Source organism: Pseudomonas sp. ICMP 561 (assembly GCF_002699985.1).
In the GTDB taxonomy this organism is placed as follows: domain Bacteria; phylum Pseudomonadota; class Gammaproteobacteria; order Pseudomonadales; family Pseudomonadaceae; genus Aquipseudomonas; species Aquipseudomonas quasicaspiana.
This window is the reverse complement of record NZ_LKBT01000017.1, coordinates 1-91,263: the sequence shown is the minus strand read 5'-3', so window position 1 is coordinate 91,263 and position 91,263 is coordinate 1. Positions and strand designations below refer to the sequence as shown.

Sequence of the window (91,263 nt, the reverse complement as noted above, 5' to 3'; positions counted from 1 at the left end):
TATGCTTTTTCATGGACTCGCCCTCGCTGTCGTTGGCTTCTTAAGAATGCCACCGTGGCGCTACTGACGCCTCGGCTTGGGCGAGTCCATCCAATTACGATGAATTCGGTGAAATTTTCGCCGGGTGCAATCGCCGAAGCATTCAGCCTGTGCCAACCATCAAATAGTATTACGATTAAATTTTCAAGTGGCGTTTTATCGGCTATAAATCCTTTTATCACTATTTTAGAGGATGAATAGTCAGACCAATAAACCAAGCTTAGTGAGAACCCGGCCCGCATCGAAGGTTCGGTGCAGCCCTACCACAACAACAAAAAAGGTACATTCAATGAAACCCTCTTCACTGCTCAGCAGCTTCGGACTGTCCTTGATGATCGCCACCCTCACGGCCAACGCGGCCAGCCTTACCAATGAACACAGCGCTTTTGGAAAGACAGCCGATGGCACTGCCGTCGAGAAATACACCCTGCGCAACAGCCATGGCGTAGAAGCCAACATCATTACCTACGGCGCGACCCTGCAATCGCTGCTCCTGCCGGACAAGAACGGCAAGGTGGAGGATGTGGTGCTTGGTTTCGATGATGTGAAAGGCTATCAGGACAACGGAACCGTCTATTTCGGGGCGACCATTGGCCGCTTCGGCAACCGCCTGGCGGATGGCAAGTTCAGCCTTGATGGCAAGACCTATCAGGTGCCACAGAACGACAAGACCAACGCCTTGCACGGCGGCACTCAGGGTTTTGACAAGCGGGTATGGAAAGCCGAACCCAGTAATGAGAATGGCTGGGTGGGCGTAAAACTGACCTATGTGTCACCGGATGGCGAAATGGGCTTCCCCGGCGAGCTGAAGACCGAGGTGACCTATAGCCTCAATGAGAAGAACGAGCTGCGCATCCACTACAACGCCACCACCAACAAGCCCACGGTGCTGAACCTGACCAATCACAGCTACTTCAACCTCGCGGGCGCGGGTAACGGTGATGTACTGAAGCAGGTCGCCACACTGCACGCCTCGCATTACACGCCGGTCAACGAGAAGCTAATTCCCACCGGCGAACTGCCTGCGGTCAAAGGCACGCCTATGGACTTCCTGACGCCTACGGCCATCGGCAAGAACATCAAGGCGGACCATCAGCAATTGAAATATGCCGAGCCGAAACAAGGCGGCTTTGATTTCAACTGGGTACTGGACACCAAAGGCGACGTCAGCAAACTGGCTGCCGAAGTCAGCGACCCGCAATCCGGGCGTCGCCTGCAGTTGTTCACCAGCGAGCCTGGCGTGCAGCTGTATACCGGCAACTTCCTGGACGGCAGCATCCACGGCAAAGGTAGCAAGGTCTACCCGCACTGGGGCGCCTTCACCCTGGAAACCCAGCACTATCCGGACGCGCCGAACCAGCCGAAATTCCAGAGCACACGACTGGATCCGGGCAAGGCGTATACCCAGACGACCGTGTTTAAATTCTTGTAGGCCTACGCAAGTCAAAATGTGAGAGCAGTGCTCTGAATGCAGCCCAAACCAGGCACAGCTCCCACAGGTTATGCGCAATTCCGTAGGACCGGCTTTAGCCGGGAGGGCGTCGGGACAATCACCCAACCTTCTTCGCCGGAAATACTGCTCTCCCGGCTAAAACCAGTCCTACGGAATGAAGGGACACCATAGAATCTCTCAAATGAACCTCGCATTACCCTGACAATCACTTACCCCGCATCGCCGCGACCAACTGGTCAACGTTGTACTTGAACATCTGCACATAGCTGGCCGCTGGCCCATTGGCTGGCGACAGCGCTTCCACATATAACTCGCCACCGGGCTTGGCACCGCTGGCATCGGCGATCTGTTTCACCAGGCGCGGATCACCGGAGTTCTCGAAGAAGTACGCACTGACGTGCTCGGCCTTGATCTGCCGGATCAATTTGCCCACATCTGCCGCCGACGCTTCAGATTCGGTCGAGAATCCCAGAGGCGACAGGAACGTCACACCATACGCATCGCCAAAGTAGCCAAACGCATCATGGGAAGTCAGCACTTTGCGTTGCGCCACCGGGATCGACTGGATTTGTGTCCTCGCATAGCTGTCCAGCGCTTGAAGCTGCTGGGTGTAGCGCTCGCCATTGGCCTTATAAAGACTCGCGCCCGCCGGATCGGCTTTTTCCAGCGCGGCAACGATATTGCGCACGTAGATCACCGCATTGGCAGCGCTGTTCCAGGCGTGGGGATCGGTGATGCGTTCGCCGTCCTCTTCCATACTGCGGGTCTTGATCCCGTTGGACAGCACCACAGGCTCGCCTTTGTAGCCTGATGCCTTGATCAACCGATCCATCCAGCCTTCCAGATGCAATCCGCTGACAAAGGCCAGATCGGCCTTCTTCAACGCTTGGGCGTCAGCCGGGCTGGGCTCGTAGACATGCGGATCGCCGTTGGGGCCGATCAGCGACGTGACATGTACCCGCTCGCCGCCAACGTTCTGCACCATGTCGGCAATGACAGTGAATGAAGCGACGGCTTCCAGCGGTTTGGCCTGGGCCAGAAAGCTAAACGCGGACAGCACAAGGGCTGCCATCGAACTCAACAGCATTGATCGTTTCATGACGTTCCTCTTGAAATCAGTGGGTCAGATGGGATTGGGGAAACAGGCCGCGCAGGATGCCCGTGCGGCCGAACAACAGAGAAAAGCCATAGAAAGCGCTGGCGGTCAGGACGATGGCAGGCCCTGAGGCAACACCCATGTGGTAGGAAATGATCAATCCGATCAGCCCTGACAAGGTGGCAACCAGCGTCGAGATCGCCACCAGCGCGCTCAATGAAGTGGCCCAGAAACGCGCCGCCGTAGCCGGTAGCATCATCATGCCGACCGCCATCAAGGTGCCCAGCGCCTGAAAGCCCGCCACCAGATTGAGCACCACTAACAGCAGAAAAAGTACGTGATACAGGGAGCCACGCCCGCCGACGGCCCGCAGGAATCCGGGGTCAAAACATTCCAGAACCAGTGGCCGATAAATCAGTGCGAGCAGAATCACCGTGAACGAAGCGATGCCGCCGACCATGTAGATCGCGTCGGCATCGATAGCCAGAATGGTGCCGAACAGCACATGCAACAGATCGACGTTGGAGCCGTGCAGGGAAACGATCATCACCCCGGCTGCCAGAGAGGTCAGGTAGAAGCTGGCAAAACTGGCGTCCTCACGCAGCGTCGTCAAACGGCTGACCAGTCCCGACAACAGCGCGACCGCCAGACCTGCGATCAAGCCGCCGATGCCCATGGCAGGCAGCGACAAACCAAAAAACAGAAAGCCCAGTGCGGCGCCTGGCAACACCGCATGACTCATGGCATCGCCCACCAGACTCATGCGCCGCAGCATCAACAAAACGCCCACCGGTCCCGAACCAATGCCCAGCGCCAGACAAGCCACCAGGGCACGGCGCATGAAACCGAACTCGATGAAAGGTTCGATTAATAAGGTGTAGAGGGTCATGATGGCACCCTCAGAGTCCGGACGCGGGACCTGACTCGAATCCGGCTTTCTGTAGGAGTGAGCTTGCTCGCGATGCGGTATACCAGCAAAAAAGTAATCGTCTGACCTGACGCCATCGCGAGCAAGCTCACTCCTACAGGACATCGCACCCCGGGAGAAATCACAGAGCCTTCTCCCCACACAACTCCGCATCTGCACTCCAGAACTCGGCCATGTTTCGCGCCTTGCGCAGGTTTTCGACGTTCAGCACGTCGGCAGTCGCACCCCAGGCAATGGCTTCCCGGGCCATTAACAGGGTTTGCGGAAAGTGCTGCCGGACCTGATCGATGTCATGCAGCACCGCGATGACGGTTCTGCCCTGCCCGTGCCAGACCCGGACGAGCTCCAGCAGGTCACGGGTGGTGCGTGCATCGATCGCGGTGAAGGGTTCGTCGAGCAGAATTACCGCAGCGTCCTGCAGTAACAGCCGGGCGAACAGCACTCGCTGAAACTGCCCGGACGACAGTGAGCCAATGCTACGTGACTCAAAACCTTCCAGCCCGACGGCTTGCAGTGATTCCTGGGTGCGTTTCGCCAGGTCGCGAGTCAGACCACGGAATGCGCCGATACTGCGCCAGGCGCCCATGGCCACGGTGTCCGCCACGCTCAGTGGAAAGCTGCGGTCGATCTCTGCCGCCTGGGGCAGATAACCGAGGGTTTTGGTCACAAGATTGCCGCGGTCGACCCGTCCTGCCGCCGGTTTCAGGGTGCCCGCGATAGCTTTGATCAAGGTCGATTTGCCCGCGCCGTTAGGCCCGACAATCGCCGTCAGGCTACCGGCCTCGAAGCACCCATTAAGGTGATGCACCGCAGCCCGCCGTTCGTAGGCAACGGTGAGATTTTTGAGGGAAATAGCGGCGCTCATGGAATGGCCACCGCCCAGACGATGGCTAGCCACAGAAATATCAGCATGCTCAGGGCGAGCACGACTCGCTTCCATGCCGACTGGGCGAGGACCGAACCGGCGATGGACGGAACACGTGGAGCTTTCATGAATCAGTAACCTGCAACGATTCGTTACAGTATTACATAGCGATCAATCTGAATGTTATGAAATAACATTTATGTTCACTGCCCTCTAATAGCAACAAAGCCCTTTTGCAGATCCTCGATCAGCGCTGCCACATCCTCCAGACCAATGTGCAGGCGCAGCACCGGGTTCAGCGCTTTGTCTGCCAGATTCTTCCGATCACTCAGATCAGCGACGGTAATCAAGCTCTCGTAACCGCCCCACGAGGCGCCCAGTCCGAACAGACTCAAGGCGCCGATGAAAAGGTCCAGTTGAGCAGGATCGGCATTCAGCAGTTCGAACGACAACAAGCCATTGCTGCCACTGAAGTCGCGCTTGAACAACGCGTGATGCGGATGCCCAACCAGCGCCGGATGGAAGACCTTCTTGACCAGAGGTTGCGCCTGTAGCCACTGGGCAATTTCCAGCGCCTGACGCTCATGCACATCCAGCCGCGAGGCCAGTGTCCGGGCGCCGCGCAATACCAGATAAGCATCGTCCGGGCTGACGGTGTTGCCGAAGGTTTCGCTCATCCGTCCCAAAGCGGGCCACACCTCTTTGCGCGTGCAAACGCTGCCCATCACCACATCGCTGTGGCCACAAATGTACTTGGTCAAGGCCATGATCGAGATATCGGCACCCAGCGTCAGTGGCCGATACAGGTAGCCCGAACCCCAGGTGTTGTCCACCGCCAACAGAATGCTCCGGGGTTTGCACAGCGCCGCAATGGCTGGCAGATCGCACAGTTCGTAGAGCAACGAACCCGGCACTTCGGCGTAGACCATTCTGGTGTTGGCTTGCAGCAGACCCTCCAGCCCGCGCCCATCGGCCGGGAAGTAACCGACCTCGATACCGAAAGGGGTGAGAAACTCCGCGGCCAGCCTGCGTACCGGGCCATAGACCGCGTCAGTGAGCAGTACATGATCGCCGGGACGCAGATAGGCCAGAAAGGTTTGCGCCGCAGCCGCCAGACCTGTCGAGAACAGCTTGGTGCGATATCCACCCTCCAGCTCGGTGACCAGGTCTTCCAGCGCGAAACCGGTAGGGTTGCCCCGCGCGCCGTAGCTGAGAACGCGCTCCGTGTCGCGACGCTTACGGATGTCGCGCATCTGACTGAGGCTGTCGAACAGCACGGTGCTCATTCGTGTGACCGGAACATTGACGGCGCGCCCGCCGCTGCCCTTTTCAGTACGCGCGGCGTGAATCAGCCGCGTACGCACATAAGGGTCAGCCAGCGGACGCTCAGGCTTTTTTGCGTGCAAAGGCTTCAGGCTGTTGATTTCCTGTTCCGTCATCTGCGCCAGCAAGCCGATTTCCCAGGCCAGATACTGACGTGCGGCGTCCTTGTTGCCGGAGTGCCGATCGTGGGTAAAAAACAGGAAGTCGATGCACTGCGCGTCGGCCAGCGCTGCGGCGTTCTCTACCAGCGGCAAGCCCGCTGCTTGCCAGGCCGCCAAACCACCCTCCAGTAACCGAACGTTTGCGCGTTGCGCCTCAGGCAATTCCAGCACAGCCAGCTGTGCGACTTCCGGGCTGTCGGCCACTAACACCAGTGGTCGCGCTTCATCAGCCACCGCGTTCGCCAGCAGCGGACGAATCGACCAGCGCGAGCCTTGGACGTGCGCCTTGCGGAAGCCGGTGCTTGGGCGCAAATCAACGAGGGCAATGGCGTCATCCTTCAAGGCATCGGATGCAGCCGTCGCCTTGATGGTCGGTAACGGCGAAGCGTTCAAGCCCGGCGAGACGGGCAACGCCAGACCACTGCTGATGCCGTCCGCCAGCACATAAGCCTGATGCCCCAACTGGCGCAGCCAGCCGGCAACGATTGGCGCACGGATGCCGTCGGAATCGATCAGCACGATGCGCGCATGGCGCACGCCGATGTACAAGTCAGTTGACTGAATCAACTGACCGCCCGGCGTATGTTGCGCACCCGGCAACGTCGCCGCAGCAAACTCTTCAGCAGTGCGCACGTCACACAGGAACAGACTGCGGCTTTGATCTTCCGCCCATCTGACAACCTGATCGGCGCTGACCGTTTCTACACCGGCTTTTTGCGCCAGTGCCTGAGCGGCTTCGCGCTGTTTGCCGAGGGATTCCACCGCAACCTGATCGGGATACCGCCGAGCGCTGCCATGTTCCAGTTGCAGGTCAGCGAGGTACCAGCCTTGAGTGCCATTTTCCAAGGCGTAGACCGGGTTTTTCACGCCCAGATCGATCAGCGTCTGTGCACCGATGATGCTACGGGTGCGACCCGCGCAGTTCACGACAATCGGTGTGGTTTCGTCGTTAATCAGCGCAGGCAGCCGATAGCCCAGTTCGCCATTAGGGCAGCAGATGGAGCCGGGAATGGTCATCTTGCGGTATTCGTCGAATGGCCGACCGTCGAGCACCAGCAACGGCTCGCCACGAGCCTGCCATTGGGCCAGTTCGTTGGCGCTTATGTGCGGCGTATGACTGGCCTCTTCCACCAGTTCGCCAAATGCCTTGGACGGCACGTGCACACCGGCAAACAGCTGCAAACCCGCCGCCTGCCAGCCATCGGCGCCGCCTTGCAGGATAGATACCTGCTGATAACCCAGCGCGGCAAGACGAGCGGCAGCGCGTGGAGCGACGTCACTGCCGGTCTGGTCATAAATCACCAGACGCACAGCTGGATTGGGAGCCAGACGCGGCGCTTCGATTTCCAGACGGCTGTAGGGCAGATTCTGCCCATGGAACAAATGCGCCTCGCCGTACTGACCGTGCTCGCGCACATCAAACAGGGCAATTTCCTGCCCGTCGAAAAGCCACTGTTGAAGTTGCGCTAGTGTGATGGTTTGGCTCATGGAATCTCACAAATTGTTGTATTGATGCAGGACCTGTTGGAGCGGTGCTGCTCTCGAGTGAGCAGAGGACCTGAGCAGACTGTGTGGGAGCGGTGCTTGCCCGCGATACATGAGACGTGGATATAAGTCACACCGCGCCATTATTTATCGCACACACCAACTGCCGGTTAACCGATTACCCAGCCCTGCCACAGGCACGCAGACGGAGCACATCAATCACGCGTAAGCCTTGATCGAAGGTTCCATCTGCGAGGCGTTGTAATTCAGCACGCGGCCCTCTTCGTTCACACCAAACCGGCCGTTCAACGACTCCAGCGGGCGGCCATATAAATGGAAATGCAGGGTCGGCGTTTCACCGTCGACGCGAATGCCGTGCAGGTCTTCGCCGAGAAAACCTATCGGTGTACCTGGCTGCACCACGACTTCTTTTTCCAGCTCAAGTCTGGCGTATTCCGGGTTGCTGCCGTCGTCGGTGCGTCCCCAGACGTAGTTGATTTCCTGACCTTGCACAGCAACGATCACTGCCCACGTCTCATGGTTGTGAGGCAAGGTTTTTTTACCGGGCAGCAGCGAGTTCATGTACAGCGTTGGCGTCTCGCCGTCGTCGTTCAGGCGATAGCGAAAAGCCGTCGAACCCGCGCCAGGCACCGGCGAGGGAAACGTGTCGAAGTTGAACAGGTCATGGCGAGTGGCAAGGCCTTCCAGCAATGCGATGATTTCCTGCAACGCCGCCCGGTCTACGCCGCGGTCGTTGATCACACGCACTTGCTGCAAAAGGGTTTCGATGGCTTCGGCACGGTTTTCAATGGTCATAAATACTCCTGGGTTAACTCTTGAACTGAAATGTTTCCCCTGTGGGAGCTGGGCTTGCCCGCGATATGCGTTGCCTGTATCGCGGGCAAGCCTAGCTCCTATCAAACAAGAAATAACTACCTGATCTGGAATGCATTTTCTGTAGGAGTGAGCTTGCTCGCGATAGCTTCAGCACAGGCAATATATACATCGACCAACAGATCGAATCGCGAGCAAGCTCACTCCTACAGGTCCCGTGTTTGCTGCGCGACAGCGTGGTGTCAGCGACACCGGGGCAGCTCCCACATGGAAAAGAATTTCAAATCAAAACAGTTTGGGGTTCCTCTTACAGCCTCAAACAGAAATGCTGTACCGGCTCAGATTGCTCAACACATACGGGTCATTCTGTGCCGCCGGACGTCGACCGGAATCACCCAGTGCATGACGCAGAAACTCCTGGGTACGCTCGCTCACCGGCCGCTGGAAAATCTGCTCGGCGCTGCCGTGCTCAACGATCAGGCCGTTCTCGGTGAAATACACCACGTCGCTGATTTCTTCCGCGAAGCGCATTTCGTGGGTGACCAGCACGCAGGTCATGCCCTCCTCCGTCAGCTCACGGATCACGGTCAGCACTTCGCCGACCGTTTCCGGGTCCAGGGCCGAGGTCACTTCATCAAACAGGATCAGTTCAGGCCGCATGGCCAACGCCCGGGCAATCGCCACACGCTGCTGCTGACCGCCGGACAATTGACCGGGATAAGCATCCGCCTTGTGTTCCATGCGAACCTTGGCCAGCAGCGCGCGAGCCTGTTGCTCGGCCTCGGCACGGCTGACACCCAGCACTTTGCGCGGGGCAATGACCAGGTTCTCCAGTACCGACAAATGCGGGAACAGGTTGTATTGCTGAAACACAAAGCCAACCCGTTTGCGCAGCTCGATGCGGTCGGCCTCGGTGGCCAGCTTGTTGACCTCAGTCGCACCAACCTGGATGGTGCCGCGCTGGGTCTGTAGCAAACCGGTAATGCAACGCAGGATGGTCGATTTGCCCGAGCCTGAAGGGCCGATGATCGACACTGCCTGACCTCGTTGCACTTCCAGGTCGATACCTTTGAGCACGTGATTGGTACCGAACGACAAATGCAGATCGCGCAGGCTGACCAGAGGGCTGGACGCTGTATCAGTAGAAGGCATAACGGCGCTCCAGACGTTGAGTCAAACGGGAAATCGGATAGCAGTAGGCGAAAAACAACGCCAACAGGCTCAGGTAAATCAGCACCGTGAACCCGGTCTGATTAACGGTATTACTGGCGATCTGCGCCGTATCTATTACGTCATGCACACCCACCAGCGATGCCAGTGCAGTGCCCATAGTGATGACCGCATAGAGGTTCATCCACGGCGGCAACATGCGCTTGAAACACTGCGGCAAAATGATTGAAGTGAAAATCTGCCAGCGGGTGAACGCCAGTGAACGCGCGGCCTCCCACTGGGTGCTGGGGATCGAACCAATCGCACCGCGGAAGATTTCCGCGACGTTGGCGCTGGCAGGCAAAGCCAGGCCGATAGTGACCTTGACCCAGTCGGGAAACGAAATGTACGAGCTGCCGATATGAATCTCGAACGGGAATACGTACGTGGTGAAATAGATCAATACCAGCCAGGGCGCATTGCGGAAAATCTGCACCCAGATCCGCGCGGGCAGACGCAATATCCAGCTGGGCGACAAGGCCAGCGCACCGATCAACAGCCCGGCGACGGTGCCCAGGCCAATCGCGACAAGGCTGATCAGAATGTTCTGTCCAAAGCCCTTGGCCAACGCGGGCGACCATTGCATCAACGCCATGAACACCGGGCTTTGCGGCGCAGCGAGGATCAGCCAGGCAACTGCAGCGACGAGCAGCGCAAGCTTGCCCATATGGCGGCGCGGCCAGGCCAGCGGCACCGCCACAGTGGAAGAATCAGTGGCCATAACCGGGCATCCTCAGGCGCGCTTCAAGGGCGCGGCCTACACAATTGACGACGAAACTCAGCAAGCCGAAAAACGACAGAATCAGAATCATCAACTCCAGCACGTTGTCGCTCTGGGTCCAGATCATGATTGCCGCGTAGGTGATATCGCCGACGGCAATGGCCGACGCCACTGCGGTCATCTTCACCAGATCAATCAGGTTGTTGATCAGTGATGGCAAGGCAAACCGCAACGCCAATGGCAGTTGCACATTCCACAGCAACTGACGACTGCTGAATGCCAGCGAGCTGGCGGCTTCCATGGTCACCGACGGCACCGCTTCAATACCGGCGCGCAATGCTTCGGCATGGAACGCGCCCTTGTGCAGGGAAATCACGATCACCACCCAGGCAAACGGCGTCAGCGGGTTCGCCGCACCGACCGCTTGAGTGAGCAACATGTTCAGCACCAGGAACGCGCAATACAGTTGCACCAGCGTCGGCGTGTTGCGGGTCACTTCAATGAAAACCCGTGCGGGTGTAGCCAGATACGCTTTGCCCGACGTCAGCATCGCCGCCAACACCACCCCGACCAGCAAACTGCCAACGATGGTGAATGCGCACAGCAACAGCGTGGTCAGCGCTCCGTCCACCATGGATCCGCGCTGATAGGCGTCGAGCAAAAAGTTGTAGTTGAGCCCGAACCCGGCGGCCCAGTGAACGAACAGTTCCAGCCAATGACTCATGCGGGGACCTCGCTGTGCAGACGGGCGCAGGCCGCTGCGATGCGACGTCCGGCCTCGGCAACACTGGCCGTTGCAGTCGCAATCGACAGCCGAAACCAGGGCGACAGCCCATAGGCGCTTCCGGCCACGCCTGCAACGCCGGACTCAAGCAACCAGTCGACCACATCGGCATCGCTATCAATGCGCTGGCCGTCCGGACGATAACGACCGAGCAAACCGGCACAGCGGACAAACACAAAGAACCCACCTTGCGGCTCCAGCACCTGTAAGCCATCCACATCGCGCAACGCAGCAACCAGCAGATCACGACGCTGGTGATAGGCGGCGACCTGTTCCGGCAGGAAACCCAAGCCGCCTTCAAATGCCGCCAGTGCCGCGGCCTGGCCGACCGACGATGCGCCGGAGGTGGACTGGGACTGGACGACAGTCATCGCGGTCGTCAGTGTTTGCGGACCCGCGCCAAAGCCGATGCGCCAACCAGTCATGGCATAAGTCTTGGAAACCCCACCCACCAGCAAGCAGCGCGATTGCAGGTCAGGCGCGACGTTAAGCAGGTTCAACGCCTGGCGGTCATCAAAACGAATGTGTTCATACAGCTCGTCGAGCAGCACAAGGACCTGAGGATGGCGGCGCAACACCTCGGCCAGCGCCAGCAACTCGGCTTCGCTGTAGACCGCGCCGCTTGGGTTGCCAGGACCATTGAGGATCAGCCAGCGGGTGCGCTCGGTGATGTGGTTTTCCAGCTGGGCCGGCGTCAGTTTGCAGCCCTGTTCCAGCGGGCATTCGATGAACACCGGTTCGCCACCGCTGAAACGCACGCTATCCGGAAACGACGGCCAGTACGGCACAGGGACCAGCACTTCATCACCGTCATCCAGGGTCGCAGCGAAGGCGTTATAGATAATCTGCTTGGCGCCATTGGCGATCACGATGGAAGGTAGCGCGTAGTCCAGGCGATTTTCCCGCTGCAGTTTGCGTTGCACAGCATCGCGCAAGGCTTTTACGCCGGGGGTCGCCGTGTATTTGGTGTCGCCCGCCGCAATCGCCGCACAGGCGGCCTGTTTGATGTGTTCCGGGGTATCGAAATCTGGCTCGCCCGTTGTCAGATCGAGAATATCGACTCCGGCCTCGCGCAAAGCGGTGACACGGGATTTGGCGGCGGCATTGGCCGACAGCGTGACGCGTTGCACGCGTTTTGACAGACGCACGCTCATGGCGCTTCTCCCTGTTCGCCAACCACCAGAACTTTGCCGGGGTTAAGCAGGTTTTTCGGGTCCAGCGCCTGCTTGATGCGACGCATCAGGTCCAGTTCCACCGGGCTTTTGTAGTGAGTGAGCATCTGCAACTTGCGCTGACCAATGCCATGTTCGGCACTGATCGAGCCGCCGAAGGCATGAGCACTGTCATGCACCAGCGCACTCAGGGCGGCGTAATTAGCCATATGCGCCTCAACCGTCGAACCCAGCGGATGGGCCACGTTGTAATGCAGGTTGCCGTCGCCCAGATGGCCGAAGGTGAAGTTGCGCACGCCGGGAAAGTGTTCCTGCAGCAAAGCATCGGTGTGAGCAACGAACTCCACCACACGTGAGATCGGCACAGAGATATCATGCTTCATGTTGCGACCGGCGCGTTTCTGCGCGTCACTCATGTTCTCGCGCAGCAACCACAGGGCTTCGCTCTGGGCGAGGCTTTCGGCGATCAGGGCATCGGCCAGCAAATCGCTTTCGAATGCAGCACCCAACACCCCTTCAAACGATTGTCGGGCATGGCTTTCGCTGTGGTTATCAGACAGTTCAAGCAGTGCAAACCAGGGTTGCGCGGCGTTGGAAAACGGCTTTGGACCGTCCGGAAACTGCTCGCGCAACAACGCCAGGCAATCAGCCGTCAGCAACTCGAAAGCCGTCAGGCTTGCGCCAAATCCGGCGCGGGCACGGGACAGGAAGCTGACGGCCTGCGCCAGCGACTCAAAGGCCAGGAAAGCTGTCGCCTGAGCCTTGGGCAGAGGAAACAGTTTCAAGGTCGCGGCCGTGATAATGCCCAGGGTGCCTTCGCTGCCAATGTACAGATCGCGCAGGTCGTAGCCGGTGTTGTCCTTACGCAAACCGCGCAGGCCATGCCAGATTTCGCCTTCGGCAGTCACCACTTCCAGACCCAGGGTCAACTCGCGGGTATTGCCATAACGCAGCACCGCGGTGCCACCTGCGTTGGTGCCCAGATTGCCGCCGATGGTGCAACTGCCCTCTGCGCCCAGACTGAGCGGAAACAGACGGTCCACATTGCGCGCCACGTGCTGCAGGTTTTGCAGGATGCAACCGGCTTCAACCGTGAAGGTGTCGTTATCGGTGTCCACCTCACGCACCCGATTCAGGCGATCGAGCAACACCAGCACTGCCCTGCCACTGGCATCGGGTGTCGCCGCGCCCATCAACCCGGTGTTGCCGCCTTGCACCACAATCGGCGCTTGATGCGCAACACACAAACGCACAACCGCTGCGACTTGTTCGGTATCGGCGGGATGCACGATAGCCACGGCCCGCCCGACATAACTGCCCTGCTTGTCGGTCAGTTGCGGCACGGCGTCTTCACCGCTCTGCACATGGCTGGCGCCCAGCAGTTGCTGCAACGCCTCGAACAGGGCTGCACTCATTGCTTGACGGCCAACGGTGCGGCGTTACGGAATTTCTCGTGCAGGTCGCGCAAGGCCTGGGAAGGTGCCATCCCGGTGCGTTCGCCGACTTCGATCAACCAGCCGCTGCGGTGCCAGTCACGCACAATGGCGTCGAGTCTGGCTTGCACGTCATGTTCGCCCTTGCGGATCCAGATCACCGAGTTGGACGGGATCAGGTCGGTAGGCAAAGGGGTTGAGTAATCGGCCCACTCCTCTTCGCCGAGCAGTGCATGCATGGTGGGGCTGACATGGACTGCCGCAACACAACCGTTGCCGCGCAACGACAACAGCGATTCGGACTGGCTGCGGAACGCCTTGATTTGCGCGCCGTAGGTTTCCTGCAATGGTTTGATAAAGTTGCTGCCCTGGGACACGCACACCGGCTTGCCCTTGAGGTCCTCCCACTTGCTGATTCCCGCGTCTTTGCGAATCAGTGCTGCACCGCCGACTTCTTCATAAGGGGTCGGCACATAATCGAGAATCCCGGCACGCTCATCGGTGTACTGCATGTTGGCGATCAGCAGATCAACCTTGCCCTGCTGCAGGAATTGCACACGATTGGGGGCCAGCACGGAGACGGTTTCCAGCTCGACGCCCAACTGTTTGGCAATGCCTTTGGCCAGTTCGACGTTGTAGCCCTGATGCGCGCCGGTGGCTGGGTCAATAGTGCCGAATGGCGGGCCGCTGAGAATCACACCGATGCTGATCTTGTGACGATGCTGAATCTTGTCCAGTGTCGCGTCGGCATGGGCAAGCCCGGCGCAGAGCACCAGCCCGAGGGCTGTGAGGGTTTTGCGGGTGAAGAAGGTGTTCATGGGAAGTCCTTACGAAACACTGGACCTGTACAGACTGTGTGAAAACGTAGCGAGCGACGGCAAGACAAGGCAAAAACAGGCGAAAAAGCGGAGTCTAGGTGTTCTAAATGAGCATTTTTCGCCTGTTTTTAACGCAGTATTGCCGAGCGCAGTAGTTTTCACACAGTCTGCATAGGAGCGCGCTTGCCCGCGATTGGGTTATCAAGTCAAAGCTGCTTCGCGCTGCCCCGGCACTATCGCGGGCAAGCGCGCTCCTACAGGATGGTAGCGAGATCAGATACCGTCAGCCCTTGAACTGCGCATGCAGCTCAACCAGCGCAGGCGATGCCGGGGTGATGTTGTGGCGCTTCTCGGCCTCGATCAGAAAGCCGGTGCGGTGCCAGTCCTTGACGATGGCATCCAGCCTGGCTTGGGTGTCGGTTTCGCCCTGACGGGTCCAGATCACGGACGGTGCGGGATTGAGTTCTGGCGCGATGGCGCGGTAGTCCTTCCACTCAGGATTGCTGGTCAACAACGGATTGATCAGGGTGGAGTCATGAACCGCGGCTACGCAGTTGTTGCCACGCAGCGCCAGTAGCGATTCCGAAGAGCTTTTGAACGCCTTGAGCTCGGCACCGAACTCGGTTAGCGGCTTGACGTAGCTGCTGCCCTGAGAGGTGCACACCGGCTGACCTTTGAGGTCTTGCCAGGTATTGATCTTGCTGTCTTTCAGCACCGCTGCCGTACCGCCAACCCGATAGAAAGGCGTCGGCACCGACCCCAGGATCTGGCCACGCTCAGCGGTCCATTCCATGTTGGCGATCAACAGATCCACCTTGCCCTGCTGCAGGAACTGCACGCGGTTGGCGGGCAGGACCGACACCAGTTCGACTTCTGCGCCAAGACGACGGCCGATGTCTTCGGCCAGATCGACGTTCAGCCCTTTTGGCTTCTGGCTGGACGGATCGATAGAACCGAACGGCCCACCGGAAAGCAGAACCCCCACCACGACCTTGTGCCGGGCTTCAATTTTGTCCAGCGTTGCATCGGCCTGGGCCAGGCCGCTGACCGCGAACGAAACCAGAGCGCTCAGCATGATGGGCATAAAACGAGAAACTGGCGTGCGAGTGGTCGGCATAATCATTCCCTGTTAATGGTCGGCGTACCCCGACACTGATGTGTGGGCATCCTAGGTAGCGGCAACAATTAACGGAAATTCAAATATCAAATATGGTTATAACTTTCTGTATTCCAGCTTTAAGCAAAAACGCTATAAGCTCGTAAAACGGGCCTCTTATGGAGTTTCTGAAAAATAACGACCGACATTACATAAAAATACGTAATGTATTGAGCTGTCTGATTGATATGAATCGAGCCATATCCCCATGCTGAACAATCCGCCCAACACGACACTTGATCTGGAATTGCTGCGCACCTTCATTGCCGTGGCTGACCACAACAGCTTTGCTGAAGCCGGAGCCCGACTGGCACGTACACAATCATCCGTGACCCAGCACATGCAGCGTCTGGAGCAGCAAGTGGGAGTCAGTCTGTTCCAGAAACAGGGCCGTCAGAAACAGCTCACCGAGCCAGGTCGCCAGTTGTTGCGTCATGCCCGGCAAATGTTGTCGCTCAATGACGAAGCGCTCAATTCCCTGCGCGAAGACAGCCTGAGTGGCGTGCTGCGCATAGGCTCACCTCACGATATCGCCGATACGATTTTGCCGCCGATTCTCAGCCACATCGCACGCTCGGCACCGCGTCTTCGGGCTGGAAATCGACGTCGGCCGCAGCCCGTTTCTGATGGATGATCTACATCGCGGCAAGGTGGACCTGGTCATTTCCACTCGCGAAGATCCGGACCTTGAAGGCTTTGCCTTGCGCACGTCGCCGGTCTGGTGGATCTGTTCTGCGGGGTACATTCACGAGCCGGGCGAGCCGCTGCCGCTGATCCTGATAGATGAGCCGAGCATTTACCGACGTTATGCGCTGGAAGCCCTTGAGCGCGCCAATATCCCCTGGCGTCAGGCGTATCTGGCATCCAACCTGATCGGCGTCAAGGCCGCCACTCGCGCGGGACTGGGTGTGACGGCACGAAGCATGGAAATGCTCGGCCCGGACATGCGCGTCCTGGGTGAGAACGACGGTCTGCCGCGCCTGCCGGACGTGACCTACCACCTGTGGATCAGGCCAAACACAGTTAATCCGCTGGCACGCCGGGCTTATGAACTGATTCGGGGGAGTCAGGGGTTGTAATGCGCTTCCGAGAGGAATTTTTACTCATCTGAATTGAAATGCAATCCCACTCGCTCCCACAGAACCTACGCAGTCTCGTAGGACCGGCTTTAGCCGGGAGGAAGTCGGGAAGTTCGCTAAATTTTCTTTGGCGACATACCGCTCTCCCGGCTAAAGCCGGTCCTACAAGATCAAGAGCACGCTTGCAGGCAAACATAGAATCTCCCACATACGATCCTGCGCCAATTCAAATAATGTAATGGCCTCAAGCCAACCATCTATTCACCCGACCGCAGGACATTGCGTCCCACGCCTGAACCCTATACTGTACATACAAACAGTATCGGAGTTTCCCATGCAGCTGATCGACAAGCTCAGCATCCTTGCTGACGCCGCCAAGTATGACGCGTCATGCGCCAGCAGCGGTGCACCCAAGCGCAGTTCGGAGGGTAAGACCGGGCTGGGTTCGAGCAACGGCATGGGTATCTGCCACAGCTATACGCCTGATGGACGCTGTGTTTCACTACTGAAAATCCTGCTGACCAACTTCTGTCTTTACGACTGCCAATACTGCGTCAATCGCCGCTCCAGCGACGTACCCCGTGCCCGCTTCAGCCCCGAAGAAGTGGTCACCCTGACACTGGATTTTTATCGACGTAATTGTGTCAGCGGACTGTTCCTCAGTTCCGGAATCATTCGTTCGTCCGACTACACCATGGAACAGTTGATCGAAGTGGCGCGTCAACTGCGGGAGGTCCATGAGTTTCGTGGCTATATCCACCTCAAGACCATCCCGGACGCTGACCCGGCACTGATCGAAATGGCCGGCCGTTACGCGGATCGTCTTAGCGTCAACATCGAATTGCCCACCGATGACGGCTTGAAAACCCTGGCACCGGAAAAAAACGTCGTCACCATCAAACAGGCGATGAAGACCATCCACACCGGACAGCAAACCATCCTCAATGAGCCGCGTGCGCCGCGCTTCGTACCTGCCGGGCAAAGCACGCAAATGATCGTCGGCGCTGACGAGACCGACGACAGTACCATTCTCACCAGCGCCGAATCCCTGTACGGCAATTACGGCCTGCGCCGGGTCTACTACTCCGCGTTCAGCCCCATCCCCAACAGCCCGAAAAGTGTCCCGTTGGCCGCCCCGCCACTGATGCGCGAGCACCGTCTGTATCAGGCGGATTTCCTGCTGCGTGGCTATGGCTTCAAGGTCAAGGAGCTGTTTCAGGGCGCCGGTGATCTGGCACTGGACATCGACCCGAAACTGGCCTGGGCCCTGAACAACCGCAGCCTGTTCCCCATGGACCTCAACCGCGCCGACGCTTCACAGATTGCGCGAATCCCAGGCATCGGTATCCGCACCACCAACCGTTTGCTGGAGCTACGCCGTCAGCGTCGAATCCGCTACGAAGACCTGACACGCATGCGCTGTGTACTGGCCAAGGCCAAACCGTTCATCATTACCTGCGACTATCACCCGACTCAGGCAGAGAGCAGCAGCGAGTCATTGCACATGTTGTTGCGCGACCGCCCAGCTCCGCAGCAAATGGGGTTATGGGGATGATTTGCCTGGATTGCGACGACCTGTTCGACAACTGGCGACAGCAGGCACGCTGGCTGCTCAGCCATGAAGTCGATCCAAGTCAGGTGAGCTGGAAATCCAGCGACGGCAGCGACCTGTTTGGCTCTGATCACAGTTACCCGGAACAGCAAGGTCCGTTTCAGGCCCGGATCCCGCTGGCCCTTCTGCAGTTGCTGGAAAGCGCCTCACAATTTCGCGGCGATCAGCGCTGGAGCCTGTTGTATGAGGTGCTTTGGCGTGTCAGCCATGGGGATCGCACCGCGATGCTGGCAGGCGACAAACTGGGTAGCGAGCTGCATCGACGCATCAAGCAAGTCAGCCGGGAAGCCCATCATCTGCACGCATTTCTGCGTTTTGTTGCACTGCCCGAATCTGAGCTGCCAGCGCAATTTGCGCAGCCGCAATACGTCGCGTGGCACGAACCTGCTCACGACATCCTGCACAGCGCCAGTCAGCATTTTATCGGCCGTATGGGGCAGCATCGGTGGATGATTGCCACACCCAAAGACGGGGTCTACTACGACGGCCAGCAGTTGATCCATCAGCGTGTCTGCCCGCCTGCCTGGCAACAACTGGCGCGCAACGCCGAGGATCCGGGTGGGGAGCTGTGGCTGACCTATTACAGTCACATCTTCAACCCGGCACGCCTGAACCCCAAGGTCATGGAAGGCCACTTTCCAAGCCGCTTCTGGAAAAACCTGCCTGAAGGTCCTTTAATTCCTGCTTTAATCAGTGAGGCGAGAACCGGCAAACAGCGTGACGGTCAGGCCAGTCAAGTCGCCGCGAGACCCGGCAAGCGTATCGCACGCGGTCCGGGAGTCGCCCCGTCCTAGAGCGCTACACCGTTCATCAGTTGCTATCAAAGCCTTCAAACATCAAGACCTTCTTGGTAATCTGCGACACGCTTCAAACAACTACCTTCTCATCGAAGTGGATCAGCATCAGGAAATCACCAAATGGAAGGCATGGGCATAAGACTCAAGTTGGAAAGAAAGCGTCTCGATCTTTCTCAGCGAGACCTGGGTTTGGTTGGCGGAGTTGAAGCCAATGCTCAAGGGCTTTACGAACGAGGCAAGCGCTTTCCCAATGCCGAATACCTCAGAGCGGTTGCGAAGGCCGGGGTCGATGTTTTGTATGTCATTACCGGTTCCCGGGAGTTACTGGCCATCGACTCCATTTCCGCAGGCGAGTCGAAAGTGTTAACCGAGCTGGACGGTTTACCTCTGGATGTACAGGAAGACATCAAACGCTTGATCAGCACTCTTTCCGTGTCTGAAGAGCAAGCCGTTAAATCCTGATGGTTTTTTACTGCCGAGCACGGCGGCAATAACCTGCAAACTAACCCGCTGAATGGAACATAGTCAGTGGGAACGACTTTAACCGGTGCACCAAAGCCGGTCCCATCGGGTTGTTTCGCACATTAGTTGCGGGCCAACATGGCGGCCCGATAGTAAAGTCTCATTCCAGTTCTACCCCACCCTCAATACACGTCACCACCTCGCCGCCAATCCAGATGTCGTCACCAAGACGCTGCACGTAAACCCGACCTTGCCTGCCCAGCACCGTGCCCTGACTGACCACATAGCTGTCCTCTGCCAGCCCGGCACTCAACAACCATTGCGCGATACCGGCATTGAGGCTCCCGGTCACCGGATCTTCAGGCATGCCGTCACCCGGGATGAATGCTCGGACTTCAAATTGAGCTTCCTCCCCATCGAGTAGCGGATCCCAAGGCGCGAACACACCAATCGCCAGACCGCCCAACTGCGCATAATCCGGTTTCAGCGCCAGTACGCTGGCTCTGTCCGCGAGCCTGAGTGCTAACCATCCAGCACCGTTATCAACCCAGCGGGCGTCAAGAATCGCACCGTCAGCCAGCCCCATTCCGACGCGAATCCGCTCCAGCAACCCAGCCTCGACCGGCTCAGAACGCAACAACGCGGGTGCAGTAAACGCCAGTTGTTTGCCCTGGCGACGAATCCGCACCAAACCTATGCCGCATTCCTGAATGATTTCCTCCCCTTTAGGCTGCCCGCCACTCTCCAGCCAGGCATGGCAACTGCCCAGCGTCGGGTGCCCGGCGAACGGCAACTCATACTGCGTGGTGAAGATCCGCAGTCGATAATCCGCCTCGGGATGCTGGGGCTTAAGCACAAAAGTGGTTTCACTCAGGTTGGTCCAGTGGGCGAACGCGGCCATGGTTGATTCGCTGAGTGCGTCAGCCTCAAGCACCACGGCCAGCGGGTTGCCCTTGAGGGCATGCCGACTGAATACATCAACCTGTTTGAACGAATAACGACTCATCACTGCCCACTCTGAAAACGCCAAGGCGGCGAGACTCTCATTTCAAACCGGGCAAGGTAAAGCCCGGAAAAAACTGTTGCATAAAAATCGCGAGCAACTGTAGCGCAGCCTGTCCGGCGCGATCCGCTAACGTCAGCGAACGATATCAATGAAAGGAAGCAGCCCATGATCGACCTTCAGACACTGTCTTTATTCTGCGGCGCGGTGATGCTTCTGTTGATCACACCGGGGCCGAATATGGCGTTTGTCATGAGCCACGGTTTTACTTATGGGTGGCGCGGCGGTCTGGCCGTTTCGCTGGGGATCGGCGCCGCGGATATCGTGCTGACGATACTGACCGCAACCGGGGTGACCGGTCTCGTCGCGGCATGGCCGCCGTCTTTCGACATCATTCGTTATGTCGGCGCGGTCTACCTGTTGTGGATGGCCTGGAAAGCCCTGCAAGGCGGCAAGCCGGGCAAAAACGTCATCGATAACAAGGTTTCGCTGAGAACAGTGTTCGTCAGGTCGATGCTCAACAGCTTGCTCAATCCCAAGGGACTACTGTTTTTTATCGTTTTCCTGCCGCAATTCGTGACGCCTTCCAACGGCATGATCGCCCAACAACTGATCGTGCTCGGCCTGGTGCTGACGATAATTGCGTTTGTCTTCCATGCCGTACTGGGTGCCTTTGGCAGCACCATCAATCGTTGGTTTGCGGGCAAAGAACGGTTAGGAAAGCTACAACACAGAGTGCTTGCAGCGGTGCTGACCCTGATGGCCGTGCGCCTGATGGTCATGTCCAGACCGTGAATCTGTTGTAGAGGGCACCATTCAAGCATCCGCCGGGTCAGATACAACTCACGCCACGCGGAGAACCCATCATGCTGGACAGCCCATCCACCGCCCCGGTCGAAACGCTTTACACGCTCATGGCGCAAAAACGTTTTGTGGTCCTGACCGGGGCAGGCATCAGCACACCGTCGGGTATTCCTGATTACCGGGATACCGACGGTGTAAGGCGCGGCAAGGCACCGATGATGTTCCAGGAGTTTCTCGGCTCACCTGAAGCGCGGCGACGCTATTGGGCGCGGGCGATGCTGGGCTGGCCGCGGGTGCGGATTGCTCAACCCAATGCGGCGCATCGCGCTTTGGCGACGCTGCAATCTCATCGCTACATTAGCGGTTTGATCACGCAAAACGTCGATACGCTACATGATCAGGCTGGCAGCACTGACGTCGTCGAGCTACATGGCAGCCTGCACCGGGTGCTGTGCCTGGACTGCGGCGAGCGCTTTGATCGCGCCGCGATTCAGCAATTGATGGAAGCGCAGAATCCCTACCTGGCAGGCGTTGACGCGGTGCAGGCGCCAGATGGCGATACCTTGCTCGACCCCGCATTCGAGACGCGTTTTCAGGTACCACATTGCCCGCACTGCAATGGCCAGCGCCTCAAGCCCGATGTGGTGTTTTTCGGCGAAAACGTTGCGCCGCCTACCGCTGCACAAGCTTTGGCAAATGTGACCCATGCTGACGGCTTGCTGGTAGTGGGCTCGTCACTGATGGCTTACTCCGCATTCCGCCTGTGCAAGACCATAAGCGAGCAAGGCAAGCCACTGATTGCCATCAACATCGGCAAGACACGCGCCGATGAACTGCTGGATCTGAAGATTGAGATGTCGTGCGAGATATTGTTGCCGGAGTTGGTGGAGCGGTTGGTCGGGCACAGAGATACCTGATGCCTGCAATTACCTGTGGAAGATTCTATGTTGGCCTGCAGGCTTGATCTTGTAGGACCGACTTTAGTCGGGAGAGCGGTATTGCCGGCAAAAGACGTTTAGCGAATATTCCGAAGCCCTCCCGGCTAAAGCCGGTCCTACGGATTTATGCAGAACCTGTGGGAGGCTTGCCTGTGATATGCGTTGCCTGTATCGCGGGCAAGCCCTGCTCCCACAGAGGATCGCATTTCAGAATTAGATGGGGAATGATCTAAAACAACCCCAACTGCCCGCCAATCAGCGTGCTGAAATCATCATCCACGAATGGCAGGATGGCCTCGGCGATAGGTTGTAGCTGGCGGGTGACGTAATGGTCGTAGTCGATAGGTGCATGCCTGACTTCCAGAGGCTCAGGCCCGGCAACGCTGATGACATAGCTGATCCAGCCGCCATTCTGATACTGCTTGGGACGACCCAGGCTTGCGTTGTGTTCGTCCGCAAGACGCGCTGCCCGGACATGAGGTGGCACGTTACGCTCATAATCATCCAGTCGACGTCTTAGCCGTTTGCGATAGATCAGCAAGTCATCCAGCTCGCCCGCCACGGTACGGCGCACATAGTCGCGCACATAGTCCTGATACGGCCGCCGATGGAAAATCCGCGAATACAACTCCTGCTGGAATTCCCGGGCCAGTGGCGACCAATCGGTGCGGACCGTTTCCAGTCCTTTGTAAATCATTTCATCGGAGCCATCCGCGCGCCTGACCAGCCCGGCATAGCGCTTCTTGCTGCCCTCTTCCGCACCGCGAATAGTCGGCATCAGGAACCGGCGAAAGTGCGTCTCGAACTGCAGCTCCAGCGCACTGGCCAGGCCGTATTCCTGCTGTAAATGCTCGCGCCACCACTGGTTGACCTGCTGCACCAGCGTACGGCCGATCCGGGTCGCGTCTTCTTCGCCGTGCAGGCTTTTGAGCCAGACGAAGGTGGAGTCGGTATCGCCGTAAATCACCGTATAACCCTGGGCTTCAATCAACTGCCGGGTGCGGCGCATGATCTCGTGGCCGCGCAAGGTGATCGATGACGCGAGCCGCGTATCAAAAAAGCGGCAGCCACTGGAACCGAGCACGCCATAAAAGGCGTTCATGATGATCTTCAAGGCCTGAGACAGCGGCTGATTGTTCTCCCGCTTGGCCGTCTCGCGCCCCTGCCAGACCCGCTCGACAATCGCGGGCAAGCAATGCCGGGTGCGAGAGAAGCGCCCGCCGCGAAAACCCGGTACAGAGTCTTCGTCCGAAGGATTGCGCAAGCCTTCGACCAGCCCCACCGGATCAATCAGGAAGGTGCGGATAATCGACGGGTAAAGGCTCTTGTAGTCCAGCACCAACACTGACTCATACAACCCCGGCTGCGAGTCCATGACAAATCCACCGGGACTGGCCTCGGGCATGCGCTCGCCAAGGTTGGGCGCCACAAAGCCCTGGCGATGCATCAACGGAATGTACAGATGACAGAACGCAGCCACCGAGCCGCCGCTGCGGTCAGCAGGCAACCCCGTGACCGAAGCGCGCTCCAGCAGGAAGGTCAGCAACTCGGTTTTGGCAAAGATGCGCGTCACCAGTTCGCAGTCTTTCAGGTTGTAGCGCGCCAGCGCAGGCTTGTCCTCGGCGAACATGCGGTTGATTTCATCCATGCGCTGGTAAGGCGTATCGATCGCCTTGCCCTCTCCGAGCAAGGTCTGGGCGACATTTTCCAGGCTGAACGACGGGAAGCTCCAGGTCGCCGAGCGCAGCGCCTCGATGCCGTCGATGATCAGACGCCCGCTGGCGTCGGCGAAAAAGTGATTGTTGCGTGATCCATGCTCGCGCCAACCCATGGCTTCCCCGCCCCGCCCAAGGCGCAGTGGCACTTGCAGTCGCTGAGCATGCTCGTGCAGCACCCGCAGGTCGAACTGCACCACATTCCAGCCAATGATCGCGTCCGGATCGTGAAGCTCAAGCCACTGGTTGAGACGCTCCAGCAGCAGCTTGCGGGTGTCGCAGTATTCAAGCGCGAAGTCGACGTCGCGGTCATCGCCATTGGCGGGGCCCAGCATGTAAACCTGACGCTGGCCGCAACCTTCCAGCGCGATGGAGTACAACTCGCCTTTTTCCGTGGTTTCGATATCCAGCGACGCAAGACGCAACTGGGGCCGGTAGTGTTCTGCAGGCCGGATCTGCGCCTCGCACAGCGTGCCATTACTGTCCGCAACACCGCTGAATTGCACGGGGGCGGTGATGAAACGCTCCATCAGATAGCGTTCAGGCGGGCGGATATCGGCCTCGTAGACATCCACCCCGCCTTTGCGCAGGGATTTTTCCAGGTTCATCAGTTGCCGGTGCTGCTGACAATAAACCCCAAGGACCGGGCGATGGCGGAAATCACACAGACTCAGCTCACGAAGCTCGACCCCTGACTCGCTGCGCAATACGGCTTCGGCACGAGCACGCTGTTCAGCAGGAATGAACGCCACCGAGGGTTGCACAGGCAAGCGAATGTGCCGGGGACCGTTATCGGTCGCCAGCCAGAATTCCACCTGCGTGCCTTCCGGCGTATCCCGCCAGTGTCGGCTCAGGATAAAGCCCTGCTGTACATCCACCACCGCAAACCTCAAAAACCTTCAGGAGCGTGATTCTACTTGGCATTGCCCGCTAGAGGGCGACTCATCTTCGTGACGGCGGCTACGACCAAAGAATCCACGCCTGAACGCTTGCCAATGTCAGGAGCTTGAGGCGATAAAGGCACCCTCCGCAATGGATTCATCTTCGCCACGGGACGTGACATGTCAGCAGACCAGCGCTTCAACCTGATTGCCGAACAGCTTGGTTACAGCTTTGATGGCGAGATCAAAATCGGCGGCAATTATGTGCCGCCGATTCGGCACAACGACGAGATTTACATCAGCGGGCAAATCCCGCGAGTTGGCGACACGGTAGTCGTCACCGGACGCGCTGGGGGCGATACCACTCTGGCTCAGGCGCAGGTGGCGGCGAAAGTCTGCGCGATGCGCGCCCTGGCCCTGCTGCAGCGCAGCGCGAGGTCACTGGACGGGATCAAGCGGTTGCTGCGCATGAACCTGTACGTGCAATGCGCCCAGGATTTCACTCAGCAAAGCGAAGTGGCCGACGCGGCTTCTGAGGTGCTGTTCTTCGTGCTGGGCGACGTCGGTGCGCACACTCGCACGTCGGTCGGGGTCTATCAGTTGCCGAAGAACGCCACCGTTGAACTTGACCTGATCGCAGTGGTGTAAGCCATGTCCAGTGCATTCATGATTGAACGTTTGCAGGGCCGGCACGCAGCGGCTTATCGAGATTTGATGCTGGACGCCTACACACGGCATCCCGAGGCATTCACCTCCTCCACAGAAGAGCGCGCTGCCCTGCCCTTGTCGTGGTGGGAAAACCGGCTCAATGCGGCAGAAGATGCCGGGCAAGTGGTGTTCGGCATCACTGACGGTGACGCCGTCCTGGGTGCGGTAGGGCTGACCTTCAGCAACCGGCAACGGGCGCGACACAAGGTTTTACTGTTCGGCATGTATGTGGTGGCCGGGCAGCAAGGCAAAGGTCTGGGCCAGTCACTGATCGATGCGGCATTGAGCTATGCGCGTCAGCGGCCACACACGTTGCTGGTACAACTGACTGTCAGTGAAAACAATGCTTCAGCACGCAAGCTTTACGAGCACAACGGATTCGCATCCTTCGGCCTGGAGCCGTTGGCCGTAGCGACCGCAACCGGATTTATTTCCAAGGTCCATATGTGGCGCGAATTGCGCGAGTCCTGACGCAGGCTGGCCGCCTTCAACTTGCGTGCATGGCCCCGCCACCGCGCGGGATTGGTACCTTCGGTCTTGCTGAACATATGAGAGAAATGCGCCTGATCGCAAAACCCGCATTCGGCGCTGATTTGCGTGAGGGTCATTGCCGACTCTTTGATCAGCTCCTTGGCCTGCTCGATGCGCTGGTTGCGAATCCATTCCTGGGGGGACATACCTGTGCTGCGCTTGAATGAGCGCGAGAAATGACTGCGCGTCAACTCGCAGGACGCTGCCAGAAAAGGCACAGAGACTTTCTTGCTCAGGTCAGCAGTGATGAGTTGTTTAACCAGTGCCAACCGGTCGGGAGAAAGACCGCCGGTGACCGGCTCATAAAGCCCGTCGTTGACGTCGTGCAGTGGGTTGTCCATGACGATAAAACCTTGCGAAATATCCTGGAGTCATCTTCGCAGTCGTCAGTTTTCTAACAACCCTCACGGGGGGAGCACAACAGCCATCAAGGTGCCTGATCAGGACAAAGCAGGCTGATATAACGCTATTGAGCAGCGTACACAGAACCTGTGGGAGATTCTTTGTTTGCCTGCAAGCATGATCTTGATCTTGATCTTGATCTTGTAGGACCGGCTTTAGCCGGGAGAGCGGTATTTCTGGCGAAGGATATTTAGCGAATGTCCCGACGTCCTCCCGGCTAAAGCGGAACGCCGCCCGGCCGGTCCTACGGAATAGCGCGGTCTATGTGGGAGCGAGGCTTGCCCGCGATGAGGGCGCCGCAGATATCGGGTCTATAGCATCCAGCCTTATCGCGGGCAAGTCCCATTAACCAAACTGCTGTCGATACTGACTCGGTGTCAAACCCAGCCTGTCGCTGAACAGTGAGCGCATGTAACGCACGCTGCCAAAGCCACTGCGGTGGGCGATTGTCTTGAGCGGCAGTACGGTGGTTTCCAGCAGGTTACGCGCCCGGTCCAGTCGAGCATTCTGGATGAACTCCATCGGCGTCATGTTCACTTCTCGGCTGAATACCCGAGCGAAATGTCGCGGGCTCATGGCTGCCATCGAAGCCATTCGCTCGATGCTGAACTCTTCGTCAAGGTGCTCGATGAGGTAGTTCTGTATCCGGGTGATCGGCGTTTCCTGCGTTGCAACAGTCGCCACCAGCGGGCTGAACTGCGCCTGACCGCCCTGCCGCTTCATAACCACAAGTAAAACCTTGGCGACATCCAGCGCGACTTTTCTGCCGTGATCTTCCGCTACGAGTGCCAGTGCGAGATCGATCCCTGCAGTGACCCCGCCAGAAGTCACCAGGCGGCGATCCTTGATGTAGATCTGGTCGGTGGTGACCTGAGCCGCCGGGAAACCCTTGATCAAGCGTTCGGTGTAATGCCAGTGAGTGGTAACGGTGTGACCGTCGAGCAAACCGGCTCTGCCCAGCAAAAAAGCGCCGGTGCAAATCGAACCGTAGAGGGTCGATTCCTGCGCCGCTTGCTGCAGCCAGGCCACCAGCGGTGGATGACTGTCGTTATAAGACCCCGGACCACCCGGTACCAACAGCAGATCGAAGGCTGTCGGTGCAGTTTCAACGCAGACGTCAGGGTGAACCGTGACGCCATTTGACGCGCGAATGGCCAACGCCTGGGTGCCCACAGTGGTCAACTGATAGTGTCTGGAGGGCTCGAGATAGCGGTTTGCAATAGAGAACACCTCCATCGGCCCGGCCATGTCGAGCAAAAGGAAGTCAGGAAACAAAACGATTGCAACGGTCTTCATGCTCTTACATCGCCCAAATCGAGTTCAACACCCTAAAGCAAAGGCCCGGGACCGCGGCTGCGTCGGTCCCGGGCCTTGACCCGTGCACATACTAACGTTTTGAGTGGCGCTTCGCCGCTATCGGCTGGCTCGCCAGTTTCAGACCTTTACGGCTCAGTCATCGAGGGTTTTAGGCGCACCTTTCGCTGGCTTGCCAGCCTTTTCCGCGCCGGGCTTGGCCTCAGGCACCGGTGCAACCGCTGCCGGGGCTGTGGCAGCCTTTTCTTCGGTGGGTAATTGATCAACCGTGGTGAACAGGTCTTTCACGGAAACAGGGCCAAGCTGGTCGAGTTTTTTCTCACCGTCCTTGCCCACCAGAACGACCTTGGTTCCCCTGCTCGCCCCCAGTTTCAGCTCCCGAATCAGCGCCATGGTTGCCTGAGGATCAAGGTCTTTACCGTCACGTTTGCCTATCATGGCAACCACCGTATAAAGCACCATGCCACGCTCCGCGAAACCCTTCTGGTTTTCCGGTTCCTTGAGCTCTTTTTGCAGGTTGACCAGCGTCGGGTCCAGTGTGCTCGGCGCGATAACAATCAATGGGCGCGACTTGCCGCGGTCCTGGTTCAGAGGGCTGTCGCTGTCAGCCGCGAGCAGAGGGCCCGCAGAGATAAGCAACGTGGCGAGGGTCAACGACCGGATAAACATAAATGGCTCCTTCAAACCTAGACAGGACACTAGTCGGGCTTTCGACGCGGTTTTAGATGTTTTGTTCTCATTGGGTATAGCTCAACAGCCGTCGCAACCCTTTTATTTAACGGGTGCGGACACCAGCTTCAGTCCGACAATGCCAGCCAGAATCAGCAAAAAACACAAAATCCGCAACACACTGCGATCTTCGCCCAGTACCAGCATGCCGTAAACCGCAGTGCCCAACGCACCGATTCCGACCCATACAGCATAAGCCGTACCGACCGGAATGGTGCGGGTCGCCACAGACAGCAGGTACATGCTCAGACAGATGAAAAAACCGCAGAACAGACTGGGCAACAGCCGGGTAAAACCATCGGTACGGGGCATTACCGCGGCATAGATGATTTCGCAGGCACCTGCGAATAACAGAAACATCCAGCTCATCGAACTTCCTCGGAATGGTTTTCTTTAGTTGGCGTCGGGACAAAATAGCGGTGCCAGAGCGGTTGGTGCAAGGTTTGGCGGTGCCGCGACCGGATCCAGACTGGTAGGACCGGCTTTAGCCGGGAGGACATTTTATCTGGCGATGAATAGGCGGCGGATGTACCGACCTTCTCCCGGCTAAAGCCGGTCCTACGGAGTGAACCCCGATTAAAGCACCAACTTCCCACAAGGTTTATCTGTATATCCATACAGATAAACCTTGCCGAAAACGTCCTTACTGCTCATGCTGTGCCCCCATCAAAACCCGTAAAAAACGATGGTACTCATGCGGCTGTTTCTGTGCGAAAAACCCTCCCAGGCCAAAGATATCGCCGCTGTACTAGGCGCGAGTCGACGTGGTGATGGCTGCTGGGTGGGGCCCAACGCTACGGTGACGTGGTGCATCGGCCATCTGCTGGAAACCGCGCCACCTGACAGTTACGACGCTCGCTACAAACGCTGGGTGCTGGATGACCTGCCCATCGTTCCGGAAAAATGGAAGATGCTGGTCAAGCCACGCACGGCCAGTCAGTTCAAAGCGGTCAAACGTCTGTTGGGCGAAGCCTCCGAACTGGTCATCGCCACCGATGCCGACCGCGAAGGCGAGATGATCGCCCGGGAGCTGGTGGACCATTGTCGTTATCGCGGACCGATACAACGCCTATGGCTCTCGGCGCTCGACGATGCCTCAATCCGCAAGGCCTTGAACGCCCTCAGGCCCGGCGCCGAAACCTTCAGCCTTTACCACTCGGCGCTGGGCCGTTCACGGGCAGACTGGCTGATCGGCATGAACATGAGCCGCCTGTTCACCCTCCTCGGCCGCCAATCCGGCTATCAAGGCGTATTGCCGGTGGGACGCGTACAAACCCCGACGCTGCGGCTGGTAGTGGATCGGGATCGCAGCATCGCCGATTTCGTGCCCGTGCCCTTCTGGGCTATCGATGTGCAACTGCTCCACGCTGACCAGCCCTTCACTGCTCAATGGCGTGCCGCTGCAGATGTCTGTGACGACCAGGATCGATGCCTGAACCAGACGACTGCGCAGCAAGCCGCTGAAACCATGCGCAAAGCGGCGACTGCCAAGCTTCTGAAGCTGCGAACCGAACGGGTACGTGAAGCCGCGCCGCTGCCTTTCGACCTCGGTACGTTGCAGGAGGTATGTTCGAAAAAATTGGGGCTCGGCGCACAGGAAACACTGGACGTTGCTCAAGCGCTGTATGAAACCCACAAGGTCATCACCTATCCGCGCAGCGACTGCGGTTACCTGCCAGTCAGCCAGCACAGCGATGCATCGAAGATCATTGCCGCACTGGGTCGCGCAGACCCGGCGCTGAACGAGCTGCTCAAATACCTTGATCCAGGTCGCCGCTCTCGGGCCTGGAACGACGCAAAAGTCAGCGCTCACCACGGCATCATCCCCACCGGCGCGGGCAAATCCCTCGATCAACTGACCGGCAAATACCGCGCAGTGTTTACCTTGATTCGGGCCCGTTACCTTGCGCAGTTTCTGCCCAACCATGAATACGATCGCACGCAGGCCGACTTCGACTGTGGCGGTGAAAAGCTCCGGGCGACCGGCAAGGTGATCGTCGAACCAGGCTGGAAGCGCGCATTGCCGGAAGCTCTGACGCCCCCAAAAGGTCGGGAAGCGCCCGCACCGCAAGCCTTGCCAAGGCTGACCGAGGGCAGCGATTACGCGGTCGACAACGTCACCCTCAAGGATCTCTGGACCCAGCCACCCAAGCCGCTCACAGAAGGTGACCTGATCAAGGCGATGAAGAATGTCGCCCGTCTGGTGGAAGACCCGCGCCTCAAACAGAAACTCAAGGACACTACCGGGATTGGCACAGAAGCAACACGTGCCGGCATCATTCAGGGCTTGCTGGATCGAGGTTATCTGAGCAAGAACGGCAAAGCCCTGGCGGCGACACCGGCCGCGTTCAGCCTGATCGACGCGGTGCCCCGCGCAATCGCCGATCCGGGCACTACAGCCATCTGGGAACAGGCGCTGGACATGGTCCAGGCTGGCGAGATGAGTCTCGAAGAGTTTGTCGCCCGGCAGGCCACCTGGATGAGCAAGCACATCAGCCGCTGTATGGGCATGCGCATGGTCATTACCGCATCTGCAAGTCCTGCCGGAGGCAAGCCGCCATGGAAAGGCAAACGCAAGACCGGCAAGCGCAAACCTGCGGGCACCAGTACCGCCAAGCCACGACGTGCAGCCAAAACTGCCAGCAAACCGTGATCGGGTATAGGATGCCAGCTGTAACCCACTCACTTGCAAGGAGTTGACGCTTAATTGATTCACCGGTTGAATGGCGATGCCTGCTCAGGTGCGCACAATCAGCCGCACCTCAATAATCAAGAGCAGCAACTCAGACAAGGAGGATATTGAGTCAACCCGGTTTGTCGGCCCGCTTAAACCGTGGTGTTGGCTTTTGCCCCACGGTATTCAACAAGACACTTGCCCGCCCTGCCGCCTTTTCGTGCAGGGAAACGCAGGGTCTCACTATTCAGATGCGCGTGAGCCCGACTGGCTCACCGGCATTTCTTCAAGGGAATTCAGAATGCCCCCAAGACAAGTAATCAACGCCTCGGTCAGTCCCAAGGGCAGCCTCGAAACACTGTCCCAGCGCGAAGTACAGCAACTCAGCGCCGCCGGTTCAGGCAGCATTTACACCCTCTTCCGCCAGTGCGCCCTGGCTATTCTCAACACCGGCGCGCATGTCGATAACGCCAAGACCATTCTTGAGGCCTACGAGAGTTTCGAAGTCCGCATTCACCAGCAGGATCGTGGTGTACGCCTTGAGCTCCTCAATGCGCCCGCCGATGCATTCGTCGACGGCGAAATGATCGCCAGCACTCGTGAAATGCTGTTCAGCGCCTTGCGCGACATCGTTTACACAGAGAGCGAGCTGGACAGCCAGCGCATTGATCTCGAAAGCTCCCAAGGCATCACCGACTACGTGTTTCATCTGCTACGCAACGCTCGCACGCTGCGTCCGGGTCTTGAACCGAAGATGGTGGTTTGCTGGGGCGGTCACTCGATCAACACCGAAGAGTACAAATACACCAAGAAAGTGGGTCATGAACTGGGCCTGCGTAGCCTGGACATCTGCACGGGGTGCGGTCCCGGCGTGATGAAAGGCCCGATGAAGGGCGCGACCATTGCCCACGCCAAACAGCGGATCAACGGAGGTCGATATCTGGGCCTGACCGAACCCGGCATCATCGCGGCAGAAGCGCCTAACCCGATCGTCAACGAGTTGGTGATCCTGCCCGATATTGAAAAACGCCTTGAAGCCTTCGTGCGCGTTGGCCACGGCATCATTATCTTCCCGGGTGGTGCGGGCACCGCAGAAGAGTTCCTTTACCTGCTGGGCATCCTCATGCACCCGGACAACCACGACCTGCCTTTCCCGGTGGTGCTGACCGGTCCGAAAAGCGCTGCGCCGTATCTGGAACAACTGCACGCGTTTGTAGGCGCGACCCTGGGCGAATCGGCTTACAAGCACTACCAGATCATCATCGACGACCCGGCTGAAGTGGCCAGGGAAATGACTGCCGGGCTCAAGACCGTCAAACAGTTCCGCCGTGACCGCAATGACGCGTTCCACTTCAACTGGCTGCTGAAAATCGACGAAGGCTTCCAGCATCCGTTTGATCCGACCCATGAAAACATGGCAGCCCTGCAGTTGAGCCGATCATTACCGCCGCATCAACTGGCGGCCAATCTGCGTCGTGCGTTCTCGGGGATTGTCGCCGGTAACGTCAAAGACAAAGGTATTCGTCTGATCGAGCAACATGGGCCATACGAAATCCATGGCGACAACGAAATCATGGAGCCGCTGGATCGACTGCTGCACGCGTTCGTCGAACAGCACCGCATGAAGCTGCCAGGTGGCGCGGCGTATGAGCCCTGCTATCGGGTGGTGACTTGAGGGCTGTTGTGAGTTATTGATTGATCGTACTGCGGCTATTCGTTTAGCTGAAATACGACTCCAAAGTTAAACCTCAGCGCCTGCATCGTCGGAGTGCCGCCCAGACCAAGCCTCGCTCCCACAGGGATCATGCTCTCTGTAGGAGCCGAGCTTGCTCGCGAAGAACGATAACGCGGAGTGTCTGTTGGACCGAGGCGTCTGCATCGTCGGAGTGCCGCCCAGACCAAGCCTCCCACATGAGATTGCATACCCTGTGGGAGCGTGGCTTGGTCTGGGCGGCACTCCGACGATACATTCACCGCAAAATTAACCGGAATGCCAGATATAACCGCTCAGCTACATACCTCTTCAAGCGTCAACGTCATTGGCAACACCTCAGCCTTCAGGCCGCGTCCTCCCACCCCAGTACACGACGCCAGCGTCTTGCATACCCCCAACACAATCGCATCGATCTCCTGCTCATTGACGGTCAACGGCGGTAACAGACGAATCGTCTTGCCCCGCGTGACGTTAAGCAGCAGGCCATGCTCGTGTGCGGCAATCGCTGCCAGATTTGCCAATGGCCGGGTCAACTCGACGCCCACCATCAAGCCCCTGCCACGAATATCCAGAACATCCGGGTGTTCACTCAGGGCGGCGCGCAATCCGGCCAGCAACCGTTCGCCCTGCAACCGGGCGTTATCCAGCAGGCACTGATCCTTGAGAATATCCACAACTGTACAGCCAACCCGGCAGGCCAGCGGGTTGCCGCCGAACGTGCTGCCATGGCTGCCCGGCGTGAACAGCTCAGCCGCTTTGCCTCGCGCCAGGCAGGCACCGATGGGGATGCCATTGCCCAGGCCTTTGGCCAATGTCATCACGTCCGGGACAATGCCTTCATGCTGGAACGCGAACCACTGCCCGGTGCGGCCCATACCGGTTTGAATTTCATCCAGCATCAGCAACCACGCGCGCCGACTGCACAATTCACGCAAGGCCTTCAGATAACCCGGCGGAGCCAGTTGCACGCCACTTTCGCCCTGAATAGGCTCCAGCAAGATGGCCGTGATGCGATGGCCATAGGTCTTGCATATCTTGTCCAGTGCGGCGAGATCGCCAAATGGCACTTTGATGAAATCACCCGGTAACGAGTTGAAACCCAACCGCACGGCAGGACCGTCGCTGGCAGACAAGGTCCCCAGCGTCCGACCGTGGAATGCATTGTCCATCACGACCACCAGCGGCTTTTCAATGCCTTTGTGCCAGGCATACAGCCGAGCCAGCTTCAACGCCGTCTCGTTGGCTTCCGCGCCGGAATTATTGAAAAACGCCCGGTCCATGCCCGCCAGCCCGGTCAACTTCCGAGCGAGCTCCTGCTGCCACTGAATGCTGTACAGGTTAGAAGTGTGCATCAGCAAGCCTGCCTGCTCACTGATCGCCGCCACCAGCCGGGGGTGCGAATGACCGACGTTGGTAACAGCAACACCCGCCACCGCATCCAGATACTCGCGACCTGCCTCATCCCACAGGCGAGTGCCAAGGCCGCGAGTGAAACTTAGCGTCAACGGAAGGTAGGTGCTCATCAGGCAAGTGGCGGTCATGTTCGAAACTCCATCTCAGGCGTGTTTTTTTCCAGTATCGTTAGCAACCTGAGCTGGATAAACGGCGATTTCCTTCAATGATTTAAAAGTAAGGCTTGATAATGGACTTACTCCAGGCAATGTCGGTGTTTGTCAAAGTGGTGGAAACCGGCAGCATGACGGCTGCTGCACTTGAGTGCGGTATGTCGACCACCATGGTGGGCAACCATTTGCGCGGGCTCGAACAACGACTGGGGGTCAGCCTGCTCAAACGCACCACGCGTCGCCAGGGTCTGACCGAGTTTGGCGCTACGTACTACCAGCGTTGTGTGGATGTTCTGGCGCTGGTTGCCGATTCGGAGCAATTGGCAGCGCAATCCCAGGACATCCCTCAAGGGACGTTGCGGATTACTGCACCGTTTACATTTGGCTCGGAAAGCCTCGCCCCGGCGCTGAGCGAATTCATCCGCCGCTACCCGCAAATCAAGCTGGATATTGTGTGGAGCAACGAGCGCATGGATTTGATCGGTCAGGGGTTCGACGCGGCGATTCGTCTGGGCCAGATTCATAGCTCAAGCCTGATTGCCAGGCCCTTGCAGGATTACACCCTGACCCTGTGCGCAGCACCGTCGTATCTGCAACGTCGCGGCACACCCGTCGAGCCTATGGATTTGCAACAGCATGATTGTCTGGCGTTTGCCTACCCGGCCGGAGATGACTGGAGTTCAGTCGAAAAACACTGGCGGCTGACGGGGGCTGAAGGCGAAATATTAGTGCCGGTCAGCGGCCCGATCACCATGAACACCTCTGCAGGACTGCACAAAGCTGCACGCGCCGGAGCCGGGATCGTGATGATGCCTGACGCGCTGGTTCAGGAGGATCTGGAAAACGGCAAGCTGATCGCCCTGCTACCTGACTACCAACTTCCATGCCGCCCCATGCACCTGCTTTACGCCCAGGATCGCTACCGCTCGCCGAAGCTACGCAGTTTTGTCGACTATGTCGTGGAGTTGTGGGGTCGGCCTGTTTGACAGTTGTCGCCAAGTCGCCCGCGTCCATGGCACCGCGCTGTCTCGCGGCAACCAAGGACCCTGTAGGAGTGAGCTTGCTCGCGATAGCGTCGGTTCAGGCGATAAATTCGTCGACCAAAAAACCGAATCGCGAGCAAGCTCACTCCTACAGGTCCAGCATCTGCCTGAACATCGCTAGATCGCACAGCATATGAAAATCTGTAGGAGCGCACGAGCAAGGCGAGGCCGCGATGGCGGTGTGTCAGGCAGACCGTCATCGCGGGCCTCGTAACTTCTGTGAGCTGCAGGCCGACTATTTAATTAACCCCTACCGCGCCGCATCCCCCCATCGATACTCATGGGTAATCTCATCAAGCTGCGTCTTCAATGACTCATCCAGCACAAAGTCTGCCGCAGCCAGGGTGTCATCCAGTTGCTCCGGACGACTCGCACCGATGATTGCCGAGGTGATCACCGGATTGGCCAGCACCCATGCAACGGAGGTGGTAGTCATGGGCTTGCCCGCCTCATTGAGCAAAACCTTGAGCCGCTCGATACTCTGAAACTCACGCTCATGCCAGTAGCGCTGCTGATATATCTCCCCCGCCTCGCCCACACTCGCCGTAAAACGGCCATCGCTGGGCGTACTTTCCAGCGCATGCTTGCCGGTCAGCAAACCGCCGGCCAGCGGGTTGTAGGGAATGACCGCCAGCCCTTCTTCTTTGGCCAGAGGCAACAACTCGCGCTCGATCTGGCGGAACAACAGGTTGTAGCGCGGCTGAATGGAAACGAAGCGGGTCAGCCTAAGGTAGTCCGCCCTTCCCAGCATTCGCGCCATTCGATAAGCCAGGAAGTTCGACACCCCGATATAACGCGCCTTGCCATGCTTGACGATGATGTCCAGCGCCTCAAGGGTTTCATCCAGCGGGGTCAGCGGGTCATCCATGTGCAATTGATAAATATCGACGTAGTCGGTGTTCAATCGTTTGAGCGAAGCTTCAATGGCATCGAGCAGATGCTTGCGTGAATTACCCTGATTCCAGGCCGCGGGTCCCATGGGGCCACTGGCCTTGGTGGCGAGGATGAAGCGGTCACGTTTACCTTTGAGCCAGCTGCCAACCACTTCCTCCGTTCGCCCCACTGCATCGAATTTGGCACCGAGTGGGTAAACGTCCGCCGTGTCGATGAAGTTCACCCCGGCATCCGTGGCGTGATCAATGATCCGGTGTGAAACCTGAGCGTCAGTCTGCAAGCCAAAGGTCATGGTCCCCAGACACAGCCGGGAAACGCTGAGGCCTGTCCGGCCGAATTGACGATATTGCATGCTGCTTCTCCTTCGGGCTTCGAAAACTCAAGCCCCTGAGGATAGCCGTGCAATATGCTGCTGTGGGGACCGCTCATCAAGCTTGCCTGATCGATGCCTTTTCAGTGCCGAAAAGCCCCGTCAGCCCTGAGGATAAGAAAAGTTCCAAGTATTCAAGACAAATTATTTCCTGGTTTGAAATTGCACTGCTACGCTTTTTCCTGACCCTCAATCAGGGAAATCCCCAGTAAAGATGGGGAATGAACATCCCCTAACATCAGACAAGCACGCCGATACACCCTCCCACGAAGCTGGCTTTGTCAAATCGTCTGACGATTGACGCCATTAATGTGACTAAAGTCTCAGTCGTGTTTGCAGATAACACAGTATTCGCCATTCTCCTTACTGAGTCGTTCAAGGATCGAACCATGATGCAGAGCCAAACCGGTAGTTCTCCTGTTCAAGGCCGCCAAACGCTCTTCCTGTGGTTTCCACTGGTGCCTGCTGCTGCAGGATGTGCCGCGCTGTTGCTGTCGGCCTCTACCCAATTGAACATGGGTCTGAGTGCCGCCGTACTGGCTGTCGGTGTTGCCACGGGGTTGTTCGCGGCGGCCAGTCAAAACCGGAAACTGCAGGCCATTGCCATCGCTGCGGGCTTGCAACAACAGCAAACTGCCAATAGCGCATCGCTGAAATCCAGCGCGCAGATCAATGAAGTCCTGCTGGGCGCGATGCCCATCTGGGCCAAGCAAGTCGAAAGCTCACGGGAGCAGACCGAAACCGCCATCGTCACCCTGACCGGGCGCTTCACGGGCATCTCTTCGCGGCTGCAGGAAACGGTTCATGCGTCGCAACATGCGGCGGGTGATCTTGGCGGTCAAAGTGGCGATGGTGCGCTGCAAGTACTCGCGCAAAGCGACAGCGATCTGGTGCAGGTCATCGATTCTCTCAAGGCCACGCAGACCAGCCGTGACGAAACCCTGGCTCAGGTTCGCAACCTCACGGCTTACACCGGTGAATTGCGCACAATGGCCGCCGACGTCGCAGCCATCGCCGCACAAACCAACCTGCTGGCACTCAACGCAGCCATTGAAGCGGCCCGCGCGGGCGAAGCCGGGCGCGGTTTTGCGGTGGTCGCCGACGCCGTGCGCAGCCTATCGAGCAAGTCAAGTGAGACCGGTCAGCAGATGTCCGCCAAGGTCGACATCATCAACAGCGCCATCAACCAACTGGTGCAGGCCGCTTCCAGTGGCGCGGACCAGGACAGCAACTCGGTAGCGAACTCCGAGAACACTATTCAGCGAGTACTGGAGCGCTTCAAGAGCGTGACCGAGCGCCTCGCCGAGTCCGCCGAAATGCTTCAACAGGAAAGCTTCGGTATCCGTGACGAAATGACTGAAGTACTGGTCAGCCTGCAATTTCAGGATCGGGTCAGCCAGATACTGGTTCATGTGCGCGACAACATTGACGACCTGCACGCCCATCTGCAGCAGGCGACGCAGGCACCTGACCAGGCCGTGGCGATTGATGCACGCAGCTGGCTCGCGCGTATGGAAGCGACCTACGCCACCGACGAGCAGCGCAATACGCACCACGGCAGCAGCGCCGGACAACAGAATTCACAAGAAATAACCTTTTTTTAGGAGAGCCACATGGCTAAAAACATACTGGTCGTCGACGACTCCAGCAGCGTTCGACAAGTGGTCGGCATCGCCCTGAAAAGCGCAGGTTATGACGTTATCGAAGCAAGCGATGGCCGTGACGCCCTGAGCAAGCTCACCGGGCAGAAAGTGCACCTGATCATCAGCGACGTGAACATGCCGAACATGGATGGCATCACCTTCGTCAAAGAGGTCAAGAAGCTGCCGAACTACAAGTTCACCCCGATCATCATGCTGACCACCGAATCTCAGGAATCGAAAAAAATGGAAGGCCAGGCAGCAGGCGCAAAAGCCTGGGTGGTCAAGCCGTTCCAGCCAGCGCAAATGCTCGCAGCTGTTTCGAAACTGATTCTGCCCTGATTGCCTGCTACTTGATGCCTGATACCAGGAGGTTGTGATGCCGCTTGCATGTGAAATTCTCAATGACACGGCACACGTGAACATCGACGGTGAGCTGACGATTTACACCGCCTCGGATTTGTCCGCTCAGTTGCTTCCGCGACTGGGCGCAACGCCGCAGATGCAGATCGATCTTTCGCAGATCACCGAAATGGACGGCGCAGGCTTGCAACTGCTGATCATGGTTACCCGCGAGGCCTCGAAGGCCGGGACGGCACTGACCCTGACCGGGCATAGCAATGCGGTACTGGAAACCCTGCAACTGAGTGGTCTGGGCCCGTCGGTTTGACTACCGACTCGCCCGGCTGCTGCAGCTGACATCACCAAAGGGAACTGAGCGTGAGCATTAATCTCGACCAGGCATTACAAACGTTCATCGTCGAGGCTCGCGAGCTGTTGGAGGCGATGGAAGAGTCATTGCTGCAACTGGAAAGCGAACCCGGCGATGCCGACGCGATTGGCGCCATCTTCCGGGCAGCGCACACCATCAAAGGCTCGGCGGGTCTGTTCGGGCTCGACCCGATTGTCAGCTTTACGCACATCGTCGAGGACGTGCTGGACCGACTGCGCGAAGGCAGTGTTTCAGCCGACGCAGGCCTGATTGCGGTGCTGCTGAAATCCGGCGATCACATGCTCGAACTGATTGATGTCGTCGCCAGTCAGGGCGGCCAGCTGCAAGCTCCGGCACTGGCTCGTGAAGCCGAACTGCGTAAAAGCCTGCAGGCTTATCAGGCCCCTGCGAATGTCAGCAACGATGAGTTGGAAGTCATCCCGGACGCAGAAGTCCAAGCCGAACAGACCAATGCCGTGCTTTGGCATATTTCCCTGCGCTTCGGTCAAGACGTGTTTCGCAATGGCATGGACCCTTTGTCGTTCCTGCGTTTTCTGAACACGCTGGGCGAGATCGTCACGGTACAGACACTGACCGACAATTTGCCAGCACTCGAAGCCTGGGATGCAGAGTCTTGCTATCTGGGCTTCGAAATCGACTTCTATTCCAGTGCGACCCACGCCGCCATTAACGAAGTTTTTGATTTCGTGCGCGAAGACTGTCTCGTTGAAATCACCAAAGCCGACACTGAGAGTCAGCAGGACTGCTCGGGCACTGAACTGATGTCTCAGGCATCAACCATCGCCGATCAAGGCACCGGCATGGTTGCCATGGGCGAGTTGCTGGAAGATCAGCGCTCGGTGCCACGCGTACCGGCCAACGTCTCCAGTGAAAAACAGCTTGCCAGCGACAAGCCCGCCGAGAGCAAAGGCAAAGATGGCCGCTACGTCCGGGTCAACGCCGACAAACTCGACGAACTGATCAATCTGGTCGGCGAACTGGTGATCGCCAGTGCGGGTGCCACCCTGATCGCCCGTACGTGCGACAACGACCCATTGCAAGAGTCCACCTCGACAGTTTCCGGGCTGGTAGAAGAAATTCTCGACGGAGCGTTGCGTCTACGGATGATCCCCATTGGCGACACATTCAACCGGTTCCGCCGTGTTGTGCGGGATGTCAGCCAGGAACTGGGCAAAGACATCGACCTGATCATCAGCGGTGCCGAAACTGAACTGGACAAAACCGTTGTCGAGAAAATCGGCGATCCGCTTATGCACCTGCTGCGAAACTCCATGGATCATGGCATTGAAAGTGCCGAGGCGCGTCTTGCCGCCGGTAAGCCTGCCAAGGGCCATCTGCACCTCAATGCCTACCATGACTCGGGCAGCATCGTCCTGGAAATCGCCGACGATGGCGCCGGACTGAATCGCGACCGGATTCTGGAAAAAGCCCAGGAACGCGGCCTGATAGCCCCCGGCGCGACGCTGACCGATCAGGAAATCTACAACCTGATTTTCGAACCGGGCTTCTCCACCGCCCAAGCGGTCACCAACCTTTCAGGGCGTGGCGTCGGCATGGACGTGGTCAAGCGCAACATTACCCTGCTGCGCGGCACGGTCGATCTGGACAGTAAACCGGGGCAAGGCACCGTCATACGCATTCGTTTGCCGCTGACGCTGGCCATTATCAACGGCTTCCTCGTCGGTATCGGTCAATCCACCTACGTGATCCCGCTGGACATGGTCCAGGAGTGCATCGAACTCAGCGAGGACGACCGTCAGATCAGCCGCGAACAGGGTTATCTGGACCTGCGCGGTGAAGTGCTGCCACTGGTGTATCTGCGTGACCACTTCCACCACGACGGCCCTGCCGCTCGCCGCCAGAATGTGGTGGTGGTGCGTTATGCCGATCACAAGGCCGGACTGGTCGTAGACGACCTGTTGGGTGAATTCCAGACCGTGATCAAACCGTTGGGCAAGCTGTTCGGCGCACTGCGCGGCATCAGCGGCTCAACCATTCTGGGCAGCGGCGCCGTCGCATTGATTCTCGATGTTCCTGCTTTGCTCAGCCAGATCGTACACCTCGAAACACGCCACACCGCTAATCCAGCCCAATCGCCAGCCACTGCCCGTTGATGCATCCGCATTTCCATGGAGGTAACACCCGATGAAATGGTTTTACGATCTGAAGATCGCCACGAAGTTGATCGCGTCATTTCTCACGGTGCTCGCCCTCACCGCAGTCATGGGCGTTTTTTCCATCATTCAGCTGGGTCAAGTGAATGACACCGCCAGCGACATTCGCGATAACTGGATGCCGTCCATGCGTGCGGCGTCCGCCATGCGCTTCCAGGCGGCCAATTACCGCCTCAAGGAAAACCGCCACATCACCACCGAATCCACTCAGGAAAAAGCAGCCATAGAGCAGGAAGCTGCGGAAGCGAAAAAGCAGTTTGAAATCAGGGTGGCGACCTATGAAAAACTCATCTCCGGACCGGATGAACGCCAGCTTTTCGACACGATGATGTCCGACTGGACCGCTTATCTGACCGTCAGCAAAAACGTGCTCGCCCTTTCCACACAAGGTGCGGAAGCCGATGCGCGTGCTCTGTTGCGGGGTGAGTCAAAACGCACCTTTGACCTGTTGACAACCGACCTGCAGAAGATGGTCGAATTTAACGACGCCGGTGCTGAAAAAGCCAATGTGCTGGGCAATGAACTGTACGCAACCGCGCGGATTTCGATCATTGCTGTTTTGATCTCGGCGCTGATTGTCGGCCTGGGTCTGGCGTTGTTCATCTCGCGCGTCATTTCCCGCCCCTTGAAAGAAGCTGCAATTGTTGCCGAACAACTGGCAGAAGGTAACCTCAACGTCCATATCGAACCCGGCTCGAAAGACGAAACCGGCATGGTGATCAACGCCATGCAAAACATGGTCGGCAAGCTCTCGCACATCATCGGTGAAGTGCGCAACGCAGCAGACAATCTGGCCAGCGCCTCCGAAGAAGTCAGCGCCACCGCTCAGTCCATGAGCCAGGCCACCAGCGAACAAGCGGCCAGTGTGGAAGAGACCAGCGCCTCCATCGAACAGATGAGCGCCAGCATCAACCAGAACACCGAAAACGCCAAAGTCACCGACGGCATGGCCAGCAAGGCTGCCAAGGAAGCCACCGATGGTGGTGAGTCCGTGCAGCAGACCGTTGTGGCCATGAAGAAAATCGCCCAGCGTATCAGCATCATTGACGACATTGCCTATCAAACCAACCTGCTGGCCCTCAACGCGGCCATCGAAGCAGCGCGTGCAGGTGAGCACGGCAAAGGCTTCGCCGTAGTTGCCGCTGAAGTGCGCAAACTCGCGGAACGCAGCCAGGTCGCAGCACAGGAAATTGGCGAGCTGTCGTCCAGCAGCGTCGACATGGCAGAGAAAGCCGGCAACCTGCTCAATGAGATGGTCCCGTCGATCAACAAAACCTCGGATCTGGTTCAGGAAATCAGCGCCGCCTCCGAAGAACAGGCAGCCGGTGTCGCGCAGATCAACACGGCAATGACCCAGCTCAACTCGGTTACTCAGCAAAACGCGTCGAGCAGCGAAGAACTGGCTGCCACTGCTGAAGAGATGAGCAGTCAGGCTGAGCAACTGCAACAGGCCATGAGCTTCTTCACCCTGGACGCCGCGCCAAAAGCCGCCAGCCAGCCAGCGAAGTTCGATAACTCTTCAGGCACTACAAGCCGCAAGCCCTCTCGCCCGGCTCCACAAGCGCCGCAGAAGTCGTTTGCGTACAACATGGCAAGCACTCCGGATGAATCCGAATTCACTCGATTCTGAGCGGATCCACCCACTCGCTTGTCATGAAGGAGACAGACATGGGCGCAATCGCTACGACACGACAAAACGTGACGGTCGTTGAGGAACAGGAGCAGTACCTGACGTTCATGCTCGGCACCGAGATGTTCGCCATCGGGATCCTTGGCATCAAAGAAATCATCGAGTACGGCAATCTTACTGTCGTGCCGATGATGCCGGCCTTCGTCCGCGGGGTGATCAACCTGCGCGGCGCGGTGGTCCCGGTAGTGGACCTGTCGGCGCGCTTTGGCCGCCCCAACTCGACGATTACCCGTCGCAGTTGCGTGGTCATCATCGAAGCCAATACAGCGGACGGCCAGTCACAGGACATCGGCCTCCTGGTGGACACCGTGTCAGCGGTGATGGACATCCCCGCTTCGCAAATCGAACCGCCACCGAGCTTCGGTGCAAAGATTCGTGCCGATTTCATCAGCGGTATGGCCAAGGTCGATGGCAAGTTCGTCATCGTCCTGGAAGTTGATCAGGTGCTGTCTATCGACGAAATGTCGAGTCTGGCCGCAGTCGATCAGATTCCGGCCATCGAAGCCGAACAACGCTGATCCGGGACGGCAGATATCGTGAACGGAACAGTGCTCAACGACAGGGAATTCAGTCAATTTCAGTCCTGGCTGTACGGAGCCGCGGGCATCAGCCTGTCACCTGCGAAAAAAGCCCTGGTGGCGGGCCGCTTGTTCAAGCGCCTCAAGCACTATGAGCTGGAAAGCTACGGCGAATACTTCAAGCTGATCATGAGCGGCCAGCGCAGCGACGAACTTCAGGTTGCGCTGGATTTGCTCACCACCAATGAAACCTATTTCTTCCGTGAGCCCAAACACTTTGATTTTTTACGCCAGCAGGTATTGCCCAAAGCAACGCCGGGCAAGACTTTTCGGGTGTGGAGTGCAGCAAGCTCCTCAGGCGAAGAACCTTACAGTCTGGCAATGACCCTGGCCGAAAGCCTTGGCACCACGCCGTGGGAAATTATCGGCTCGGATATCAGCAGCCAGGTGCTTGCCAAGGCCCGTGCCGGGCATTACCCCATGGAGCGCGCCACCAACCTGCCCCAGCCCCTGCTGCACAAGTATTGCCTCAAAGGTATCGGTAAACAGCACGGTACTTTTCTGGTGGACCGTGGGTTGCGCAACCGGGTCAACTTTATTCAGGTCAATCTAAATGAGGCTCTGCCGGAACTCGGCGAGTTCGACGTGATCTTTTTACGTAACGTGATGATTTATTTTGACCAGGAGACAAAGATCAAGGTTGTTGCCCGTCTGTTCCCTCGCCTCAAGTCCGGTGGGTATTTCATTGTCAGCCACTCTGAAAGCCTCAACGGCGTCAGCGATGCATTGAAACTGGTAGCACCCTCGATCTATCGCAAACCATGACTACCACCGTTGATGAAGTCTTTCTGGCGCCGGGCGATTTCCACTTCGCGACAAGCCCTACCCGCATACGCACGATCCTCGGGTCCTGCGTTGGCATCACATTCTGGCATCCGGTGCGCAAGATTGGCGCTATGTGCCACTTCATGCTGCCAACCCGGACCCACCGATGCGGCGTGCTGAACGGTAAATACGGTGACGAGGCGATCGAGATGTTTCTCGAGTACGCCAAGGCACACCGTACGGCGCCGGAAGACTATCAACTCAAGTTGTTCGGGGGCGGCGAGATGTTCCCCCACCATAAGCGCGGCGTGCATTACAGTGACGTTGCGCGGATGAACGTCCGTGCGGCACTGGAGCTTGCCAACAGACATGATCTGGATCTGATTGCACAGGACATGGGCAGTACGGGCTACCGCAACGTCATTTTCGACCTGTGCAACGGACATGTCTGGGTCAGACACAAACCAATAAGGACAACCACGGAACATGGCCACGAAAAAAATAAACGTACTGCTAGTCGATGATTCGGCGGTAGTTCGTCAAGTTCTGCTGGCCATCCTGAATGACACGCCTGACATCCATGTGATGGGGGCAGCGTCTGACCCGATCTTCGCCATGGAAAAACTGGCCAAAGAATGGCCGGACGTGATCGTACTGGACGTGGAAATGCCCCGCATGGACGGCATTACCTTCCTGAAGAAAATCATGAGCGAGCGTCCTACTCCGGTGGTCATCTGCTCCTCGCTCACCCAGAAAGGCGCCGAAACCAGCCTGCAGGCGATGTCAGCCGGTGCGGTGGAAGTCATCACCAAGCCTACTACCGGGTTAAAGAATTTTTTGCTGGAGTCTGCGGCGGAACTGGTCGGTGCAATTCGTGCTGCAGCCAACGCCAATGTCAAAAACCTTGGCCGACGAGCAGCAGCGCCGGTACTGACACCTGCGACACGCTTGAGCGCCGACGCCATTCTGCCTGCCGCGCAGGGTCACGCCATGGCCCAGACGACCGAACGCATCGTCGCACTGGGCACCTCCACCGGTGGCACTCAGGCCCTGGAAGCAGTGCTGACCGCCCTGCCCCGCGTCTGTCCGGGCATCGTTATCGTGCAGCACATGCCGGAGAAATTTACCGCGTCCTTTGCCGAACGTCTTAACGGTCTCAGCCAGATTGAAGTACGCGAGGCAAAGAATAACGACCGCATCCTGCCAGGCCTTGCGCTAATCGCGCCGGGCGGCAAACACATGATGGTCACCCGCAGTGGCGCGTTTTACCACGTACAAGTGGTGGATGGTCCGCTGGTAAATCGTCATCGCCCGTCAGTGGACGTGCTGTTTCGCTCAGTCGCCAGATTCGCTGGCAAGAACGCCACCGGCATCATCATGACCGGCATGGGCGATGATGGCGCCCGCGGCCTGAAGGAAATGCTGGACGCTGGCAGCTCGACCGTCGCTCAGGATGAAGCAACCTGCGTGGTGTTCGGCATGCCCAAGGAAGCGATCAAACTGAATGCCGCGCAACGCATCATGCCTCTACACGACATCCAGCACGCAATCCTGCACAAATAGCGTTTTTCTAATGCCTTGATGCGGTTTTGCAGCTTGCTCTGTGGGGCGCGGTCTACGATGCTGTTGGCAGACTGTCAGGCCGCCCTACGCCGCCTCGGGTCGTCACGGGAGAACAACAAATGAAAACCGTTGCACAACTGCTCAAGCTCAAGGCGTCTTCCAATCAGAAAGTCCATACCATCTCCCCTCACCAGATGGTGCTCGATGCGCTCAGGCTCATGGCCGAGAAAAACATCGGCGCGCTGCCTGTGGTCGACAATGGCAAGCTGGTAGGCGTAGTCAGCGAGCGCGACTATGCGCGAAAGATGGTCCTTCAAGGCCGCTCCTCAGTGGGCACCCCGGTCAGCGCGATCATGAGCAGCAAAGTCATCACCGTCGACTCCCAGCAGAGCGTCGAAGCCTGCATGGGCATCATGACCGACAGCCACCTGCGCCACCTTCCGGTCGTGGAAAACGGCGAATTGCTGGGATTGCTGTCCATCGGTGACCTTGTCAAAGAGGCCATAGACGAGCAGGCCAGCCTGATTAAACAGCTGGAACAGTACATTCGCGGGGATTGATGCCATCGCGCAATCTCACGGCGAATAACGACCCTGTAGGAGCGCACGAGCACCGCGAGGCCGCGATAGCGTTCTGCCTGACACACCGCAATCGCGGCCTCGCGGTGCTCGTGCGCTCCTACAGATCACTTGTGTAATTATCTGGGCCTACACCAGCTTGAAATGGCTGCGCAACGCCGCGATGTGCTCTGGCCCGATGCCGCAGCAGCCGCCGATCACTGAAGCGCCCTGCTCTACCCAGGTATTTGCCCACTTTGCATACGCGTCTGGCCCAAGGTCTGCGCGGATCTCGTGCAAAGTGTCGTTGGCGCCTTCTTCTTCCACTTCCATTACCGGAAACGCGTTGGCATACACGCCCAACTCGATCTGCGCCGATTCTGCATCAATCACTTCACGCGCAGCCACCAGCGCAGAGGCCATGACTTCCGGCTGGCTGCAGTTGAACAGCACTGCTCGCGCACCCAGTTCGATGGCAACTGCTGTGGCCTCAGCCACCGTCTCGCCGGAGCGCAAACGAGGACCATGGTCTTCACCGTCTTCCAGGGTAAACGACAGCCACAAAGGCTTGTCGTCCTGCCCCAGCGCTTCACGTACAGCGCGTACTTCGGCGATCGAGCTTTGGGTTTCAGCCAGCCATACATCCACGCTAGCCTTCAGACCCTGAATCAGGATGCGATGGATCGCGACCGACTGATCATGATCGAACAGATCCGGACGATAAGAGCCCAACGCTGGCGGCAACGACCCCGCCACCTGAACAGATTGACCGGCCTCTGCTGCAGCCTGACGTGCAAGCCGGCCCGCCAGATCGGACAGCGCCGGAGCATCCGCTGTGAAACGCTCTTCACCCAGATGAAACGGCACCAGCGCATAACTGTTGGTGGTGATAATCCGCGCCCCGGCGTTGATAAAAGCCTGATGCGCCTTGAGGACAAATTCCGGCGCTTCGATCAGCGCCAGCGCCGACCACTCAGGCTGACGGAATGGCGCACCAATACGCATGAGTTCCCGCCCCATGCCGCCGTCTAGCAAGCGTAGCGGAATTGATTTTTCGATTGTGGACATGGGAACTCCTGAAAGCCGGGCGTCCGTTGCGGGAATACACAGGCAACGGCTGATTGAATTGAACAGTAAGAGCGTTTGATTAAACCCAAAAACCGTAGCTTATAACCAAAACAAAGGCGTATAGATCAATTAATAATTAAGGACATTTTTAATATCGCGTTTAAATATATACCAATTATTTGTATTCGATCTATTCGGTGATGTGATGAATCTACGTGCTGTTTTGCCTTTGAGTCTTGCCCTGCTGTCCGTCTGCTCTACCGCCATGGCCGGTGCGACGCTGGATAAAATCACTAAAAAAGGCGAAATGGTCGGCGTGATGATGGAGAACTACCCACCGTTTTCCTTCCTCAATGATCAAAACCAGCTCGACGGTTTCGATGTGGACGTGGCAAAAGCAGTCGCCGACAAGCTGGGCGTGAAGCTGCAACTGGCAACACCGTCCTGGGACGTCATTGCCGCAGGCCACTGGGGCAGCCGCTATGACGTGTGCATCTGCTCCATGACTCCAAGCGCGGCCCGCGCTCAGGTATTCAACTTCCCGGTTGAGTACTACCAGTCGCCAGCGGTCATCGTGGTCAACGCCAAGAATGATGCGATCAAGTCAGCCAAAGACCTTTCGGGCAAGAAAGTTGGCGTCATCAGCGCTTCGACCTACGAGGCTTACCTGAACAAGGATCTGGTCATTGAAGGTGCGGAAGACAAGCCGATCAGCTACCCGTTCGACGCTGTCCAGGCTGCACCGTATGACAACGAAACCGTGGCCTTTCAGGACCTCGCACTGGGCGCGGGTGTCCGTCTCGACGCGATGATCACCAACCTGATCACTGCACGTGAGCGTATCAATCAGGATCCACGCTTCAAGATCGCTGGCGAAACTCTTTACGCCGAACCCAATGTCGTCGCCACCGAAAAAGGCGATGCCGAATGGGATGCGAAGCTGACCAAAGTCATCGCCGAACTCAAGGCAGACGGCACGCTGGGCAAGATCTCCCAGAAATGGATCGGCTCTGACATTACCCAATGAGCGAGCATCAACCTGCCCCGCCAGACCTGAACGCCGGATCTTCGCGCCTGCTGCGAATTTTCGGCTTCAAAACGCGGCTGTACCTGACCTGGATGGTGATGCTCGGTCTGTGCATCGCGTTTTTCATGAGCTTCGACCTGAAGTTTTCGATCATCGCCGCGAAATGGGAATATCTGGTCGGCCTGCATCTGGCGCCCAATGGCTTCCTGCAAGGCGCCGCGCTGACCCTCTTCCTGTGCTTCTGCTCTATATGGTTCTCGCTGATACTGGGCTTTGCCACGGCCCTGGCGCGCTTGTCCAAGAGTGCCGTGGCGTTTGGCATCGCCAGCTTTTACGCGTCGTTCTTTCGTGGCACACCACTGTTGATTCAGATCCTGCTGATCTATCTCGGTCTGCCGCAACTGGGCGTGGTGCCAGGCGCGATCAGCGCAGGCATTATTGCCCTGTCGCTGAACTACGGCGCGTACCTGAGTGAGATCTTTCGCGCGGGCATCATCGGTGTTTCGCCCGGGCAACGCGAAGCCGCTGCGGCACTGGGCATGCGCCCTACCGTGGTGTTCTGGCAGATCACACTGCCGCAAGCCATGCGTACCATCATTCCACCGACCACCAGCCAATTCATTTCCATGCTCAAGGACTCGTCCCTGATCTCGGTGATGGGTGTCTGGGAAGTCATGTTCCTCGCGCAGTCTTACGGCCGGTCGTCCTACCGCTATATCGAAATGCTGACCACTGCGGCGCTGATCTATTGGCTGCTGTCCATCGGACTGGAGTTGATTCAGGCACGCCTTGAAAGGCACTACGGCAAGGCTTACAAAAACCAGCGCTGAGTTGATCACGGCACCGTTCAGTCAACTCAGGTGCGGGTGGACCGATGCGATGGGCGCAGCTAACCTGTCGCCCTTGCTCCCTGCCTCTAGAGACTGAAATGACGACCCAACTGGACACCGTATTCGAACGCCACGGCACCGACAGCAAAAAGTGGAGCCTGTATCCCGCCGACGTGCTGCCGATGTGGGTAGCGGACATGGATTTCCCGGTGGCCGAGCCGATCATTCAGGCGTTGCAAAAACGACTGGGGCATCCGCTGCTCGGGTACGGCGTGGCACAGGACAACCTGCGCCAGACGGTTGTCGAGTACCTCTGGCAGCGTTATGCCTGGCGTGTTCAGCCTGAAGAACTGGTGTTCCTGCCCGGCGTCGAACCCGGCTTCAACATGGCACTCAACGCACTGGTTCCGGCCGACTCGGGCGTGGTCCTGCAAACACCCAATTACTCGCCGCTGTCCCACGCGCCGAATCACTGGCAGCAGCCGCGTATCGAATTGCCGTTCAAGGCTGATGCCCAGGGCGAATACCACACCGACATCGCTGTGCTGAACGGCAAGCTGGCCAACGCCGGTGCCTTGTTGCTGAGCAACCCGCATAACCCGCTGGGCAAGGTTTTCAGTGGCGAAGAGCTGCACCTGATCGGCGAAGCCTGCGTGAAGCATGACGTGCTGATCATTTCTGATGACATTCACGCCGACATCCTCTTCGATGGCCGCCGGCATGTGCCCATCGCCTCTCTCAGCCCGCAGATTGCCCAGCGCACTGTCACCCTGATGTCGGCGAGCAAGGCTTATAACATCGCCGGGCTGAAAACCGCTTTTGCAGTAATTCAGAATGAGTCGCTGCGTAAACGCTTCAATGCCGGCCGCTTGGGTCTGGTCGACAGCGTCAACGTGCTGGGTCTTGAAGCCACGCGCGCGGCTTACAGCGAATGCGGCGAATGGTTGAGCGACGTCAACGCGTACCTGCAGGCCAACCGTGACTATCTGGCAAAAGCGGTTAAAGAACGACTGCCCGGCGTGGTCATGCACTTGCCACAAAGCACCTACCTCGCCTGGCTGGATTGCTCCGCGCTGGGTCTTGACGATCCACAGCAGTTCTTCCTCGAACACGCCAAAGTGGGCCTGAGTGCGGGAGTGGAGTTTGGTGACGATTGCCAGCAGTTCGTGCGGTTGAACTTCGGTTGCCCAAGGGTCTTGCTGGAGGAAGGGTTGGCGCGGATGGAGCGCAGTTTGCGGGATCGGTGAAGAAACAAAAAACCGGCACATATTTCTGTTGGAGCGAGGCTTGCCCGCGAAGAATGATGAGGCGGTGGGTCTGGTCAACCGCGTCGACTGGTTCGCGGGCAAGCCTCGCTCCAACAAAGCCATCGTTTGCAATGAACACAAAAAAGCCCGGCTAGCCGGGCTGTTCCTGTTCGGACCTCGCAATCAATAACGCTGATACTGCGAACCAAATTCTTTGCGGTTTTCTGCTACGACCACTTTCTTGTCCAGGTTCACTTCAGCGCGGTCGAAGGTCTTGTTACCGGCACCGGCAACGCGGACTTCAGGAGTAACGACGCTGGAACGATTTGCAACCTGAGTGGCCGCAGCGACAGTCTGGGTCGGCGAAGTACTGGCAAAAGCGCCGGTAGCGGTCAGGATCGAAAGGGCAAAGCTCAAAGCGATAGTGCGTTTCATGATGTGGCTCCAATAGTTGTTTCGAAGTGATGGGGCCAATCTAAGGTCACAACCGCATTATGAAAAACCACCCTTTAAAATACTGATTATCAGCCTCGTTGATGCTGGAGCGCGAGGTGTCTGGCTCGCGCTTCCCCAGCAACAGCGGGGCTTTTATCACTTGATGGTCACTGGGGCTTGCGCAACAGAACCCGGGTGACACGTCGTTCTTCGACACCCACAACCGTCATGTCCCAGCCTTCCCAATCGAGCTTGTCGCCGATCCTCGGCAAGCGATCCAGCAGGCTCATCACCAGACCGGCAAGGGTCTGATAATCCTCGGTCGCATGGGCCTGAAAACCGACCCGCTCACGCACCTGGCTCAGGTTAAGGCCGCCAGAGACGATAAAACCATCGTCCTCGGCCACCACATCCGGACCTTCCACTTCGCTGGCATCCGGCAGCTCACCCGCGATGGACTCCAGAATGTCGGTCATGGTCAACAAGCCGATGAAATCGCCGAATTCGTTGACCACAAAAGCGATGTGCGTTGACTCTTTGCGCATCTGCTCAAGGGAGTTGAGGATCGAAAAGCTGTCCAGCAGGTTGATCGCTTTGCGCGCCATAAACTCCAGATTCGGCTCATTGCCGGCCAGCAGTTCCTTGAGCAACTCCTTCTTGTGCACAAAGCCCAATGGCTCATCCACGCGGCCTTCACGAATCAGTGGCAGGCGCGAATAGGACGAATGCATCAGCTTGGTCCGAACCGTTTCCGGGTCGTCCGACACGTCGATCAGGTCCACCTCGGCCCGTGGTGTCATAGCCGAGCGAATCGGACGCTCAGCCAGTTGCAGCACACCACTGATCATCACCCGCTCGCGACGGTGGAACACCGCCTCGGTCTGTTCACCTTCAAGCATGTCGGCGATTTCTTCGCCCACCTCATCGGCGTCCAGCTTGCGGCCACCCAGCAGCCGCAACACGGCGTGGGCGGTGCGTTCACGCATAGGCCGCGCACCGTGCAGCGACTTCTTGCGACGCTTGCGAGCGACCTGGTTGAACAGTTCGATCAGGATCGAGAAACCAATCGCCGCATACAGATAGCCTTTAGGGATATGGAAGCCCAGGCCTTCGGCGGTCAGGCTGAAACCGATCATCATCAGGAAGCCCAGACACAGCATGATCACAGTCGGGTGGGAGTTGACGAACTTGGTCAGCGGCTTGCTGGCGATGATCATCAGACCGATGGAGAAAATCACCGCAATCATCATGACGGCCAGATGCTCAACCATACCTACGGCAGTAATCACCGCGTCGAGAGAGAACACGGCGTCCAGCACCACGATTTGCGCGACGATGGGCCAGAATCGGGCATACGTGCCGTTGCTGGTTCGTTCGGCAACGTGACCTTCCAGGCGCTCGTGCAATTCCATGGTGGCCTTGAACAACAGGAACACACCACCGAACAGCATGATCAGGTCGCGACCCGAGAAGCTGTGATCGAACAGTTCGAACAGTGGCGCAGTCAGCGTGACCATCCAGGAAATACTGGCCAGCAAGCCAAGGCGCATGATCAACGCCAGCGAGAGACCAATGACTCGCGCCTTGTCACGCTGCTCGGGCGGCAACTTGTCCGCGAGAATCGCGATGAACACCAGGTTATCGATGCCCAACACCAGTTCCAGAACGATCAGAGTGAGCAGGCCAAGCCAGGCCGTGGGATCAGCTATCCATTCCATAGAACTATTGAATCTCTCGCAAACGGGATTTGATAGATGTCAGTAAGCCTGCCGAACGTGAACAAACGTCGGCCGCACAGGACACACTAGACGGATTATCGAAGGGGGTATTCAGACGAGCTGATCCTGAGGGGAAAGCTGGATCGAGACTCAAATTATAAGCAAAGCGGTTAGAAGCGAAGCAACCGGGAGGTTCCTGAACGGTGTTCATACAATCCTGAGATTTATTACGGGATTTGATCCTACAACGAGAAAGTCACTTTCCCACTCACGAAAAGTATTACAAAGATTGACATCATTTCGCCCGGTCCGGCTAATTGCTTTGAACTTCCAGCGTCTGAGCATGCCCCTTCTATAATGGGCCGGGCATAACGTCGGGCGATTCTGGAGGCTTATCTCATGCCAGATGCACAGGGCAAAATTCGTTACGCAGTGGTTGCCGGAGGCTGGATTTCCCAAGGCGCATTCATGCCGGGCGTCGATCAGACTGATAATTCGGTAATGACTGCGCTGGTGACTGGCGACCCGATAAAAGCCGACAAACTGGCTGAGCTTTACGACCTGAAAAGCTATGACTACAGCGAATTCGACACGCTGCTCAAGTCCGTGGAAATCGACGCGATTTACCTGGCCACGCCTAATTTCCGCCACCGGGAATTTGCCGTGCCTGCCCTGGAAGCCGGGATCCACGTACTGCTGGAAAAACCCATGGCGACCAGCGAAGAAGACTGCATTGCAATCACCGAAGCCGCCCAGCGCTCCGGCGCCAAGCTGATGATCGCTTATCGGCTGCATTTCGAGCCAGGCACTGTTGAGATGATCGGCCGTATCCGCGCAGGCGAAATTGGCGATCCACGGTTGTTCACGGCGACCTTTGCGCAGACCACCGATCCAAAGAATCACCGCATGCAGAATGGCTACTGGGCAGGACCTGCAGCGGATATGGGGCCGTATCCGATCAACGCGGTACGCAACCTGTTCGATGCCGAGCCGCTGGAAGTTCATGCCGTGGCCATTCACACGCCAGGGCGCGAAATCAATACGCCGGATACCGTCAGCGTGACCTTGCGCTTCCCGGAAGAGCGACTGGCGCAATTTACCGTCAGCTATAGCCTGCCGGGCACCCAGCGTTATCAAGTGATAGGCACCAAGGGCGAGTTTGAAGCATCGCCCTGCTTCGGTTTTGGTGAAGGCGTCGCGATCAGTTACCGGGCAATCATCGGTGACGAAACCAAAGAACATGAACATCCTGTGGTAGACCAGTTCGGCGGCCAGACCCAGTACTTCTCAGACTGCATTCTGCAAGATCGCGAGCCGGAGCCGGATGGCGACGAAGGCTGGCGTGATGTGCGTGTCCTGGCGGCCATAGAGCGAAGCCTGGAGACGGGCCAGACGCAGAAACTCGACCCGCTGCCGAATCGCCCGGGCATCAGCATCGAACAAGCCCGCCGATTGCCACTGGCGAAAGTGCCGGAGTACATCAATACCGATGAGCCGAATGAGTAAGCATCTGGCTGACCAGTAATGACTCCCCTGGAGCTCACCGAGGTTACGAGGCCAGCGATAGCTGGTATGCCTGACACTCCGCAATCGCTGGCCTTGTAACCCCGGTCAGCGCTCATCCAGCATCACTTCGATAATGATTTGAAACACAGACCCGGTAGGAGCCAACTTGTTGGCGAGGCGCAATTTTTGACAATGCAGGTCCGACGTCTCGCCAACAAGTTGGCTCCTACCACGGTCACCCTTTTGCTTCGCGACAGCGGTGTGTCATGGACGCAACAGGTTTGCGGTTAACTCGCAGCACATCGTCCCTCCCGCGCTTATTCGCTCCCCCTCCAATCTAAAGTTTCCCTGCTACTGGCCGCTACAAAGTAGATACAAACCCAGATAAGCCAGCACGGAAGCGCTATGACCTCAATCTCTTTAGTCACTGCCAGCACGCCGCTCATCACCACACCAGCCTCCACTGCCGTACCGGTGAGCGCCACCGAGACACCTCTGACACTCGCCAGCTCACCGGCCTCCGTTGTGATGCTCGGTCAGGATTCAAAAGTCGCAGATGCTGCCACTTACTCCAGTCGCGGGAGCTTGAACAACGCCGATTCGGTGTTGTTCTTTGAGAAAAAAACAAGCGATGCAGTGACCACAGTCCTCACTGGCAACATGTCCGCTAAATCCACGGCCGGACGTTTTCAGGGCCTGGGTGCTGCACTGCTGGAACAGCTTGCCAGCGGCAATTCGAACTCAATCTCCCAGTCCGTCATCAGATCAGGCACTGACGGTATAAAAGACGCTGCCGCGCTGAAATCAGCCCAGGCTCAGCTGCACAGCAATACGCAAAATACCATCACCCTCACGCTGAAAACCGCGAGCGGCGCGACCATCACGCTGAACCTGACCAGCAAGGATGACGGTCTCGCCGTGCAAGCGGATGTGACCGGTGGCAAGCTGAGCGATGAGGAAAATGACGCATTGGCCTCTTTGGCAGACTCCTTTCAGGGAGCGATTGATGGCCTGACTGCCGGAACACCGCGCCTGAATCTCGGCAACCTGACTCAGCTGGACCCGGCCTTGTTCTCGTCGATTGACCTGAGCGCGCGCCTGAAAGTGGGCGATAACGAGTATCAGACGCTGAATTTCCAGTCGGATGAAAAAAACAGGTCCGTGGAAATGAACGGCCCGACCGGCAATGTTCAGTTAAGCGTCAAAAACAACGCGGCGATATTGGGCAACGCGCAACAGCAAGCCCAGGCTGTAGAAAGCTACCTGAAGCAATTTGATGCAGCGCAAAACCGGGGCCAGGGCGACAAAGACCTCATGGCGCTGTTCAAGGATGCGTTTTCTTCGTTGCAAACTACCACCAAGAGCCTGAGCGGTAGCTCCAGCCTCAACAGTGTGGATCGCTCGATGTTGACCGGGCTTGCTGATTTCAGTGTGTCGCTGACGCAAAACGCCCAACACAGCAACCCGATGCGCCCCGCCGAAGCCGACAAGTTTTCCTATAAAGCCTCGCAAACTACCGACATGCAAGGTGCAGGCGACGCCAATCGATCCATCGAACAGAAACAGACATCCAGTCTCGAGGCGTCGTACCACAAGAGCATTTACCCAGGCTCGAAACTGGCCTTGGGCAATACCGCCGAATCACAAAACTACGACTTCTACCAGATCAATGATCAGGCCGAGAGCACGACCCGCATCGGCTATAACAAGGGCGCGCTGGTAGTAGCCAACTCTACCCAGAGCGTCCAGCAGTCAACGATCGTCAACCGATACGAAATGGGCAAACTGATCGACACCATCAGCACCCCGAAAGAGATTTCCAGGTCGCGTAACTTGCTGGGCATGCTCGACGCCGCCCTGCGTGAAGACCGCAGCTCGCGGGTAACGACGGGCAAGTCGACACTTGAAGACGATCTGATGGCCGTTCATGCCAAGGTGCTGCTGCAGTCGAATCCTTCTTCGGTTGCTCGCTGACTTCCGGTCGTGACGCAAAACTTGTAGGGCATCTCTTCTACGACGCCGCACTGTCGCGCAGCAAACACAGGATCTGTAGGAGTGAGCTTGCTCGCGATAGCGTCAGATCAGGCAATGATTTATCGAAGGAAAAAATCAATCGCGAGCAAGCTCACTCCTACAGGGTCCGTGCTTGCTGCTAGACAGCATGGTGTCAGGGACAAAGGAACGGGCACTACAGAAAATCAGCGTCAAGGCTGATAGATGTTCAGCCTGAACTCAAACTTCGCGAAACAGATCGTGAGCGTCCAGCAAGCGGTAGGCGATTTCGGGGTTCTTTTCCAGGCCTCGCCTGATTGCAGCAGGAATCGACTGGCGGGTTTTGCGACACAACCCCGGCAGCTCGTCGATAGTGATCGCGATCCCGCGCATGCTGCGTACTTCGTTAAAACCCGGCACCACCTCCAGTCGAATCCCTAACTGCTCATACAACTTGCGCTGCATGTGCTCAAGGTCGGCCAGGCTCTGCAGGTTTTCCAGACGCTCGAGCAGGCGTTTCTCCTCCTGACGGGTCAACGCCAGAATCCGCAGCTCGTCCGCCTGCAACAGTTCGCGCCCGCAATTGCAGGCACCGGGGGGACAAGGCTGACGAAGCGGTAGCGTGGTACTCATGGGCGCAGCATACCGAGGCTTGTCCCGACTTTGCCATCACCCTTGGCAGGATCGGAGCATTTTTTACCCCCGATTATGTTCAAACTCCCGACTGAGCAGATCCCTGAACGCGGGCAACACCGGATTTTCGTTATCACGACGGGAAATCATGTGCAGGTCAGCATTCAGCGTCGCGTCGCGCAACGGGCGGAATACCACTGCGCCACTGTGCAGTTGCCGCGCCGAAGCCGGCACAATCGAAAGCCCCAGACCGGCCTGGACCATGCTGACAATGGCGTGGGTCTGGCCCAGATGATAGGCATACCGCGGCGTGACACCGCTCATGGCGAACAGCCCGACAATGCAGTCATAGAAGTAACGGCCTTCATCCGCGGCGTACATCACAAAAGGCTGATGATTAAGGTCCGCGAGGGCAATCGACGGCTGCGTGGTCAACGGATGCTCTGAGGGCAACACCACTAACAGCGGCTCGCGATACACCAGCTGCGCATCGAACATTTCTCGATCCCTGACCTGACGCACCAGGCCAATGTCGATCAGGTTCGCTGACAGCGCATCCAGTTGGGCATCGGAAACCATCTCCTTGAGGACGAACTTCACTTCCGGCATTTCAATGGCAGCCTTGGCCAGCAACTGCGGCACCATGCTGTAAGCGCTGACCCCGGTAAACCCGAGGGTCAGCCTGCCCACTTCGCCGGAGGCCAGACGCCGCGCGGAATTTCCTGCCTGTTCGGAGAACGTCAGGATGTGTCGCGCATCGCGTAGAAAGCCCCGGCCAGCCGCCGTCAGACGTACGCCACGGTTATTGCGCTCCAGCAGGACAATGCCCAACGAACGCTCCAGCAGCTGGATCTGTCGGCTCAGTGGCGGCTGGGTCATATGCAGGCGTGTGGCGGCTCTGCCGAAGTGCAGCTCTTCGGCGGCGGCCACAAAACATCGTAACTGGTGCAATTCCACGATTCAAAATCCGCATCAACCTATCCAGCATCTATGTTAGACGTATATCCACCAAGGCTCCTACTATCGGGGAAAGACAGAGTTACATCTTCTAACAAAAATAAAACGTCCCTACAGGAGACGCCCCATGCTTTCGAAATCCATTCCTCTGGACCAGGTCGAGGCGCAAGCCCGGGTCGGTCGCCATCGCTTTCTCATTCTTGCCCTGATCTTTATCGTTACCGTCATCAACTATGCCGACCGAGCCACCATGTCGATTGCCGGCACCGGGGTTGTCAAGGATCTGGGTCTCGATCCGATGATGCTCGGCGTGATCTTCTCCGCGTTTGCCTGGGCATACGCGCTGGGCCAGATACCGGGTGGATGGTTGCTGGACCGGTTCGGTGCGCGGCGTGTTTATGGCTGCAGCCTCGTGCTGTGGTCCATCTTCACCATGTTGCAGGGCACTGTCGGCTGGATGGGCTTAATGGGCGCTTCGGCTGCCATCAGCCTGTTCGCCATGCGTTTCATGCTTGGGCTGGTCGAGTCGCCCGCGTTCCCGGCCAACAACCGCATCGTGTCCTGCTGGTTTCCTACCAGCGAACGCGGCACGGCATCGGCGTTGTTCAACTCCGCGCAATACATGGCCGTGGTGCTGTTCACGCCGTTGATGGCTTGGTTGACCCACTCGTGGGGCTGGGAACATGTGTTTCTGTGGATGGGTGGCCTGGGTCTGGTGCTCAGCGTGGTCTGGTTTGCCTTCTACCGCGAGCCCCACAGCGATAAAAACCTCAGCCCTCGGGAGCTGGAATACATGCGCGACGGCGGCGCACTGGTAGACCTGGAACTGACCCGCACCACGAAAAAACCCAAAGCAAAGCTCAGCGAAATCAAGCAACTGTTCACCAGCCGCACCTTGTGGTCGATCTACCTTGGTCAATACTGCATCACCGCCCTCACCTACTTTTTCATCACCTGGTTCCCGATCTATCTGATCAAGGGCCGTGGCATGACCATCATGGAAGCCGGCTGGGTAGCGGCGCTGCCCGCCATCTGCGGTTTCTCCGGTGGCGTATTGGGTGGCATGCTCTCTGACTGGATGATTCGTCGTGGCGTACACCCGTCAATCGCCCGCAAGACACCGTTCATGATCGGTATGGCGATGTCGACGATCCTGGTCTCGGCGAACTTCCTGGATGCCAACTGGATGGTCATCACTGTCATGGCCATCGCCTTCTTCGGCAAAGGGCTGGCGGCAGTAGGCTGGGCGGTGTTGTCTGATACCGCACCGAAAAACATGGTCGGCCTCAGCGGTGGCGTGTTCAACGGCATCGGCAATATTGCCGGGATCATCACACCACTGGTGATCGGCTACATCGTCGCGGTTACCGGCTCGTTCAACATTGCCCTGTGGTTCGTCGCGGCCCATGGCGTGCTGGGCCTTCTGTCCTATGGCCTGCTGGCCGGCCGGTTTGAACGGGTGGTGATTGAGGAGAAGATGGACGCGATCTAAAGCGAACGCTGAACCTTGTGGGAGCGCGCTATTTTGTAGGACCGGCTTTAGCCGGGAGGGCGGTGTTTTTGTCGAAGAAAATTCAGCGACTATCCGGACGCCCTCCCGGCTAAAGCCGGTCCTACGGACTGAACAGGTCCTGTGGATGCCTGATCTGTACTCCGCTCCGACGCCTCTTCTGTTGCTTCACCACCTCGTCAAAGGTTGCCTGCCATGCGCGCCCGGTGATCAATGATCAGCATGCAACAGCCCCGCCCTGCCTTGGTGTAAGATCTCCCTCCGCCAAAATGCTCACAGCGCCCGGCGTCGCCAGCCTCTTGCCCGGCGACAAGAGCGCTGATCCGCCTGATCATGGCCCGGACCATTTCAATGAAGGAGACCCTGATGGTAAAAACGCGACCTCGTCCTACGGTAAATGGTGTCGCTTCGGCTGATCGCGTGTTGACGGTACTGACCGCTTTTCGAATCGGCGATTCGGCGCTGGGCCTGGCGGAACTGGCCGAACGGACGGGCCTGATCAAAAGCACCATCATGCGTTTGATGGTGTCGCTGGAAACCCATGGCTTTATTACCCGGATGGCAGACGGTCGGTATCAGCTTGCCAGCGAAGTCATGCGGCTCAATGCCGTCTATCAGGACTCCCTGGATCTGGAACGCTACATCACTCCGCTGCTCCATCACCTCACCCAGGAAACAGGCGAGACGGCGTCATTCTATGTTCGTCATGGCGCCTATCGCCTGTGTCAGTTCAGGGTCAATTCCCCCCATAGCCTGCGCCTGCATCTGCAGCCCGGCGACATACGCCCGATGGATAACGCGGCCAGTGCCGAAGCCTTGCGTACGCCGTACAAAGTGGCCAGAGAGCTCACTGAACCGTTCTACTCCTGCGGAGCCACAGACCCACATGCAGCCTCAATCGCGCTGCCTATTTTCGCGACGAGCCAGGAACTGGTTGGAGCGCTGGTTATCTCCGGACCTGCCAGCCGCCTGACCGCTGAACGCGTCCAGCTGATTCGCACACTGTTCCTCGAAACAGCCCGGCAGTTGACGCGTAGCCTGGGCGGTAATGCCCTCTCGCTACCCGTTGATCCTGTAGCGGCTCCCTCCGACACACGTGATTGAAAAAAAGGCCCAACCATCAAGGTTGAGCCTTTAGTTCGGGTCAGAGGTGACCCGGCATCAATCAGTCAGCGTACAAATTCAGCCCTGTGCAGTCTCCATGTTCTGTTCTTTCAGACGTTTACGTCCCATGACCACGACCATCACAGCACCGGCCGCACACAGCGCAGCCAGCGGCATCAAGGCCAATGCGTAACTGCCGGTAGCGCCGTGGATCGTCCCGTAGACGTTGACCATCACCCCGCCACCGATCAGGTTTGCCAGTGCGCCAATGGCAGCCAGCCCGGCAGCAGCCGTCGACGAGGAAAGCCAACCTGATGCCAGCGCCCAGAATGGCCCCTTCATTGAGTAAGCGCCGATCAACACCATGCTGAGCAAAAACACCGTAGCGACAAGCGAAGATGTCACCAGTGCCAGCAGCAACCCGGCGGTAATCAACAGCAAGGTCGTCGCGGTATGCCAGCGACGCTCGCCGGTCTTGTCCGAGCTACGTCCCCAGATAATCATCGCGATCGACGCCAGCCCGTAGGGAATTGCGTTGACCAATCCGATTTCGATATTGCTCAAGCCAAACGTCTTGAGCAATTGCGGCGCCCAGACGCTCATGGTGCTGCCCGCTGCAGACGCGCCAGAATAGATCAGCGCCATGACCCAGATGTATTTATGGCGCAGAAGCTTCCAGAGCGATATATGGCCGATAGCCGTTTTGTTCTGACGTTCCTGAGCCAGGCGACTGGTGAGCCAGCCGCGCTGCTCGTCATCGAGCCATTTGGCCTGCTCAGGGCGATCGGTCAGAACGAACAGACAGGCAATACCCAGCAATACCGCCGGAATCCCCTCGAGAATGAACAACCAGTGCCAGCCGCGCATGCCAAACCAGCCGTCGAGGCTCAGTAGCAAGCCTGAAAGCGGCGAACCGATAAAGTTGGCACCGGGAATGGCGACCATGAAGATAGCAACCATGCGACCACGATAAGCCGAAGGCAGCCAATAAGTGAGGTAAAGCAAAACGCCGGGGAAGAAGCCCGCTTCTGCTGCACCGAGCAGGAAGCGCATCACGTAAAGGGAATTGGCGCCCTGCACAAAAGCCGTCCCTGCCGAGATCAGCCCCCACGTCACCATAATCCGCGCGATCCAGATTCGTGCGCCGAACTTCTGCAGTGCAAGGTTGCTGGGTACTTCGATCAGAAAGTACGAAACGAAAAACAGGCTGCTGGCAAAACCGAAGATGGCCGGGGTGAGCCCCAGATCCTGGTTCATTTGTAGCGAGGCCATACCAATGTTGCCGCGGTCAATAATTGCAATCAGGTAACAAACGATCAAAAAGGGCAGCAAGCGCCATGCAACCTTACGCATGGTGGCTCGCTCAATGGCACTGATCCCGGCTGAGGGGGTGGACATGGCGTTCTCCTGGTTCTTGTTCTTAGAGATCTGATATCAAAACGCTAAATGTCGAAAGGACATTTAACGCTGGCCTGTCAATTGTCTAGAAGGTGACGATTGACCACTGAACGGGGCTCCGGCGGCACACCCTCCCAGAACCCGATGATTTGCTGAGCGACCAAAAGGCCGACCCTGTCTCTGGACTCTGCGGTATTGGCTCCGACATGGGGTGTGGCAACCAGCGATGGCAGCCCCCACAACGGACTGTCCGCTGCTGGCGGTTCGGGATGGAAGGTGTCCAGACCGGCACCGAAAATACGTCGTTCGCCAAGCGCCTGGACCAGCGCCTCGGTATTAATCAACTCACCGCGAGCCGTATTGATCAGGATGCTGCCAGGGCGCATGCGGGCAAACTGTTCGGCACCGAACAGGTTGCGATTCTCTTCCGTTAACGGGCAATGCAGGCTGATGACATCACTGTCCCGCAGTAGCTCATTGAAGTCGGTGACGCGCTCGACGTTCGGCAACTCAGGGAGACGAGCCAGGTACGGATCATAAATCTTCACCTTCATCCGCAAGGGGGTGACCAGATCCAGAAGGATGCGCCCGATGGAGCCCAGCCCTACTAGCCCAAGGGTTTTCCCGGACAGCTCGATGCCATTGGCAGTGGCTTTGTCCCAGTGGCCGTCTCGCATGCGCGCATCAAGTAATGCGGTCTGCCGTGCGACGCTGAACATCAGGGCAAATGCATGCTCTGCCACTGACTGCGCGTTCGCGCCCATCGCAATGGTGACCGGAATTTTCAGCTCCGCGGCGCCAGCGATATCAATGGTGTCAAAGCCGACGCCATGTTTCGCAATGATCGAGAGTTTTGAGGACGCAGCCATCATCTCCCGGGTGAGATTGCCTTGCCGGACAATAATCGCATCGGGTTGGTGGGCAGTGATGATCTGCAGCAGTTCGGCGGCGGGCGCATAGGGTGTGGTCGGGATCACCTGAACGCCCTTCGAGGCGGCGAATGCCATAGCGTCGGGCGTCAGTTGAGGACCAGTCAGAAGGATGGTTCGGGTCATGTGCACACCTTGGATTTTTTGTGTGAGTGCGTTGTTGTGCCGTCAGTTCGAAAGTGCGGCCTGGCAAAAACATACCATAATGAAATGGCGTTGCAATAAAAATAATGGAAAACGCCAACCTAAGACCTTAATTTCAAAAAAGCGGACGCAAACCGCGAAATAAACCCAGTAAACATTGCTAATCTGTCTTTTAAGCTCCTCGCAAGATGGATCTGAAACCGACCAAAACCCGCACTATATTTTAAAAGTGTTGAGTTTTATGAAATGGCATTCTATTTTTGTAATACGCCGATAATCAAAGTCGGTGGCCTACAAGAAATCATCAGAGGAATGCCGAATGTCCATCGGATTCAGAGTTCTGCCCCACACCCGAAAAGTCAGCGCAGAATGGGTCGAGCGTTATCGCGACGTTCCTGTCGCAAACATCAGTGACTCCATGAATCGCATGACAGCGGGCGGTGCGCGTCTGCGTGCCATGCATCGGCAAGGTGTGCTTGTCGGACCGGCACTGACCGTCAAGGCCCGGCCCGGCGACAATTTGATGCTGCATTACGCAATCGACATTGCCCAACCGGGTGACGTAATCGTTGTGGACGCTGGCGGGGATCTGAGCAACGCCCTGATTGGCGAGATGATGGTCGCGTATGCAATCAAAAAAGGCGTGGCAGGCATCGTCATCAATGGCGCTATCAGGGACGCTGCGAGTATCGGCGCCGGTGACTTCCCGCTGTTCGCGGCCGGGGTCACACACCGCGGCCCTTACAAGGATGGCCCGGGAGAGATCCACGTCCCCATTGCCATCGACGGCATGGTGATCGAGCCGGGGGATCTGGTCATAGGTGATGACGATGGCTTGCTGTGCGTGCCCTACGATCAGGTAGAAAGCGTCCATGGACGCGCTCACGCCAAGCATGCCGCTGAGCAGAAGCAGCTCCAGCAAATAGCCCTGGGTGAAAATGACCGCTCATGGGTTCTGGCATCGCTGATTGAAAAAGGCTGCGAACTCCCGTCCTGAATGCCCATGGGGCAGTCAGCACCTGATCGCCCCGACTGTCGCTCATTCATTTATGCTTGTGCAGATGAGCGTGCCAGACAGCACGCGCGTTGGCTCAGGAAAAAAGGCAGAAAGTGAACACTCCCTCGCGACCAAAACCTCGGCACTGGCCTGCTCCGATTCGTGCCCTCAAGCACAAAAATTTCCAGATTTATTTCGCCGGGCAAGCCGTCTCGACATTGGGCAAATGGGTGCAACAGGTCGCCCTCGCCTGGCTTGCCTACCACCTGACTTCCTCGCCACTCCTGCTCGGTGCAATCACCTTCCTGACATTGGTACCGCAATTGCTGATCGGTCCTCTCGCCGGGGCCTGGACCGATCGCCATGACAAGCGACGCTTGTTGATCATCGTTCAGTCGATGCTTGCCGTGCAGTCGCTCTGCCTGGCGATCCTGACCTGGGGCAACTGGATAAACAGCGAATCAATCATAGCCATGGCGTTGTTGTTGGGTCTGTTGAACGCATTCGAGACACCTTTGCGCCAGGCGTTGATTGGCAGCTTCGTGACAGATCCGTCGGACTTGCCAAACGCCCTGGTGCTGAATGCGATGCTGATCAACGCAGCGCGTTTCGTCGGCCCGCCGCTGGCAGGGCTGCTAATTGCCTGGAGCGGAGAAGCCGGCTGTTTCCTGCTCACAGCCTTTGCGTTTGCCATGCTGCTGATCGGCCTGCTCAAGGTACGCGGCACTCCGACCCCACGCGCTCAAGGCTCCACCCGGGAAATCTTTCAGGAAGGTCTGAGATACCTGTGGACCACACTGACCATCAGACGGCTGTTGCTAAGTGTGATCATGGTCAACCTGCTTGCCTCCTGCTACACCGTGCTGCTGCCCATTCTGGCCAGGGACGTTTTTGCCGGGAATGCTCAGACCCTGGGCTGGCTATGGGGCGCAGCCGGCGCGGGCGCCTTCGCTGCCACCTTGTTTCTGGCCTTCACCAGCCCACTGCGTAAACCGCGCAGGATCATTGATACCGGCGCTTTATTGTGTGCACTCGCGCTCTGCATCATGGGATTGAGCGCCCCTCTGTGGCTGGCCCTGCTCACCTTGGCGCTACTGGGTTTTGGCATTACCGTCAGCAACGTCAGTAGCAACATGCTGCTGCAGACCCAGGCGCCGGAGAAATTGCGCGGCAGAATCGTCGCCTTCTATATCGCCATGCGCTTTGGTTTCGAGGCCATCGGCGGGCTGCTGGCCGGGACAGTGGCTGCGGTCATTGGTGCGCAATGGACACTGGCGTTTGCAGGCATAGCGTTGCTGCTCTACTGCTTCATCAACTGGCAGCTTGAGACCAGACTGGAAAATACCCCAGCATCTGACCACCCAATTCCATTCCCTCTGACCAGTCATTTGCATTCCAACTGACCACCTGTTTGCATTCGCATCTGACCATCTCTTTGCTTCGGCAACGTCACTAGACCGAAAGCGCGGTTGGGCCCAGCGTGACATTGATTTTGTGGCCACAGCCGCTTAGGATCGCTGTCAAATGGCCATCGCTCAGGGTAGGTAACCTGTGTGACCAGACACGGAACCTGGCGCGCAGCGCCATTGCTAGGGCTTGCCAAATGAGTTTGGAGTTTCTAAACAATAACTATGAGCGGGTCAGCTACCTGCTGAATCTGCTCACCACCCGCGCCACAGGAAAGCCCGCAAGCGAAATCGAGTTCCAGCAACTGCGGCAGATGCTTCTGCGAGACTCGACAATTGCGGCCTTTCTTCCGTCGTGGCTGAAGGTGCACAGTAATCTCGACTCGTTTTGGAACTTCATTCAACCGAAGTTCCGCAGCTATGCCGAGAGACGAGACTTCTTGTCTGCTGAGTTCACACCGCTACTGGATGCCTTAGAGTTTCCAGGCGTAGCCCCGACCCCGACCGCGACTTCAACGCCGAGTAGCAAGAGCATTTTCCCCGGTGGGGTAAGTCATTTCGGGGCGGCAATTACTACCAGTCCGACCGCGCCTGCCCCCAGAAACAAGCGTAATGTTTTCATTGTTCACGGCCGAGACAACGAGGCGAAGCATGACGTAAGCCGATTCATTGAGTCATTGGATCTTAAGGCGATAGTGCTGCATGAGCAGGCTAGCGGCGGAAAGACCATCATCGAAAAGATTGAGCACTACGCAAATGACGCCGACTTCGCACTGGTGCTTTACACGCCCTGCGATCTGGGACGCGGCGTGAGCGAAACTAAGCAACAGCCAAAGAATCGAGCGCGTCAGAATGTGGTTTTTGAGCACGGATACTTGATGGGCAAGCTTGGCCGGGAGAACGTGTGTGCTCTCAAAAAGGGTGACATCGAGACACCGAACGACATCAGCGGCGTGGTGTACGTCGATCTGGATCCAGCCGGAGCCTGGAAAGCCGAAGTGGTCAAGGAGCTTCGGAGCTGTGGATACCTGATCAACAAGTGGTAGATGAAGTGGGCCTTACATAGCGCCCTAGTGCACATCCCCTCGACGCTGGCGTCCACAGCATCGGGAAATCGTCGCTCAGAGCTACATGCACTCCCGGATGACTTGGGCCTATAACGGTTTGGGGTAAGGCTTTCTTTTAGCGCATTAATAGTTATGGCGATAAGGGATATCGCGTCCGATTATATTCACGCGAACACCATTGCCCTCAATGCTGGGGCATCGCAGGTGACCAGCCGGACGCTTACGGCTATCCAGCCATTACGCTTAGCGTACTGACTCCAATACTGCATCTGGCGACAGTTCCTCTGCCCCCAACCTCTGATCACATGCAGGCTGGCCAGCGCTACTCCCGCCGTATCGCCACCTCTTGCGACCCGCGAGCATTGATACCAGGATCATCAATTCCCATCGCTGGGCATTTGTGAAAGCAGGCTGAATGTGGTTACATCTGCATATTCGATTATTCACATATACGGAGCAATTGCTTATGAGCCTTGCACCACACACATTCTTCAAATGCCTGGGGGACGAGACCCGCGCTCGGATCATGCTCATGCTTTCGGCTGAGGGTGAGCTGTGCGTGTGCGAGTTGATCTGGGCACTGGACGATAACCAGTCGAAGGTTTCGAGGCACTTGGCCCAGCTGCGTGCCTGCGGATTACTAGCGGATCGCAGGCAGGGTCAGTGGGTTTACTACCGCCTGCATCCCGAGCTTGAACAGTGGGCACTGGATGTTCTGAACGTCACTACGCAGGCATACCAGTCCTGGGTTAACGACCATCAAGGACGGCTGGCCTCCATGGAAGACAGACCCGTGCGCCAAGCCTCCTGCTGCTGACCTCCTGACCTGGAACATACCCATGCTCATCGCAGCATCGATTTTCGTAGTTACGCTCGTCTTTGTTATCTGGCAACCCAAGGGGTTAGGTGTCGGCTGGAGCGCGGCAGCGGGTGCCGTTCTGGCACTACTGACTGGCGTCGTAAGTCTGGGGGATGTGCCGGTTGTGTGGCACATCGTCTGGAACGCTACCGCGACCTTCATTGCTGTGATCATCATCAGTTTGTTGCTCGATGAAGCGGGATTCTTCAAGTGGGCGGCGCTGCATGTGGCTCGCTGGGGTCAGGGCAAAGGTGGACGCCTGTTTGCGCTGATGATCCTGCTCGGTGCAGCCGTTTCGGCACTGTTCGCCAATGATGGAGCCGCACTGATTCTGACCCCAATCGTCATCGCGATGCTGACAGCGCTGCGCTTTAGTCCGGCATCGACCCTGGCATTCGTGATGGCCGCAGGCTTCATCGCTGATACCGCCAGTCTGCCGATGGTGGTGTCCAATCTGGTAAATATCGTTTCGGCAGACTTTTTTGGCGTGGGTTTTGGTGAGTACGCCTCAGTGATGTGGCCGGTAAACCTGGTGGCGGTGGCCGCGACGCTGTTCATGCTCTGGATGTTCTATCGCAAGGACATTCCCGCCCAGTACGACGCTAATCAGCTTGAAGCCCCAGATGCAGTGATTCGTGACCGGGCGACATTCATTGCTGGCTGGTGGGTACTTGGCCTGCTGCTGCTTGGCCTGTTCGCACTGGAGCCGCTGGGCATCCCCATCAGCGCCGTTGCTGCTACGTGTGCGGTAATCCTGCTGGTCATCGCCGGAAAAGGCCACATCATCTCCACGAGAAAGGTCATCAAGCACGCGCCCTGGCAAATCGTCGTGTTTTCTCTGGGTATGTATCTGGTGGTCTATGGCCTGCGCAATGCCGGACTCACCGACTCGCTCTCGGCGTTACTGAACATATTTTCTGAGCATGGTGTGTGGGCCGCCACATTGGGCACCGGCATTACCGCTGCGTTGCTGTCCTCGATAATGAACAACATGCCGAGTGTGCTCATAGGCGCTCTATCCATCCAGGGCAGCGACGCTACGGGACTGGTGCGTGAGGCCATGATCTACGCCAACGTCATCGGTTGCGATCTCGGGCCAAAGATCACGCCCATCGGAAGCCTGGCCACGCTGCTGTGGCTGCATGTTCTGGCGCAGAAAAATATCCGCATCACCTGGGGCTACTACTTCAAAGTCGGCAGCATCCTCACCCTTCCTATCTTGCTGGTAACGCTAGTGGCACTGGCGTTGCGGCTGAGCATCCCTGCCTAGGAGAAACCCATGAAAGTGCTATTTATGTGTACGGCAAACAGCTGCCGAAGCGTTCTCTCGGAGGGGTTGTTCAACCACCTGGCCCCGAGCGGTTTTACTGCCGTCAGTTCAGGCAGCTTCCCTAGTGGACAGCTGAATCCCCGCGCCGTCAGCACGCTGCAAGCGCTGGGCATCGATACCTCAGACCTCTACAGCAAAGGTTCAGAAGTGTTCTCTGATTTGCCGCCGGATGTGGTGATCACCGTGTGTGACAAGGCTGGAGGCGAACCCTGCCCGGTCTATTTTGGACCCTCTGTCAAAAGCCACTGGGGGCTTGCCGATCCTTCCGATGTTAAAGGATCAGACAGCGAAATCCAGGCCGCATTTGACGCAACCGTCGTCCAGATTAAAAAGCGTTTCGAAGCATTCTTCAGCTTGGATCATTCAGCGCTCACACCGCAGGAACTGAAGCGCGAGCTAGATCGAATAGGTGAACTGTAATGGACGAATTTTCCTCGGAAAGCAGTCTGGATCTACCTAATCTGGATCAGTCGCTAATCGACGTCGCCACACTGGATCGCCTGCAAGGCAACGAGCAATTGACGCACAAGCCGCGCATGTTATTGCTGTATGGCTCAAACCGTGAGCGCTCTTTCAGCAGGCTACTGACCCAGGAGGCCGCGCGCATCCTGACTCTAATGGGAGCCGAGGCCGTGATCTTTGATCCCTCGGGTCTGCCTCTCCCTGATGACGCTCCGGAAAACCATCCAAAGGTTAAAGAGCTGCGGGATCTGGTTCTGTGGTCAGAGGGACAGGTTTGGTGTTCGCCGGAGCGTCACGGCGCGATGTCTGCTGTATTCAAAGCCCAAATCGATTGGATTCCGCTCACGATGGGCGCTGTCCGGCCCAGCCAGGGCAAGACCCTGGCCGTCATGCAGGTCTGCGGTGGATCACAGTCGTTCAACACGGTAAATCAGCTGCGAATTCTCGGGCGCTGGATGCGGATGATCACCATCCCAAACCAGTCGTCAGTACCCAAGGCCTTCCTGGAGTTCGACGACGCAGGGCGTATGAAGCCATCGGCCTACTACGACCGTGTGGTGGATGTGATGGAGGAATTGATGAAGTTCACGCTGATGGTTCGGGGCCGGGAAACGTATCTGGTAGACCGCTACTCGGAGCGAAAGGAAAGCACCGAGGCACTCTCGAAACGAGTCAATCAAAGATCGATTTGAGCCACCAAGGGGATAGAGGATGCATGGCTCACGCCCGCCACAAGTTCTTTCGTAATGCCATCCCATGGGCATGCTGAAGATCTGGCTTCTTGGGTTGCTTGGCATCTGCATGAGATCAAGACGGGATCATCATCCATTTGGTCGCGGTCCATGCCAAAAGCTATCACGCTTTCAGCGACTCTAAGTGAGATGTACCTCAGGGTCGCCACAGATGAGCAATTCGTTTCTTCAGAGCTTGAACTTTCCAACCATTATATTGAACGAAATTGCCAGGCGTGACAGCTCCTGGCTGGAAGCATTGGTTTGATTAGCTCCATCGGACGTTTGGGTTGATAGGTCCTGAATGTTCACGAGATTACGGTCCACCTCACGGGCTACCTGAGCCTGCTCTTCTGCCGCACTGGCGATCACCAGATTACGCTCGTTTATTTGGCTGACGCCGGCGCTGATTCGTTCTAGAGCATTTCCCGCTTCAGTTGCCAGCAACTGCGTGCTTTGAGCCATGGATTGGCTTTTCCCCATCGATTGTACGGCGTCATCAGCGCCTGCCCGCACGATCTTGATCATCGCCTCTATTTCGCCTGTAGAAGCTTGAGTGCGGTGTGCCAATGCCCGAACTTCATCAGCTACGACCGCGAAGCCTCTTCCTTGCTCGCCTGCCCTTGCCGCTTCAATGGCTGCGTTGAGGGCTAACAGATTGGTCTGCTCAGCGATACCGCGAATCACATCCAAAACCTTGGTAATGTCGCGAATCTGGCTTGCCAGCGTCTCGACTCGCTGCGTGGAATCATTGATATCCACTGCCATCGTGTTCATGGCAATCACTGCCTGCTGTACTTGATGTTGACCCTTGATCGCATCCTCTGCCGTCTGGCTCGATACTTGGGAAGTGCTGGCTGCGTTACGAGCAACCTCCTCAACGGCGGCGGTCATCTGATTCACTGCGGTTGCAGCTTGCTGAATTTCATCATTTTGGCGAACAAGCCCACGAGTGCTGTCTTCAGTGACTGCGGTTAACTCTTCGGCGGCAGAAGCCAACTGATCAGATGCGTTGGCGATCTGCTGCACAGTACCTTTCAAATCGCGCTGCATATTGGACAATGCTCTCAGCAACTGCCCCGTCTCATCCTCACTCCCCGAAGAGATATCTTTAGTCAGGTCACCCTGAGCAATAAGAGTCGCGGTTTGCACTGATTGGTAGAGCGGTCGAGTGATCATGCGTGTGACAAGGAGGCCTAGACCTGTTGCTGCCGCGGCAGCTAAAAGCCCTCCAATAATGAGTGCCCACGTCACTTGCTCGTGAATATCCTGCGCTGATGTAGCTAGCTCAAACGCTTGTCGAGCATTGGAGTCAATTATGACTTTAACTTCGCCAATGGTCTTACGATACGCCGGCGTCACGCTGTCATCTGCAAGCTTAATCGCCTGATCTACATCGCCTTTTTCAAGCAACGCGAATACGTTTTCAGCTGCGGAGATATAGGCTGGCCAATCACGCTCGAAATCATCACCCGCAGCTCGCTCATCAGCCTCAAGAGGAGTTGCTCGATAGGTTTTGAAATCTTGTTCTGCCTGTGCGCTATTTTCCCGGAAAGACGAAATAGCGGCGTTGACCTCTTCAGGACCTGACTTGCGCAACGCGAGGCCTATGGCTCTGAACAAGTCCCGGTTAGTCGCTATCGCGTTGGCCTTTACCGAGTCAGCCTTCTGAATGGATACAAGACTATTATTGACGGTGCTTTGCAGCTGATCATACATGCGTGAGATGCCTGACTGCCCTAACACCGCGACGCCGACAGTGATCGCCGCGCAAAGGCCAAAAGCAGAAAGCAGCTTTGATTTGAGCTTTAGATTCAGAAACATGGACATTGGCAGGCTCTCACGTAATCATGGATAGGCTTAAGGCTCAACGCATACGCGTTGCGTACGGAAAAACGTTTAAAAGTAATCAATATTCTTATAACTAAAGTGTTAGACCTAGGTTGCGGTACTAACCATGACAATAGCTTTACTTGCCAAGATGCAGTATTCAACGCGTACAGGTCCAATACCAGGCCCCAACGGTCACTTGAGATGAACAAATCTTGGCCATGCCCGAGTTAATACAGCCCCCAGCGTTCGCAGGTCTACGTCAAGCTACGGTTGAAGTTCGATCCTAGCCATCTCAACGTTCAGTAAGCTGATCATGGGTAGGTGTTTCTTTCCGGTTGTACAGGGTCGCAGCTAAAATCATGAAAAGAAGGATACCCAGCAATACCGCTGAAGAGCCTACAGTACCGAAGTCTAGACCACCTTTTGAGTATGGCTTGGTCAGCACGTCTCCAAGCGTCGCACCGAAAGGTCGGGTCAGTACAAAAGCGATCCAGAACAGCGCAACGGAAGATAGTCGTGTTGTGTAATGCAAGACGGCAACGATGGCGATAGCACTACCCACAAGAAGCGCGCCCCCCATGAAACCTAAACCTGAATCATCTGCCAGGAAATCGCCTAGGGCCGTGCCTAGAGTGTTGGAAAACAGAATCGCAAACCAGTAAAAAAGCTCCCCTTTGAGTGAGGTGATACGGTTAACCGACAATGATTTTTCGCTCAAGTACCATACGGAGAAAATGGCCAACAGCACTGCGATCAAAATCGCCGAACCCGTTGCGTAACCCAGGCCCAACGTGCGATCCATAAAGTCAGAGATAGTGGTGCCAGCAGTGCTGGTAGACAAGATTACGATCCAATAGAGGGTTGGGTGATAGCGCTTACTGGCGAGCTGCGTGAACAGAGTCACTACAAAGACGCTTATGAGAATTAGTGAGCTCATGGCATAACCAACATCCAGGGTCATGGACAGTAAGTCGCCAGCAGTTTCACCGAGCGTGGTAGCACAAATTTTCATTATCCAAAACGCGAGCGTGATCTGGGGTAGTTTATTCATTTCAAAACCCTGGAGGATGAACTGATGGTGCGGGCTGATGGTAGTAGCCCTCTGGGTTTATGATCACAATATATATGTCGAATATTTGTGGGATGGACATGAAAAAAAGGTCATTAACTTTTGGTCAAGAAGCGATGGGTGTGAGGGATTTAGGAATTGGCCTGAGAAGCATCTGTTCGTGGCCGTTTAGAGGTCAGCTTTTACGCTGATCGGAACTCGCGGCGAATGCTAACAGAGGAAAGGGTTCGGTACCCTGCCAGCCTTATGCGTTAATCATCCCCAGTTTGCAGCATATAAGCCAAAGCGAAATCACTTAAAAGGTAGCCCTTATCGGTTGTCGTGATAACGATACCTTCATCATCAAGACGCTTGAGTGCATTGCGTACACTGACGAAGGTTAGCTCGTTTGAGGATTTGTGAAGGTAACCGTATACCTCATAGGCCGTTCTACTATGCCCATCAACGGTGGTGCCTAATAGCGAATTCATGACTTTAAGTCGAATCAAACTGATACGTAGGCCGTAAGCACTGAGGAGAGTGCGGATACGTTCATTGCTATTCGTGTCTAATTTAAAGACGACCTCATTGGCATCAGTCCGACGTTGACTGATATCTGTAGGGGGAGTTGAAATCGGTTTTTTGACAAACTGGCGGCCCTCTCGATAATTCAGCTCTGCTTATTGAGGACTTCTGCCCGCCAGAGCTGACAGCCAAATTTGCAAGGCCTAAGCCACCTGAGGCCAAGAGCCAGCGCGGCGTTGTACCCATTCTAGAGCCAGGCGGACAAGCTCTCTATGTCCGCCCAGACCCGATGTGGCCTTCCACTAAAAACTGTGACTACTGCTTTGCTGGGGGAATCCAGCTGAGTAATCGCTCCCGGAACCCATAACTGGCAGTCTGGTAGTAAGCGATTGCTCGATCAATCAGCGGATCTGATGTCGCGGACCGAGATTCGAGACTTTTTCCCAGCGCTTGATCGTGACGTCTCAGCCCCTGGCGCGGGCTGAGTATGGCTAAATCCTTACCATCAAAAAGCCCTAGATGCTGGTAGTTTCCGACTAGCACTCGCGGAGGTAATTGACTGTTCTGAAGCAAATCACGCCCAAAAAACGTCGATTGATAGCTCATATGTAACAGACCCAGCAATGTCGGCGCCAGATCGATTTGACTGGCTAACTGTGCGGTTTCTCTGGCATCAATCATCTTGGGCGCATAGATAAACAACGGGATCTGGTAGTTATCTATTGGCAAGTCCTCCTTGCCTGCACTGCCCGCAGTATGGTCTGCAACAAAGACGAAAATGGTGTTATCGAACCAAGGCTTTGTTCTGGCAGTAGCCAGGAATTTTCCGATGGCGTAATCGGTGTACTTCACAGCTCCATCTCGGCCTTTACCCGATTTGATATCAATCTTACCGTCTGGGTAGGTGTAGGGCCGATGGTTGGAGGTCGTCATAAGCTGGAGCAGGAAAGGTCGTTTCTTGGCGTGATCATCATCAGCAAGACCTAGTGCTTGAGCGTAAAGATCTTCGTCTGCCATGCCCCATGCATTTTTGAAGTGAATCTGTGACTCATCCACACTGGTCTGATCGACCACCCGATAGCCATTCCCGCTGAAGAACGCATTCATGTTATCGAAATAGCCGCGACCGCCGTAAACGAAGACTGAGTCGTAGCCTACAGCTGACAGCTGCTGCCCAAGACTGGCAAAGCCACTTTCGCGCCCCACACGCTTAACAATGGAACGTCCAGGTGTCGGGGGCATGGACAATGTAATAGCCTCAAGCCCGCGATCAGTACGAGTACCGGTGGCGTAAAAGTTGTTGAAATACAGACTTTGCTTGCGTAGCTCATCCAGATATGGCGTGAGGCCTCGCGTATCGCCGTTGCTACCAAGGTATTTTGCACTTAGGCTTTCTATCGTGACCAAAATAATATTAGGCGTACGAACCTTGTCGGAACTCCTGATTGAGCGCCTTGGATCAAGTGGGTCGCTGCCGTTGAACACGACATTAGGTTCACTCAGCTCCGCACGAATGAGGCGCGCAGCCTCGTCCTTGGGCAGGGTCGCGTAGAACTGCTGGTAATCGAGCTCGTTATTCCTGAATGCAGCGAAGAACTGATAAGGCCCATTGCTAGCCAGTTCGTTTTGGTAAGCGTTGCCCCCGTTCCCCCGAAGAGTGTCCTGATCCACAAACTGCATGGCGCCCGCAGCCATCACGACCAACACGCAAATCGTTACCAGTCGACTCCGCCAATCGGGAAGACTTGAATTGAGCGACTTTTTAACCAGCTTGCTCAGCACAATACTCAGGATAATTGCAATGACTACGACTGCGCTCAGCAGTTTGGCTACTGGGTAAGATTCTAAAATGTTGTTGAGCACCTCATCTGAGTAAACAAGATAGTCTACGGCGATGAAATTAAAGCGCACCCCAAATTCATCCCAGAATAACCACTCGGCGGTCGCAACAAACAACATTACAAACAGGCTAAGCGTCATAACCCCCTGTAAAAACCAGCGATGGCCTTTTGTACGCCACAGAGATGGAGGACATATCAGTAGGTAGAGACCTAGCGGCAAAATTGCATACACAAGAAACACAATATCGTAGAAGAAGCCTGATACGATCATTGCGGCGGCGCCACCGTCAGCATCGTCAAAATGTGTAAGCCATAGTATGCAGCGGGTTATAAAGAATACGGCTAGCCAGCTGGCCAACAGAAGTGATAGATAATGCAGTGGAGCAGACATCCTGAATTTCATTTTAATTCCTTTATCTCGATATAGTCGAGTGCTCCAAAGTCTCTCAGCCCTTTGAGATGACTAATTTTTTCCAGTTGCTTAACCAAGATAGTCCACCTTTCTTGTTACTGCAATATTCAGATTTTGCGCAGGACGTAGACTCGCCACATCGCATAAAAGGGGATAAAGTCAGATTTATCCTCGATCCTGAAACCGGCCTCCAAAAACTCAGCTTCGGCAACCTCCCGAGGAATTACAAAACGATTTTGATAGTCTCCTTGTTTACCCTGTGCTTTCCGCTTCTGTTCGTGGCGCTTACGTCTCCAAGATTTGAAGTTTCCGTCTACCCACGTTGATAAAATCACTGTTTCTCGAGTGACACGGTGGAATTCTCGCAGCATTGCAAGCCGATGCTCGGCTTCTCCGATGTGATGGATCAGACGCATACTAAAGATGCTATCGACAGAGCTGTCAGGCAGGTCGATATCAAAAGCAGATGTCTGAAGAGCTTTAACCCGATTGACGACTTGAGTGGGTTGATTTTTAAACGCCGCTTCAATCATGTCGGGCGAGTTGTCAGCCCCGATGATGATTCGATTGGGCTTTTCAGCCAACACTTGCCAAAAACGACCAGCGCCGCACGGTAGGTCTAGAACGAGACCCGGCTCACCAGCCTTCTGTAAGGCGTCCCGCGCCATCTGTTCGTCACGGTAATGCGACAGCTTTCGCGCTATGCCATCCTGATGCTTTAAGAAATACTGGTTTGCGTGATCGCTATCGTATTTCTCGGAAAACTTGAGTTTCACTGGCCCGCTCATGCGCACCCTCCACTGATTAGACGTACAGGCTATTCATGGCGGTGTCACGAAGAGGTCAATGAGTTGTCAAATTTCCGAGAAAAGGCTCACGATACAGGACCAACTCAAACGCACGCGATGTTGATATCTGTCCGGGATCACCGTCCAATTTTTTGCGGTCTAGACGTGAGCGAAGTGGAGAGCGTCTCATGCCTTAAGCATCGGCAATTCAGTGTGCCCAGTCCTGCGTAAAAAACACAGGCTGGTCTGACGGTGTTTTAAGCCGTAACCTCGACAATGAGCCTGGTAAAATTGTGATCTATGCCTAGGGCATTCTAGTCACACGGGATCCGCATCAGCATTCAGCTGCAAGGGAGTCGGCACAGCAAAGCTAACCATCTCCATCAGACGGTTTACACTCAAATAGTGAGCAGATCGAACGTAAGGCCACAAAGATTTCCACTGGGCTCTCCCAGAACATCAAGACGAAGGAACGCCTAATGCGCATACTTGTGATAGAAGACCACAAAGATATTCTTGCGAACATTTCAGATTACTTCTCCCTAAAAGGGTGGGAGGTAACGGGTGCCCTAGATGGGTTGACCGGATTGCATCACGCAGTCACAGGTAATTACGATGCAATTATACTGGACCTCATGCTACCGGGCATGGACGGTATTCTGATTTGCAAAACCCTCAGAGAGAACACTAAGCATCAAGTTCCCATCTTGATGTTGACTGCTAGAGATCAGCTGGAAGACCGAATATCGGGATTTTCCGTGGGGGCGGATGACTATATCGTGAAACCGTTCTCACTGGCGGAGTTACTCGCTCGCGTGGAAGTCATTGCACGACGCTTTACAGGTCTAAAAAAACAAGTTATTCAAGTGCATGACCTGACTTACGACCTTGATTCTCTAGAGGTAAGGCGGGCAGGTAAATTGTTAAAGCTCAATCCCACGAATATGGTTTTTCTAGAGCTGCTCATGCGAAAAAGTCCAAATGTGGTAAAAAGACGTGAATTCGAGCAAGCTGTTTGGGGCGGCGACGTACCTGACTCAGATAGTTTGAGAACAAATATTTATACATTGCGAAAAACAATAGATAAGTCTTACGATGAACCGTTGCTACATACGGTTCATGGCATGGGTTATAGGCTGGCAGGTCCGAAATCCTAAGTAAGAGTACTGACCAGAAAACCACTCAGGACTATACGTCAGGCAGGAGAATATGGGTGTCCTTGACGCTTTGAGGATCTAAATCAATTCGAAAACAACAGCCATTGGGAATTCGATGACTGAGTGTAACGCGCCAACTCTGATTAACACATATCCGTTGGACCAATGACAAGCCCAACCCTAGACCTTCGCCGCGCTGATGGTCGCCACGCACAAATGGTTGAAACATTGATCGCTGCTTTTCTACTGGGATACCAATACCACTGTCTTCGACAGTGAACCCGCCTTCGAAAGTCGTTAGCTTTATAAAGCCGCTATCCGTGTAATGCCAAGCGTTACGCAAAAGATTTCCCATGACGGAGTGTAATAGAGTTGCGTTAAAGGTCTGATGTGAGTCACTTTCAGGTATAAATATCAGATTTAGCTTTTTATCTGCGATTGGCTTTTTCCATATGTGAAGCAGCTCGTTGGCAACTGTGTTAATCGATGCGCGCGCACCGTGACGAGCTTTAACGCTGTCGACCCTTGCAAGCATTAAAAACGTTTCGACTAACTGCTCCATGCCTGTACAGGCTCGTGCGATCCGTCTAACTTGCTCGCGCGACCTGTCATCAAGGGCTGCATTTTCTAACAAAAGCTCACACGAAGTACCCAGTACCATCAACGGGGTACGTAGCTCGTGACTCACATCACTGGTGAACAGTTTTTCTCTGTTTAACGCGGATCGCAGGCGGCCTAACGTTTCGTCGAAAGACGAGGCGAGCTCCCCTACCTCATCGCGGACATAATCGGACGCTAGCGGCGGAGCAAAGCTCAGAATCTGATCACGATCTTGCACTTGTCGAGATAAACGAACTACGGGCGCGATCACGCGTGTTGCCAGCATTCGCCCTAGCAGAATCGAAAGTAAAACACTCAGGATAAAACCAACCAGCACGACACTAAACAATAGCTGCTCACGTTTTTCGAATCGGCGCTGATCACGCAGTAATACATAGCGGCGTCCATCAACAGCATCGACGACTGCATAGTAATCGTGCCCCTGCCGACTTATCTCTTGAAAACCCAAATCAAGGGAGTTCAAGTCTTCAGCCATCGCTAAGCTACCGGTGCCATTTTCGACATAAAAAAGCTCGTCGCGATCTGGTCGATGGCTCCAGGCGTCCATGCTTTCCATCTTCATCAGTCGATGCAGGCTGCCACTGAGGCTGACTGTTGTGAGCCTGGTCTCAACGAAGTGGACGGTAAAAATGATGCCTACAGCAAACACGCCTGCAACCACAGTGCTCATGAGACTGAATACAAATACTATGCGCTGCCTCAAGCTAGTTTTTAGGTTCATGGCGTCCTTCGTGGTCTATCTATCCTTAGGTGAGGTATTACCTACCGTTTCTGAACTGACAACGAGGTTTAGTAACGATAGCCTACATCTGCGGCTTACAAGATCCTCCTCAATATCTACCCTTCAAAGTTTTGCTCACTGCCTCTGTGGTGAATCAGTAGCACCAGTGGCATAACTGTGCCGCCAATGCTCAATCGACCAATACATCGAAATTTCACTGACCCTACCGGCGCGCATATCCATGGGTTCAGTTGCGAGCCAAATGGCGTCGATGCGGATCACGCATGACGCCTGCGATCATGGTAATGGAATCACTAATGATAGGTATCCAACTGAACAGCAGCGCCCAGCGCCCGTAGTGTCGATAGGTGTTTTGAGCTTTGTCCAGGTGGCGTTCGTTGATAGGAAACCAGCGTCGGCGTCGAAAACGCTTGATGGAGCGGCCCAAGTACCAGTTCACAACAGAGCCCAGGACATTTCCCGCCGTGGCGATCAGCAAAAGCAGTATTGTTGTGTAGTGCTCCGAAAGAAGCATGCCCACCAATACAGCTTCGGATTGCAAAGGCAGAAGCGTGGCGGCGCCGAACGCCACCACAAAAAGGCCCAGATAGCTGGCTAGCTCAAACACCGATTCATCTCACGAGTGCAGGCTGATCCAGCCGTTAATCCCCACATACACGCCGACGCAGATGATCAACGCACTGGATAGGTAAGGTGCTCGCCGAGCGGCGGCACTGAGCCAGGGAAAGCGATTGGAGGCTTTGCGAGTGCCAATAGCCGCGACGGCACCTACGGTAACCAAGGTAATCGCGAGGCCCAGACTGAAGCAGAGCACCATCACTGCACCCAGTGTTATCTGCTTCACTTGCAAACAGAGCAGCAGCACGGTGATGGCTGCAGGGCAAGGGATCAGTCCCCCGGTCAAGCCGAACATCAGGATCTGACCATGGCTGACTTCACGATTAGCGAAGCGCTTGCGTATGTCGTTGGCATGGGCTTTTTCATGAGCGTCCTGGTAGCCCTCGGCGCTAAGGTTTAATCCTTCCAGATCGCTGTGGTCATGGTTGTGACCGTGCTCTTTGAAGTCCAGGTCATAGTCATGGCTATGACCTGCGTGGCCCAGGCTGAGTCTGGCGCTGAACTCATGCGGTTCCGGTATTGCATCCACTGACTGGAGAAAGCCGTCCTGCTGCACGAACCGGAACTGTTGCATCACACCGTCCGGTCGAGCGGTATGCAGCACGACTTCATCAGCGCTCCAGCCGTGTCCAGACAGAGCCTCCAAACGCCAATGTGGCGGCATGCCTTGCTCGAAAATCGACAGTTCAACGCGACCGTGCCCAGTGTCAATTCGGTGTGTTTCGTCGTGGCCATGATGGTCGTCATGAGCCCCGTCTTCCTGTTCAAATTTGTACAACTGCTCACCACGCCAGGTACGCCACAGCATCCAAAGCGCGATGGCGATAATCAGCGCAGAAGACGCGAGCTGAAAGTAAGGTTCTGTTGTTTCAGGATCCAGCCCCTGACCCAGATACATTCCCGCCATAGCAACCAGCCAGACAACAGCGGTATGCGATAGCGTAGCGGCTAACCCAAGCATTACTGCCTGTTTCACTGAACCCCGGATGGCCACGATAAAAGCGGCCATCATGGTTTTTGAGTGCCCCGGTTCCAAGCCGTGCAATGCCCCCAGGAGGATAGCGCTGGGGAAATACAGCCAGGCATGGGAACCGCCTTGCTGCAACAGATCGACAAAGTTGGGCATATGAAACCTACAGGTATTTGGTGATTTGCTTGAACGCTTCCAGTGGGGCTCGCTCGCCTTTGGCTAGGGCACCCATGGTGTCTTCAAGGCAGTGATCAATGTGATCCTGGATAAGCGTGCGTTTCGCCTGGCACACCGCCTTCTCGACGGCGTGAAGCTGCTGTGCAATGTCCACGCATTCGCGCCCGTCTTCGATCATGGCGATGATGCTGCGCAAGTGGCCGTCTGCGCGCTTGAGGCGTTTGATAATCGCGTCGTGGGTCTGATGTGTGTGGGGATGTGGGTGTTCGTGATCACTCATTGCTTGAGCCTATGATCTGAATGATTTAGGCTGGCACTCTATCCCCCCTAGGGGGATACGGTCAAACGTCTTTCATGACGTTTCGTCGACGATTATTTTTGTGAACCAAGAACCGATGGCGCAGAGAATCCGGTCAATCATTGTTGTGTGTACGTTGCTTCTCGCGGTCATGACCGCCTGGACGACTCACGTCTCGACTTCGTTGATTGGCAATGATCAGGCCGCCACGGGCAGCGCGTTGGAGGCGGCACACACCCACGACAGCCACCATGACGATCATGCGCATACCCCGCTGATAGGAGATCACCAACACGAGATTCCCAATCTGGGTGTGGTACCTGCCATCAAGGATCACTTCGCAGGCTCTTGCGCGCTGATCGAGCGGCGTTATCCACTTCCCAACGCACCTATCTTCCAGATAAAGCGTCCCCCGCGTCCTCAGTTGGTGATCTGACATTGGCCGCTATGCGGCTCAAGACCACTGCAACTCAGGATTCTGATCATGCATTTGTTCACTTCAAACGGAGTGGGTGCGTTCGTCTCAACGATGCGCCGTCCGCTCACGTACCTCTTCGCCTGTTTGGCATTGCTTCTGGCGGGTACCGCAGAGGTCATGGCCCACGCGGTAGCGGAGGGAGATAAGGGTTTCATTCAGGAAAGCTCCGGCGTCATGTTGCTGCCGTTCATTTACATGGGCGCTAAACACATGATTACCGGGTATGACCACCTGCTGTTCTTGTTCGGGGTGATCTTCTTCGTCTACCGGCTCAAGGATGTTGGGGTCTACGTCACGCTGTTCGCGGTGGGCCATTCGGTAACGCTGCTGTTTGGCGTGCTGACGGACATCAGTGTCAGCTCCTATGTCATCGACGCCATCATCGGTTTTTCCGTGGTCTACAAGGCGCTCGATAACTTAGGGGCGTTCCAACGCTGGTTCGGTTATCAGCCCAATACCAGGCTGGTCACCTTTATCTTTGGATTACTGCACGGCTTTGGCCTGGCAACGAAGATTCAGGAATTCGAAATCTCGGCAGACGGGCTGATTCCCAACCTGCTGGCATTCAACGTAGGCGTTGAAATAGGTCAGTTACTGGCTCTTAGCGCCATTCTGATTGTCATGGGGTACTGGCGTCGCACCGAGAGCTTTTGGCGGCATGCGTACACCGCCAACGTCGCCATGATGAGCGCGGGATTTCTGCTCATGGGCTACCAGATAACTGGCTTCTTCATTTCTGCCTGAGGACTCGAACATGTTCAATTCACCCCTTCCAACTGCCAACGATTTACCCAGCACTGCACGGCTGTTGCGCTCAACCGCTATCGCGGTGGTAGTCGCCGTTGGCCTGCTGGTGACAGTCGTGATGCCATCTGAGTATGCCGTCGATCCCACCGGGCTTGGCCGCGTATTAGGATTGCAGCAGATGGGCGAGCTAAAGATAGCGCTGGCCAATGAAGCCTTGGCTGAAACCCAGTCTCCAGCGGCAACTCCGAGCGCTCCCGTTGTCGCCGAACCTGTTGCACCGCCTGCTGTTCCGGTTGTAGGAGAAGCCCCGCAGCCAAGACCTGCCACAGCTGAAACGTCGCCTACACCCACCATGAACAGCAACAAGATGACCGTGAACCTTAAACCTGGTGAGGGTGCAGAGATCAAGCTCGACATGATCAAAGGTGCCAGCGTCCGCTATGAGTGGACGACCTCAGGCGGAACGGTGAACTTCGATACCCACGGTGAGCCGTACAACGGCAAAAAAGGCTACTTCCATAGCTACAGCAAAGGGAAGCAGGTCAATGGCGATTCGGGGGAGTTCGTCGCGCTATTTGACGGTACCCATGGCTGGTTCTGGCGCAACCGCAGCGACGGCCCAGTCACCATTTCACTCACCACGACTGGCGAGTATTCAAAAGTTAACCAGTAACTCTTCACCTCGTTGCCCGGCACAGTTCGAGCAGCGAGGCTCACTTTTTCCTGCGAGGATGCATCCATGAATATCTCTAAAGCCCTGCTGCGCTCGACCTTGATCGTCTTTCTGCTCGGGGCTCTTTCTGCCTGTGGGGACTCCACAACTAAATCTGCCGATGGCAAAAGTGACCACGGCCAATCGCACGAGTAAACGCGGCAGGTAGGGCATGAAAGATGGCCCTGCCTCTATCTTACGGATATCGATCAAAGAGCGCTTTTGAGTAAAACATTTTGGCTATTACGCTAAGCGTGCTGAACTCTCAATACACAGATCGCCCGCAGTTTTTTGCTGCAACAGCTTCTGCTCCCAGAGATACGCAAGCGATCCTCCGGTCTTCCGGTACAAATGTGTCGGCACCTTAAAAAGCGAACCCTTCTGCGAGCTGTATTAACATCTCTTCAACCAGGTCAGCACCAGAGTTGGTGGCGAGCATCGAAAAGGGGCTTTTACCCGAGAAGCAACCTTTGGGCTTGGAAAGCCATTGCATCGCCTTTTCGTCACTACCAAAAATGGACTCGGCCATAGCCGTAATGTGCACGAAACGGTACAAGCGTTTGCTCTGTTGTGGGGTTAGAGGTTTGCCAAGCGCCAGGCCGGATGTAAGAGTTTCACCGTGGATAATTTCGCCGCGATCTGCTGGGCTCAATTTGACAGCGTCACAGAAGCTCTTGGCTGTGCTTGCGGGAAAGCCCGAGTCAATCAGTTCACGAATGTTCTGGTCAGACGCCTCTGGTGCGATGTGGAGATATGTTCGCAGCCTTGCCCTGTAAGCCACGTATGTGTTCTCGCGCCTGGCGTCGGTAAACATGGGTCACCTCAGGTTGAGCCGTCGATCAAGGGAAAGAAGCTGACTGTTTCTTAGCCCGTGATCTATTGTAGTCGGGACTTCTATCAACGTCTCAGGCTACGGAGCATCACTCTTGAGCATTGACAAAACCACCCAATTGATCAGCACCCGAAGTGAGATAAATGCCAATCTACTTCTTAGGGCTGGCTGGACGCTTTTGCTCGTAGCTGACCGTCAAGAGGGAGAGCACCAATGGTTGCTCTATCAGTTCGGTTGGCAGCAAGAGCACGACCCGGTGGAGGTAACATTCACAGGTATCGAAGGCGGCCCAGATCCGTTTTGACGCTGGGCGGAATCGACTTCCTGAAAAATGTCATTCGCAGGGCCTGAGTGGGATGAAGCACTCAGGCCGCGAATCTTTCCAGTCCATGAAAATTGCAGCTAGAACAATCGATTGCACCGCACTTGACCACCTGTTTGCATTCCCATTGACCAATTGCATTCCCACTGACCAGTTGCATTCGACTTGACCAGTTGCATACCCGTTGACCAGTCCCAGCTTTGTGAGAAACCGCTCAGGTGCGTTTGCGGCTTTTGACTCTGCGCATGGACTCACCTTTCAACTCGATGGTATGGGACTTATGGACAATTCGGTCAAGAATTGCATCTGCGATTGTCGGATCAACGAACAAGTCGTACCACTTGTCCTGCGGATACTGGCTGGTGATCAGGAGCGACCCGTTTTGAGACTGCTGATCAATAACCTCAAGCAAAAAAGGCCCCAGTTGAGCATCTATTCCACCGATACCCAGATCATCAATAATCAGAAGCTCTGCACGGATTAGCTGACGCCGCAGTTTAGGTATCGTGTGATCAGCGTAAGACAGTGAAATGTCTTCGAACAGCTTAGTCGCGGTGCGATAAATCGTATGAGTTCCTAAACGGCAAGCCTGGTTGCCCAAGGCGCACGCTAGCCAGGTTTTGCCGGTACCGGTGGCACCGGTGATGATCACGTTCTGGCGTCGGGCTAACCATTCGCATTGGCCTAGATCCATGACCGTATTTCGATCCATACCCCGAGTAGCTTTAAACTCAATATTTTCTAGCGTTGCTTCAGTCTCACGAAGCTTTGCTGCCTTTAGCAATCTTTGGATCTTTCGAGTCTCGCGCTCGCTATTTTCGGCATCCATCAGCATGCCAAGTCGGGCATCAAATGGCTGCTTGAGGAGCGCTGGATCATCGAGTTGGCGCTCATACGCTATCGCCATCCCGCTTAGCCCTAGCGTGATCAAGTTCTGCACGGTGTTGAATACTGGTTTCATAGCGGCTCATCTCCCTGTGAGGCGTAATATTCAGCGCCTCGGATATTCTGGTGATTTACTAAAGGCGCGGGCTGTCGCAACGTAGGGCGTAGATCGGACTCGTTGCGTATAATCGAGCGGAGTCGTTCCGAACTGAGGGTATTCAATGTATTGACATACGCGCAGGCTGACTCCAGTCGAGTGGGTGAAATTTCTCCAGTACGGACATCGCGCTTTAGTGCAATGACAGCCTTGAGACCAGTCGCAAAATTTCTGCGATCCTCAAGTTTGTTCCTGATATACACCAATGTGGCTGGGCCAATTGTTTCAGCCCAGACTAACAACGCCTCGGGCTGAGAATCTTGGGTGTGTCCGTGGTTTGGTGCTAGATGCTCGCGCAGCGTACTGACGCCAGGACTCTGTTCTACTTTATGAGTACTGATAACACGCCGCTGATGAACAATCTCAAGCCACTCAGCATGTACTCGCAAATCAACAAGTTGATTTGAATAATGGTAAGGCACTGAGTAGCTATGCCCGTCAAAGTTTACATGATAATCGCTGCCAACTCTGACCTTATACTTCCACTTGGTGTAGCTGTAACTTTTCTCAGGTAGCGGTTTTAACGCAGGATGATCAATCTCCATGTAGCGAGTTAACCTATTTTTTGGATAGGTTCTAGTGACTCGTTCATTGAGCTTGCCAATCCACTCATCAATCTTCTCGTTGAGTTCGTCAATGGAGAAAAAAGTCATGGTTCTAAATCGCGCCAATATAAACCGCTGGACAATCTTCACGCCTATTTCCGCCAAGGGCTTATCCTGTGGTTTTCGCGGCCTAGCGGGGAAAATCTGGAATCCGTAGTGTTCTGAGAATTCGGCATATGCGGGATTCAGAATCACTTCATTCCGGGTGGTTTTGGTCACGGCAGACTTTAAATTATCCGGAATTACAAACCGTGGAACGCCATCAAAAAACTCCAGCGCTCGAACGTGGCATTTTAGCCAATCGGGTATCGTTTGACTGGCGACCGCCGTCGCAAAGATGTAGCCAGACGCGCCCAGCGTAGCCACGAACACTTGGGCGTGCGAGACCACCCCAGTCGCGGGGTCAGTGATAGGCATGGTTCTGCCACAGAAATCGACGAAGCATTTGTCCCCGGCCAAATGCACTTGCCGCATGCTCACTTTTTGCGTTTTGACCCAATCGCGATACAGCCGGGTGAATTGCGTATACGCCACGCCATCGGGATCATCCTCCCTGAATTCCTGCCACAACAGCTCCAGCGTCATGTCAGGTAATTTTAGTTGCTCATGAATCCTCAGCCACTGGGGTCGTGTCTTGCGCGTTGCCGGTGCCCGTGGGCCAGAGTTAAGCCTAGATATAAGCGCTTGATCATCAAGGTGCTTCAGTTCCTCCCAGCTCTCACCATTCATTTTCAGCTGGTCACGAATATTACGTACTGTGTTGTGAGATATCTTGGCCAAGCGGCCAATAGCTCTGTTTGTGAGCTCGGTGTCGCAGACAAGGCGTGATACCTCGCGCTGCACCTCAATGGATAGCCTCATGCTTTCTCCCCGCGACAGGCGTGGTGACACCTCACAAGTCGCGCCGTGTGAAAATTGCAGATAAACGGGGGCTCGCTGGCTTGACGCCGAGCGCGGGGGAACACAGAATGGTGACGCTTAGGGATCGAAACCTAATGTCATCACAAAAAGCCTAGGGCTCCACCCCTGGGCTTTTTTGTGTCCCGAAACCACCAGTTTGGTTTTAACCAGGTGCCATGGTGTGGCCTCTTGCTGGGTTTAAAGGTGAATCAGTTAGACAGCTTTATTGTTGATCGCCGCACACCTCTGCCTGGCGATCCAGTTTGCGACCTCTCTGGATAGTGCGAAGGATCCTCTGCGATTCGGTACGTCAAACAGCGGCACTTCGATCCTTCCCCTCTGCTTCGCCTTACGAAAAGCCTCGTAAGACGAGTAGCCGAGCTCTCGCCAGAGCGCAGTGCTGCCCACCATCAGTCCGTAGCGGTCTCTGAGGGCAACCTCTAACTCCGAAGCAAGTGTGTCTATCTCGATGGGCTTGTGCATCACGTGGAATGTCCGTTTTGGTCACAGTTCATGGTAATAAACGGGCTCCTTGCGTTCCAGCCGTAAGGCTTCTACATTTTTTACGGTACGTGGGCCCTCGAGAGCTTTGTAAATGACTGATTTTCAAAGAATCTTAGCTCTTTATTTGGATTACGCAGCAGGCTTGCGAAACAAAAATCGAGAAAATGAACCCACTGGGCGCGGAGCTATCGAGCTGCTGAGAGTGGATTATTGGTATGAAGGTCTAAAGCAGCGTACGGGGCTCGGGTCTGCATACGCTCTGGAGCTTTACTTCGAGAAGGAGTCTTTCAAGAGGAATGCGAATGGAACTATCCGTCACTATCGAAGTAAATGGTCTAGGTATGAGCAGAACACTATTTCCCCAAAGGCAAACACGCTGGCAAAGGTTGAAAAACTTTCGCCGGGATCTACCCATGAGATGAATCATCCTCTTTGGCAGATAATGAAATCAGTGGACAATGGTAAGAACACGGATTTTGATGAATATTTTAAAACATTGAGCTTCGATATTCAGGCTGTTTTGTTTTCTGGCGAAAGTATCGGTATCTCAATATGCTCAGTACGCGAGCCGGTTACGCAGTCATTACTGGATAAGCTTGAGCGCCGAGCAGGTCTTGACGCACTTGCGTGCCTGATTGCAATAATGTTAGAGGCTAAAGAGCGTCAGCGAAGGTCTCTACTGTCTAAAGTGGAATTAACCCTACACAATGTACTATTGATGGTCGCAATTGAGCTTGAGTCACGAGGTATTGCCAACAGACTTCTGGATTGGATCATCAGGAATATTTTACCGCTAGGGTTGCTTCCTCACTTGGCTTTATGGATGACTAGCAATGACTACATTCATGCGTCGGCCTATCTAAATTTGATGGTTTATCAAAACCCTCAGCGACGGGGAAAATGCTTGGCGTGGAAACAACGGGTGAAGGTAATGGCGCAGTTAGTGCGTGGTGTCATGGGATTTGATGTCCAGCATGCGATGAGACCTCAGTTTGAGTTAAGAACTGATATCGGCGAGATTCCTGCTGAGCTAATCAGAGAGTTTGAACAGCTTACGTCTCTTAGAACATGGGGATGGACGTGCATTCTCGCGGGTGAAGTGCAACCTTTTCCGTCCACGCACAATGCTAACTCGCCAGCATCACCACACCGCTTTGGATCGGATTCGACAGAGACTGAGTGGCATTAGATAGAATCCAGCGTGACCTCTCTCGGATCTACGCGCTGAGGCAGGCCAACCTGGTCAAGTGAAATGGAATTGAGTGGTCAGTACCGAATGCAATCGACTGGTCAGCAGGAATGGAAATGACTGGTCAAGTCGAATGCAAACAGGTGGTCAAGTGAATGCAATTACACAACCAGACGGCCTGTCCCTGGTGTTTCGGGAGATTCCAGTGCTTTATGAAGTTTTAATCGGGCTCTGTATCCGAGAGTGACTGCTGCAGAAACGCCACCAATGCCTGCAACCGCGCCGTACGGTTTTTCCGGGAGCGCACCAGCAAGCTGACAGGCGCGCTATCGAACTCCCACCCCGGCAAGACCCGCACCAGTGCCCCACTCGCCAACGCCTCCTTGATGTCCCATTGAGAACGCAACACCAGGCCCAGGTCCTGCTCCGCCCAACGCCGGGCGACGCTGCCGTCATTGCTGAGCATTGCCGGTTCGATCCGCAGGGTGCGCCGCGTTGATTGCTTGCGCAGTTGCCAGAGGGTGACGTCCTCTTCATTTTCTCGAATGCAGATACACCGATGCTGCAACAAATCTTCGGCGGACTCAGGCATTCCGTATCGCTCAAGATACCTCGGGCTCGCGCACAACCAACGCTCGTTGTGGGCAAGAGTACGTACCACCCAGGAACTGTCGCTGACACTGCCGATATGAATCACTGCGTCGCAGTCGTGGCGGTCCGGCCAGGGTGTTTCGCGCAAATCCAGATGCACTCGCACGTCGGGGTGCAGTCGGGCGAAACGTGCCAGTAACGGCGCGATCCGCGACCGGCCATAACCGAACGGCGCTGCCAGTCTCAGCGTGCCGCTCAGTTGATCATCGGCCTGCTTGAAATCCTCCGGCAGTGCTTCCAGTTGCTCCAGCAGCAAGGCGCTTTGTCGTGCAAAACGCTCACCCTCGGCGGTCAGGCTCAAACGTCGGGCAGTCCGGTTCGCGAGGCTGATTCCCAGCAACCCTTCCAGCTTGCGCAGACGCATGGAGAGCGCCGGAGGCGAGACATTCAGGCTTCTGGCTGCCGCACTGAGGGATTCGGAACGGGCAAGCGTCACTGCCAGACGCAAATCTTCGATGGCAATCATTCAATTTCACTTAATGATAAATGCCATCGTATTGAAGCACAGACTTACGTTGACGACGTAGATTGGCGACACACGCAGCCAACATGAGCCATGAACATGCCGACACTTCAGACCTTGGACACACCCGCCGCCGTCATCGACATCCCCCGCATGCAGCGCAACATCCAGCGCATGCAGCAACGGATGGACACGCTGGGCGTCCGCCTGCGCCCCCATGTGAAAACCAGCAAATGCCTGTCCGTCATCGACGCCCAGCGCGGGGCCGGAGCACAAGGCATCACAGTGTCCACGTTGAAAGAAGCCGCGCACTGTTTCTCCCATGGCATCGACGACATTCTTTACGGCGTGGCCATGGCACCCGGGAAATTGCAGCAGGCGCTTGAGTTACGGCTGAAAGGATGTCGCTTGAGCATCGTGACTGACAGTCTGGTCGGCGCCCAGGCCATCGTCAGCTTTGGCAGAGACCATGGGCATCGCTTCGAGGTCTGGATCGAAATCGACAGCGACGGCCATCGCTCTGGACTGAAAGTCGAGGATCCGACGCTGCTGCATGTTGCGCGCACGCTTCATGAAGGAGGCATGCAACTGCTCGGTGTCATGACCCACGCCGGTTCAAGTTACGAGCTGGACAATCCCGAAGCATTGCAAGCGATGGCCGAACAGGAACGTCGGGCCTGCGTAATGGCTGCGGATAAGCTCCGTGCGCAAGGGCTGCCCTGCCCCGAAGTCAGCATCGGCTCGACGCCCACCGCGCTGTCAGCCACGAGCCTTGAAGGCGTGACGGAAGTCCGTGCGGGGGTTTATGTATTTTTTGATCTGGTGATGCTCAACGTCGGCATCTGCCAGCCAGACGAACTGGCCCTGAGCGTGCTGACCACGGTCATTGGTCATCAGGAGGAAAAAGGCTGGATCATCACCGACGCGGGCTGGATGGCTATGAGTCGGGATCGGGGGACCCAGAAGCAGAAACGCGACTTCGGTTATGGGCAGGTCTGCACCGAAAGCGGTGAATGGATTGAAGGTGCAGTGTTTGAAGGGGCTAATCAGGAGCATGGGATTGTCAGTACCTGCGAAGCTCATATCACCGATCGCTATCCGATTGGCAGCCGCCTGCGCATTCTTCCTAACCATGCGTGCGCCACAGGCGCGCAGTTTCCGGAATATCAGGCGGTTGATGCCGAAGGTCGGGTGCAGGTTTGGGGGCGGTTGTATGGGTGGTGATATGTGTTTGGCCTTCGCTGGATGTACACAATTTTCTTGTGTACATATCCGTTATTCGGTAATGGTTGGTATTGGTTGCGCTTTTACAGCGCGTCACTTTTGAACATCCGGAAGCCGGCCCACACAAAAGTAACCAAAAGGCTCTTGCCCCACCACTCGGCACCTCGCTGTCGCTCGGTGTACCCGCCCGCAGATCCTGAACCGTGGGCCGCCGCAACGGGCCATCCATGGCCCAATGCGGCTAACCCGGCGTCCTGCCCCTCTTCAACTCAAGAGCACCCCACGCTTCAGAATCTGCGTTCGGCCAGCGTGGTTTAACGGGGCGCCTAAGATCAAAATCAAAAGCGCGGCGGCCTGACAGCCGACCTGATGTGTGAACTTACCGATATTTTGTAGGAGCTGCCGAAGGCTGCGAAGCGGTGTGTCAGATGAAGAATGCGTTGGCTGTCGGGACGTCTCGCGAACAAGTTCGCTCCTACCGATCCGAGGCAACCCCACCGTTCTCGCCCCCGCTCTGCTTTTGATCTGCTCTGCTTTTGATTTTGATCTTAAGCGCCCCGTTAAACCACGTCGGCCGGAATTCGATATTGCTGTGTGGGGTGAACCGGCAGGGATGCCGGTTTAGCCGCCTCAGGCCATGGATGGCCGGTGGCGGCGGCCCCACGCAGCAATGTCGGATTACGGGCATGCCGAGCGACAGCGAGGCACCCAGTGGTGGCATGTACGGATCAACCACATGGGTTACAAAAAAGTGCATTCACATAGGTGACACTTTGATTGAGACATAACCGTTTTTTGCATC

Annotated in this window: 85 protein-coding genes and 2 pseudogenes; 46 read left to right on the top strand and 41 right to left on the bottom strand. The window is 56.4% G+C overall.

The window, feature by feature from the left end:
• Both AO242_RS29550 and AO242_RS15030 read left to right on the top strand, forming a co-directional pair.
• Positions 1-240 (top strand): hypothetical protein (locus AO242_RS29550; protein ID WP_218927842.1); only part of this gene is annotated, 240 nt, incomplete at its 5' end.
• An 88-nt stretch (positions 241-328) separates the two neighbouring features.
• On the top strand, positions 329-1,471 hold the full coding sequence (locus AO242_RS15030; RefSeq protein ID WP_099269336.1) for an aldose epimerase family protein: 1,143 nt from the start codon (positions 329-331) through the stop codon (positions 1,469-1,471).
• Positions 1,472-1,697: 226 nt separating this feature from the next.
• Here the strand turns inward: AO242_RS15030 and AO242_RS15025 are convergent, their stop codons facing one another.
• From AO242_RS15025 to AO242_RS14970, 13 genes are all read right to left on the bottom strand, one after another.
• Positions 1,698-2,591: a metal ABC transporter substrate-binding protein gene (locus tag AO242_RS15025; protein ID WP_099269335.1), complete on the bottom strand. Its 894-nt coding sequence runs from the start codon at positions 2,589-2,591 to the stop codon at positions 1,698-1,700.
• 16 nt (positions 2,592-2,607) lie between these two features.
• Positions 2,608-3,477 carry a metal ABC transporter permease gene (locus AO242_RS15020; RefSeq protein WP_027902015.1) on the bottom strand — a complete coding sequence of 290 codons (870 nt, stop codon included), beginning with the start codon at positions 3,475-3,477 and terminating at the stop codon, positions 2,608-2,610.
• A gap of 160 nt (positions 3,478-3,637) precedes the next feature.
• Positions 3,638-4,381 carry a metal ABC transporter ATP-binding protein gene (locus tag AO242_RS15015; RefSeq protein WP_099269334.1) on the bottom strand — a complete coding sequence of 248 codons (744 nt, stop codon included), beginning with the start codon at positions 4,379-4,381 and terminating at the stop codon, positions 3,638-3,640.
• Positions 4,378-4,509, bottom strand: coding sequence for a hypothetical protein (locus tag AO242_RS29730; protein WP_255878800.1), 132 nt, complete (start codon positions 4,507-4,509; stop codon positions 4,378-4,380). The genes AO242_RS15015 and AO242_RS29730 overlap by 4 nt, the downstream gene beginning before the upstream one ends.
• Positions 4,510-4,584: 75 nt before the next feature.
• Positions 4,585-7,353 (bottom strand): cystathionine beta-lyase, encoded by a 2,769-nt coding sequence (gene metC / locus AO242_RS15010; protein WP_099269333.1) that lies wholly within the window; start codon positions 7,351-7,353, stop codon positions 4,585-4,587.
• 216 nt (positions 7,354-7,569) lie between these two features.
• Positions 7,570-8,166, bottom strand: a complete 597-nt coding sequence (locus AO242_RS15005; RefSeq protein ID WP_099269332.1) for a cysteine dioxygenase — start codon at positions 8,164-8,166, stop codon at positions 7,570-7,572.
• Positions 8,167-8,499: 333 nt separating this feature from the next.
• Positions 8,500-9,336: an amino acid ABC transporter ATP-binding protein gene (locus AO242_RS15000; RefSeq protein WP_027898429.1), complete on the bottom strand. Its 837-nt coding sequence runs from the start codon at positions 9,334-9,336 to the stop codon at positions 8,500-8,502.
• A complete protein-coding gene (locus AO242_RS14995) occupies positions 9,323-10,114 on the bottom strand; it encodes an amino acid ABC transporter permease (protein WP_099269331.1) in 792 nt (263 codons plus the stop codon). The genes AO242_RS15000 and AO242_RS14995 overlap by 14 nt, the downstream gene beginning before the upstream one ends.
• Positions 10,104-10,838: an amino acid ABC transporter permease gene (locus tag AO242_RS14990; RefSeq protein WP_099269330.1), complete on the bottom strand. Its 735-nt coding sequence runs from the start codon at positions 10,836-10,838 to the stop codon at positions 10,104-10,106. The genes AO242_RS14995 and AO242_RS14990 overlap by 11 nt, the downstream gene beginning before the upstream one ends.
• A complete protein-coding gene (locus AO242_RS14985) occupies positions 10,835-12,052 on the bottom strand; it encodes an aminotransferase class I/II-fold pyridoxal phosphate-dependent enzyme (RefSeq protein WP_099269329.1) in 1,218 nt (405 codons plus the stop codon). The genes AO242_RS14990 and AO242_RS14985 overlap by 4 nt, the downstream gene beginning before the upstream one ends.
• Complete coding sequence (locus tag AO242_RS14980) at positions 12,049-13,485, bottom strand: FAD-binding oxidoreductase (protein WP_099269328.1); 1,437 nt, start codon at positions 13,483-13,485, stop codon at positions 12,049-12,051. The genes AO242_RS14985 and AO242_RS14980 overlap by 4 nt, the downstream gene beginning before the upstream one ends.
• Positions 13,482-14,321 (bottom strand): transporter substrate-binding domain-containing protein, encoded by an 840-nt coding sequence (locus AO242_RS14975; protein ID WP_099269327.1) that lies wholly within the window; start codon positions 14,319-14,321, stop codon positions 13,482-13,484. The genes AO242_RS14980 and AO242_RS14975 overlap by 4 nt, the downstream gene beginning before the upstream one ends.
• A 283-nt stretch (positions 14,322-14,604) precedes the next feature.
• Positions 14,605-15,438, bottom strand: a complete 834-nt coding sequence (locus AO242_RS14970) for a transporter substrate-binding domain-containing protein (RefSeq protein ID WP_099269326.1) — start codon at positions 15,436-15,438, stop codon at positions 14,605-14,607.
• Positions 15,439-15,685: 247 nt separating this feature from the next.
• Here AO242_RS14970 and AO242_RS14965 point away from each other — a divergent pair.
• The 4 genes and pseudogenes from AO242_RS14965 (at position 15,686) to AO242_RS14950 (ending at position 19,427) form a co-directional block, all read left to right on the top strand.
• Positions 15,686-16,556, top strand: a pseudogene (locus AO242_RS14965) (LysR substrate-binding domain-containing protein).
• Between the two features lie 334 nt (positions 16,557-16,890).
• Positions 16,891-18,111, top strand: a complete 1,221-nt coding sequence (locus tag AO242_RS14960) for a putative DNA modification/repair radical SAM protein (protein WP_027902755.1) — start codon at positions 16,891-16,893, stop codon at positions 18,109-18,111.
• A complete protein-coding gene (locus tag AO242_RS14955; RefSeq protein WP_176560631.1) occupies positions 18,102-18,962 on the top strand; it encodes a TIGR03915 family putative DNA repair protein in 861 nt (286 codons plus the stop codon). The genes AO242_RS14960 and AO242_RS14955 overlap by 10 nt, the downstream gene beginning before the upstream one ends.
• Positions 18,963-19,085: 123 nt before the next feature.
• Entirely contained in the window at positions 19,086-19,427 is a 342-nt protein-coding gene (locus AO242_RS14950) for a helix-turn-helix domain-containing protein (protein ID WP_099269325.1), read from the top strand.
• A 160-nt stretch (positions 19,428-19,587) separates the two neighbouring features.
• On the opposite strand, the gene AO242_RS14945 is transcribed toward AO242_RS14950, so the two are convergent.
• Positions 19,588-20,433, bottom strand: a complete 846-nt coding sequence (locus AO242_RS14945; RefSeq protein ID WP_099269342.1) for a PhzF family phenazine biosynthesis protein — start codon at positions 20,431-20,433, stop codon at positions 19,588-19,590.
• Between the two features lie 165 nt (positions 20,434-20,598).
• Here AO242_RS14945 and AO242_RS14940 point away from each other — a divergent pair, with 165 nt between their 5' ends.
• Together AO242_RS14940 and AO242_RS14935 are read left to right on the top strand one after the other, a co-directional pair.
• Positions 20,599-21,225, top strand: a complete 627-nt coding sequence (locus AO242_RS14940; RefSeq protein ID WP_099269324.1) for a LysE family translocator — start codon at positions 20,599-20,601, stop codon at positions 21,223-21,225.
• A gap of 71 nt (positions 21,226-21,296) precedes the next feature.
• Positions 21,297-22,151: an NAD-dependent protein deacetylase gene (locus AO242_RS14935; RefSeq protein ID WP_099269323.1), complete on the top strand. Its 855-nt coding sequence runs from the start codon at positions 21,297-21,299 to the stop codon at positions 22,149-22,151.
• A 250-nt stretch (positions 22,152-22,401) separates the two neighbouring features.
• On the opposite strand, the gene AO242_RS14930 is transcribed toward AO242_RS14935, so the two are convergent.
• A complete protein-coding gene (locus tag AO242_RS14930; RefSeq protein WP_099269341.1) occupies positions 22,402-24,765 on the bottom strand; it encodes a DNA polymerase II in 2,364 nt (787 codons plus the stop codon).
• Between the two features lie 183 nt (positions 24,766-24,948).
• Here AO242_RS14930 and AO242_RS14925 point away from each other — a divergent pair, with 183 nt between their 5' ends.
• Complete coding sequence (locus AO242_RS14925; protein WP_099269322.1) at positions 24,949-25,416, top strand: RidA family protein; 468 nt, start codon at positions 24,949-24,951, stop codon at positions 25,414-25,416.
• A 3-nt stretch (positions 25,417-25,419) separates the two neighbouring features.
• On the top strand, positions 25,420-25,947 hold the full coding sequence (locus AO242_RS14920; RefSeq protein WP_257153441.1) for a GNAT family N-acetyltransferase: 528 nt from the start codon (positions 25,420-25,422) through the stop codon (positions 25,945-25,947).
• On the opposite strand, the gene AO242_RS14915 is transcribed toward AO242_RS14920, so the two are convergent.
• The 4 genes from AO242_RS14915 to AO242_RS14900 all read right to left on the bottom strand — a co-directional run bounded on the left by AO242_RS14915 (position 25,839) and on the right by AO242_RS14900 (position 28,821).
• Positions 25,839-26,348, bottom strand: coding sequence for a helix-turn-helix domain-containing protein (locus tag AO242_RS14915; RefSeq protein WP_099269321.1), 510 nt, complete (start codon positions 26,346-26,348; stop codon positions 25,839-25,841). The two genes, AO242_RS14920 and AO242_RS14915, sit on opposite strands and share 109 nt — an antisense overlap.
• Positions 26,349-26,754: 406 nt before the next feature.
• Positions 26,755-27,705 (bottom strand): GlxA family transcriptional regulator, encoded by a 951-nt coding sequence (locus AO242_RS14910; protein ID WP_099269320.1) that lies wholly within the window; start codon positions 27,703-27,705, stop codon positions 26,755-26,757.
• 153 nt (positions 27,706-27,858) lie between these two features.
• On the bottom strand, positions 27,859-28,392 hold the full coding sequence (locus AO242_RS14905) for a DUF4174 domain-containing protein (protein WP_099269319.1): 534 nt from the start codon (positions 28,390-28,392) through the stop codon (positions 27,859-27,861).
• Between the two features lie 102 nt (positions 28,393-28,494).
• The gene (locus tag AO242_RS14900) at positions 28,495-28,821 is read right to left on the bottom strand and encodes a DMT family transporter (RefSeq protein WP_027902743.1); all 327 of its coding nucleotides are present in this window, start codon (positions 28,819-28,821) and stop codon (positions 28,495-28,497) included.
• Between the two features lie 325 nt (positions 28,822-29,146).
• Here AO242_RS14900 and AO242_RS14895 point away from each other — a divergent pair, with 325 nt between their 5' ends.
• Together AO242_RS14895 and ppnN are read left to right on the top strand one after the other, a co-directional pair.
• Positions 29,147-31,105, top strand: coding sequence for a DNA topoisomerase III (locus AO242_RS14895; protein WP_099269318.1), 1,959 nt, complete (start codon positions 29,147-29,149; stop codon positions 31,103-31,105).
• 322 nt (positions 31,106-31,427) lie between these two features.
• On the top strand, positions 31,428-32,801 hold the full coding sequence (gene ppnN / locus AO242_RS14890; protein ID WP_027898418.1) for a nucleotide 5'-monophosphate nucleosidase PpnN: 1,374 nt from the start codon (positions 31,428-31,430) through the stop codon (positions 32,799-32,801).
• 332 nt (positions 32,802-33,133) lie between these two features.
• Here the strand turns inward: ppnN and AO242_RS14885 are convergent, their stop codons facing one another.
• A complete protein-coding gene (locus AO242_RS14885; RefSeq protein ID WP_099269317.1) occupies positions 33,134-34,381 on the bottom strand; it encodes an aspartate aminotransferase family protein in 1,248 nt (415 codons plus the stop codon).
• Between the two features lie 101 nt (positions 34,382-34,482).
• Between AO242_RS14885 and AO242_RS14880 the strand changes: the two genes are divergently transcribed.
• The gene (locus AO242_RS14880; protein WP_099269316.1) at positions 34,483-35,391 is read left to right on the top strand and encodes a LysR family transcriptional regulator; all 909 of its coding nucleotides are present in this window, start codon (positions 34,483-34,485) and stop codon (positions 35,389-35,391) included.
• 307 nt (positions 35,392-35,698) lie between these two features.
• Here the strand turns inward: AO242_RS14880 and AO242_RS14875 are convergent, their stop codons facing one another.
• Positions 35,699-36,694, bottom strand: a complete 996-nt coding sequence (locus AO242_RS14875) for an aldo/keto reductase (RefSeq protein ID WP_099269315.1) — start codon at positions 36,692-36,694, stop codon at positions 35,699-35,701.
• 407 nt (positions 36,695-37,101) lie between these two features.
• On the opposite strand from AO242_RS14875, the gene AO242_RS14870 reads away from it, so the two are divergent.
• From AO242_RS14870 to AO242_RS14825, 10 genes are all read left to right on the top strand, one after another.
• Positions 37,102-38,316: a methyl-accepting chemotaxis protein gene (locus AO242_RS14870; protein ID WP_099269314.1), complete on the top strand. Its 1,215-nt coding sequence runs from the start codon at positions 37,102-37,104 to the stop codon at positions 38,314-38,316.
• Positions 38,317-38,325: 9 nt separating this feature from the next.
• The gene (locus tag AO242_RS14865) at positions 38,326-38,694 is read left to right on the top strand and encodes a response regulator (protein ID WP_027902808.1); all 369 of its coding nucleotides are present in this window, start codon (positions 38,326-38,328) and stop codon (positions 38,692-38,694) included.
• 37 nt (positions 38,695-38,731) lie between these two features.
• A complete protein-coding gene (locus AO242_RS14860) occupies positions 38,732-39,022 on the top strand; it encodes an STAS domain-containing protein (protein WP_099269313.1) in 291 nt (96 codons plus the stop codon).
• A 50-nt stretch (positions 39,023-39,072) separates the two neighbouring features.
• Positions 39,073-41,199 (top strand): chemotaxis protein CheA, encoded by a 2,127-nt coding sequence (locus AO242_RS14855; RefSeq protein ID WP_099269312.1) that lies wholly within the window; start codon positions 39,073-39,075, stop codon positions 41,197-41,199.
• 31 nt (positions 41,200-41,230) lie between these two features.
• Complete coding sequence (locus tag AO242_RS14850) at positions 41,231-42,889, top strand: methyl-accepting chemotaxis protein (RefSeq protein WP_099269311.1); 1,659 nt, start codon at positions 41,231-41,233, stop codon at positions 42,887-42,889.
• Between the two features lie 38 nt (positions 42,890-42,927).
• A complete protein-coding gene (locus tag AO242_RS14845) occupies positions 42,928-43,467 on the top strand; it encodes a chemotaxis protein CheW (RefSeq protein WP_027902812.1) in 540 nt (179 codons plus the stop codon).
• Between the two features lie 18 nt (positions 43,468-43,485).
• Positions 43,486-44,292, top strand: a complete 807-nt coding sequence (locus tag AO242_RS14840) for a CheR family methyltransferase (protein ID WP_176560630.1) — start codon at positions 43,486-43,488, stop codon at positions 44,290-44,292.
• Positions 44,289-44,816, top strand: coding sequence for a chemoreceptor glutamine deamidase CheD (cheD, locus tag AO242_RS14835; RefSeq protein ID WP_099269309.1), 528 nt, complete (start codon positions 44,289-44,291; stop codon positions 44,814-44,816). The genes AO242_RS14840 and cheD overlap by 4 nt, the downstream gene beginning before the upstream one ends.
• Positions 44,779-45,855 (top strand): protein-glutamate methylesterase/protein-glutamine glutaminase, encoded by a 1,077-nt coding sequence (locus tag AO242_RS14830; protein WP_027902815.1) that lies wholly within the window; start codon positions 44,779-44,781, stop codon positions 45,853-45,855. Before cheD ends, AO242_RS14830 begins: the two co-directional genes overlap by 38 nt.
• Before the next feature lie 119 nt (positions 45,856-45,974).
• On the top strand, positions 45,975-46,415 hold the full coding sequence (locus AO242_RS14825) for a CBS domain-containing protein (RefSeq protein ID WP_027902816.1): 441 nt from the start codon (positions 45,975-45,977) through the stop codon (positions 46,413-46,415).
• Positions 46,416-46,562: 147 nt separating this feature from the next.
• Here the strand turns inward: AO242_RS14825 and AO242_RS14820 are convergent, their stop codons facing one another.
• Positions 46,563-47,480 (bottom strand): homocysteine S-methyltransferase family protein, encoded by a 918-nt coding sequence (locus AO242_RS14820; RefSeq protein ID WP_218927841.1) that lies wholly within the window; start codon positions 47,478-47,480, stop codon positions 46,563-46,565.
• A 205-nt stretch (positions 47,481-47,685) separates the two neighbouring features.
• Between AO242_RS14820 and AO242_RS14815 the strand changes: the two genes are divergently transcribed.
• The 4 genes from AO242_RS14815 to AO242_RS29430 all read left to right on the top strand — a co-directional run bounded on the left by AO242_RS14815 (position 47,686) and on the right by AO242_RS29430 (position 50,774).
• Positions 47,686-48,507, top strand: a complete 822-nt coding sequence (locus AO242_RS14815; RefSeq protein WP_099269308.1) for a transporter substrate-binding domain-containing protein — start codon at positions 47,686-47,688, stop codon at positions 48,505-48,507.
• On the top strand, positions 48,504-49,337 hold the full coding sequence (locus tag AO242_RS14810; protein WP_099269307.1) for an amino acid ABC transporter permease: 834 nt from the start codon (positions 48,504-48,506) through the stop codon (positions 49,335-49,337). Before AO242_RS14815 ends, AO242_RS14810 begins: the two co-directional genes overlap by 4 nt.
• A 98-nt stretch (positions 49,338-49,435) precedes the next feature.
• Positions 49,436-50,584, top strand: a complete 1,149-nt coding sequence (locus AO242_RS14805) for a MalY/PatB family protein (RefSeq protein ID WP_099269306.1) — start codon at positions 49,436-49,438, stop codon at positions 50,582-50,584.
• A gap of 40 nt (positions 50,585-50,624) precedes the next feature.
• Positions 50,625-50,774, top strand: a complete 150-nt coding sequence (locus AO242_RS29430) for a hypothetical protein (protein ID WP_176560629.1) — start codon at positions 50,625-50,627, stop codon at positions 50,772-50,774.
• Here AO242_RS29430 and AO242_RS14795 read toward each other — a convergent pair.
• Positions 50,768-51,019, bottom strand: a complete 252-nt coding sequence (locus AO242_RS14795; protein ID WP_099269305.1) for a hypothetical protein — start codon at positions 51,017-51,019, stop codon at positions 50,768-50,770. The genes AO242_RS29430 and AO242_RS14795 overlap by 7 nt on opposite strands.
• 167 nt (positions 51,020-51,186) lie before the next feature.
• A complete protein-coding gene (locus tag AO242_RS14790) occupies positions 51,187-52,737 on the bottom strand; it encodes a TerC family protein (protein WP_099269304.1) in 1,551 nt (516 codons plus the stop codon).
• A gap of 399 nt (positions 52,738-53,136) precedes the next feature.
• On the opposite strand from AO242_RS14790, the gene AO242_RS14785 reads away from it, so the two are divergent.
• Positions 53,137-54,243, top strand: a complete 1,107-nt coding sequence (locus AO242_RS14785) for a Gfo/Idh/MocA family protein (RefSeq protein ID WP_099269303.1) — start codon at positions 53,137-53,139, stop codon at positions 54,241-54,243.
• A gap of 405 nt (positions 54,244-54,648) precedes the next feature.
• Positions 54,649-56,217, top strand: coding sequence for a lactate dehydrogenase (locus tag AO242_RS14780; RefSeq protein ID WP_099269302.1), 1,569 nt, complete (start codon positions 54,649-54,651; stop codon positions 56,215-56,217).
• Between the two features lie 258 nt (positions 56,218-56,475).
• Here AO242_RS14780 and AO242_RS14775 read toward each other — a convergent pair whose 3' ends face one another.
• Both AO242_RS14775 and AO242_RS14770 read right to left on the bottom strand, forming a co-directional pair.
• Positions 56,476-56,868, bottom strand: coding sequence for a hypothetical protein (locus AO242_RS14775; protein WP_027901379.1), 393 nt, complete (start codon positions 56,866-56,868; stop codon positions 56,476-56,478).
• 63 nt (positions 56,869-56,931) lie between these two features.
• Entirely contained in the window at positions 56,932-57,825 is an 894-nt protein-coding gene (locus AO242_RS14770) for a LysR family transcriptional regulator (protein WP_218927840.1), read from the bottom strand.
• Between the two features lie 127 nt (positions 57,826-57,952).
• On the opposite strand from AO242_RS14770, the gene AO242_RS14765 reads away from it, so the two are divergent.
• Positions 57,953-59,317 carry an MFS transporter gene (locus AO242_RS14765; protein ID WP_099269300.1) on the top strand — a complete coding sequence of 455 codons (1,365 nt, stop codon included), beginning with the start codon at positions 57,953-57,955 and terminating at the stop codon, positions 59,315-59,317.
• Between the two features lie 384 nt (positions 59,318-59,701).
• Positions 59,702-60,439: an IclR family transcriptional regulator gene (locus AO242_RS14760; protein WP_099269299.1), complete on the top strand. Its 738-nt coding sequence runs from the start codon at positions 59,702-59,704 to the stop codon at positions 60,437-60,439.
• Between the two features lie 78 nt (positions 60,440-60,517).
• On the opposite strand, the gene AO242_RS14755 is transcribed toward AO242_RS14760, so the two are convergent.
• Together AO242_RS14755 and AO242_RS14750 are read right to left on the bottom strand one after the other, a co-directional pair.
• On the bottom strand, positions 60,518-61,837 hold the full coding sequence (locus AO242_RS14755) for an MFS transporter (RefSeq protein WP_099269298.1): 1,320 nt from the start codon (positions 61,835-61,837) through the stop codon (positions 60,518-60,520).
• Between the two features lie 77 nt (positions 61,838-61,914).
• Complete coding sequence (locus tag AO242_RS14750) at positions 61,915-62,892, bottom strand: hydroxyacid dehydrogenase (protein ID WP_099269297.1); 978 nt, start codon at positions 62,890-62,892, stop codon at positions 61,915-61,917.
• 337 nt (positions 62,893-63,229) lie between these two features.
• Between AO242_RS14750 and AO242_RS14745 the strand changes: the two genes are divergently transcribed.
• The 7 genes from AO242_RS14745 to arsH all read left to right on the top strand — a co-directional run bounded on the left by AO242_RS14745 (position 63,230) and on the right by arsH (position 69,723).
• Positions 63,230-63,907 carry an RraA family protein gene (locus tag AO242_RS14745; RefSeq protein WP_099269296.1) on the top strand — a complete coding sequence of 226 codons (678 nt, stop codon included), beginning with the start codon at positions 63,230-63,232 and terminating at the stop codon, positions 63,905-63,907.
• 113 nt (positions 63,908-64,020) lie between these two features.
• Positions 64,021-65,310 (top strand): MFS transporter, encoded by a 1,290-nt coding sequence (locus tag AO242_RS14740; RefSeq protein ID WP_373562223.1) that lies wholly within the window; start codon positions 64,021-64,023, stop codon positions 65,308-65,310.
• 200 nt (positions 65,311-65,510) lie between these two features.
• Positions 65,511-66,359 (top strand): TIR domain-containing protein, encoded by an 849-nt coding sequence (locus tag AO242_RS14735; protein WP_176560628.1) that lies wholly within the window; start codon positions 65,511-65,513, stop codon positions 66,357-66,359.
• Between the two features lie 487 nt (positions 66,360-66,846).
• A complete protein-coding gene (locus AO242_RS14730) occupies positions 66,847-67,197 on the top strand; it encodes a metalloregulator ArsR/SmtB family transcription factor (RefSeq protein ID WP_099269295.1) in 351 nt (116 codons plus the stop codon).
• Positions 67,198-67,219: 22 nt separating this feature from the next.
• The gene (locus AO242_RS14725; RefSeq protein ID WP_099269294.1) at positions 67,220-68,509 is read left to right on the top strand and encodes an arsenic transporter; all 1,290 of its coding nucleotides are present in this window, start codon (positions 67,220-67,222) and stop codon (positions 68,507-68,509) included.
• A gap of 9 nt (positions 68,510-68,518) precedes the next feature.
• Positions 68,519-68,989 (top strand): arsenate reductase ArsC, encoded by a 471-nt coding sequence (locus AO242_RS14720; protein WP_099269293.1) that lies wholly within the window; start codon positions 68,519-68,521, stop codon positions 68,987-68,989.
• Positions 68,989-69,723 (top strand): arsenical resistance protein ArsH, encoded by a 735-nt coding sequence (arsH, locus tag AO242_RS14715; protein ID WP_099269292.1) that lies wholly within the window; start codon positions 68,989-68,991, stop codon positions 69,721-69,723. Before AO242_RS14720 ends, arsH begins: the two co-directional genes overlap by 1 nt.
• 228 nt (positions 69,724-69,951) lie before the next feature.
• Here the strand turns inward: arsH and AO242_RS30195 are convergent, their stop codons facing one another.
• From AO242_RS30195 to AO242_RS14695, 5 genes and pseudogenes are all read right to left on the bottom strand, one after another.
• On the bottom strand, positions 69,952-70,815 hold the full coding sequence (locus tag AO242_RS30195) for a methyl-accepting chemotaxis protein (protein WP_373562224.1): 864 nt from the start codon (positions 70,813-70,815) through the stop codon (positions 69,952-69,954).
• Positions 70,810-71,586, bottom strand: a pseudogene (locus AO242_RS30190) (MCP four helix bundle domain-containing protein); the annotation flags it as partial. The pseudogene AO242_RS30190 and the gene AO242_RS30195, both read right to left, overlap by 6 nt.
• 301 nt (positions 71,587-71,887) lie before the next feature.
• On the bottom strand, positions 71,888-72,646 hold the full coding sequence (locus tag AO242_RS14705) for a COG4705 family protein (RefSeq protein ID WP_099269290.1): 759 nt from the start codon (positions 72,644-72,646) through the stop codon (positions 71,888-71,890).
• 837 nt (positions 72,647-73,483) lie between these two features.
• On the bottom strand, positions 73,484-75,412 hold the full coding sequence (locus AO242_RS14700) for an LTA synthase family protein (RefSeq protein WP_099269289.1): 1,929 nt from the start codon (positions 75,410-75,412) through the stop codon (positions 73,484-73,486).
• Between the two features lie 116 nt (positions 75,413-75,528).
• Complete coding sequence (locus AO242_RS14695; RefSeq protein ID WP_099269288.1) at positions 75,529-76,209, bottom strand: class I SAM-dependent methyltransferase; 681 nt, start codon at positions 76,207-76,209, stop codon at positions 75,529-75,531.
• Positions 76,210-76,688: 479 nt separating this feature from the next.
• Between AO242_RS14695 and AO242_RS14690 the strand changes: the two genes are divergently transcribed.
• Positions 76,689-77,366, top strand: coding sequence for a response regulator transcription factor (locus AO242_RS14690; protein WP_099269287.1), 678 nt, complete (start codon positions 76,689-76,691; stop codon positions 77,364-77,366).
• Between the two features lie 31 nt (positions 77,367-77,397).
• Here the strand turns inward: AO242_RS14690 and AO242_RS14685 are convergent, their stop codons facing one another.
• From AO242_RS14685 to AO242_RS14670, 4 genes are all read right to left on the bottom strand, one after another.
• Positions 77,398-78,708 carry a sensor histidine kinase gene (locus tag AO242_RS14685; protein ID WP_099269286.1) on the bottom strand — a complete coding sequence of 437 codons (1,311 nt, stop codon included), beginning with the start codon at positions 78,706-78,708 and terminating at the stop codon, positions 77,398-77,400.
• A gap of 247 nt (positions 78,709-78,955) precedes the next feature.
• The gene (locus tag AO242_RS14680) at positions 78,956-79,336 is read right to left on the bottom strand and encodes a YqaA family protein (RefSeq protein ID WP_099269285.1); all 381 of its coding nucleotides are present in this window, start codon (positions 79,334-79,336) and stop codon (positions 78,956-78,958) included.
• A gap of 9 nt (positions 79,337-79,345) precedes the next feature.
• On the bottom strand, positions 79,346-80,473 hold the full coding sequence (locus AO242_RS14675) for a nickel/cobalt efflux protein RcnA (protein ID WP_099269284.1): 1,128 nt from the start codon (positions 80,471-80,473) through the stop codon (positions 79,346-79,348).
• A 7-nt stretch (positions 80,474-80,480) separates the two neighbouring features.
• Entirely contained in the window at positions 80,481-80,774 is a 294-nt protein-coding gene (locus tag AO242_RS14670) for a metal-sensing transcriptional repressor (protein WP_099269283.1), read from the bottom strand.
• A 100-nt stretch (positions 80,775-80,874) separates the two neighbouring features.
• On the opposite strand from AO242_RS14670, the gene AO242_RS14665 reads away from it, so the two are divergent.
• The 4 genes from AO242_RS14665 to AO242_RS29725 all read left to right on the top strand — a co-directional run bounded on the left by AO242_RS14665 (position 80,875) and on the right by AO242_RS29725 (position 82,885).
• The gene (locus AO242_RS14665) at positions 80,875-81,228 is read left to right on the top strand and encodes a hypothetical protein (protein ID WP_141562220.1); all 354 of its coding nucleotides are present in this window, start codon (positions 80,875-80,877) and stop codon (positions 81,226-81,228) included.
• Between the two features lie 93 nt (positions 81,229-81,321).
• Positions 81,322-82,014, top strand: coding sequence for a HupE/UreJ family protein (locus AO242_RS14660; protein ID WP_441343361.1), 693 nt, complete (start codon positions 81,322-81,324; stop codon positions 82,012-82,014).
• A 10-nt stretch (positions 82,015-82,024) separates the two neighbouring features.
• Complete coding sequence (locus AO242_RS14655; RefSeq protein WP_099269280.1) at positions 82,025-82,690, top strand: transmembrane anchor protein; 666 nt, start codon at positions 82,025-82,027, stop codon at positions 82,688-82,690.
• A 66-nt stretch (positions 82,691-82,756) separates the two neighbouring features.
• On the top strand, positions 82,757-82,885 hold the full coding sequence (locus tag AO242_RS29725) for a hypothetical protein (protein ID WP_257153440.1): 129 nt from the start codon (positions 82,757-82,759) through the stop codon (positions 82,883-82,885).
• Between the two features lie 208 nt (positions 82,886-83,093).
• Here the strand turns inward: AO242_RS29725 and AO242_RS14650 are convergent, their stop codons facing one another.
• Complete coding sequence (locus AO242_RS14650; protein WP_099269279.1) at positions 83,094-83,543, bottom strand: antitoxin Xre/MbcA/ParS toxin-binding domain-containing protein; 450 nt, start codon at positions 83,541-83,543, stop codon at positions 83,094-83,096.
• A gap of 112 nt (positions 83,544-83,655) precedes the next feature.
• On the opposite strand from AO242_RS14650, the gene AO242_RS14645 reads away from it, so the two are divergent.
• Positions 83,656-83,865 carry a hypothetical protein gene (locus AO242_RS14645; protein WP_099269278.1) on the top strand — a complete coding sequence of 70 codons (210 nt, stop codon included), beginning with the start codon at positions 83,656-83,658 and terminating at the stop codon, positions 83,863-83,865.
• 232 nt (positions 83,866-84,097) lie between these two features.
• Here the strand turns inward: AO242_RS14645 and istB are convergent, their stop codons facing one another.
• Together istB and istA are read right to left on the bottom strand one after the other, a co-directional pair.
• Entirely contained in the window at positions 84,098-84,844 is a 747-nt protein-coding gene (gene istB / locus AO242_RS14640) for an IS21-like element helper ATPase IstB (RefSeq protein ID WP_099269277.1), read from the bottom strand.
• Positions 84,841-86,391: an IS21 family transposase gene (gene istA, locus AO242_RS14635; RefSeq protein WP_099269276.1), complete on the bottom strand. Its 1,551-nt coding sequence runs from the start codon at positions 86,389-86,391 to the stop codon at positions 84,841-84,843. The genes istB and istA overlap by 4 nt, the downstream gene beginning before the upstream one ends.
• A gap of 634 nt (positions 86,392-87,025) precedes the next feature.
• On the opposite strand from istA, the gene AO242_RS14625 reads away from it, so the two are divergent.
• A complete protein-coding gene (locus AO242_RS14625; protein WP_099269274.1) occupies positions 87,026-88,123 on the top strand; it encodes a hypothetical protein in 1,098 nt (365 codons plus the stop codon).
• Between the two features lie 220 nt (positions 88,124-88,343).
• Here AO242_RS14625 and AO242_RS14620 read toward each other — a convergent pair whose 3' ends face one another.
• Positions 88,344-89,240 carry a LysR family transcriptional regulator gene (locus tag AO242_RS14620; RefSeq protein WP_099269273.1) on the bottom strand — a complete coding sequence of 299 codons (897 nt, stop codon included), beginning with the start codon at positions 89,238-89,240 and terminating at the stop codon, positions 88,344-88,346.
• Positions 89,241-89,336: 96 nt separating this feature from the next.
• Between AO242_RS14620 and AO242_RS14615 the strand changes: the two genes are divergently transcribed.
• Complete coding sequence (locus AO242_RS14615) at positions 89,337-90,461, top strand: DSD1 family PLP-dependent enzyme (protein WP_373562222.1); 1,125 nt, start codon at positions 89,337-89,339, stop codon at positions 90,459-90,461.
• Positions 90,462-91,263: the final 802 nt, after the last annotated feature.

Excerpts from the sequence above, each read along its gene's own strand:
- AO242_RS14905 (WP_099269319.1), bottom strand. The coding sequence starts at position 28,392 with ATGTTTATCCGGTCGTTGACCCTCGCCACGTTGCTTATCTCTGCGGGC.
- AO242_RS15005 (WP_099269332.1), bottom strand. The coding sequence starts at position 8,166 with ATGACCATTGAAAACCGTGCCGAAGCCATCGAAACCCTTTTGCAGCAA.
- AO242_RS14750 (WP_099269297.1), bottom strand. The coding sequence starts at position 62,892 with ATGACCCGAACCATCCTTCTGACTGGTCCTCAACTGACGCCCGACGCT.
- AO242_RS14735 (WP_176560628.1), top strand. The coding sequence starts at position 65,511 with ATGAGTTTGGAGTTTCTAAACAATAACTATGAGCGGGTCAGCTACCTG.
- AO242_RS14970 (WP_099269326.1), bottom strand. The coding sequence starts at position 15,438 with ATGCCGACCACTCGCACGCCAGTTTCTCGTTTTATGCCCATCATGCTG.
- AO242_RS14655 (WP_099269280.1), top strand. The coding sequence starts at position 82,025 with ATGTTCAATTCACCCCTTCCAACTGCCAACGATTTACCCAGCACTGCA.
- AO242_RS15030 (WP_099269336.1), top strand. The coding sequence starts at position 329 with ATGAAACCCTCTTCACTGCTCAGCAGCTTCGGACTGTCCTTGATGATC.
- AO242_RS14925 (WP_099269322.1), top strand. The coding sequence starts at position 24,949 with ATGTCAGCAGACCAGCGCTTCAACCTGATTGCCGAACAGCTTGGTTAC.
- AO242_RS14760 (WP_099269299.1), top strand. The coding sequence starts at position 59,702 with ATGGTAAAAACGCGACCTCGTCCTACGGTAAATGGTGTCGCTTCGGCT.
- AO242_RS14700 (WP_099269289.1), bottom strand. The coding sequence starts at position 75,412 with ATGAAATTCAGGATGTCTGCTCCACTGCATTATCTATCACTTCTGTTG.
- AO242_RS14985 (WP_099269329.1), bottom strand. The coding sequence starts at position 12,052 with ATGAGCGTGCGTCTGTCAAAACGCGTGCAACGCGTCACGCTGTCGGCC.
- AO242_RS14790 (WP_099269304.1), bottom strand. The coding sequence starts at position 52,737 with ATGGAATGGATAGCTGATCCCACGGCCTGGCTTGGCCTGCTCACTCTG.
- AO242_RS14945 (WP_099269342.1), bottom strand. The coding sequence starts at position 20,433 with ATGAGTCGTTATTCGTTCAAACAGGTTGATGTATTCAGTCGGCATGCC.
- AO242_RS14875 (WP_099269315.1), bottom strand. The coding sequence starts at position 36,694 with ATGCAATATCGTCAATTCGGCCGGACAGGCCTCAGCGTTTCCCGGCTG.
- AO242_RS14805 (WP_099269306.1), top strand. The coding sequence starts at position 49,436 with ATGACGACCCAACTGGACACCGTATTCGAACGCCACGGCACCGACAGC.
- cheD (WP_099269309.1), top strand. The coding sequence starts at position 44,289 with ATGACTACCACCGTTGATGAAGTCTTTCTGGCGCCGGGCGATTTCCAC.
- AO242_RS14955 (WP_176560631.1), top strand. The coding sequence starts at position 18,102 with ATGGGGATGATTTGCCTGGATTGCGACGACCTGTTCGACAACTGGCGA.
- AO242_RS14785 (WP_099269303.1), top strand. The coding sequence starts at position 53,137 with ATGCCAGATGCACAGGGCAAAATTCGTTACGCAGTGGTTGCCGGAGGC.
- AO242_RS14960 (WP_027902755.1), top strand. The coding sequence starts at position 16,891 with ATGCAGCTGATCGACAAGCTCAGCATCCTTGCTGACGCCGCCAAGTAT.
- AO242_RS14620 (WP_099269273.1), bottom strand. The coding sequence starts at position 89,240 with ATGATTGCCATCGAAGATTTGCGTCTGGCAGTGACGCTTGCCCGTTCC.
- AO242_RS14675 (WP_099269284.1), bottom strand. The coding sequence starts at position 80,473 with ATGCCCAACTTTGTCGATCTGTTGCAGCAAGGCGGTTCCCATGCCTGG.
- metC (WP_099269333.1), bottom strand. The coding sequence starts at position 7,353 with ATGAGCCAAACCATCACACTAGCGCAACTTCAACAGTGGCTTTTCGAC.
- AO242_RS14865 (WP_027902808.1), top strand. The coding sequence starts at position 38,326 with ATGGCTAAAAACATACTGGTCGTCGACGACTCCAGCAGCGTTCGACAA.
- ppnN (WP_027898418.1), top strand. The coding sequence starts at position 31,428 with ATGCCCCCAAGACAAGTAATCAACGCCTCGGTCAGTCCCAAGGGCAGC.
- AO242_RS14880 (WP_099269316.1), top strand. The coding sequence starts at position 34,483 with ATGGACTTACTCCAGGCAATGTCGGTGTTTGTCAAAGTGGTGGAAACC.
- istB (WP_099269277.1), bottom strand. The coding sequence starts at position 84,844 with ATGAAACCAGTATTCAACACCGTGCAGAACTTGATCACGCTAGGGCTA.
- AO242_RS14995 (WP_099269331.1), bottom strand. The coding sequence starts at position 10,114 with ATGGCCACTGATTCTTCCACTGTGGCGGTGCCGCTGGCCTGGCCGCGC.
- AO242_RS14730 (WP_099269295.1), top strand. The coding sequence starts at position 66,847 with ATGAGCCTTGCACCACACACATTCTTCAAATGCCTGGGGGACGAGACC.
- AO242_RS14870 (WP_099269314.1), top strand. The coding sequence starts at position 37,102 with ATGATGCAGAGCCAAACCGGTAGTTCTCCTGTTCAAGGCCGCCAAACG.
- AO242_RS15015 (WP_099269334.1), bottom strand. The coding sequence starts at position 4,381 with ATGAGCGCCGCTATTTCCCTCAAAAATCTCACCGTTGCCTACGAACGG.
- AO242_RS14695 (WP_099269288.1), bottom strand. The coding sequence starts at position 76,209 with ATGAGCGGGCCAGTGAAACTCAAGTTTTCCGAGAAATACGATAGCGAT.
- AO242_RS14975 (WP_099269327.1), bottom strand. The coding sequence starts at position 14,321 with ATGAACACCTTCTTCACCCGCAAAACCCTCACAGCCCTCGGGCTGGTG.
- arsH (WP_099269292.1), top strand. The coding sequence starts at position 68,989 with ATGGACGAATTTTCCTCGGAAAGCAGTCTGGATCTACCTAATCTGGAT.
- AO242_RS14685 (WP_099269286.1), bottom strand. The coding sequence starts at position 78,708 with ATGAACCTAAAAACTAGCTTGAGGCAGCGCATAGTATTTGTATTCAGT.
- AO242_RS14765 (WP_099269300.1), top strand. The coding sequence starts at position 57,953 with ATGCTTTCGAAATCCATTCCTCTGGACCAGGTCGAGGCGCAAGCCCGG.
- AO242_RS14670 (WP_099269283.1), bottom strand. The coding sequence starts at position 80,774 with ATGAGTGATCACGAACACCCACATCCCCACACACATCAGACCCACGAC.
- AO242_RS14795 (WP_099269305.1), bottom strand. The coding sequence starts at position 51,019 with ATGAAACGCACTATCGCTTTGAGCTTTGCCCTTTCGATCCTGACCGCT.
- AO242_RS14810 (WP_099269307.1), top strand. The coding sequence starts at position 48,504 with ATGAGCGAGCATCAACCTGCCCCGCCAGACCTGAACGCCGGATCTTCG.
- AO242_RS14920 (WP_257153441.1), top strand. The coding sequence starts at position 25,420 with ATGTCCAGTGCATTCATGATTGAACGTTTGCAGGGCCGGCACGCAGCG.
- AO242_RS14990 (WP_099269330.1), bottom strand. The coding sequence starts at position 10,838 with ATGAGTCATTGGCTGGAACTGTTCGTTCACTGGGCCGCCGGGTTCGGG.
- AO242_RS14615 (WP_373562222.1), top strand. The coding sequence starts at position 89,337 with ATGCCGACACTTCAGACCTTGGACACACCCGCCGCCGTCATCGACATC.
- AO242_RS14860 (WP_099269313.1), top strand. The coding sequence starts at position 38,732 with ATGCCGCTTGCATGTGAAATTCTCAATGACACGGCACACGTGAACATC.
- AO242_RS14705 (WP_099269290.1), bottom strand. The coding sequence starts at position 72,646 with ATGAATAAACTACCCCAGATCACGCTCGCGTTTTGGATAATGAAAATT.
- istA (WP_099269276.1), bottom strand. The coding sequence starts at position 86,391 with ATGAGGCTATCCATTGAGGTGCAGCGCGAGGTATCACGCCTTGTCTGC.
- AO242_RS14915 (WP_099269321.1), bottom strand. The coding sequence starts at position 26,348 with ATGGACAACCCACTGCACGACGTCAACGACGGGCTTTATGAGCCGGTC.
- AO242_RS14775 (WP_027901379.1), bottom strand. The coding sequence starts at position 56,868 with ATGAGTACCACGCTACCGCTTCGTCAGCCTTGTCCCCCCGGTGCCTGC.
- AO242_RS14690 (WP_099269287.1), top strand. The coding sequence starts at position 76,689 with ATGCGCATACTTGTGATAGAAGACCACAAAGATATTCTTGCGAACATT.
- AO242_RS15020 (WP_027902015.1), bottom strand. The coding sequence starts at position 3,477 with ATGACCCTCTACACCTTATTAATCGAACCTTTCATCGAGTTCGGTTTC.
- AO242_RS15000 (WP_027898429.1), bottom strand. The coding sequence starts at position 9,336 with ATGCCTTCTACTGATACAGCGTCCAGCCCTCTGGTCAGCCTGCGCGAT.
- AO242_RS14950 (WP_099269325.1), top strand. The coding sequence starts at position 19,086 with ATGGAAGGCATGGGCATAAGACTCAAGTTGGAAAGAAAGCGTCTCGAT.
- AO242_RS14780 (WP_099269302.1), top strand. The coding sequence starts at position 54,649 with ATGACCTCAATCTCTTTAGTCACTGCCAGCACGCCGCTCATCACCACA.
- AO242_RS14940 (WP_099269324.1), top strand. The coding sequence starts at position 20,599 with ATGATCGACCTTCAGACACTGTCTTTATTCTGCGGCGCGGTGATGCTT.
- AO242_RS15025 (WP_099269335.1), bottom strand. The coding sequence starts at position 2,591 with ATGAAACGATCAATGCTGTTGAGTTCGATGGCAGCCCTTGTGCTGTCC.
- AO242_RS14850 (WP_099269311.1), top strand. The coding sequence starts at position 41,231 with ATGAAATGGTTTTACGATCTGAAGATCGCCACGAAGTTGATCGCGTCA.
- AO242_RS14900 (WP_027902743.1), bottom strand. The coding sequence starts at position 28,821 with ATGAGCTGGATGTTTCTGTTATTCGCAGGTGCCTGCGAAATCATCTAT.
- AO242_RS14725 (WP_099269294.1), top strand. The coding sequence starts at position 67,220 with ATGCTCATCGCAGCATCGATTTTCGTAGTTACGCTCGTCTTTGTTATC.
- AO242_RS14820 (WP_218927841.1), bottom strand. The coding sequence starts at position 47,480 with ATGTCCACAATCGAAAAATCAATTCCGCTACGCTTGCTAGACGGCGGC.
- AO242_RS14650 (WP_099269279.1), bottom strand. The coding sequence starts at position 83,543 with ATGTTTACCGACGCCAGGCGCGAGAACACATACGTGGCTTACAGGGCA.
- AO242_RS14910 (WP_099269320.1), bottom strand. The coding sequence starts at position 27,705 with ATGAAGACCGTTGCAATCGTTTTGTTTCCTGACTTCCTTTTGCTCGAC.
- AO242_RS14895 (WP_099269318.1), top strand. The coding sequence starts at position 29,147 with ATGCGGCTGTTTCTGTGCGAAAAACCCTCCCAGGCCAAAGATATCGCC.
- AO242_RS14660 (WP_441343361.1), top strand. The coding sequence starts at position 81,322 with ATGCGCCGTCCGCTCACGTACCTCTTCGCCTGTTTGGCATTGCTTCTG.
- AO242_RS14815 (WP_099269308.1), top strand. The coding sequence starts at position 47,686 with ATGAATCTACGTGCTGTTTTGCCTTTGAGTCTTGCCCTGCTGTCCGTC.
- AO242_RS14755 (WP_099269298.1), bottom strand. The coding sequence starts at position 61,837 with ATGTCCACCCCCTCAGCCGGGATCAGTGCCATTGAGCGAGCCACCATG.
- AO242_RS14720 (WP_099269293.1), top strand. The coding sequence starts at position 68,519 with ATGAAAGTGCTATTTATGTGTACGGCAAACAGCTGCCGAAGCGTTCTC.
- AO242_RS30195 (WP_373562224.1), bottom strand. The coding sequence starts at position 70,815 with ATGCAGCGCGATTTGAAAGGTACTGTGCAGCAGATCGCCAACGCATCT.
- AO242_RS14830 (WP_027902815.1), top strand. The coding sequence starts at position 44,779 with ATGGCCACGAAAAAAATAAACGTACTGCTAGTCGATGATTCGGCGGTA.
- AO242_RS14935 (WP_099269323.1), top strand. The coding sequence starts at position 21,297 with ATGCTGGACAGCCCATCCACCGCCCCGGTCGAAACGCTTTACACGCTC.
- AO242_RS14825 (WP_027902816.1), top strand. The coding sequence starts at position 45,975 with ATGAAAACCGTTGCACAACTGCTCAAGCTCAAGGCGTCTTCCAATCAG.
- AO242_RS14625 (WP_099269274.1), top strand. The coding sequence starts at position 87,026 with ATGACTGATTTTCAAAGAATCTTAGCTCTTTATTTGGATTACGCAGCA.
- AO242_RS29730 (WP_255878800.1), bottom strand. The coding sequence starts at position 4,509 with ATGAAAGCTCCACGTGTTCCGTCCATCGCCGGTTCGGTCCTCGCCCAG.
- AO242_RS14845 (WP_027902812.1), top strand. The coding sequence starts at position 42,928 with ATGGGCGCAATCGCTACGACACGACAAAACGTGACGGTCGTTGAGGAA.
- AO242_RS29725 (WP_257153440.1), top strand. The coding sequence starts at position 82,757 with ATGAATATCTCTAAAGCCCTGCTGCGCTCGACCTTGATCGTCTTTCTG.
- AO242_RS14745 (WP_099269296.1), top strand. The coding sequence starts at position 63,230 with ATGTCCATCGGATTCAGAGTTCTGCCCCACACCCGAAAAGTCAGCGCA.
- AO242_RS14885 (WP_099269317.1), bottom strand. The coding sequence starts at position 34,381 with ATGACCGCCACTTGCCTGATGAGCACCTACCTTCCGTTGACGCTAAGT.
- AO242_RS14980 (WP_099269328.1), bottom strand. The coding sequence starts at position 13,485 with ATGAGTGCAGCCCTGTTCGAGGCGTTGCAGCAACTGCTGGGCGCCAGC.